This window comes from Carnobacterium gallinarum DSM 4847 (genome assembly GCF_000744375.1).
In the GTDB taxonomy this organism is placed as follows: Bacteria; Bacillota; Bacilli; order Lactobacillales; family Carnobacteriaceae; genus Carnobacterium; species Carnobacterium gallinarum.
Window position 1 is genome coordinate 57,672 of record NZ_JQLU01000005.1, and the last position, 115,343, is coordinate 173,014.

A 115,343-nucleotide genomic window follows, 5' to 3' on the forward strand; every position below is an offset into this window, starting at 1 on the left:
GGGTATGACCTTCAATGGCAACTGCTTAACTCTAAGGATTACGTTCCCCAAAGCCGAGAACGAGTTTTCATTATTGGACATCTTAGAGGAACAAGTCGCACCCAAATATTTCCTATCGAAAGACCACAAAAAACAAATACTTCTAACAGTCGACTAACTATTAACCAAAATCCTTCCAAAATTTTTATCAAAGAAGCAACGATTCGAGGATACTCGGAAGCTGTACCTGGAGATAGTGTGAATATTTCTTTTTTGAATTCAACAGAACGACGAGGACGTGTTGGAAAGCAAATCGCTAATACATTATTAACTTCTGAAATCCAAGCTGTGATTACACCTGATTTCCAAATTAGAAAGTTTACCCCTCGAGAAAGTTGGCGACTACAAGGATTTCCAGATTGGGCTTTTGAACGAGCAGAAAAAGTAAATTCCGATAATCAATTATACAAACAAGCCGGGAATAGTGTGACTGTCCCGGTTATTTATGATATTGCGAAACGATTTATCTAAACTAGAATGAAGGTGATACTATGACAGAAATGCAAGTTTATATTGCAAACTTAGGAAAATACAATGAAGGCGAATTGGTTGGTGGTTGGTTCTCCCCTCCAGTTGATTTTGAAGTCGTCTCCGAACAAATTGGATTAAATGAGGAGTATGAAGAATACGCGATTCACGATTACGAACTGCCCTTTACGATTGATGAATACACACCAATTGATGAAGTGAATCGTCTTTGTGAGTTGGTTTTCGAATTAGAAGGTACAGATATTTATGATGAACTATCAGAAATTCAAAGTTACTGGTTTAATGACATTGAAGATTTAATTGAGCATAAAGATGATATTATGTGTTACTCAGATTGTGATTCTATGGAAGATGTCGCACGGTATTATGTAGAGGAAACGGGCAGTCTTGGTGAGATTCCTAATCATTTACAGAACTATATTGATTATCAGGCATTAGGGCGAGATATAGAAATTGAGGGAAGTTATTTGATAACTTCCCATGGGGTGTTTGAATATTTAAGCTAGTCAACCTCTTTTTTTTAATGGTATACTAATCTTAATAAAATTAAGGTTGGAGGTTATATGAAATTAATATTAATAATCATTTTATACTTTTTGATTTTGTTTCTCTTTGCTCTTTTTTTAATGTTTTCGCTTCATCATCTTATAAATAAAATAGAAAATATTGGAAATAAAGTTGGAGAAAAAATTTCAAATGTAACCAAGAAAAAAATTACTTTTATTACCTGTTTAGGTTTAAGTATCTCTGTTTTTTATGCTATATTCACACCTATTTTCTCTTTTTCTAAAAATAAAACACCTTTTCTTTTATCAAGTTTATTTTATATGATGTCTATGGTCTTCTTAATATCTATTCGAATAACTATGAGCAAAAAATTGAATGAGGATATTCCCATTCAACAATTTATTGATAGAATGCTGAAAAAAATACAACTTGCATCTATAAATAATCGCCAATTAAGTAAATTGTTCTTATTAGGAAAAATATTTTCAACTGAATTTCTCAATTTATTAACCATATTAGTTGCGGTACTTTCACTAAATGTTCTAAATGATACATTATGGTTTCAAATTATTTTACTGACAAGCATACCTATAATATTTGTAATTTGGGTCAATTTTACAACAGACCATCAAGCCAAAAAGTATTTAAAAAATAAATTAATTCAGATTCCAATAATAGCATTCTCTCTTTATAGTGCCTATGATAAATTAATGGGTCTAAATTATATTGATAATGAATATTTTGAAATATACGTATTTATATTTGCGATATTTGTTGGTCTCAATTCTCTTCTAAAAAAAGAGAATATCTCTGTTTTTTTATGGAAAAAAGAAAATATTGCTACAAAAAAAGTTCTTGTAACAAAGTTTGATGATCCCACGGGAAAATCATATGACTATATTAAAAATGCAGCTAAAGAATTACGTTCCTTATATTCTAAATGTATTATTGGATTAACTTCAAATACTAATCCAAATGTAGTATCTGCATTCAAAGATGCTGACTTCATTATTATTTTGATTCCTCCAATAAAATTTAAATTAGCAGAAAAACTATTATTCAAACATGCTATTAAGCTTAATGTGGAACATATTCACTATTCAAAATTTGAAAGAATTTTCAATTGGATGATTATCAATCCTGACAATTTAAAGAGAAATCTAAGTAATATATCTACCAGCTCAAACGAGTTGACTTTTTTCAATCGAAAAATCAAAAAGTTATCTTTTTGCAAAATTTCTGAATCCGAGCAAACAATCAATACTAATTTTTGTTCTAAAGTTAATTCACAACCAAATAAATATGATATCTCTTCATTTTCTTATGTAATTTCTAAAAAATTAGCAAAGAAAATTTTAATTAAACACCACAACAAAAAATTTAAAGAGACAACTATTCCTTTTTTATCTATATATGAAGATGATAAGCTACTTTCATCAAAATTAGTTAAACATGACTATATAATTGATTATTTCTTTTATCCAAACTAGTTTCTAAACACTTCCATCAAAAGAGCAGAAAACTTCTACTTTTTTGAATTGAAAGGACTTATCTATATGAAAAAAGTTAAAAGCTACACTAGTATATGGAACGTCGAAAAAGTAATCTACGCTATCAATGACCTAACACTCCCTTTCCCCGTCACCTTCACCCAGATGACATGGTTCGTCCTCTCTTTGTTCACCGTAATGCTCTTCTCCTCCATTCCCCCTCTTTCATTTATTGAGGGGGCTTTTTTAAAGTATTTGGGAATCCCCATTTTCATTACTTGGTTCATGTCGCAAAAAACATTTGATGGGAAAAAGCCTTATGGATTCCTGAAATCCCTCATTCTCTTTATCCTCTGTCCTAAACTAACTTTTTCTGGAAAGCCAGTAAAATTAACTAAGAAAAAAATCAATTCCTCTATCACTACAGTTAGGAGTGAAACCTATGACCTATCCGATTAAGTATCTAGAAGATAACTTAATTTTCAATCAAACCAACGACTGCTATGCCTATTACGAACTCATCCCCTATAACTATTCTTTCCTCAGTCCCGAACAGAAAATGCAAGTTCACGATAGCTTTAGACAATTAATTGCTCAAAATAGAGAAGGCAACATCCATGCTCTGCAACTTAGTACCGAATCCAGTATTAAACAAATTCAAGAACACTCAAAAAAGACAGTAACTGGAAAATTAAAAGAAACGGCTCATCAACACATTGATGGGCAAACAGAAGCGTTAGTCGATTTGATTGGAGAAAATCAAATCGATTATCGCTATTTTATTGGTTTTAAACTGATGCTGAATGAAAAGGAAGTCAGTCTAAAAAACATTTGGTCTGAAATTGTTGATGGATTTGAAGACTTCATCCATAGTGCGAATAAGAAACTAATAAGTGATTTTACTGTTATGAATAATAGCAAGTCGATCGATTTAAAAAGATGGAACAACTTTTAGAAAATAAACTTGCTCGTCGCTTTAAAGTAAGAAAAGTAGAACCTCGAGATATCGGTTATATTTTAGAACATTTACATGGACAATCTGGCACTCCTTATGAAGAATACAACTATCCTCTTCCAACAAAAAAATTAAAAGAAACAACTATCGTCAAACGTTACGACCTCTTAAAACCTACTCGCTGTCTCATTGAACAAAAACAACGCTACCTCAAACTAACAAATGAAAGCACTGAAAGTTATGTATCCTATCTCACGATTCAATCAATTGTAAGTGAATTAGATTTTCCGAGTTCAGAAATTTTCTACTACCAACAACAACAATTTGATTTTCCAATCGATACCTCTATGAACATTGAAATTGTAGGCAATAAAAAAGCTCTCACCACTGTTCGTAATAAGAAAAAAGAATTAACCGATTTAGACAATCATGCTTGGGAAAGTAATAACGAAACAACGAATAATGTTATCAATGCTCTTGATTCAGTCAATGAACTAGAAACAACCTTAGATCAATCCAAAGAATCTATGTACAAGCTTAGTTATGTGATTCGTGTATCTGCTACGAATGTAGAAGAACTAGCTAAACGATGTAATGAGGTCAAAGATTTCTACGATGATTTTAACATTAAATTAGCCCGTCCTTTTGGTGATATGTTAGGACTTCATAATGAATTTATTCCCTCCTCTAAACGTTATATGAACGACTATATTCAATATGTGACTAGTGACTTTTTAGCTTCCCTTGGTTTTGGTGCGACTCAATCTTTAGGTGAAACTTCTGGTATTTATGTTGGATTCAATGTGGATACTGGGCGAAACGTTTTTATTCAACCTAGCCTCACTGCTCAAGGTGTGAAAGGAACTATTACGAATGCTCTGGCATCTGCATTTATTGGTTCTTTAGGTGGCGGTAAATCTTTCTCAAATAATCTCTTAGTATACTATGCCGTTTTATTCGGCGGACAAGCACTTATTTTAGATCCAAAAGGTGAGCGTGGTAATTGGAAGGAAGACTTAAGCTTTACCCAAGATGAAGTGAATATCATCAACTTAACTAGTGAAGAGAAAAATCGTGGATTGCTTGATCCTTATGTGATTTTAAAAGATACCAAAGACTCTGAAAGTTTGGCAATTGATACTTTAACCTTTTTAACAGGAATTAGTTCACGAGATGGAGAAAAATTTCCTGTCCTTCGAAAAGCAGTTCGGAATGTAACTGCCAGTAAAGTAAGAGGTTTGCTGAATGTGATTGACGAACTTAGAAAAGAAAACACACCAATTAGCCATTCCATCGCTGACCATATCGAATCTTTTACAGACTATGATTTCGCTCATTTACTATTTAGTGACGGTCATGTAGGACAATCCATTAGCCTAGATAAATTGCTAAATGTCATTCAAGTTGCCGATTTAGTCTTACCTGATGCTGATTCTACCCTTGAAGAATACACCACAATGGAAATGTTGAGCGTTTCTATGTTGATGGTAATTAGTACCTTTGCGCTAGATTTTATTCATTCAGATCGCTCCATTTTCAAAATTGTTGACTTAGATGAAGCATGGTCTTTCCTTCAAGTGTCAAACCACGAGAAAGTGCAAATCCACCTACAGCAATAATACGTGCACCATTTTGATAATCTTCATATTGAAATCCTTTATTTTGAGCATTTATAACCTCATTATTAATTGAATCAGTCGAAACATACATTTTTTTATGAACTCGATCCCATGTTTCAGGAATATTGGAAAATTCATTCTCAAATATCTGCTTAAATTGCTTATGAATTGAAGAATTTTCTTCATCAATATATTGCTTAATTTGTCGTTTTAATTCTCCAACTTCGTTAGTGATTAAATCATTTACTTGTTTTTGTACATATACCAGATGACTAACATTAACTAACATCGAACGGTGCTTATTTTTATCTCCTCTTAAATCTCGAATTACATTTTGAATAAAGAATACTTTTATAGCTTTTTTTAAACTTTCTGGTAATTCTTCAACAATAAAATTTTTTCTTTGATCTTTAGGAATTTCAAAATGTTGTTTCGCATCTTCATTAAGCCTTAATATACTATGATACTTACCTTCCTCCGGAAAAATATTCGAAGCACCCATGTAATTGGATGGTGTATCTAAAACTTGTATAAAATCAGTTGGGAATAGATCATCACTTTCTGTATGATTAATTAAAACATTTGCAAACGGAGTTGCAGTAAAGCCAACATAACTTGTCCTTTTAAACAACGATAAAATATTTCTTATTCCTAAATTGATTGTTGTTGGATCATTCGCATCTTTAGTATTAATTGTAGCATTATCTGCTTCATCATCGATAAATAATAAACTTTTATCAATATTATTACCGTTATGTTTTTCTAACCATTCTGCAAGACTTTCTAAAGAAGTTTTATTTTTTTTAATAACAGCAACCATAGGAACAGATTTTGAAATAGCTGTTGTAAAATTAACATTTTTCTTGAAATCTGCTTTTTTTGTTGTCACCATCAATGCTTCTAAATCTTTATTCCAATTTTTTATAGTTCTCTTTACATCAAACTCACCTGAATCAAACCCTCCAAAACCTTGCTCAATACGCTCTTGAGTTTGTCGACGTAATTTTTCAATTGTTCCAGTTGTTACAACAATCATATTGTATCCTGCATCAGCTGCTTTATTCATCAAAGCAATAAAGTTTCCAGTCTTTCCAGATTGAACATCTCCAATTACTAAGCCTTTGCTAAAAAAACTTGTATCCGATAGTGGATCACCAATACTATTCATTACTTTATCCATATTATTACTTATAGAAGTAATTACATTTGTTGAATATTCAGAAACATGTTCCAAATACTTTTCGTATGCATCAAATCTTACCGTTCCACGATCAATACGTGTTTGAACAAACCAATTAGAATTTGGATTCTTCTGTAAAATCTCTCCTTCATCTAATGAAACACTTACATCATCAAGTACACGACGTGTCAGTACTTCAAAAGTTTCTTCATTCATCTTAAAAATATTTTGGTATGGCTTTAGATGCTCAATGATATCTTCATAACGTAAACAAAAATTTTTTTCACTTTCAACCGCAGATCTAGCTACATCAAGATATTTTTCTACTAATTCATAATCAATTTCATAATCAATCATTTAATTCACTCTCAATTCTAGCCAATAAGGCTGTTTTTTTTGAATAAACTTCTGAATATTTCAGACTATTTAATAATAATTTTTTACTTTCCTTACTTGTTTGGTTGTTAATTAACAACATTATTTCTTCATAGGCCTTATCATCTGACTCATCTTGTTTCTCAATTTCTCGGTCAGATGCCATATCATACTGAATACTTTCTATTGGTAAATGTTCTTCTACCTGTTTCAATAACGCCAAAAATAATCTGTTATCTGAATCTTGTAAATTATCTTGGAGTTGTTTTATTAAAGGGTTTTCAATATTTAAATGATAGCTAACTTTACTTTCTTTCTCGATACGATTAAAAACATATTGAAGATTATCTTTATTTCGTTTTATTCCACGATATTTATATACCTTTTCAGATTCTCCAATACTTTTTGTAATTATATTTCTAAGTTGAGTTCGAAGGCTCCTTGGAATGATTAATTGCGACTTCTTCACATCTATTTCCCAAAGATCATCTATTGTATTAGGAATATCAATCTGAATTTTAGCCAAATTTGCTAATTCATTTGGACGAACAAGTTTAAACCATTTTCCCCAAGCGATTAATCTTCTATTTCTATAAATATATAACCCTGGACTCAGCTGATTATGCTCATATTTTTTCAGCATATGTCTTTCTTTTTGTGTCAATCGTTTTTGATAGGGAATAATATAAGGTTTAACATCAATTTTCGCATTACGAATACTCTCCAAGATCACATCTGGTGATTTTGGTTGTGTTGCTTTATTGTCAGTAAAAAAAGGGTCAACAAAATCAATTTTTCTGTTGTTAAAAGTGATTATTAATTTTTTTTCTTGTAAATAACGGTGAAATACTAATGATAAATGATCTTCAGTTCTCTCTAATACTTCATCAAAATTGACCATAAAATTAGCATGTTGCTCTAATTTATCAAACTTTTCCCAAATAACAATCGTACCAGATTTTAGTTTTGTTAATTCATCAAATTTAATTGTATTTTCAATTTCCTTATCATCTAAAATTTGAAGAGTCCAAGCCATATTACTTTTGACTACATCTAAATCCCATATAGCACCAGAAATTTCATCTTCCTTAATTGAAATCACAGTCAATTTTCTACACTGACTAAATGTAGCCATTTTCAGACCAAGTCCAAAACGGCCAAGGTCTTCTTTAGCGCGTGTATCTGATACAGATTTCGATCCATATCTCATTGCTTGTAATAACTCATTTTTTGACATACCATAACCATCATCAAGAATCACCACATATTTTTTTTGATTATCAAAAAAAACATCCACTCTTTCAGCAAGTGCTGAAACTGAATTATCAATTATATCAGCTATGGCCGTTTCAAAAGTATAACCAACAGACCGTTGACTTTCTATAAGATTAGAAGCATCAGGAATTAATTCATAATAGCTACTCATTAAGGTAATTTCCTTTCAATTATCCAACTTTTTAAATCTTTATTATATTAAAAAAAATCATTAATAGAAATATTTCGCATATCACTAAGTATTCATAATCCACTTTGAACTATCTTTTTAGAATTAATACTTGTGATAGTCTAGATTTTTAGAATCAATCAAAACTATACTATTTTTCAAAAAAACTATTTTATTTCGTAAGCTTTCATTTGATATTTCCTTATTAAAATAAAAAATATCTGTTTTTATATAACGAATTGCATGTTAAATCCTCTTTTGTGAATCACTCAAAAACTAAATACTCATATATTAATTATATTGTACCATATGGCACTAAAACTTAAACATAAATATTCAAAGCTTGCTTATCATCTATTTAAAACATCAATAAAACATAAATATTTATGATTCTTTTTTCCGATAGTTAATTTTCTAAATTATTTTCACTTTTACAAAAATGTTCTCTTTTTAATTCTTAACTATGAAAACAAACATTAAATTGAAGAGGTTTGACTTTCTGTACATAACATACAAAAAAAGAACGAATTTTATTTAATATTGTGATAAAATTATTCTAGAGAAAGGTTCATGCTTTCTAATTTTATACAGGAGGACATAAGATTTGGACGAAATAAAAAATGATTCACAAAAAGCAATCGATTTTGCGAGTAGACTAACACTTCCTTCAATGAAACCTTATTCAGTTGGAGATACCTCCATTTCTGATTCTAATGGAATTGCGGTTAACGATAGTCAAAGTGTTATCAAACAATTAACGAACCTAACAAAAAAATTTGAAATGAGTACACAAAATGATGGAAAAAACATTCTAGCAATGAGTGAGTCCTATGAGAAAACTGACGCAGAAATGAAGAAGGTGTTCTCGAAATGAAGGATAAGCTAGATTCTTACACGATTTATAAACAACTCCAAGAAGTTGAAGACGAGAAATACGAATTGTCAAAAAAGAAGAATTTATGGGAAGAGTATCAAGATCATTGGTACTACTTACAGCGACAAGAACAAGATCTATTAGGTGAAGTGGATTATCTTAGCAAACAAACAACCTCTTCCAGAGATGCTTCACAACAATTAGATTCTTTTGAAGAAGAACGTGGCAAACACAGACGATTTGTCATGGATATTGATGATGAATTTGACCAAAAGCAAAAGAAGCTTTCTACTTTAGAAAATCAATTAAATGAAGATTATTACGAAGCAAAAAAGGAGGAAGCTGACAATGACTAGATTTAGCTACTCCGAAGTAAAGGCGGCATACGCAGCGGTTCAAGCAGCACGAGTCAATTATTTGCCTACTTTTCCAAAAGTTGAAACAGCCGTTGGAGAATTTACTGCTTCTCCTGATTTAACGGGTGTTGGTTGGAGTGCTGCAAAAAATGCACTTTCACCCTATACAGTCGTGTCAAAAGCGTTGTATAATTATCACTGTGACTTCGGTGAAGTCTCAGCTGCCTTTCTAGTAAGTTTTGAAAGTGAAGTTGGTGAAACAACCAAGGCTTTAGATACTGATCAATTAAGAGACTTAGAGGATAAATTAAATCGGATTCAACAAGAAAAAGCTGATTTAATGGAGAATATCGCCAATAATATTTTGAGTGGGATTATGGATACGGCTGGAATCGGTATTTTTTACAAAGATTTTCAAATTGGACAAACACAGAGAAAAGTGGATTTATTGGAAAAATATGAAACTTTCGAAGCCAATCACGCCAATGATTTTGCAGAATTGATTGCACTTGGCTTTGAGTTAGAACGAGCAATGGATGATTTAGGGAATAGTAAGAGTTTTGATAAGAAAACTGGAACGTATACTTATGTAGATTGTACTGGGAAAGATTGGTACAAGACGATTTCTGATTATAATGACTCCTCCCCTGCTCAGCGGATTGAGATTGTTCAAACGGATGAATACGGCTATGGGTTGAAAGTTTATATTGATGGTGAATACAGTAAGCAAGCTTCGGATAATTTGATGTATGCCCAATCGCAAGACTATTTGAAGGAGATGGGTATAACAGCAGTCACAATGACCGGAGAAGTTACAGGTGCTTACGATATCTATCGTCTCCTATCAGGAAAAGACCCAGTAACTGGTGATAAGGTAAGTCGTTTGGAAGCGGGATTATGGACAGCATTACTCTTATTGCCACAAGCCAAGATGGTAATGGCGGCAAAAGAATTACATGCTGGGAATAAAGCTCTTAAAGGACTGAATTTGACAGAGAAAGAATTGAAGCTGTTGAATAAAGCTGGATATTTTGATGATGTTGGGAAGCTAAATAAGGTTGAGAAAGCCAGTAAAGCTACGATACCTGATGTTGAAATTAAAAATCCTTTGAGTAAGGGTAATAAATCTCATATCAATAAACATAATATTGGATCTCTTAAAAGCCAATCTCCATATTTAACAGACCAACAAATAATTGAAAAATTAGAAGGAAATAGTTTTTTTAATCCTGATTGGACCAAAGAAGACATAAATAAGTATTCTGAGATAGCTTACAATGATTTATTAGCTCAAGGGAAAAAAGGTGGAGCTTTTGATTATACAATTAACGGAGAAAAAATTAAAGTCTATATTTCATCACTTGGTGAATTTGGAACATCATATGGAAGCTATGAATATACTTTAGAACAATTTAAAAATCTGATGAAATAGGTGAGAATATGTTTGAAATAAATTTTAAACTATTTAGTGTTGAAGAAGAGAATTTTCCCGGAGAGTACGGCTACTTTAACTTTATTGTAAGTGATTCAAGCTATGGGATTATACTTGAAGATGAGGTAGAGATTTTTACGGTATCTGTATATGAATGGTTTAGCAGTTTTTTGAAAGCTTTAAACATTTTAGAAACAGAGGATTACGTTTTAATTAATGACATTGAGTCTTTTAATACATGGATTGAAATGTGTAGAAATAAAGATATTATAACGATTAGTAAAATTTCAGGAGACAAAGTGGAGCAAGGAGGATGGGTACGTAAAGAAAAACTTTCTGATGCAGACTATAAATTTTGGAAAGATAAAGATGTGCTATTTTCAGATTTCAGAGAAGAAATTTTAGAAAAGTCAGAGAAGTATTTAGCTGATTTAATCAATTTAAATTCTTTAGAAAATAATAAAATAGTAGAATTAGATAAATTGATTAAGGAAATCAATTAAAAAAGCTTTACTGTCCGACTAGTCAATTTAATAATGGGATAATCATTGCATAAATACTAATAGAATTAAAAATAAGAGTTAATTAAAAAGTATTAACTCTTATTTTTTATACAAACTTTAAAAGATTTAATGTATGTCCAATCGCAAGATTATTTAAAAAAAATGGGTATGACAGCAGTCACAATGACTGGAGAAGTTACAGGTACTTACGATATCTATCGTTACTATCAAGAAAAGAGTTAAAAGCTGGGAATAAAGCTCTTATAGGAGGAAAAATCTTGAAAACAGATATTATTGAAAAAATAAAAGCTCATAAAAAATATGTCGAAACTTTGGGAGAACAAGGAGAAAAACTAGTATTAGATGAATTTCAATTTGAAGATATAAATTTTATTGATATTGATTTTTCAGAAAGTTACTTAACAGAGTGTTCATTCGAAAATTTAAAATTAGAAAAACTAGACTTTTATAGAGCTGGTCTATATTCGTCTAGTTTTGCAAATGCTCAAATTAATCAATCGATATATGTAAAAAGCAATACTGACTATACTTCTTTTGTTGGAGCTACTGTTTCTGACTCAAACTTTTTTAAAGCAGAATTACCCGAATCTGATTTTTCTAATGCTACTATAAAGAATAGTAGTTTCATTGCAGCTGATTTAAGAGAAGCAAATTTTAGTAATTCAAAATTAGTAAATGTAGATTTTAAATATACTCGGTTTAAAGAGACTATTTTGAAAGACTCAGTAGTTGAAAATCCAATAAATTTAGATGAAGCTACAATAAAATCAATTAATATAGGAACTCTTAAAAATCCTATTATCTTAGAAAATGAACAAGCTACTCAGTGGATGTTGGATAATATTGTTAAATAATATGTCTATGACACTATATTAAAACTGCTATACTAAATGAAATCGTAATAAGACCTCCCCACTTACTTCTAATTTCAGTAAATGAGGAGGTCTTATCTATTTTTTTTACATACTAAACCTACTTGTTAACTATTCTCATCAACCACTTCCATCAATATCTGATTCACATTATTGATGGAAGTATTTTACTAGTAATGAACTATCTTTTACTTTTCATTACTCATTCTCGAATAATTAACAATCTCTAGTTGTTCTAAAGTCTGATCAATATCAATATTCTTAATAGTTGTTACATACTGATTCTCCACGTAAAGAAGATACTCTCCATTAGCATCCTCTTCCAAATAGGCATTTTCTTTACTAAGTCGAACGAGCCTCCCCTCTTCATTCACCTGAAGAAAATATGGATTGAATACGACAGATGATGTAATGATAAATAAAAATAATAAAATCACAAAAAGGATTGGCTGTCTTCTACTTTTACGTACACCATTAGAATCTAATATATTTTTTGTCCTTCGTAAAAGAAAATCTTTAGTTCCTGAAGAAAACGAGACAGTTAATGAATTATTACACCTATCTACCTCCTGACTTACTTTCAAAAGAGTTTCAACATATCTAATTTTTTGGAAATTTGTATATTTATTTATCACATCTTCGTCTACACATATTTCTAAAACATAATTCATCTGATTCCTAAAAAGGTACATTAAAGGATTCCACCAATAAATTGCTATCAAAATTTCATAAAAATACTTAACTAACAAATCTAAATTTTTTACATGGAAACATTCATGTGCCAAAATATAACCTAACTCATCATCAGTCAAGTCTAAATCGGGCAATAATATTATTGGTTTGAATAAACCTATGACAGATGGAGAATCTATTACTTCTGATTTGATAACTTTGATATTCCCGCCATTAAAACAAATAATTTCAGTACACTTTGAAAGTACTTTTACTAATCTATTTAACTTAAAATAACTATAAAAAAAGCGTGAAAGCTGAATACAAGCACCTATTATCCAAACTAATAACACTAAATCCGGAATTGATATTATAAATCGAGAAAATATTTTAATTTCTTGAGAAAAGATATGCCATAAAAAAGGCAGAATTATTCTAGACGGAATATTAATAATATACCCAAAGCTAAACTCAAATGGACAAAGCAATAATAATATAAACAAAAAAGTTAAAATCACCAATAATCTAGAGTTAATAAATTTATAACAGGTCAAGTATTTGATTGCTAAAAATAGCAACAGAAAGATAAGCGAATCAACAATAACTTTAGTGAAAATAATAGTAAACGAAATGTTCATAAAAAAACTCCAATAACTATTTACGTTTTTTTTCTAGAAGTTCTTCGATTTTTTGTATTTCTGATTGTAAATTCTTTTTTGACTGTTTTCCTAAAAAAAGCGATAAAAGATTCTGAATTTCCAAACCCTCAAATTGAGTTAACACAAATTCTTCCTTACTAACACTAGCACTATAACTACGAGTTAAAACGGTTCCACTATATACTATATCAGAAACTTCTAATAATTTTTTTTGCATCAATTTTTTTATAGTAGCCTGGATAGTACTTAAAACTAAATTCGAATTTCCCTCATATATTTGTTTTGCTGTTAACGGTTGATCGGAATCCCATAAAATTTTTAAAATTTCAAGTTCTTTATTACTAATTTTTATTTTATTCACACTCTAACTCCTCTCTCTTCTATTGACTCATTATTTAATTATAGTATAAACCTTTTTTTATTCTATTGCTAATTTTTTATAGCATAAACTAAGTACGTTACTTCATATACAAAAAAGAAGGCCTTCACTAAAATGAAAACCTTCTTCCTTAAACTAACACTTAGCTAAACAACTATACCGCATAAACAGTCGTCACATGACCTGGATATTTTTGTTCATGAGCTGTTGCCATTTTTAATGCACCGCCATAAGTTAAATGCCAGCCACTTTCCCAACCAGTAGTTAAGCATTTCCATTCCCAACCTATACCACCTACAATATTAGTTTGTTGAGTTTTATCTAGCTTCTTCATAGTAGCACCCCCTTTCCATTTTATTATAGACAATACTTTTTTTTGTTATGTCTATAATTTTATGATACAATAACTTTAAAGCGTTTACAATGTTTTTTTTATTTTATTAACTATATTAGATAAATAGAGATTGGAGTTGTTAATATGTACAAACACAAATGGGTAGTATTTCTATTAGAAAACACTTATTCACGACATTTTTTTTCATTTTTATTTCTATTCAGTTTATTTCTAGCAACATTAACATCATGGTCAATTTTAACTAGTTTAGATTCATTTAGAAATGAAAGTCTCAATAAAGATTCATCCGTTGTCACAGTAGAGTTTGATATGAATTCTATTGTAAGAGATAACATAAAGATTGAGGCCAAGAACTTTACTCATCCTACTAAGAATGAGTATGAAAAAATTGCTAAACTTCCAGAAGTCGAATCAGCTGAAATCAACTTTCATGATATTCTACTCTCACCTAATTTAATGGATATATCAGAAGAAGGTTCTTCTAATATCGGTTTGTTTTCTATTAAGGGAATCAATACAAGTCAACCTTTTGATGTCAAATTTAATAACATAAAAATAGTTGAAGGTCGAACATTCAATAACTCTGAAATAAGCAATGGAATTAATTCAATTCTAATTAGTAGTGAAGTAGCAAAAAAAAATCAACTAAGTGTAAATGATAATTTTGTTCTCAACGTTTCAAATCCTTATGACCCTTCACAAATTTATATACAAAATATGAAAATTGTTGGTATTTTCAGTCCAAATGGATATATTAATTCCAAGAAAATTGAATCTCAAAATTTATTAAATTTATTAAAAGATGTCTTTCATTCTCCTCAAGAAGAAACTGCCATTCCAAAAACTACCACTACAAATGAATTTGAAAATATCATTATCTTACAAAAAAATTTCCTACTAGAAGATTTAAATACTATTTATACACCAAATAAAACTAGCGAAATGCTAATACAATCTATGGATAAACAATTTCAAACAGATACAACTAGCAGTGACTACCAAGCTTCTTATATTCTAAAATCCTCAAAAAGCATGGAAGATTTCAAATTGAAAGCAGAGAAAATTTTACCAAAATATTTTACTATTTACGATATTAAAGATGCCTATACATCATGGTTACCCTATACAGCACGCAATATGATGCTTATAGAAGGACTTATTCTTCTTTTACTCTTCATATCTTTAATCTTATTTACTTTTACTGAAATAATAGAAGTAACAAAAAATAAATATCAGTTTACTCAACATCTGTTATTAGGGAAAACTCTTTCTCATCCAAATAATATTTTTTTAAAAAAAGAAATATTATTTATCACATCTATCTTAATTCCCACTACACTTATAGCTCCATAACAATCAATTCTTTCCACTTATGCTTAAACAAGCTAGTCGAAACGGCATACTAGATGCAGATTGTTTACAAGAATTATCCATTCGATTTATTTTACTCATTCAGAAAATCGAATTAGACCGACTGTAACACATAAGTACACAGTAAATTGCTGTGTGCTTTTTTTCTAAAAAATGTTGTTATTCCCCTCCCTCCAAACTATTTATTAGTATAGAAACAAAATGATCTTTGAAAACTAAATAGCCCATTTTTAGATTACTTTCAATGTTCCCCAAGCTGATGGACAAATACGCCATGACGAAAATTCCCGAGCGAGCTCTATTTGATCCATTCCCTGATGTTGGAAATCAGACTGCCACGAAAGGAACATTCCATAATGATACTCACACTCAAATTGTGTCTCGCTGCTAACTACAGGGGGAGGTGAAAGGCCTGTGCGCTCTTCCTAGAGATCTAAAAATGAATTAGATACTTCTTCATCAATCCGTTGAAAGAAGATGATTTACATTGAAACAATCCCATACACCCTTCTCTGCTTATCCAGACCTACTAACATTCAAAGAGATGTGCGACTTACTAGGTTTAGGAAAAAATACTGCTTATAAACTACTCAACGACAAAACAATTCCCTCCTTAAAGCTAGGGAGAGAATATCGTATTCCAAAAATTTATGTACTAAGATTTATTAAGAATGAAGTTAAAGCTAATACAAAAAGCAACTGAACCTTTAATTAGCTCACCTTGCATGGTAGAATCTTGCTAGGAGGGTGAGCTGACTGTTACAAGGAGAATCGCTATGATTAGAGTAACAGGTCGACTAGCTACAAAACGAGATAAATTTTATATTGTTGTATCCTACTATGTAGAAAACACAAGAAAGCAACGTTGGAAAACAACAGGTTTTACAGTTAAGGGAAACAAACGAAAAGCAGAAGATTTAGTTCAACCATGCTTGATGGATGATGGTTTATCTGGAACTACTGTTCATAGATATCATGCCATTATCCGTAAAGCCTTAAACTATGCCGTAAAAATGGATATGCTTGATAGTAATCCAGACTTAAAAGTAGACTTACCAAAAAAGAATCATTACAAAGGTGCTTACTACTCTTTAAGTGAAGTACAAACTCTTCTCAGTTCTGTAAAAAATACTATTTTTGAACTTCCGATTTTATTAGCTGCCTTTTATGGGTTACGACGTAATGAAGTATTAGGACTTCGATTAGATGCCATTGATTTTGAAAATAAAACATTGACGATACGACATACAGTAACTGAATCCACTATCGATAATAAACGACAAATATTAATTAAAGATAGTACCAAAACAAAATCAAGCTATCGAACACTGCCACTAGTTGATGTTATTGAAAAAGCCATTGCGACATCTATCAATTTGCAACAACACTATAAAAAGCTTTGTGGATCAGGTTATTCTACAGACTACCAAGACTATTTATGTAAAGATGAATTTGGAGGCTTAATTAAGCCAGGTTATATCAGTAAGAAATTCCAAAAAATTTTGATTGCTAACCATTTTCGAATAATTCGATTTCATGATTTAAGACACTCCTGTGCAAGTTTACTAATTGCCGAGGATGTTCCATTAAAAGATATCCAAGAATGGTTAGGGCATAGCACCCTTTCCACTACAGCAGATATCTACGTCCATTTAGATTCCAAAAGAAAGATTAGTTCTGCAAATAAACTTGCTGAGAAATTAACTACTGAACTATTTAGTAGTAGTTCAAGTTGAGAGTCATCATTTTCAAAAATAGTTTCTTGGATCTTTGCGGGACATCTGCGGGACGAGCCAATTTTTGAAAATAAAAAAAGATACATCAAACGTCCGAAAACGTTGATGTACCTAGTATACCGGCGGCCGGGGTCGAACCGGCACGCCCTTGCGGGCACAGGATTTTGAGTCCAGCGCGTCTGCCAATTCCGCCACGCCGGCAAGAAAGATATAGATTAAATTTTACAAAAGATAAAGGCGGTAACCGGATTTGAACCGGTGATGAAGGTTTTGCAGACCTCTGCCTTACCACTTGGCTATACCGCCATTATAAAATTTATAAAACTGGGCTAGCTGGATTCGAACCAACGCATGACAGGATCAAAACCTGTTGCCTTACCGCTTGGCGATAGCCCAATAATGAAATTATAATAAAAGAGGCGACTGATGGGAATCGAACCCACGCATGGCGGAACCACAATCCGCTGTGTTAACCACTTCACCACAATCGCCATGTTCATTTCAATAATAAAATTTTAAAGCAAAGGCGACTGATGGGAATCGAACCCACGCATGGCGGAACCACAATCCGCTGTGTTAACCACTTCACCACAATCGCCATCATATTAAATTTCATTATAAATGACAGGGGTAGCAGGAATTGAACCCACACTAATGGTTTTGGAGACCACTGTTCTACCTTTAAACTATACCCCTAAATAGTAAATTATCAATAAATAAAAAAATGGTGGAGGGGGGCAGATTCGAACTGCCGAACCCGAAGGAGCGGATTTACAGTCCGCCGCGTTTAGCCACTTCGCTACCCCTCCAAAATGGTGGCGCAGGACAGAATCGAACTGCCGACACATGGAGCTTCAATCCATTGCTCTACCAACTGAGCTACTGAGCCATTTTTTAGGTAATTATATTTAGTTTTTAAAATATGGCGGTCTGGACGGGACTCGAACCCGCGACCTCCTGCGTGACAGGCAGGCATTCTAACCAGCTGAACTACCAGACCAAAATTTATTATTATGTTACGTCACATTCGTTTTATTAAATAAAACAATGGGGGTTAACGGGTTCGAACCGCTGACCCTCTGCTTGTAAGGCAGATGCTCTCCCAGCTGAGCTAAACCCCCAGTTTATTACAATGACCCGTACGGGAATCGAACCCGTGATACCGCCGTGAAAGGGCGGTGTCTTAACCGCTTGACCAACGGGCCTAATAAAATTCAGATAACGGAGAGTAAGGGATTCGAACCCTTGAGACAGTTTTCACCGCCTACACGATTTCCAATCGTGCTCCTTCGGCCAGCTCGGACAACTCTCCAGATTCTAAATAATCACAAATCTCTTTATCTTTTCATAGATAAACTATGTAACTCCGCAAGTAGGACTCGAACCTACGACATCATGATTAACAGTCATGCGCTACTACCAACTGAGCTATTGCGGAATAATAAATATGAATCAATCTAGCGTGGCAACGTCCTACCCTCACAGGGGGAAACCCCCAACTACTCTCGGCGCTGAAAAGCTTAACTGCTGTGTTCGGCATGGGAACAGGTGTATCCTTCTCGCTATCGCCACCACACTTTTTTTCCGCCAACTTACGTTGCGACTCTTCGGCTGTTTCTTTCACTTTGCTTCTCATGTACATTAGTACATTCCGATGCTCGCTCAATTACATCCTCGATTCACTTGCAATTTGTTGAAAAAATGCTTTGCTGATTCATTATTTAATTGAAAGAAATTGTTCTCTCAAAACTGGTACTGTATTAAAGTAAGTTGTTCTGTTGCCTTCTTCACCGTTTCTTTCTTGGTTAAGTCCTCGACCGATTAGTATTGGTCCGCTCCATACATCGCTGTACTTCCACTTCCAACCTATCTACCTGATCATCTCTCAGGGGTCTTACTTGCCGAAGCAATGGGAAATCTCATCTCGAGGGGGGCTTCACGCTTAGATGCTTTCAGCGTTTATCCCTTCCACACATAGCTACCCAGCGATGCTCCTGGCGGAACAACTGGTACACCAGCGGTGTGTCCATCCCGGTCCTCTCGTACTAAGGACAGCTCCTCTCAAATTTCCTGCGCCCGCGACGGATAGGGACCGAACTGTCTCACGACGTTCTGAACCCAGCTCGCGTACCGCTTTAATGGGCGAACAGCCCAACCCTTGGGACCGACTACAGCCCCAGGATGCGATGAGCCGACATCGAGGTGCCAAACCTCCCCGTCGATGTGGACTCTTGGGGGAGATAAGCCTGTTATCCCCAGGGTAGCTTTTATCCGTTGAGCGATGGCCCTTCCATGCGGAACCACCGGATCACTAAGCCCGACTTTCGTCCCTGCTCGACTTGTAGGTCTCGCAGTCAAGCTCCCTTCTGCCTTTACACTCTACGAATGATTTCCAACCATTCTGAGGGAACCTTTGGGCGCCTCCGTTACTCTTTAGGAGGCGACCGCCCCAGTCAAACTGCCCGTCTGACACTGTCTCCCGCCACGATCAGTGGCGAGGGTTAGAGTGGTCATACAGCAAGGGTAGTATCCCACCAATGCCTCCATCAAAACTGGCGTCCTGATTTCTATGGCTCCTACCTATCCTGTACAAGCTGTACAAACACTCAATATCAAACTGCAGTAAAGCTCCATGGGGTCTTTCCGTCCTGTCGCGGGTAACCTGCATCTTCACAGGTACTATAATTTCACCGAGTCTCTCGTTGAGACAGTGCCCAGATCGTTACGCCTTTCGTGCGGGTCGGAACTTACCCGACAAGGAATTTCGCTACCTTAGGACCGTTATAGTTACGGCCGCCGTTTACTGGGGCTTCAATTCTGAGCTTCGCCGAAGCTAACCCATCCTCTTAACCTTCCAGCACCGGGCAGGCGTCAGCCCCTATACGTCATCTTACGATTTTGCAGAGACCTGTGTTTTTGATAAACAGTCGCCTGGGCCTATTCACTGCGGCTGACCAATTGGTCAGCACCCCTTCTCCCGAAGTTACGGGGTCATTTTGCCGAGTTCCTTAACGAGAGTTCTCTCGCACACCTTAGGATACTCTCCTCGACTACCTGTGTCGGTTTGCGGTACGGGCAATTTCTTTCTAACTAGAAGCTTTTCTTGGCAGTGTGACATCAGAAACTTCGGTACTTAAATTTCCCTCCCCATCACAACTTGTCCTTATAGTCGCAAGCATTTAACTCACGTCAAGACTTGTTGCTTAGACGCGCATATCCATCAGCGCGCTTTTCTTAGCCTACTGCGTCCCTCCATTGTTCAAACAAAAGAAACTGGTACAGGAATATCAACCTGTTGTCCATCGCCTACGCCTATCGGCCTCGGCTTAGGTCCCGACTAACCCTGGGAGGACGAGCCTTCCCCAGGAAACCTTAGTCATACGGTGGACGGGATTCTCACCCGTCTTTCGCTACTCATACCGGCATTCTCACTTCTAAGCGCTCCACCAGTCCTCACGGTCTAGCTTCGACGCCCTTAGAACGCTCTCCTACCATAGAACCAATGGTTCTATCCACAGCTTCGGTGTACTATTTAGCCCCGGTAAATTTTCGGCGCAGGGTCACTCGACTAGTGAGCTATTACGCACTCTTTAAATGATGGCTGCTTCTGAGCCAACATCCTAGTTGTCTAAGCAACCCCACATCCTTTTCCACTTAATAGTAACTTTGGGACCTTAGCTGGTGGTCTGGGCTGTTTCCCTTTCGACTACGGATCTTATCACTCGCAGTCTGACTCCCGGATATAAATCAATGGCATTCGGAGTTTATCTGAATTCGGTAACCCTAGAAGGGCCCCTAGTCCAAACAGTGGCTCTACCTCCATGATTCTTAATTCCGAGGCTAGCCCTAAAGCTATTTCGGAGAGAACCAGCTATCTCCAAGTTCGATTGGAATTTCTCCGCTACCCACACCTCATCCCCGCATTTTTCAACATACGTGGGTTCGGTCCTCCAGTGCGTATTACCGCACCTTCAACCTGGACATGGGTAGGTCACTTGGTTTCGGGTCTACGACCACATACTCATTCGCCCTATTCAGACTCGCTTTCGCTACGGCTCCGTCTTCTCAACTTAACCTCGCATGTAATCGTAACTCGCCGGTTCATTCTACAAAAGGCACGCTATCACCCATTAACGGGCTCTAACTATTTGTAAGCACACGGTTTCAGGTACTCTTTCACTCCCCTTCCGGGGTTCTTTTCACCTTTCCCTCACGGTACTGGTTCACTATCGGTCACTAAGGAGTATTTAGCCTTGCGGGATGGTCCCCGCGGATTCCGACGGAATTTCTCGTGTTCCGCCGTACTCAGGATACACAACAGAGTGAACTTTGTTTCAAATACGGGGCTTTTACCCTCTTCGGCAGACCTTTCCAGGTCATTTCTTCTACAAAACTCATTTATGACTCTTAATGTCGTGTCCTACAACCCCAACAAGCAAGCTTGTTGGTTTGGGCTCTTCCCGTTTCGCTCGCCGCTACTCAGGGAATCGAATTTTCTTTCTCTTCCTGCAGGTACTTAGATGTTTCAGTTCTCTGCGTCTACCTCTACTAGCCTATGTATTCAGCTAGCAGTAACATTCTATAAAAAATGCTGGGTTCCCCCATTCGGAAATCTTTGGATCAAAGCTTACTTACAGCTCCCCAAAGCATATCGGAGTTAGTCCCGTCCTTCATCGGCTCTTAGTGCCAAGGCATCCACCGTGCGCCCTTATTAACTTAACCTTATTTGTTGGTACTGCTTCAGTCTTCATTGTCTTGTTCTTTCATTCACTTCTTACGTACGTTAGTACGCTTCGAGGCTCATTGCAGTTCAATCCTAGAATTCTGTTGCATTCCTGCACAAATAGTTTGTGTGGAAGGTTTTATTGCTAAAACAATCCTGTTAGTTAATGTTTATTCATTATCTTACGATAAGAACTAATTAAAAAACTCATTTAAAACGCGGTGTTTCTCGGTTTCTTACTTAACTTACTTTTTTAATACAGTATCCAGTTTTCAAAGAACAAATTCAAGTAATCTAACAAAAGATTACTAATGGAGCCTAGCGGGATCGAACCGCTGACCTCCTGCGTGCAAGGCAGGCGCTCTCCCAGCTGAGCTAAGGCCCCTTGTTAAAGGTATTGTTTTTTTTAGAGTGAAACTAGTGGGCCTAAATGGACTCGAACCATCGACCTCACGCTTATCAGGCGTGCGCTCTAACCAGCTGAGCTATAGGCCCAACATATTAAGAGCTCTAAAAAAGATATATTTAATTGAGAAGTTAGACCTCTCAAAACTGAACAAAATAAAGACGAATGTGTTGGGTTCCGTTAATTCCTTAGAAAGGAGGTGATCCAGCCGCACCTTCCGATACGGCTACCTTGTTACGACTTCACCCCAATTATCTATCCCACCTTAGACGGCTGGCTCCTAAAAGGTTACCTCACCGGCTTCGGGTGTTACAAACTCTCGTGGTGTGACGGGCGGTGTGTACAAGACCCGGGAACGTATTCACCGCGGCGTTCTGATCCGCGATTACTAGCGATTCCGGCTTCATGTAGGCGAGTTGCAGCCTACAATCCGAACTGAGAATGGCTTTAAGAGATTAGCTTGGCCTCGCGACCTTGCGACTCGTTGTACCATCCATTGTAGCACGTGTGTAGCCCAGGTCATAAGGGGCATGATGATTTGACGTCATCCCCACCTTCCTCCGGTTTGTCACCGGCAGTCTTGCTAGAGTGCCCAACTGAATGCTGGCAACTAACAATAAGGGTTGCGCTCGTTGCGGGACTTAACCCAACATCTCACGACACGAGCTGACGACAACCATGCACCACCTGTCACTTTGTCCCCGAAGGGAAAGTTCTGTCTCCAGAATGGTCAAAGGATGTCAAGACCTGGTAAGGTTCTTCGCGTTGCTTCGAATTAAACCACATGCTCCACCGCTTGTGCGGGTCCCCGTCAATTCCTTTGAGTTTCAACCTTGCGGTCGTACTCCCCAGGCGGAGTGCTTAATGCGTTAGCTGCAGCACTGAAGGGCGGAAACCCTCCAACACTTAGCACTCATCGTTTACGGCGTGGACTACCAGGGTATCTAATCCTGTTTGCTCCCCACGCTTTCGAGCCTCAGCGTCAGTTACAGACCAGAGAGTCGCCTTCGCCACTGGTGTTCCTCCACATATCTACGCATTTCACCGCTACACGTGGAATTCCACTCTCCTCTTCTGCACTCAAGTTCTCCAGTTTCCAATGACCCTCCCCGGTTGAGCCGGGGGCTTTCACATCAGACTTAAAGAACCGCCTGCGCTCGCTTTACGCCCAATAAATCCGGACAACGCTTGCCACCTACGTATTACCGCGGCTGCTGGCACGTAGTTAGCCGTGGCTTTCTGGTTAAATACCGTCAGGGGATGAGCAGTTACTCTCATCCTTATTCTTCTTTAACAACAGAGTTTTACGATCCGAAAACCTTCTTCACTCACGCGGCGTTGCTCCGTCAGACTTTCGTCCATTGCGGAAGATTCCCTACTGCTGCCTCCCGTAGGAGTCTGGGCCGTGTCTCAGTCCCAGTGTGGCCGATCACCCTCTCAGGTCGGCTACGTATCATTGCCTTGGTGAGCCATTACCTCACCAACTAGCTAATACGCCGCGGGTCCATCCATAAGTGGTAGCCGAAGCCACCTTTCCTTCAAGAATCATGCGATTCCTGAAACTATGCGGTATTAGCATCCGTTTCCGAATGTTATCCCCCTCTTACGGGCAGGTTACCCACGTGTTACTCACCCGTCCGCCACTCACTTGGTTAGAAAGCAAGCTTTCCAACTTCGTGCGTTCGACTTGCATGTATTAGGCACGCCGCCAGCGTTCGTCCTGAGCCAGGATCAAACTCTCATATAAAAGTATGATTAAGACCGAAGTCTTATGCTCATTATCTTGACTTGCTAGCGAATATTTATTCACTTTTTTGCTTGTTCGCTTCAACCTTGTTGAAGCTCCCTACACATTTGGTTCGTCTTACTTTGTTCAGTTTTCAAAGGTCTAATTTGTTTCGTTTGTTGTTTTGACAACTTCTAAATATTAACACGTGGTCAATTCGTTGTCAACAACTTTTTCAAAATATTTTGAATAATTATTTCAGTGATGAATATTTATTCAATTGTCATTTCAGAAGTAAACTCTGTCGACTCTAAATATCTTATCATGTTTCAAAAGGCTTTGTCAACCGCTTTTCTAATAATTTTTGCAAATTATTTTAAGTGATTTTTTTGTTAACCGCTTTGACGACATCAATTACTATACCAAGTATTTTGTTTTTGGTCAACTAAAAGATGCATATTTTATACAAAAAAATTAAAACACGAACAATAGTTAATTGTTCATTAAAAAAACTCGGATAAATATTCAAAATATAAAGAATGTTCTCTGCATTTTATGAGTGTATGTTCGGAAAAAATAAATTAATAAAATTTACTTTTTCCGAATATTATCTCCTCTTACTTTTACCCTAAATGATAAACAATCACTTCATACGGTCTTAATTCTAAATTTTCTATATGAATAGATGCATCTGAATAGTTTTGTAAGAGAATTTCTTTAACTTTTTTTCCTTTATAATTGAAATTTGCTTTTGTTTCATAAAAATTTGCAACAACTAACCAAATTTCCTCTTGATATCTTCGTTCATAAACAAATAAATTGGAATCATTAGGATATAACTCTCGATAATCTCCCCAAATAACTAAAGGATTTTCTTTTCTTAGTTGGATTAGCTTCTGATAAAAGTAAAATAAAGAGTCAGGATGCTCAAGTTCATTTTCTACATTAATTTCTTTAAAGTTTGGATTTATACTTAGCCATGGTTCTCCTTTGCTAAAACCTGCTGCTTTGGTTTTATTCCATTGCATAGGTCGTCTAGCATTATCTCGTCCTTTTTTATTGATTGCTTTCAGAACTTCACTCTTTGAATAGCCTGCTTTTATTCTTTCATTGTACATGTTAATACTTTCAATATCATCTATCTCTTCTATAGAAGAAACTGGTGTATTGATCATCCCAATCTCTTCTCCTTGATAGATATAGGGCGTACCTTTCATTAAATGCAAAATTGCAGCCAACATCTTGCCACTTTTTATTCGATACTCTGGGCTATCATTTCCCCATCTTGAAATAATTCTTGGCAAATCATGATTGTTCCAAAATAAACTATTCCACCCTTCTGTTCCCAGTGAAGTTTGCCATTTTGAAAGGACTTCTTTGAGTTTTATGAAATCTAGTGGTTGGCTATCCCATTTACTCTTTCCCGGTATTTCATCTAAACTGATATGTTCAAACTGAAAGACCATGGATAATTCTTTACGAGCAGGATTGGAATAAAGCTTTGCAATTTCTGGTGTAGCTCCCCATGTTTCCCCTACCGTTAACACATCGTATTTACCAAATGTCTCCTGATTCATTCGTTGCAAATAGTCATGGAGTTTTGGACCATTCCCAGTAATCTCTCGATCCGGTATTTTACCAATTAAGTCGATGACATCCATTCTGAAACCACCAATTCCTTTAGCTAGCCAAAAATTCATTAATTTCCAAACTTCTGCTTGAACAACAGGATTCTCCCAGTTTAAATCAGGTTGTCTTTTACTAAATAAATGCAAATAATATTGATTAGAGGTTGTATCAAACTCCCATGCTGATCCACTGAAAATAGATTGCAGTTCATTAGGTGCTCCTCCTTTAACTGGATCACGCCAAATATAATAATCACGATATGGATTGTCTTTGCTTTTTTTAGCTTCACTAAACCATGGATGCTCATCTGAGGTATGATTAACGACTAGATCCATTACAATACGAATATTGCGTTTTCGAGCTTCTACTATTAACAAATCCATATCTGACATTGTTCCAAATTCTGGTAAGATTGTTTCATAATTGCTAATATCGTACCCATTATCATCATTGGGGGATTGATAAACTGGGCTAAGCCAAATAACATCAATTCCCAACTTAGCTAAGTAATCTAAGCGACTGATAATTCCAGGTAGATCCCCAATACCATCCTCATTACTATCTTGAAAACTTCTTGGATAAATTTGATATACGACAGAACTTTGCCACCATTTTTCCATTTATTTCACTCCATCACTGTAATTAATTTAAAATTCTTAATCAGCTAAAAACTGAACTTAGTTAATAGAAACTAAGTTCAGTCACTAAACTATTGAATTGCAAGTTGAATTTGATCTGAGAGTTGCTGTTTTTCTCCATAAAGGGTGATTTCTAAAGATTCCCCTTCAACTAAAAGGACAGATACATGCTCTTTGGTCACTATTACTTTTATTAAGCGACCACGATAGCTGAGTTTAAACTCGTATCCTTCCCAATCTTTTGGACAAAAAGGATTAAACTGTAATTGATTCTCATAAGTGCGCATTCCAGCAAACCCTTGAACGATCGCTAGCCAACTCCCACTCATTGACGTAATATGCAGACCGTCATCTGTGTCATTGTTGTAGTTATCTAAATCTAAACGAGCTGTTCGAGCATACAGTTCAACTGCTTTTTCTTCTAACCCAATTTCTGCTGCTAAAATAGAATGAACACAAGCTGACAATGAGGATTCGTGAACGGTCATTGGTTCATAAAATTCAAAATTTTGTTTTTTCTCTTCTATAGTATATTCATTTGTTAAAAAATAGAGTCCTTGTAAAACATCCGCTTGCTTAATAAAGCATGAGCGCAGAATTTTATCCCATGACCAATTTTGGTTTAATGGACGTTCTGCTGGATTAAGAGTTTCGGTATTACGTAAATCCTTGTCTAAGAAAGTATCATGTTGAACGAATACTCCTAATTCATCATTTTTAGGATAGTACATTTGATCAATAATTTGCTGCCATTGATTGGTTTCTTTTATAGTCATACCTAACTCTATTAATTTTTCTGGGCTTACTTTAGCAAGGCTCTCTATTGTATAACGTAAAACCCAAGTTGCCATTGTATTTGTATACCAGTTATTATTGACATTATTTTCATATTCATTTGGTCCTGTCACGCCATGAATCATATAAGCTTGATTACGTTCTGAATAATGAACACGATCTGCCCAAAATCTAGCAATAGCTGTCAAAACATCAATCCCATCCGTAATTAAATAAGATTCATCACCAGTATAATTCGTATAATTGTAAATCGCATATGCAATTGCAGCATTTCGATGAATTTCTTCAAATGTAATCTCCCATTCATTATGACACTCAACTCCAGTGAACGTTACCATTGGGTAGAGGGCTCCTTTTAAACCTTGCTGTTTCGCATTATGAATAGCTCCAGCTAATTGGTCATGACGATATTTCAATAATTGTTGGCTGACTTCTGGTTCGGTCACAGATAAATACATTGGCACAATATACGCTTCTGTATCCCAATAGGTGGCTCCTCCATATTTTTCTCCAGTAAAACCTTTAGGTCCAACGTTTAAACGCGCATCCTCTCCATAATAAGTGGAGAATAGTTGGAAAATATTGTAACGAATTCCTTGTTGCGCTTCATCATCTCCAGCAATTACAACATCTGCTTTATACCAACGTTCACCCCAAATAATTTTATGAGCACGTTCCAATTTTGCAGCGCCTTGATCGTTTGCACGTTTAAGAATATTCTCCGCCTGATTCACTTGTTGACTTGGTTCTATATCGCGGCTAGTTATGACTGCAACTAATTTAGTCAAATGGGCTTTTTCTCCTGATTTTAATTCATAGGAAAAACTTTCATTCACTAACATTTCTACATCATCACTACTATGAGTTTGATAATCTTTTGTGCTATTTTTCATCATCGTTGTTACTGTAAATTGCGGAATATCAAAATCGTTGGGTACCGTTTTAGTGGTTAAATAACTATATGCTCCATTACTACGGTCCACTTCTAGCCAAAATTTTTCATCATAATTACTATCTTCATTTGTTACATTTCCATCCAGTTTAGGAACAAATTTAATCGCAACTTTGGCACCGCTTAAAACTTCGGCAGTTACTTCCACGACACAAAGCTCTTTTTCAGCGACACTTACGTACCGTTTAAAGTTAAATCGAATTTCATTAGAACTTGAAACCCATGTATAATGGCGCGTTAGAATTCCAGTTTGCATATCTAAATCTAAATGAAAGTCTTTAATATCGTCAATAAAGGTGTCTACTTGATGTTCTCCGACAAATACATCGATACCAATGAAATTGGTTGCATTAATCACTTTGCCAAAATAATCTGGATAGCCATTTTTCCACCAACCGACACGAGTTTTATCTGGATACCAAACTCCTGCTAAATAAGTTCCACTATGCGTTTCGCCAGAGTAACCTTCTTCAAAATTCCCTCGCATTCCCATATAGCCATTCCCAATGGAAGTTAAACTTTCTTGTAAACGTTTATCTTTTTTATCTAAATTTGTAGTGGCAACTTTCCACGAATCAACTGCAAATAACCGATTAATCATTCACTTCTCCTCCTTTTATTTTTGCGCTTTTTTTGTGATTTTTCTAGGGTTTTCATTGAAATGAGTCGCAGCGAATACAGCTGTCAACATCAGGACTAGTCCAAGTGATTGGATCCCAATTAAAATAGTCATATCAAAGTGGTACAAGCCAATTAAAAGTGCGAAGAACGAGCCTAAGCCAGCTGCATTTAAAACTAGATTAAATGATTCTTTATACGTTTTAATTGAAGACAATGCATTTTTTTTCGTCATCCAAATAAAGAACGCAGCAATAAACATCACCAAGATATTACTAAAAATAATAATCGTCGCTGTCATAATCATCATTGTAAAGGCTACAAATGCTCGATTTTGTTTAAACCACTCTTGTTTGATGGCTTCTTTTAATGCGTTTTTTGTTGTTGCTTTTTTCAAAGTAAAGCTATCACTATAGCGAACCTCAAAAGAATAACCAGTCTCGTCTTTAATTAAAAAATGATTTTTTTCAAAACTAATGACATTTTTAGTTTCTTTAACGGCCGATTCAGCTAACTGGATACCAACGATTCCATTTGCTTCTTTTTGTTCAAATGGTTCATTTTCAATCAACTTTCCTGCCTCAAAACTTTGCTTTGCCATTTTCTCAGCAAATTCATCTGTTACTAAACGCATTGTATTTGGCATAATTTCTTGCAATTGAAAGTTTGTACTGTTAGTAAAATACAAGCTAACAGGAATCATGAGTAGCGCATTTAAAAAAATAAAAATCACAAAATTTTGAAACCAATTTAGATTATGACGTCCTTTAAAGACTGATTTAGGCGTCAAAATACTATTAAAATAATTAAAGGGAAATGGGGTTTTTGACATTTGGGTTCACTTCTTTTCTTAGCAAATTTGACTGATTAGCCTTTTGTTCCGCCAGCAATTAAGCCTGAAACAAAGTTTTTTTGTAACATAAAGAATAGGATAGAAATTGGCAGCGCGATTAAAATTGCACCTGCTGCAAATAATGAAACTTTTTGATTTTGAGAATCATTAATAAATGTTTGTAAACCAACTGCAACCGTTAGATTTTCTGGGGTTCTCAGTAAGAATTTAGCTAACATATAATCGCCAAATGGCCCCATAAATGCCCATAATGCTTGAACTGCAATCATTGGACGAACTAATGGTAAAACGATTTGTGCAAAAATACGGAAATGCCCCGCACCATCTAATTTGGCTGATTCATCTAAATCAATTGGAACTGTATCAAAATAGCCTTTCATTAACCAAGTATTCATAGGAATTCCGCCACCAATATAAATTAATGTTAAGAACCAATATTGATCTAACGCTCCTAATAATAAGGCCATTACATAGAAGGCTGTTAAAGCAGCCATTGTTGGAACCATTTGAATGATTAGGAAAAACAGCAAACTATTTTTTCGACCAACAAAACGATAACGACTATAAGTATAGCCCGCTAAAGTGATAACTGTTACTTGAACAATCATGGTTGAAATCGCAATAATCAACGTATTTTTATACCAAGATCCGTATAACGTTTCATTAAATAAACGGCTGAAGTTTCCCAGAGTCCATTTGCTATTGAAGTCTAAACTAAAGGCTGCGATATTTCCAGATTTAAAAGCAGAACTAATGGTAATCAAGATTGGATAGATGATAATAATCGATAGAATAATCATAAAGAGATACGTAAAGAAATGAGAGAGACGGCGTGTATTTTTTTGTGATTTTGCTAGATTTTTCATACTATAAGTCCTCCATATTAAACGCATTTGTTTTCTTGAAGATAATCAAGGATACTGCAATGACAATTGCTGAGATAATTAATGTAACTGCTGCTGCCATTGAGTATTGTGGTGAGTTTCCTGTTGTTAATTTGTAAATCCAAGAAATTAAGATATCCGTTGAACCTGCTCCACCACCCACACTACCTGGTCCCCCTTGATTAAATAGATAGATCATTGAGAAATTATTGAAATTCCCTGTATATTGGGTTACAAAAATTGGCGCAGCCACGAATAAAATCATCGGCATTGTAATTTGAGTGAAGCGCTTAAAAGCATTCGCGCCATCAATTTTAGCAGCTTCGTATAATTCGCCTGGGATTGATTGCAAAATCCCACTAGTCATCACGTAAATATAAGGGAAACCTAACCAGCCTTGAATCATAATAATTGCGACTTTCGTCCAAAATGGATCAGTTTTCCAAGCGATAGCCCCGATTTCTACAAATGGAAGATGATTTAATAAAGGAATAACCTGAGCATTAATCGCACCGATACTATCATTAAACATATTTGAAAAACTCATAATTGTGATAAACGCTGGAACGGCCCACGGCAATAAGAAGATAACACCAAAGAAACGTTTGCCTTTAATAAAATCTTGATTTGCTACTACAGCGGTAAAGACACCTAAAACAATGGCTAGCGTTGATGCACATAATGTCCAAATCAAAGTCCAACTAAATACTGATACAAAGGTAGCACGATAGGAACTTAAGAAGAAGATACTAAAGAAATTTTTAAATCCAATCCAGTCAATTAAACTTGCTGGAGGAATGTGATAGAAATCATAATTTGTAAAAGCCATAAAGACAGTTACTAGTACAGGAAAAATAATAGTAAAAATCATTAAAATATAGGCTGGAAATGTTAGCAAATAAGGAAAACCTTTATCTAATAAGTTATGAATAATTGCTTTTCCAGTTTGATTCACCTTAAAACCATGATTCCATTGTTTAGCAACTTGCTTCGCATCTAGAATATTGATTCCATAAAACACTATAAATAAAACCGTCATGATTAATTGAAGTGTTCCCTCAATCATTAAAAATAAAGAATGGTCTTCCATTGGAATTGAGCCCAATGAAATTAGCCCACTAAATGCGCTAAATCCAACAAGAATCATTTCCACTACGAATACGATAAAAATTCCTAAAAATAAAAAACCTTTAAATTTTTGTTGATTGTAAAATTGTCCTAATCCTGGGATAAGGGATAAGAGCATGGCTTTTTTTGGATCTTTTAATTGTTTAGTTGAATCTTTCATTGTTTAAGCTCCCCTTTTCTAATAGTGATGATAGCTAAGTAATCCATTCTCACTGTATTGGTAAAAGAGTATCGGCAGAGTTTGATAAATACTCCTCTGCCGAAATCTTTTTTATTTATTATTTTTGATATTTTTGTTGGATGTTTTCAGTCATTTGTTTCACGGCAGCATCAGCTGTTTGTTCTGGTGTTTTTTTACCAGAAGCTGCGTCAAACATTAAGTTTTCAGCACCTGTCCAAATTTCACCCATTTCTGGAATGTTTGGCATTGGTTGTGCATTTGCATATTGTTCAATAACTGCATTCGTCAATTCATTGTTTGATTCTTTAGCAACTTCGCGTGCAGCTTGATTTGCTGGAATTTCATTTGTTGCTTCATAAAACTTCACTTGATTGTCTTTGTTTGTTACGTAATCTAACCATTTTTGTGATACTTCTTTATTCTTAGAGTAATTGCTGACTACCCAGGCTTTTCCTCCGCCAAATGGTTGATATGCTTTGCCGTTTTTCAAAGTTGGAATAGCCGCGACACCAAAATTCACTCCTGATTCTTTATACGCTTGTGCTTGCCATGGTCCATCAATAATGGCAGCTGTTTTACTTGTAGTAAATTGATTGGTTACAAAATCACCTGCACCAGTTATATCTTGCATTCCTTTTGGCCAAACATCTTGGAACCATTTCACACCATATGAAATTCCTTCAACAGCCCCCTTATTATTTAAGCCAATATCGGTTGGATCTGTACCATCTTTACCAAAAACATAACCACCATACCCTGAAATTAAACCATATGAATAATAGAAATCTGTCCATTTAGCTAAGAAACCGGTATTTTTACCTGCTTCTGCTGCAAAATCAAAACGTGGATCTTTTGCTAAAGTTTCTAGCTCATCAAAAGTTTTTGGCGCTTCTGAAACTAAATCTTTATTATAGTAAAGAACTAAGGTTTCAATAACGGCTGGTTCACCGAAAGTTTTTCCGTCAACTTCAACTTGTGCTTTATCTGTTTTATCGTAGTTCGATTCATTCCCTAATTTTACTTCCGACAAATGACCTTGCTGACCTAATGAACCAATTCGGTCATATGCTGACATCATTACATCAGGCGCTTTGCCAGCTGGACCATCTAGGGATAGAGCATCTAATTGGTCAAACATATCTTTTTCAACGACTTTTATTTTTACATCATTTTCTTTTTCAAAATCAGCTTTAATATCATTTACATACTTCACATAACCTTGTGCTACTGAAATAGTTAAGCTTTTATTATCATCGGCAGCTGCATCTTTTTTTGTATCTTTTCCATTACCACACGCGACCAAACTTAAAATAACACCTGCAGAAACTAAACCTAGTGCAATTTTCTTAAAACTTTTTTTATTCATTTGAAAATCCTCCTCGTTTCATCAATTCTTCTTTGCTTTACACTCATTATTATGTCGTCTGAAACCCCTTTTTGCAAACGTTTTCTGGCTGTTACCGCTAACAGAATATTAAAATCAAGGTTCACTGATTAATTAAAAGTGATTTTGTTTATTCTCTACAAAAAAATAACAAATAACAGCATATAAAAAAGCTTGAGACAAAACTATTTTTTAGCTTTGCCTCGAGCTTTTTTGCTGTATAAAGGTTGGTAACAAGCCTTATCTTGTCTTACTTTAGTTTTCTAAACACACGATAAATCCATTAGGTTCAATGTTTATTTGATTCTGAGTTCCTTCAGTCAATTGAGATAAAACAACTTTATTATGTGTCAGTAGCTCAATCTCAGCATTTTCTGTTCCTTGGTTAAAGTAACAAATTAAGGTCCCTTCTTTTCCAACACGTTTAAAACCAATAACCTTTTTCTCCTCTTCTATTAAAATCCATTCCAATGATCCAAGGCTTAAAATCTTTTGATACGTCTTTCGTAATTGGATTAATTTTTTTGTAAAGTCTAACATTTTCAAATCTTGTTCTGCAGGTTCCCAGATCATACATTTGCGGCAATCCGGGTCATTCTCGCCATCCATCCCAATCTCTGTTCCGTAGTAAATACAAGGGGAACCGTGTTGTAAGAAGGTAAAAGCTAAAGTTGCTTTAGCTAAATCTTTATTCCCTTCGCAAATAGTTAGCAGACGTGCCGTATCATGAGAGTCTAGCATATTAAACTGAACCTCATTAGTCTGTTGACGGTACAGCATTAACTGCTCATTTAAACCTGCTACCATTTTACTTGGAGCAATCCGTTTTGCTACAAAGAAATCTTCAATCGTTTCTGTATAAGCATAGTTCATTACTGCATGAAATTCATCGCCTTGTAACCAACTTTGTGAAGAATGCCAAATTTCCCCCAAAATATAAAAATCTTCTTTGATTGCGGTTGTTGCTTGATAGAACTTCTTCCAAAAATGATGATCAACTTCATTGGCAACATCTAAACGCCAAGCATCAATATCAAATTCACGAATCCAATATGTTGCGATATCCAACAAATAGGCTTGAACTTCAGGATTTGCTGTATTTAATTTAGGCATATGTGGAGTAAAAGCAAATGTATCATAAGAAACGGTTCTCGCACCTTCATTATTGCCATTCTTTCCAATGTCGACAGGGAAACTATGAACGTGGAACCAATCAAGATACTTAGATTTTTCTTGATTTTTAACAACATCTTGCCATAAAGGCGAAACATCACCAGTATGATTAAAGACTGCATCTAACATAATCCGAATCCCACGTTTATGCGCTTCTTCAACTAATTTTTTAAAGGTTTCTTTGTCACCAAAATCTGGATCAATCTCATAATAGTCAATCGTATCGTATTTGTGATTCGATGAAGCTTTAAAAATCGGACAGAAATAAATACCGTTAATACCTAGATCAACTAAATAATCTAGGTGATCGATTACTCCTTGTAAGTCACCACCATAAAAATCTTCCCGATCAGGATGTTCCTTACTTCCCCAAGGCAGTGCATTTTTAGGTGTAATTGCTGGATTTCCATTTGCAAATCGTTCTGGAAAAATCTGATACCAAATTGTTTCCTTTACCCACTCTGGTGATTTAAATCGGTCAATTTCTTGAAAATAAGGCATTCTAAAGAAATACCCTGGATTCGCTAGCGTTTCTGATGTATATGGAAATGCACCGCGATCTCCATAAAAAATAGCTTCGCCATCATTGTCAACAACATGAAACCCATATTGTAACCGGCGATAGGGTGCAGTAGTCGCGATTTGCCAGTAATCATGGAAATCCGTACTCGCCACTAGCTCCATTTTTTGTTCTTCTTTGTACCAACTGTCTTCGTGAAACAAATAAGGATCTCCACTAATTAATCCTACCGAGGCAACATCACCTTTTTTTGTTCTAAGTCGAACATGAAAATCTCCTGTTTGATACAAATAAGCGTACTCACTATCTGGTCTGTGTAAAATCGCTGCTGTTTCCATAATTCTTCCCGCATCCTTCCAAGTTCAATTCAATTTATTTTTTTGTTTGCATGACAAAGCTACTAAACGGTCCTAATGTGATAGCTGTTTTTGTTAATTTACTATCACCAACTTGCATGAGTCGTTCATCCATTTGTAAATTAGCAGCATCTAAGACAGTTAATGACACTGTTTCACCGGTCATATTGGCTAAAACTAACGCTTCTTCATGTTCCCAACTACGAATATATCCATATGTCTGATCATTGGTTTCCACTAATTCAAAATCACCTTTTGTAAATAAGTCTGTCTTTTTTAATGCTAAAAGTTGACGATAATAGGCTAAGATGCTGTCTTCAGATTGTTCCTCATCTACAACTGTATAATCCAATTCATCATTGACACCACTCCATGGTTTAACTGTTGAAAATCCACTGTTTGGACTATTATCCCATTGCATAACGCCACGGCTCGCATCTTTACTACTAGCATTCAAACAAGCCAAAATTTCTGATTCTGTATATCCTAATTGTTGTGCTTGTTGATAGAAATCGACAGCTCCTGGGTCCTCATAGTCTGCTAAGCTTGTAATAGCTAAGTTTTCCATGCCTAATTCTTCACCATTTAAAATAAAAGAAATACCTTTTTGCAAATACATAACGGTTGCTAGCGTTTTGCTACTATTCTTGCGATAGTTTTGAGCATCTCCAAATCTAGAGACCAAGCGCGGCATATCATGATTGTTCCAATATAACGTTGGTCCGCCAGCATGGGCTAATTTTTCTTGCCATTCAACCATGGTTTCTTTAAACTTAACTAAATCTAGTTTTCCCGGCTGCATTCCTAAAGGCAACCGAGAATCTTTTTCACTTTCATCTTCAGTAAAATAACGAAATGTGATTACTGAATCACATTGATTGGCTTGTGGTTCAGTGTATTGCACTGCTAGATCAACTTCAGCTGAAGCTGCTTCACCGACAATAAAAATATCCGGTTTAATACATCGTAACGCTTTCACAAATTTGGCTAAATACTCCTGTACTTTCGGCAAGTTTGCATAATATTCTTCTGCAATCGCAAGTTCTCCCGGTGGAACGCCAGCCACATCAGGATACCCCTCAGCTTTGGCCAGATGAATAAAGGCATCTAAACGAAAACCATCAATTCCTTCATTTAACCAAAATTTTGCAATATCAAGCATCGCAATCTGAACTTCAGGATTAGCCCAATTTAAATCTGGCATTTCTTTGGCAAATAAATGAAAGTAATACTCCGAACCATTAGGCTCTTTTTGCCATGTTGACCCACCAAAAAATGAGGCCCAATTATTGGGTGCTACATTGTTTTCTTTGCCCTCTGCCCATAAATAGTACTCTCGATATAAATTATCAGGACCTTTCAATGCTTCTTGAAACCAAGGATGTTGATCGGATGTATGATTTAACACAAAATCAACTATTATCTTAATTTGACGCTGATGCGCTTCTTGAATAAGTTCTCTAACATCTGCTAAGCTACCAAAAATCGAATCAATTCCATAATAGTTAGAAATATCATACCCATTATCAATTTGTGGAGAAATAAAAATTGGATTCAACCAGATAACATTAATTCCGATAGATTGAATATAATCTAATCGTTGAATAATTCCTTGGATATCTCCGATGCCATCATGGTTGCTATCTTGAAAACTTCTTGGATAAATTTGATATACGATTGCGGATTGCCACCAATTTAAGTCTGCCATCTTTACACCTCTGCTTTTTTAGTTAATCAATCAAATTTATTTTTTACTTCTCATTTAGCTTAAACAAAAATGATTCTTCTGACAACTCAAATCGGATTGTTAGCGGTAACAGAAATGAACAAACAAAAAAAGCCGAGGTTTTCTTCTCAGCTTACTTTCTTAAAAACTATCAATATCTTGTGGTTCCACCGTTGATTCCCGAATAATTAGCTCTGGATCAAATAGCACATTGCCTTGTGGTGCACCATTTTGAGCAATTTTATTTAGTAGCATCTTCGCACACGCGACTCCCATCTCAATAACATGTTGTTTAATTGTTGTCAGTTGCGGGGAAGCAATCTGATCTAAAAATACTCCATCAAATCCAATAATGCCGTATTCTTGTGGAATCTTTCCTCCTAATTTTAGAATACTTCGTTCAATTCCAATCGCCAAACGATCTGATCCACAAACAAAAACCGTTCCTTTAGGAAAGTCCACCCAATTATCACTAATAAATTTTGCTGTATAGCGTGATCGATTTTCAAATCGATGAATTTGTGGAATCCGTTGTTCTTTTTGCATCGTATTAATATACCCTGCTTCTCGAGAATATTCAAAAGGTTCTTTAACATCTAAGCCAATAAAAATTATTTTACTATATCCTTCAGCAATAGCATGCTCTGTGGCCTTTTTAGTTCCTGCTTTATTGTCAGTATCAACAAAATCATGACCGTGATGATTCTCACCAAATAACACAACTGGTTTCGTCGCTCGTTCAATCCAATCATAATCCTTTTCACGCATTCCCGTTATAATATATCCGTCGCAGGCACCAATATCAAAATTATTTTTCGTGACTAATTGCAATGTATAGTGATGCTTATCTAATTCTTGTGCAACGCCTGTTAAAAGATTCATATAATAAGGTTCTGTCGTGTCCATCTCTTCTAAAATAAAGAACTTAATGATTTGTGTTCGATTGTTAGCAAGCGCTTTAGCTGCTACGTTTGGTCGATAATCTAATTCTTTCATTGCCTGAAATACTAATTCTTTTAGTTCATCTGTTACTTGTTCTGGATGATTAATTACTCGTGAAACGGTCATCTTTGAAACATTTGCTCGTTTAGCCACATCAGTTAATGTTGCCATAACAACCCCCACCTCGTTCATTCCTAGCTAGTTTATCTAAATTCATTCTTATAATTAGATAAAAATCAGTAGTTTCTATCTAACATTATAGCAAATGTTTTTCATTTGTCTTCCTAAATTTGAAGAAATTCTCTTATAAAAGAATGTTTCACTACCAACCTCTCTATTTATGCAAGAAGATTAAGGAAATATGATACAATACAAACACGACTGTCCCAACTGTTACAAATAGAAAGAAAGGAGCAATAAGAATTGGAAATAGATCAAATACTTGAGCTAGTCAATCGCTCAGAGTTACGTGATTGGTTAGAAAAAAACAGTGATTCTGCCAACTATTGTTGGGTAATTGTTAGCATTCGTCCCGAAACTGGGAAACTTCATTATTTAGATGTTGTGGAGGAAGCCTTATGTTTTGGGTGGATTGATGGGATTAAAAAGAAAACCCACCTTGGATTAGTTCAAAGATTAAGTCCTCGATCAAAAAAAAGTCAGTGGACTGAATTAAATAAAGAGCGCGTCCGCCGCTTAGAAAAATTAGGATTAATGACCAACTCTGGTCGTCAAGTACTACCTAATATGGAATTAACAGCTTTTTTAATTGATAAGAGTATTGAAACAAAACTAAAAGAAAATAGTGACGTTTATGTTAATTTTTTGGCATTTCCTGATTTATATAAACGAATCCGTATTGATACGATTCAAAGCAATCCTAAACATTCTGATTTATTTGAAAAAAGATTAATTAAATTTATCGAAAATACAAAAACGAATACTCTCTACGGTGCCTGGAACGACGATGGACGACTAATTGATTACTAAAAAAAAACGATTCATCTGATTATCAAGCGACTCCCAAAAATTAGATTTTTTCAGTCTAATTTTTAATAATCGCTACACAGACGAATCGTATTTATTGATTTAATGACTCATTGTAATTGAAGAGTTTTCTGAACCTGATTCATGCTTACGCTTTGCTAGACAGTCTGGACAAGTTCCATACATTTCCATACGATGATGGGATACTTCAAAACCAGTTAGATTTGATGCAACAACTTCTACGTCGTCTAGACCAGGATAATAAATATCCACAATTTTACCACATTCTTCGCAGATAGCATGGTAATGTTGAGTTGAAGTGAAATCAAAACGACTAGAAGAATCGCCATATACCATTTCTTGTACAAAGCCGATTTTAGTAAATAAGCGAAGATTGTTATAAACGGTAGCAACACTCATATTAGGAAAACGTTCAGCTAAAGCACGATAAATTTCATCTGCTGTTGGGTGGCTTTCAGATTCAATTAAATATTCCAAAATAGCATAACGCTGTGGCGTAATACGAATATTCGAGGCCTTTAGCTTTTCAATTGAATGGGCAACCATTGAATTTTTCATCTTGCTTCCTCCTTGTGTAATTAAAAACACGAATTCATTTAGTAAAGAATAGGTTAATTAAATTTTATGAAAAAGATTGATTTTTTAGTAAGTTTTATGCAATTAATAGACCTTAAAACTTTCTCTTTAAAGTCTATCATACTGCTATTCTAGTCAATTTGCAATAATTTATCCAAATATCCTATTTCTTTTAAAGTTTATTTGCACTTAAGTCCAAGGCAACGTACAATGGAAAGGGAAATATGTAATTATACTGGAGGTTTTTTAATGTTAAAACATACGGAATCTGATCGTCTTGCTGGCGAAGCAGATAAAGTGATTGTTGGTGGAGTAAATAGCCCTAGTCGCTCTTTTAAGGGAGTTGGCGGTGGCAATCCAGTCACAATGATAAAGGGAGATGGATGTTATTTATATGATGTTGATGGTAATCGTTACATTGATTATTTAGCAGCCTTTGGTCCAATTATTACTGGCTTTAATCACCCTCATATTGTAAAAGCAATTAAAAAAGCTGCTGAAACAGGTGTTTTATTCGGAACACCAACTGAACATGAGATTACTTTTGCAAAAATGCTAACTGATGCAATTCCTTCAATGGATAAAGTCCGGTTTACCAATTCAGGAACAGAAGCTGTTATGTCGACAATTCGTGTAGCTCGTGCCTTTACTAATAGAGAGTTAGTTGTAAAATTTTCGGGAGCATACCACGGTCACTTTGACTTGGTACTTGTTGAAGCTGGTAGCGGTCCTTCAACCCTTGGTGCTAGTGACTCTGCGGGTGTAACTACTGGAACTGCAAAAGAAGTACTCACTGTTCCATTTAATCAAATTGAACCTTTTAAAGCTGTCATGGCTAAATGGGGATCGCAAGTTGCGGCTGTCTTAGTAGAGCCTATTATTGGAAACTTCGGTATGGTTCCTCCTGTTCCTGGCTTTTTAGAAGCCGTTAACGACATTACTCATGAACATGGTGCCTTAGTAATTTATGATGAAGTCATTACTAATTTTAGATTTCATTATGGAGCTGCCCAAGATATGTTAGGAGTTATTCCTGATTTAACTGCTTTTGGTAAATCGATTGGAGGTGGCTTACCAATCGGAGCTTATGGTGGGCCAAAACGTATTATGGATACTGTTGCACCATTAGGTCCTGCATATCAAGCTGGTACTATGTCAGGAAACCCACTTTCAATGCAAGCTGGAATTGCGTGTTTGGAAGTTTTACAAGAGCCAGGAATTTACGAACGAATGGCACATTATGCTGAACAACTACGTGACGCTTTGTTAGTTGCTGGTGAAAAAAATAATATTCCAACCATTGTCAATCAAATTGGTGGATCACTTACTGTCTATTTTTCTGAACATCCAATCTTCAATTATGATGATGCTAAAAATACGGATTCTATTCGTTTCGGTAAATTCTTTAAGTTAATGCTTGATGAAGGAATTAACTTAGCACCAAGTAAATTTGAAGCATGGTTCTTAACTATTATGCATACTCAAGCAGATATTGATGCAACAATTGTCGCAATTAACAATGCTTTTGCAAAATTAGATTAGCTATTTACCTAAAAAACTCAGTTGACTTAAAATCAACTGAGTTTTTTAGTATAATTTGATTACAAAATTTAAGAAAAAATTACCACTTTTTTACATAAAAACTTTGCTATATCTGGTAGAATGACTTACTATAAAACTAGTAAGAAGAATGAAAATGGAGTTGAGTAATTACTATGAAATTAGGTGCCAGAACCCTCAAAACAGGGTTGGCCATTGCAATTGCACTATATGTTTCAGGGTTAATTGGAATTCCATCCGTAACCTTTGCAGCCATATCCGCAATTTTTGCCATGCAACCCTCTGTCAAACGTTCATTACAAACTTTAAGAGACCAAACAATTGGGAATGTTTTAGGAGCAGGTGTTGCTGTCGTTACTGTATTAACTTTAGGAAAACAGTATCTCTTAATTGGATTTGCTGCAGTTATCTTAATCGCTATTCTTAATTATTTAGAATTGGATCAAGTAATCGGATTAGCCACTGTGACATTAATTGTTGTGATGACAACTTCAGAAGAGAGTTTTATGCTTTACGCTGTACTTCGTTTTTCATCAACAATGATTGGAATCCTAACGGCCTTCGTAATTAATAGTATTTTTTTTCCACCAAAATATGAAGAAAAACTGTATCATGTGATTGATTTTGCTACTACTGAAATCCTAAAATGGATTCGTGCAAGCGTCCGGAATAATACTGAATATCCTTTTTTAAAAAAGGACTTGCATTGGGTCCGAAACCAAATGACTAAGATGGATTTTTACTATTCCCTTTTTAAAGAGGAAGGTGGCTATTCAAAAAAGAAACGTTTCCAAAATTTACGAAAAATAGTTGTTTATCGTCAAATGATTTCTACAACAAAAGCTGCTTATAATTTACTAAAAACCATGCATAATAATGAAAATTCATTTAGTAATTTCCCAAAAGAACTACGGGTCTTAATTCGTGAACGCTTAGAAACTTTATTGAGCGCTCATGAACAAATACTTTTAAAATTTAATGGACGAGTGCCACCTAATAGTGTGAATTTTATTGCCAATAACCGTTCACTTCGGAAAGAATTTATGGATTCTTTTTTTGATGCAGCAAATACAGATGAAAACTTCAAAGACGGCTATCTACAAAGCAATTCTGTTATTCATATTCTATCAAGTATTTTAAACTATGAAGAATATTTAGAACATCTAAATACTTTAGTAACCAGTTATAAGGGCAATCATTGGAATCCTACTACGGACATCTCAAATATTGAAAATGTTGAACATTAAACTAAAAGCGGCACATTCGATCATTACTGATTGAATGTGCCGCTTTTTATTTATTTGATTCCAGAAGTGGTATCCATTGGTACCTCTAACTGTGCATTAAATAACTCAGCTGTCATAGAAGTTCCGTTATCATTTAGTTGAAGACCATCTGCATTTAAAGTACTTGCTAAATCAATTCCACCTGCTTGTAATTTTTCATTATACAGTCCATAAAGATTGATAACAGGAATTGAATTTTGCATCAGCATCTCTTCCGCTTCAGCTGTGTAACTTTTATAATCTAAGGTTCTAGAATTAAATTTTTCACTTAAGCTACTACTTGGAGTAGGTGTTACAGCGATAACTAAACTTTCTGGTAATTGTTCCTTAATCGCTTGATAGTTAGCCAAAATTGCTTGATTAGAATTTTCCAATGAAATATCGATCTTTTGATTTCCTATTACTGGTAACATAAAAAAGACAATTTCTGGATTTACAGCTACTAAATCAGCAACTTTATTTTCATTTGTTAATTTATTAGAATCATAACCTGGGAAATAAACTTGGCTTAACTCAACTTTTTTTGAACCTATTTTTTCACTAAATGTAGCTTTTACTTTTTCTGTCCATTTTTCTGACTTGACATTATCTCCATAAAAAGCAATTTTTAAGCTACCTTTTTTCTGTTCCACTAATGTTCCATAATCAATTAAAGACAAAGCTCCACGATTTGCTTGAAATCCTTCAAGCTTCTTGTTTAACTCTGCTTGTTTAGTATCTTCTTCTTTTTTAGTCTCTACTTTAACAACTTGTTGTTGTGCTGCACCTTGACGTAATAATTCTTCTTTTTTGTTATTTGAATAACTTTTCCCAAATAAAATAATAGCAATTGTAATAATAAAACCTACTAAAAGTAATCCTATACTTTTTCTGTTCAATTCCCCTACCCCTTTAGCATTAATTTTGTGTTCAAAAAAATTCCAAAATCCTAACTATAAATAACTACACACCAGAAAAATACCTTTTTAACTAATTGCTTAAAAAGGTATCTTTATACTAGCAAGAACACTACACTCCTCATCCACTTTACATAAGCCCACTTATTTACGTGACAACTGCTGATAACGTTCATACCAAAGTTTAACATATTCATCAGAAAATGGACCTTTTTCTTCGTTAATCCATTCAACTAAAATTTTTACATTTTCCTTTAAAATATGATCAATATCATTTGGATAATGCCACTTTTTACGATGGGCTTCATACTCATCTACATCCAATAAGCGCTTCTCACCGTCAGGAAAAACCTTGATGTCTAAATCATAATCAATATACTTCAACGCTTCTTCATCCATAGTGTAGGGTGAAGCTAGATTACAATAGTACGAAACGCCATTTTCGCGAATCATTGCAATAATGTTGAACCAATAATGTTTATGAAAATAAACAATCGCTGGTTCACGGGTTAGCCAACGTCTGCCATCAGCTTCCGTTACAAGTGTATGATCGTTACAACCAATAACTGACTGTTCACTTGTTTTTAAAACCATAGTATCTCGCCATGTTCGATGCAAACTACCATCATGTTTATAGCTTTGGATGGTGATGTATTCTCCTTCTTTTGGAATACGCATCCCATGCCCAACTTTCTTTTTTCTCTACATTTGAAGAGAATTAGTCACTATACGGATAAAATCCGAACTCATGAATTATTATATCATAAAAAGAAATCATTTTCTAAATTATTATACTAGCCAAATTTAAAATAAAATCTTCCAATTTTCAAGGTAATTATCCTAGTCTACTAAATTCTTTCTTTTTCTTAATTTCACTCAACTTACTACGCAAATTAGCCCAATCGCTATCACTAGGAACAGAATCCCAAATTAAGGTTCTTTCTTGAATTAAATTAAAAGGAATATTGAATGTATCTGCTAAAATCAAATCAGTATTTTCGGTGACTTCATTAACAAAAATCAAATAATATTGTCCCATTTTTTTTAATTCTTTTTTCAATAAAAATTCCAATAATCGGCTATGAGAAGAATATAAATAGACATAGATAGGCTCTGTGTAGTTTTGGACATCAACAGAGATAAATAATATCAACATATAACTTTGAAAAAGAAGTTCTTTATTATGATAGATTTCAGCAAACTCTTTATGAGAAATAAATTCAACATACGTCTTACTTAACATCTTATAAAAGGAGGGATAAATGCGGTCAAAACTCTGAATCTCTAGTTGATCAACGAACGGTGAAAGATTTCCATCAAATAAAAAACAATACAAATGAACACTAAACAAGTTAGCCAGTAAAACGAATAATGGACCACCTTCTAAAGACTTCGATAAATAGTTATCTAAATCTTCAGTAAATTGATAAGAGGCTGTTTTATAAATCTGATCTTTTTTTGCGATGCTTTCTAGCAAGCCATCCATTTGGGGATCATAAGTTAAATAATGCATATTCACAAGCGTAATCGAAAAACAAAAATCGACTTCAGCTTGGCATTTCTTTAATGAAATTTCGGGACTTAGCTCTTTAAAAAAATCTTGCATCTTTTCTTTATTTTCTTGATAGATTGATGCAGTCATTCCTAATTGTTGGATTTCAGAAATTGTTTCAATATAATTTCCAGCAGCAATACGCGTTAAAATAATCGCATACCATAGCTCAAGTTTGTTATCATTAATTAAACGATTTTCTTCTAGAAATTTATTTGAAATAAAAGAGTAATGAATTTCATTAACTAAATCTTTATCGAATTCAAATGGCCAATTAGCACTAGAACGCGTTTCCCAAAAAAATGAATAATAAAAATAACGAATTAATTTTTCTTTCCCGATAATTTGTAAATTTCCAGATTGCTGTAACTCTAAATTAAAATTAGCCAAAACCTCTTTAACATCGTTAATCTTTCGATAGGTTGAAGCTTGACTTAAAAAGAAATCTCTAGCATATTCTGACGTACTTTTTGTTCGATTAAAGTAACAATCTAAAATAACTCGGTATTCAAATGATTTTTTTAAATATTCATGAGTCAAGCTATCTAATGAAAAATTAGCGTTAAATTCAGCTTTAACGAATTTGCCTACTACATAGATTTTAACTGTTGTGATTTCAAAGCTTTCGATGTCTTCAGCTAGGGAATCAATGGTGGTAATTAGTGTCTGGCTGGAACAGTTTAGCTCCTTGGAGATACGAGATATTGTGCTATTGGGATAATTATTTTTGACTAATTTAATTAAATTAATTTTTCTAGTTTGTAGTTTATCTAAAAAATATTTCATGACGTACCATTCCCCTTATTTAGACTAGTTATTCACTATTATCATTTAAAATGAAATGATTAGCTAATAAATTGAGTTCTCTTCAAAATTTGCCTTATAATAAAAAAAGTAATCTATCTTTTTATTTATTATATACTAGAAAACAAGAAAAAAAAGAGAAACTCGTAGGTTTCTCTTTTTTTTCTAACAATTTATTTAACTTACAACTAATTTTCCAAGGATATGGTTTGCTAAAAAATTAAGTCAATTCAACTTTTAGCAGGAAAGCTAAATTGCTTAAGAATTTTTTTGGAAAGTCTTTTCATTTTTACTTGTTGTTGTTTTTTCAACGTTCATACGTACTTGATTTTTTTCTACTACACTCTTAATTAATTGTTCAACTAATGTTGGCATAAGGCTTTGCTCCTCTTCTTGTCCATTTTTTTTAGGGGATGAGGCTACTACGTTCAGCACTCATTTAATACTTATCGATTTTAATTGTTGAAATTCTGTCACAATTAAAAATCTTACTTCTTTTGAATTATAGCATTTTTTTTAGTACATATGTACTATTTTGTTTAGTAGCATTTTCTCTACCTAACAAATACTATTTAGAAACATACTATTATCAGTACATTCAGCTTTATTTACAGGTATTTCTCTCTAATTTTAGCTTTTTTCCAAAAAAATGATAAAATACTTAAATAATCTAGCTTGACTTCTGCTAAACACCTTAAATCCCTATGGAATAGAATCAAAAAACATATCTTATTTATCGAATTTAGTCAAGTATTTCTGCCACATTTTTTGTTGAGGTCCTGGAAAAGTATAATTTGAAAAGTCACTTGGATGCACCCAAAGACAATTTTCTGGTAATTCCGTGAGCATTTCATTGGACATTTTTCCATAATAGATAGCGATATACCATTTTAGATGGCTAAACAAATGAATAACCTCTGCAAAAGGTTTTTTTAACCAAATTGGTTCAATAGAGTAACTTGTTTTTACTTCAGAAGATAAATTCTTCAGTACACCATCTTCAAACTCTTGAGGCATTGCTGCATTCAAGGTTCCTATTTTTAAGGGGATATCCTTAATCAAAGACTCCTCTGTAAGCAAAGGGAACGTCCACATATTAGCAAGTAACCCTTCTGATGGGCGTTTTTCCAGTAAAAATTCACCTGACTCATTTTGAATAATCGCTCCGGCATAATAAACAGGCTTCGCCTTCTTCTTTTTACTTTTCACAGGATATTCAAGCATTTTTCCTGATTCAAAAGCTGCACAAAACTGATTAATCGGACATAAATTACAAGTTGGAGTTGTTGGCGTGCAAATACTAGAACCTAGATCCATCATAGCTTGATTAAAGTCACCAGGTTTATGTGGATCAATAATTTCAGTCATTACGGCTTCAAAGATCTTTCTTGATGCTGGTTTAGCAATGTCTTCACTAATCTCAAATAAGCGACTAACCACGCGCATCACATTTCCATCCACTGCTGGAATTGGAAGCTGAAAAGCCATACTAGAAATCGCTCCAGTTGTATAAGGACCAATTCCTTTTAGTGAAGCAATATCAGTAGGATTTTGTGGCATTTCACCATCAAATTCACTCACAATCTGAATCGCCGCTTTTTGTAAATTACGCACTCTAGAATAATAGCCTAGCCCTTCCCAAGCTTTTAATAAAACATCTTCATCAGCTGCTGCTAAATCACTAATTTTTGGGAAAAGCTTCATAAAATTAAGATAGTATGGGATCACCGTATCAACTCTTGTTTGTTGCAACATAATTTCAGAAACCCAAATTCGATAAGGGTTATTATTTTCACGCCATGGTAATGTTCTTTTTTCTAAATCATACCAACTTAAGAAGGTACTTCTAAATTCTTCGATTTTTTGTGGTTGCCACATTGTTACATCTAACTTATTTATTTCATTTACCTTCTTATTAGTTGTCATTCGTCCTCTTCTTCCATCTCTTTTTCTGTAATAAATTGGCTAATCAAATCGCTGGGAAAGCCTTTTTGAAATAAACTAGTCTTGACCTTTTGGATTTGTTTAAAAGGCTCTAAACGGCTATTTTTACGCCACAGCTTCTCTCCTTGATCTTGTAAGGCGTTGTATTCATCTTCCTCGTCTTTTTCTGTGTCAATTGATTGCAAAACTTCTTGAATAAGATCACTGGAAAAACCTTTTTGCATCAAATTTTGCTGAATTTTATTTTTAGTCTCTCTTGAAGAGCTACGAGCAGTTCTTTTTAAGACCTTTTCGGCCAACTCAATACCATTTTCTAGCATTTGATCGCATGGATACTGTTCCAAGCCGTTGGCAATTACTTCATCCGTTAAGCCACGACGCTTAAGCTCTTGAGTAATGACTCTGGGTCCCTTACCGCCAAGATTAGCACCTGTTCGGGTATAACTTTCAGCATAAGTTAGGTCGTTGATATAATTTTGTTCTTTTAGTTTATCAATCACAGTTTGTGCTGTCGTTAGTGAAATTTCATGCTTAACTAAATCATCTCGGACTTCTTTTTCAGAGCGTAGTCCATAGTTTAAATAATTCAAAGCACGGTTATAGGCCTTGCGAAATCCATCTTGCTCTTCTAATTCTTTCCGAAATTCAGGTGAAATCTCCATTCCTTTATGCAATACATAATGAACCAGAATCGCTTCATCAACTGGAAATGCATACTCTCCATTTAAATAAATATTGTAGCGTTCTTTAGCTTTTTTTTGAACTTCAATCTTAGTAATAACTGGAAATGTGGTGTCCTCTTTTGAGATAAATTGTTCTAGTTTAATCTCTTTAGGCATTTAGATTCCTCCCAATAGTCTGTGAATTTGTTAGTAGTATTTAACTAAATGAATCAATCATCTTTACTTTACCCTACAAAGGAATATTTGGCTAGTCATCATTTCTTTTGATACCTTTTTCATCATTTTTTTTAATCTCAAATTTAATATAATAATAAAAATAGTAAATTCATAGATTTTCAACCTAAGTGAGACAATTTGTGTTAAAATAAAAAACAAACAATTTTTTATTTTAGGGGGATTTATTTAATGAAGAAAAAAATCGGAGCATCACTAACTTTACTAGTATTAAGCCTTGTTATTTTAGCTAGTTGTAGTATGAGTCCACAACAAAAATTCTTAAAAAACTTAGCCAGTAGTCAAAGTAAAGAACAAGTAAGCGGTGAATACGAGGTTGGGATTACTAATCTGGAATTAGATTCACAACTGCTAGCTAGCAATCCTTTTTTAGGTTTGGTAGTCCCTCAAGTTAAAGCAACTAAGATTTCTGGAAATTATACAAGTGATAAGAAAAAACAACTCTCTGAAAATAATATCCAATTGAAGCTTTTAGGATCAACGTTGCCTATTACAACCATTAGCAATGAAAATTCGACTGTCTTAACTATGAGTTCAGTTACTGGTTTTTCCAAGACTCTTGAACTTTTCCAAGGTCTGACAGGTGGAAATGCTTCTCAACTTAATTCTCTTAGCCAAGCCATTACTACAAATGGATGGGAAACTAATTATATTTCTGTAAATGATGCTGTCACAAGTACTCAATCTGCCAAAGAAAAAGTTGCTTTAACTGCTAAGGAAGAAAAAACTTTAAAGAGTTTAAATATGGAGCTGGCAAAAGAAATGATGAATTATTTCAAAACAGTTGATAAAACTGTTTTTGTTGAAAAAGATGAGATCCTTACAATGACCTTGAACAAAAAAGAATTTCAAGGATTATTTAGTCGTTTACAAAAAGTTTTAGCTGACAATAAAGAATATCAAACTGTTTTAAATAAAACTACTAGCACCTCTGCCTTACCTATATCAGCAGATACAATTAAAGCGTTGGCAGATAGTAACACCTATAAAGATTATGAAAAATTAGAATTAGCTATTGGTATTAACCAAAAAAATCAAGATACGTCGTTTTCTGTGATACTTTCTCCAAAAGATTCTACTAAACAAGGAATCAAAACGATTCAACTTGAAGGAACTTTAGTCTATACAAAATTTAAAGGAACTCCTAAGTTTCCTACTAAAGAACAAATTATCACAACTCAACAGCTTTCAGAAGCTATGAATTCAGCATCAAAAAAATAAAATCAACGATACTAGTAAATTTGGACTAAAAACCTAATTTACTAGTATTTTCTTTTTAATTGAAAAATCAAACTGAATCCCTCTTTTTCATGCTATAATAACAGTGACTAAATTTGAACCAGAATGGAAGGTAATTATGAATCCACAACATACTATTGAGATTGGCCAACGTTTTCCTTTGACTATTAAACGTCTAGGAATTAACGGTGAGGGCATCGGTTATTATAAACGTACGATTGTCTTTGTCAAAGGAGCTTTGCCTGAAGAAGAAGTCGTAGCTGAAGTGACTGAAGTTATGCCTAAGTTTGCCACTGCAACAATTAAAAAAATACGAAAAAAATCTAAAAATCGTGTTGTTCCACCTTGTGACGTTTATGAAGCATGTGGTGGTTGTCAATTACAGCACTTAGCCTATGACAAACAATTAGACTTTAAACGTGATATGGTTTTACAATCCCTAGAAAAATTTAAACCTGCTGGCTTTGAAGACTTTGATCTTCGCCCTACTCTTGGAATGGCTGATCCTTGGCGCTATCGGAACAAAGCTCAATTCCAAGTTCGTATGACTGAAGATAACCAAGTAATTGCGGGGCTTTATGGTGAAGGTACTCATCAGCTAGTTGATATTAATAACTGCTTAGTACAACGTCCAGAAACTACCAAGGTAATCCAAGCTGTCAAAAAATTATTAACTGAATTGGAAATTCCAATCTATAATGAAATTAAGCATAGCGGGATTGTCAAAACGATTGTTTGTCGTGTCGGTATTCAAACTGGTGAAATTCAATTAGTACTCGTAACTAATAGTAAAAAACTACCTAAGAAAAAACAATTTCTTGAAGAAATAAAAACACAGTTGCCTGAAGTCGTTTCAATTATGCAAAACGTGAATCAAGAAAAAACTTCCTTAGTTATGGGAGACGAAACGATTCATTTAGCTGGAAAATCTAGTATTACTGAAAAATTAGATGATCTTGCCTTTGACCTGTCTGCCCGTGCTTTCTTCCAATTAAATCCTGAACAAACTGCTGTCTTATACGATGAAGCACGTAAAGCACTTAAACTACAAGCAAATGAAACTTTAGTTGATGCATATTGTGGAGTTGGAACAATTGGCTTAAGTTTGGCAAAAGAGGCAAAAGAAGTTCGTGGCATGGATATTATTCCAGAAGCAATTGAAGATGCTAAACGTAATGCTAATAAAATGGGCTTTGAACATGTTCGCTATGAAGTTGGAAAAGCAGAGTCTTTATTACCATTATGGATGAAACGTGGTTTTAAACCCGATGCATTAGTCGTGGATCCACCTAGAACTGGTTTAGATCGTGAATTAATTAAAGCAATCAATAAAGCAAAACCTAAAAAAATGGTCTATATTTCTTGTAATCCTTCAACTTTGGCACGTGACTTAGTTGATTTAGGCAAGGTCTATAAAATTGATTATTTACAATCGGTTGATTTATTTCCACAAACTGCTCGTTGTGAAGTTGTTGTAAGACTGACAGCTAAATAAAAGTGCCTTCCACTAGTAAATAAGCTTATTTATTAGTGGAAGTTCTTTTGTTTAATCTTACTAATAATCATTTTTCATTTCAAAAAATTTTATGATAAAAAAAATTTACGCTGTCATTTATGTTATACTTATCAGTGCAAATAATCGAAGAGTATCGTTCTTTGATAGGAGTGTGGAGATAGTGAAAGGAGCAGATAATGCTGTGATTGTTTTAGCTGGAATGATTGGTGCTGGAAAAAGTACCTATACAAAATTAATTTCAGATGCGTTAGATAGCGAGGCTTTTTATGAAAGTGTTGATGATAATCGTATCTTAGAAAAATTTTATGAGGATCCAAAACGTTGGGCTTTCTCATTACAAATTTATTTTTTAAATACACGTTTTAGAAGCATTAAAGATGCTCTACAGCATCAAAATAATGTATTAGATCGTTCTATTTACGAAGACGCTTTGTTTACTAAAATCAATTATGAAGAAGGCAATATGAGTGATGCCGAAATGGATACGTATTTAGATTTATTGGATAATATGATGGAAGAATTAGATACTATGCCTAAAAAATCTCCAGATTTATTAATCTATCTACGTGGCTCATTAGATACTGTGTTAGAAAGAATCAAAAAACGTGGTCGTTCATTTGAACAAATTGAAAATAACACCGATTTATTAAATTACTATAAACATCTTCACAGTCGGTATGATGGCTGGTTTGAAGAGTATGATAAAAGTCCAACTTTAGTTATTGATATTAATCAACATGATTTAGAAAATCCAGATGATGCTGAAAAAATCATTGCTCTAATTAAAGAAAGATTGAAAGAAGTCCGTTAGTCTAAAATATAAAAAAGGAGCCTTAAAAAAAAAGGCTCCTTTTTTGATTGTCATATTATCTAAAGATTAAACTTCAAATGATTTAGGTTTCTCTTGGCTTAAACCAAATTCAAAAGCAATTGCATCTAAAATTCGTTTTGAAGCAAAGCCGTCTCCATATGGATTACTGGCTGTTGCCATTTTCTTGTAAGCCACTGAATCATCTAAGAGTTCAGTCATTGCTGCTAAAACATCTTTTGTCTCTGTTCCAACTAAACGTAAGGTTCCTGCTGCTACACCCTCTGGTCGCTCAGTAGTATCCCGCAACACTAAAACAGGTACACCTAATGAAGGAGCTTCCTCTTGAACACCACCAGAATCACTCATAATCATATAGCTACGTGAGGCTAGGTTATGAAAATCAATTACATCTAATGGTGCGATTAAATGAATTCTAGGATGATTCCCTAGAATACTAGCAGCTGCTTCTTGCACAACTGGATTCAAGTGAACTGGATAGACAACCTCAATATCCTCATGACTATCAACAACTTGACGAATCGCATGAAATACACGATTCATTGGCTCTCCTTGATTCTCTCGACGATGCATAGTCATTAAGACTAAACGATGCTCTGGATTTATTTTTGTTAATACTTCATGATGATAATCTTCTTTAACCGTTTCCTTTAACGCATCAATTGCCGTATTTCCAGTAATGAAAATATGCTCAGCAGAATGATTCTCTTGTAATAAGTTTGCTTCACTTTCAACTGTTGGTGCAAAATATAAATCGGAAAGAACATCTACAACTTGACGATTCATTTCTTCTGGGAAAGGCGAATATTTATTCCAAGTACGTAATCCAGCTTCCACATGACCTAATTTTATTTGATTATAAAAGGCCGAAATTCCAGCAGCAAAAGAAGTCGTTGTATCACCATGAACCAAAATAATATCTGGTTGTGCTTCTTTGACCACTGCTTCCAGACCAACTAAAACATTGGCTGTAATGTCAGCTAACGTTTGACGATCCTTCATCACATTTAAATCATAATCTGGCTTAATAGTAAAAATCTCTAGCACTTGGTCTAGCATTTGGCGATGCTGTGCAGTCACTGTTACAATCGATTCAAAACGATCAGATTGACGTTCGATTTCTAAAACCAATGGAGCCATCTTAATAGCTTCAGGTCTGGTTCCAAAAATTGTCATGATTTTAATTTTTTTCATAATTTGCACGTCCTATATAGTGTATTTTGAAAACAACGTTATCTCATACAGTATATCATATCTACTATATATCTAAATAATAGAAAGCAACACCTTATCTATCTTTCATTGTTTATTAACAATAATGTATTACTGCTATAATAATTAACCAAAATGGAAGCACCAATAATAGACCGTTTTTTATCCCACGATAGAAATTCATTTATTCCACCTCATTTAATTTAGTTTAACAAGGATAGGTAGCAAAATTATGAAGAAAAGCTAAAGTTACTTTTAATATATTAAAGTTTTTTTTAATGTGGTAAACTAAGATTAGTGATTTAACAATTTGAGGAGGAACAAAAAGATGACAATTTTAGTATTAGGTGGAGCTGGCTATATTGGTTCCCATGCTGTCGATCAATTAATTGAAAAAAAATATGATGTAGTAGTTGTAGATAATTTACAAACTGGACATTCTGAAGCTATTCATAAACAAGCTCGTTTTTATAAAGGTGATATTCGCGATAAGCCTTTTTTAGAAAACGTTTTCAAAAAAGAAACAATTAATGGTGTTTTACACTTTGCTGCTAACTCACTAGTTGGGGAATCTATGGAAATTCCTCTTCACTATTTTAATAATAATGTTTATGGAACTCAAGTTTTACTAGAAGTTATGGAGCAGTTTGCTGTAAAAAATATTGTTTTCTCCTCTTCTGCTGCAACCTATGGTGAACCAAAGGCCTTACCTATTATGGAAACAGCCGAAACAAACCCAGAAAGTCCTTATGGTGAAACAAAATTAATGATGGAAAAAATGCTTAAGTGGTGTGATAAAGCCTATGGTATGAACTATGTTGCTTTACGTTACTTCAATGTAGCTGGAGCAAAATTAGATGGGACAATCGGAGAAGATCATACACCTGAATCACATTTATTGCCAATTATTTTACAAACCGCTTTAGGACAACGAAAAGAATTAACTATTTTTGGCGATGATTATTCAACACCAGATGGAACTTGCATTCGTGACTACGTTCATGTGGTAGATTTAATTGAAGCACATATTCTAGCACTAGAATATTTAAATGCTGGAAATGGAAGTAACACATTTAATTTAGGAAGCTCAGCTGGTTTTTCAGTGCAAGAAATGCTTGAAGCCGCTCGTAAAATTACCGGTAGAGAAATTCCTGCAAAAGTTGTTGAACGTCGCGCAGGTGATCCAAGTACTTTAGTTGCAGCAAGTGAAAAAGCACGCACTGTTTTAGGATGGGAGCCACAATATACTGATATGCCAACTATTATTGAATCGGCTTGGAAATGGCATGTCAATCATCCGAATGGCTATTAAAGTTAAGAGCTTACTATAAATATAAAAAACACTGTAAGAAATCCATTTTTTCAAATGTTGATTTCTTACAGTGTTTTTAATTTTATTTCAATTCCAAATTACTTCTTAAAACTCCTGAAACACGAGCAATTTCTTCTGGTGAAACAATTTGATAGGAAATATTATCAATCATTGTTCCCGTACCTTGCATCTGAACTTGTTCAATATTTCCAGCAGCAGCTTTATACTTCGCTTGAATGTCGTACATATTATCAAAAGTTAAATTAGTTTTCATGTTATTCTGCATTGCATTTAGAATATCTTGATAGTTTGTCAATGTTGAGAATGTTGCCGCTTTTTTTACAACTGCTTCAATTACTTGACGTTGACGACCTTGACGACCATAGTCACCCGTTGGATCTTCGTATCTCATTCTAGAGTATGCTAAGGCTTGTTCACCGTTTAAGTGTATTGCTCCTTTAGTGAAACTAATACCATCTTGACTAAAAGTTAAAGGACTATTCACATCAATCCCACCAACTGCATCTACAATATCCTTAATTCCTTGCATATTGACTTCAACGTAATAATCAATTGGAATATTTAAAAGTTTTTGAACCGTATTTACAGACATAGATACCCCACCAAAAGCGTATGCATGGTTAATTTTATCAGTAGTTCCATATCCAACTATTTCAGTATAAGTATCTCGAGGAATACTTACAATTTTAGATTCATTCGTATTCGGATTAACGGTCATAATCATAATCGAATCTGAACGTCCTTGCTCTGTTCGACCTAAGTCCCCAGTATCAACACCAAGAAGTAATACAGAAAAAGAATCTTTTCCTTTTTCAATACTCACCGGCTCTTTACGAACTTCTTCTTTATCTACTTTTTGATAAATCTTATCTGTTGTTTTGGTTACATCTTTATATACTTTAAGAGCGTATACTCCCATAGCTCCAATCATTAGAAGGAAGATACAGAGTACCCAAATTAAAATTTTCTTTGTTTTTGACATTTACATTGCTCCTTAATTTTATTAACAAAAATTTTATTCAACATTTTATTTATCGTCCAATTGAATAATACTCAATTCCGCTAACTTTTACACTACTTAAATCATAACAATTTCGACCATCGTAAACAACAGGCGTTTTCATAATATTTTTATATTTTTCAAGTTTATAGTTAACAACATCTTTCCATTCTGTCATAATAAAACAAATTTCAGCATTTTTAAGTGCGTTATCAATTGAGTCTGTATACTGAATTTTATCTCCAAAAATCATTTTTGCTCGTTCAATACCAACAGGATCATAGGCAGTAACTTCCGCTCCTCTTTCGATTAAATAATTTATATTTGGAATTGAAGGAGCTTCTCTCATATCATCTGTTCCAGGTTTGAATGTTAAACCTAAAACAGCGATTTTCATCCCTAAAAAACTATCGAACTTTTTACGAGCTTGTCTTACAAGTTTTAATTTTTGTTTTTCATTTACTTCTATCGCTGCTTTGATTGTTTTTAGTTCATAATCATGATCATTAGCTAACCAATGTAACGCTTTTGTATCTTTTGGAAAACAAGAACCACCATATCCAACACCCGCTTTTAAAAACTTACTACCGATTCGCTCATCATAACTCATCCCTTTGGCCACATCTTCTATATTAGCGCCAACAATTTCACATAAATTTGCAATATCATTCATAAATGATATTTTTAAAGCCAGAAAATCATTTGATGCATACTTTATCATCTCTGCACTTCTTCTATTAGTCACTATAATAGGTTGTTTAAATGGCTCATAAACTATCCGTAAACGTTCTTCTGCCCATTTACTTTCTACACCAATTGCAATTCTAGATGCATAAAGAGTATCTCTAACAGCTGTTCCCTGAGCTAAAAATTCTGGATTTGAAGCAATTTCAATATGAACATTGTTTTTTAAGTTTTGAATAAGATATTTTTCTATATCATCATTTGTACCAATTGGTACAGTAGATTTAATGACTACTAAGCAATCTTTTTCAACATTTTCAGCAATTTGTTTTGCAACTAGACGTACAAAGTCTAAGTTAGCAGAGCCATCACTTCTTTCAGGAGTTCCCACAGCAATCATAACAATATCAGCATCTTTGTATTCTTTTTTATAATCAACTGAATAGTTTAGTTTTTTTGAAGAATAATTTTTTTTCATTAATTCTTCAAGCCCCTCTTCATAAATTGGAGAATTGCCTTTCTTCATAGATTCAATTTTCTCTTCATCAATATCAATACAAGTAACTGAGTTGCCAACTTCAGCAAGACACACACCTGTAACTAATCCAACATAACCTGTTCCCGCAATTACAATTTTCAATATGATCAACCTCTTTTTATGTTGTTTTTTATAACTATTTTATTACTTATAATGACATCTCAATAAAGTTCAGCTAATATCTCATCTTTTAATAGTTCCATTTTACGTTCGCAATCTAATTCTGTTTCACCAAGTACACTTAAATATATTTTGATTTTAGGTTCTGTTCCAGATGGCCTTAAACAAAACCAAGAGCCATCTTCTAAAATAAATTTTAATACATTGGATTTTGGAAGACTAATTGGAAAACTTGTTTTTTCTAATAGATTTATTTTTATTTTTTTTTGAAAGTCTTCAACAAACTTAACCATACCAATTTTTGTTGATTTTATTGGATTTTTTCTATAGTTAAGCATTATTTCTTGAATTTTTTGCTCTCCTTCTAGTCCTTTTAAACTGATAGAAAAAAGTTCTTCTTTATAATATCCATACTCTTCATAAATAGTGTGTAATGCATCAAATAAATTCATATCTTTATTTTTATAATAAGTTGCTATTTCTGATATTATAACAGCTGCTTGTATTGCATCTTTATCCCTAACAAAATCACCTATCAAGAATCCATAGCTCTCTTCATAACCCAAAATAAATTTACTATCCTTTGGTATCATATTAATTTGTTCTCCAATAAATTTAAAACCTGTTAATGTATTAATAGTCTTTACACCATATTTATTTGCAATCATTTCACCTAGATTCGACGTAACTATAGTTTTCAATAAAAAGTTTTCATTATAATTTTTTAATTTTTCTTTATAGTTTGATAGTAAGTACGTTAGGATTAAAGCTCCTAATTGATTACCATTAACTTGTCTATATTCATTATTAAAATCTTTTACCATCACTCCTAAACGATCAGAATCTGGATCTGTTGCTAATAAAATATCAGCTCCGACTTTTTCTCCATATTGAATAGCCAAATTAAATGCAGAATATTCTTCTGGATTAGGAGATTCTACAGTCGAGAAGTTTGAATCAAAGTTACTTTGTTCTTTAACAATTATCACATTTTTAAAACCAGCATCTTTTAATGCTTGTGGTACTAATTTTTTTGCTGTTCCATGTAAAGAAGAAAACACAATTAAAAGATTATTCCCAACATTTTTTATCAGCTCTTTATCAATTATCAAAGAATTAACCTTTTCTAAATAGGCATTCTCTACTCTATTTCCTATTATTGAAAAGTTAGGATTATTAAAAAGAAAATCATCTGAAATTACCTTAATTCTAAATTCATCTTCTACTAAATCAATGTATTTCTTTATAGAATTTGCTTCATGAGTAACAATCTGAGCTCCAGTTTCGTTATATATTTTATATCCATTATAATTGGAAGGATTATGACTGGCAGTTATTACGATTCCTATATCTGCCTTAAGATATCTTACAGCAAATGAAAGTAATGGTGTTGGGCGAACATCATCAAATATATATACTTTAAAACCATGAGTAATAAAATTTTTTGCAACTTCAAGACAAAATTCTTTGGACATAAATCTTGTATCATATGCAATAACAATACTTTTTTCTTTATTATTTTTCTCCTCTAAATACAAAGATAATCCTTCGGTTATTTTTCTAATAGTATAAATATTTAATTTATTAGTTCCAATCCCAAGCTCTCCACGAACTCCACCTGTACCAAAATCTATATATTTATAAAAACTATCCATTTTTTCCTGTTTCTTCATACACAATAATCTAGTTTTCATTTTATCATCATGATCTAGTTTTTCTAACCATTTATTGTAATTTTTTTCATAAATTTCCATTTTTATCCCACCTAATTCTTTAAAAATATTTTTAATAATTCTGTATTCTCAAGAGTTTCCCCAGCGAAATCATTTAAAATATTACCCGTTTTAAAAATTTCATTTGTATCCTTGTTAATTAAGCTACCATTTAAAATAGTAATAAAAACATGCTCCTCACTATCTAAAGAATAGTTAGAACCTCTACTTATTTTTATTAACTCAATTTTATAATCTTTTTTGTTAGAGTAAGTTGTTATACTTCCCCATTTTTTTTCTTGATACATTGGAGCTAATTTTATACTTTCATTAAAAATATCTTTTATTTTTGGACTACTTTCTTTATCAGATACCATAATTCCATCTGGACTTGCAGCAACTACTATATTCTTTAATCCAATAGCTACTATGGGAATATCAAGTTCATTGATAATGTTTGTATTATAACAATCATCAGTTAAAACAACCTCACCAATAGATTCTTTGGACATTTCTTCGGTTAAGGTATTCCATGTTCCTAAATCTTTCCAAAATCCATCATATCTAATACAAAATATTGACTGTGCCTTTTCTACAAATTCATAATCAAAACTATTTTTAGGAATTTCAATATATCTATGCAATAACTCTGTATAATTCAATGGTAATGAATAATTTAATAAAATATCATTCATTTTCTTTAATTTAAAAGCAAAAACTCCAGCATTCCACACAGCATTAAAATTTAGTAATTCTTTAGCAATAATAGTTGTGGGTTTTTCTTTAAAATAATCGACTTCAAATGTGGTAGTAGTCGTACTACTACTTTTAGGTATAATATAGCCATATTTTTCAGAAGGAAAAGTAGGATTTATACCAATTAGACCAAGTTCAGCACTACTCTCATTAAATAAATTTTCAAGTTCCTTAATTTTTTCAAAAAATGATAATTCAGTATAGGGATCTACTGGTAAAACACAAACTACTTCATTTTCATCAATTCCCATTAAAGATTTTAAATAGGTAGTAGATAGCGCAATCGCAGCAAACGTATCTCGTCTTTCTGGCTCTAGAATTATCTTTTTAGGATCAATTTCAATTTGAGATTCAATCATTTCTAGTTGAGAATTTTCAGTTGCAATAAAAGTATCATTAGCTAGTCCAACTGCTTCTAATTGTCTCCAAACTCTCTGAAGCATAGACTCTGCGTCTCCATTTTCAGTTTCTAAAACCTTTAAAAATTGCTTTGACCTTTGGGTGTTAGAAAGTGGCCATAACCTCTTACCAGAACCACCAGACAATAAAATTAATTTCATTAATTTTTCCCACCTTCTGTACCCATTTTTTTATTACTCATATCAGAGCAATAGTAACCATATAATAAACTAAAACAACCAAAAGCAGTTAATGTTATAGAATAACCATAGATAATTAAAAACCAAAAACTACCAATTAAAATCCAAGGATTATCATTTATATTTTTCATTAAATTTCTAAGCACTTTAAATAGTACATATAATCCAAATAGTCCATTGCTAAGAAAAACTACATTAAGCGTTTCATGCATATTGTAAAATATTCTATAATTCCATTCATCAACTGTAAACGCATCTAAATCATACATATTAAATAAACTACGAGTATCCGTTATAGAACCAAGAAATCCTTTTCCAAAAAAGAAAAAATAAGGTTTTTTTAAATACTCTGAAATAATATTTAAAAACTCTGAAACTCTATATTTAGGTGAACTTGGTAAATTATCGAACCAATTTCCATCCCAAAATTTAATCAACGCAAAAGCTTGATCAAATTTAGATTTAAAAAGAATACTATCTGCTGACAAATTTCCTATTAACTCTACAAAAACAAGAATAAAAATTGGTAATAAAAATAGTAATAAAAATAAAGGGATAATTTTTTTGTTTTTAGCATAAATTATTGTTATCAAAATCGGTAATAAAAAATAAACAATAATTATTTTTCCTTGTGCATTATATACTAAGCTTATATAACCTGCTATAAAAATTAAAACATAAGACCACTTTGGAATTCTATAGTCATAAAAATAAAAGATAAATATAAATGGAAAAAACTGTACTATACTCTGAATTAATAATGTATTCACACCACCATAATAACCAAAATTACCATTAAAAAAAGAAAAAATTATTGAAATTGAAATTGCAAATAATGCAGCAAATAAAAATTGCCCCAATTTTATTACTACTTCTTCATCTTCTTTATCTATTATATAAATAAAACAGATTATCAAAAGAATAGGGATCGCTGATACACTATATACAGAACTTAAATATTTAGTTAGAACTCCTGGTAAGTTTTGTATTCTGTTATCATTAAAAAGGATTGTAACTAATCCCATAATTATAGCAAATATATTCAACAATATTATATTTTTACTAATTGAATAAACTAATGAAAATGAATTTTTAAGCTCTTTTAATTTAACTCCATTTGAAAAAAATAATATTACTATTGGTAATAAACAAATTATCCCTAAATTTATTCCACCTATTCTGAAGTTTTTAAACCCGTAAAAAGCTTGTGTTTCAAAAAAATAATCAAACTCAAAACTTAATGTTAAAAATATTATATAGTAACCTAAATAGTATGTTATTTTTTTTCTAAAATAGCAAACTGCCAAAATAATTATCTCCATGATCACTAAAATCAAAGAGAGAAAATAATTTGAATAAAATAAAGAATTACACACCACTACAATTGATGCTACTAAAATAAGTTTCGTATTCCAAATATTCAATTTCATTAATGTATTCCAACTTATTTCTTTTTTTGTTAACATACTGTCACCTCATTTCGTTTACTTAATATTAGCTCTTAAAGAGATTAGTAAATATTTTTTCAATTTTTTTATCCGAATGTTCTTCTTTAAAAATACTAAACTCATTTTGTTGTTCCTCTGTAATCTCATTATTTTTCAATATTAAAAGAAACTCTTTTAATGAATTAACGTCACTAATATTTTTACAAATATTAGGAAACTTACTATTATAATGTGTAATTAAAGGAATATTATTTCCAATTAAAATTTTATTACTTGATAAAGAATCTACAAGTGTACCACTCATTCTATACTTAAAAGTTACCGGAAATGGCATGAAAATTGATTTTGCTTGACTGATTTTTTGATCATAGAAATCTTCTTTCAAAAAACCGTTAAAAACTGTTAAATAATCATTATCAAATTCTTGGTATTTTGATTTAATAATAATTTTTATTTTATTGTCAAGAAAAAAAGAAGTACTTTTTTCACTTTTTATTATATCTGTAATAAAGTCTTCATCATTACTATTACTTAAAGCAACACATTCATACATAGTCTTATGTATCAAATCATTGCTAGTAGACTTCTTATTAATTTGATGTGGAATTACATTAATTACATTTTTATCTATTCCACAAGTAATCAAGTAATCTTTTATAAAATCTTCAAAAACAATATGCGAAACCTTTTTTTTATATGAATTAAAAAAAAAGCGCTTTACTCTATTTGTTGTTTCATCAATGTTATTATGCTGTAACAACATAATGTTCGATTTTTTAAAAAAAAATATTCTACATAGAGCAAATATAATTGTGTCATAAGAAGCTATAAAAATATATTTAGGCTTTTCCTTTCGTGATAAAGCGGCCGCTCTTAATGTTATTTTAAATGAAGTTAATCTTGCTTTAAATCGCCCAACTTTTAGTTTAGGCGATTCTTCAATTAAATTATACTTATCAATATTTTTATAATAATTTTTTGGAACATAAGCTTTAGTATCTATTATTTTTGATAGAATATTTATAAAAAATTCATTTTGTCTTTTGTGTCCTATAGGATATACTAAATCAATATAAAATAATTTCATTTGAACTCCTTCTCAATATTTTTTATTTTTAAATAATAAATTCCAATTCCTACAACTAATAAATACCTTATTAAGCTAGCAATGAGATTCCCATAGGCAAAACCTTTTAATCCCCATACATTCATTAGTGGTATTGAAAATCCAACATATGATACTGCATAAATGGATTGTATAAAAGTTTGATACCATAACGGGCAGTATCTCATAAGAGCAGGTTGTAGTAATGCTGCTACAGCCGAAATAATAGCTGCAAAACTTGCAAATATATATACATTTTCAATACTATTCATTAAATTAGGATACAATATCCTTATTAAAAATGGAGATAGTAAAATGGAGGTTATTAAAGCTAGTAAACCTAAGAAAAAAGAAAAGAAAAACAATATTTTAAAAATTTTCCAACCATCTTTATTTTCTTCAGAAGATAAATAACTCAAAATAACATTCGAAAGAGGTAACAAAACTATACCTGCTAGTTTTCCAACTAATGATGCTGCATAATATATGGCTACCTGTGAAGCTCCTAAAAATGGATAAATTAAAAGTCTATCTACATAGGTCATCATGCTATAAACACTACTAGAAGTAATTAACTGAAAATAATCTAAACCAACCTTTTTTGAAAATTTAAAATTAAAATTAAATTCACTCTTCCAATTTGTTGTATAGTATAGAAATAAAAAGGAAATTATCTCACCTATTAGGAATACAATTACCCAAGTTTTTATAAAGAATATAAAAACAATTAAACCAAAAATATATCCTAGACTTGTCATAATCATATGAAGAAATATCATTTTAAAATTTAAATTTATTCTATAATAAACTACTAAATAGGATCTAATAGCTATAAAAGAAGTTAAAACGAGAAGCATTAAAAATGAAATTTTATCTATTTCTCCTAAAAAAAAGAAATAGATAAAATTAGATGTTATAAAAGAAAAAAAGATGGTCATTAAAAACAAGAAATTAAAACTTTCGTTTTCCTCAAAAGTATATTTACCTTTTGATAAAAGTCTGATTTGGCTCAAACTTCCTCCAAATATCACACCTATTGCATTAGATATCCCCATAACTGTTAAAAGAGTACCAAAAGAAGCTTCCGATATATTTTTTGAAATAATTGGATATACAACTATTTGTGATGATACTGTGAAAATTAGATTTGCTACAATGTTTAATAAAAAATCAAAATACATTTTTTTTTTCAATGAGTACACACTCACTTTCAATACAAATTGTAATAGATATTTTTTAGCCTCTGTTCCATCTTATCCCAAGAGTATTTTGGATAAGCATTACTAGAATTAATTTTATATTCTTTCAATATTTCTTTATTATCTGAAATGAACTCTAATAAAGTAGCTATCTCATTAATTGAATAATCGACTGAGAATCCAATTTTTTCTTTTAATATAATATCATCCATTCCAGTATCTTTAGCAACAATAATTGGTTTACCTAACATCATTGCTTCGTAGATTTTATTTGGAGCAGAATATTTATGATTTGGGATAGTTGGATCATAAATAGCAAACATTAAATCAGATTCACTATATAATTCTAGCGATTTTTCATAGTCAATTGTTCCCAAAAACGCTATATTAGAAAATTCTTTTGAATATTTATTTACCTTATCTATAGATGTTCCATTCCCAGCAATGGTTAACAAAAGTTTATCATTTTTTGAAACAATTTCTAACATTTCATCAATAAATCTTGTTTTTGATAATGTTCCTACATAGCAAATACTAGTTCTACTAGTATTTGCTATGTAGGAATTTTTTTCTACCTCAATGAACTTATTTTTCACGGGAGTGTTGTAAATAATTTCTATTTTTTTTGGTTTACTCCCATCTATTTGCGCCATTCTTTCATTCGTACAAATAATAGTGCAGTCAGCTTTAGAAATAACTAAAAATTCCATTTTTTTTATAATCTTTTTTAATGTTCTAGGAATTCCTGATTTACTATCAACATAAAAGTCTAAAATATGATATACATATTTTTTTTTAAAAAAAATACTCATAACTAATGCTGGTAAACCCGTATCTAAATCAAATGCATGAATAACTTCATATTGCTTTCTATCTTTAATCAAAATATTCAGAAGTTTAAACATATAAAACATTAAATTAAATAAATTTTTTAATCCACTATTCTCATTACTTTTTACATTAAGCTCCTTATTAAGGATATAATCTTCACCAATTCTATATTTATTTTCACTAATATTCTCTGTAGTTTTTTCTCCTCGTAATCTACTAATTATAGTAACATTATATCCCATAAAATAAAGTGATTCAGCTATTCTTTTAATATCCGCACTAGTCTTTGCTACTGAATTTCTTAATACATAAATGTTCATATTAACCTCACCTACCTAGTCGATTCTGCTTTTTCCCAAAATGGTTTTGATTTACCAGTTAACTCATTTTTTGCTCCCACAAGCTGTGCAAATATTGTCATTGAATAATAAAATGGTAAATAAAAGAGTTTTGATTTATATTTGATCCCTAAGATTGCTAACAAATAAAAGATACTCTGCAAAATAAATATTACAAAAAATAGAAAGGATTCATTCATGATTAACAGATTACTTACATAAAAAATAATATGAAGTAGATACAGATTGTTTCTCAACAATCTGTGAGAAAAATAAAAGAAACTAAACCAGCCATATTTAAATATATTATATTTAGATATATCGGAAAAACTAATACTTAGTATTTGCCTAGACATTCTTACTTTTCGTTTAAATTCATCCTCACTTACTTCTCCAGCTTTTTCATGAGCAATAGCTTTTTCATTATATTTGGCCTTTTTATTTTTTAAAACCATTTTTTGAGGAAAAATACTATCGTGTGATTGAACTAAATTTATATCTACGTAATCAATTTTTCTAACCCCATACAAAGCACCATTTCCTGCTGTAATAGAAGCTATATCAGATTCTATTTTTCTCATTAATAAGTCATAACTCCAATAATTATTCTCAGTTTCACTAGATTCTGCTACATATGAATTAGAGTAACTCAATTTTCCAGCTACATATCCAATTGATAAATCATTAAAGTAGCTCACAATTTCTTTAACTGCATTCTTATCTAATATTGAATTCGCATCTGAAAATATTAAAATATCTCCTTTAGCAATTTTTACAGTTTCATTTTGAGCATTAGTTTTGCCTTTTCTTTCTTGTACCTTGTAAAGACTAATATCAAAATTAGAATTTTCTTTAATAAAAGTTTCAACAATAGCATTTGTATCATCTGTGCTATTATCAGAAGCTATTATTATCTCTATATTTTTTTTGTAGTCTAGCGAAATTAAATTTTTTAATTTATTCTTTATAACAGATTCCTCATTATGAGCAGGGATAATAATTGTTACAGAAGGATTAAACGTTTCACTACTATTTATTATATCCTTTTTTATTATTTTACTAAGAAATACTAATACTAATGGATATCCTATTAAAGTAAAAAAAATGAGAAATCCACTTAAAAAATATATAATCTCCAACTCTAGCACCCTCTCAGAATATTTTGTAATTGTTTAATTACTCTAGTTAGTTCTTCATCACTCATATTTGAACCAGAAGGAACACATAAACCTCTTTCAAATAAAAGAGTAGATGTTGCTTTTTCTGATTGATTATTTGAATAGAATTTATTATTTTTAAATAGAGGTTGTAAGTGTAGTGGTTTCCATAAAGCCCTAGTTTCAATATTTACTTCATTCATCTTATCCATGATTTCATATGGGTTTAGTTGAATAATCGTTGGATCTACTGTCAATGCTGACAACCATCTATTTGATTTTGTATTTTCCAATTCAGGCATAAAATCGATTCCTTCAATACTTGATAGCTCTTGATAATAGGTTTCAAATATTTCTCTTCTACGTGCAACCCGATCATCTAAGACTTGTAATTGAGCAATACCTACTCCTGCAAGAATATTACTCATACGATAATTGTATCCTACAACTGAGTGTTGGTAGTGTGGAGCTTGATCTCTTGCTTGTGTTGCTAAAAAATGTGATTTGGCAACAATTTCTTCATCATCTGAAATTAAAACACCACCACCTGAGGTAGTGATAATTTTATTTCCATTGAAAGAATAAATTCCAATTTTTCCTAAAGTACCACTTTTTTTGCCTTTGTAGTCTGCCCCTAGAGATTCTGCTGCATCTTCTACAATTGGTACATGAAAGTGATTGGCAATTTCAAGTAGCTCATCCATTTGTGCACTTTGACCATATAGATTAACAACAATAATTGCTTTGGGTAATTGATTAGCCTTCTTTGCATCGCTTAATGCATGTTCTAAAGCCTTGGGACTCATATTCCATGTATCGGTCTCTGAATCAATGAAAGTTAGTTCTGCTCCTAAATAAAGTGCTGGATTAGCACTAGCAATAAAAGTAAACGATGAACAAAATACTGAATCTCCTTGACCAACACCTAAAATATCTAAGGCTAGATGAATTGCACCAGTACCAGAACTTGTTACCGAAGCACCTTTTACTCCTGCATAGGCAGCAATATCTTTTTCAAATTGATCTACATTAGGACCCAACGGAGCAATCCAGTTCGTATCAAAAGCATCCTTAATATAATTTTGCTCATTTCCTGACATATGAGGTGAAGATAATAGAATTCTTTTCATAGTATACCTACACTTCTTTCCGTATTTTTATGACTTTTGCTGGAACACCAACAGAAGTTGTATTAGCTGGCACATCTTTAATTACAACACTACCTGCACCAATTATAGCATTTTTTCCAATTTTTAAATTCTGAATAATTTGAGATCCAGTTCCAACTTCAACACCATCATCTGTCTCTATAAAACCAGAAATATTTACAGTAGGATAAAATGTATTAAAAGATTTTATTTGTACATCATGCCCTATTGTGGTATTTAGATTAATAATATTAAAGTTTCCAAGTTTAATATCTACTGTCAAAATTGAGTTTGCACAAATAATATTTCCTTCACCTAATTGAACTTGTTTTCCCATAATTACAGATGGATCAATAACTGTAGGAAATGTTAACCTAGAATTTGATTTAATTTTACCAATGATTTTTTTTCTTACTTCTGAATTGCCAATTGCACAAACAATAGCAATTTCAGATTGCCAGTTAACTAAATCATCCGTTGATCCGACAATATCATAGCCGTATATTTTTTTATTAGTATTATCATCAAAAAATCCAATTATTTTCCAGTCACCAGTTCGTTCAATTAAGAAAGCAATCTCTTTACCGAATCCGCCAGAACCAACAATAGCAATTTCTTTCATTTTTACACTCTCCCAACAATAAACGAATAATTAGTAGTTGCTGAACCACCAATATTTAACATCATTGCATTTTTTGCATTTGTTATTTGATACCCCACAGCTGTGCCAGTAACTTGTTTATGCAAATCCAATAGCATTCTGACCCCACTAGCTCCTACTGGATGTCCACACCCAATTAAACCACCACTCGGATTAATTGGTTTACTTCCTTCTATTTCAATAATTCCTTGCTCAATAACTTCAAATTCGTTACCTGGAGCACAAATTCCAAAACTTGAAATAGCAAGATATTCACTTGAAGTAAAACAATCATGTGTTTCAAATACATCAATATCATTAACACTTAACTTAGCGCGTTGATATGTATCATCAATAGTTTGTTTTGTCCAAGGTAAAATATATGGGCTTTCTTTACTTAATGATAGTTTAGTCTTTAATAGCATCGGCGCAACACGATGTCCCCAGCCTTTAATTTCAGACTTATTGCTATTACTTGTTTTAAAGTTTTCATTAACTAGCACAACCCCAACAGCACCATCCGTCACTTGAGAACAATCCGAAATGGCTAACAGTCCTCCAATTGATGGATTTGAATCTGTACCTCTTAATTTAGCTTGTTCTAAACTCATATACCATTTTCTCGTTTGTGCTAATTTATTTTGTTTAGCATTTTTGTAATTCTTATTTGATAATAGTGCCAAACTATCCATAATTCGTTCTTGATTGGCTTTGTCTCGATTAACAATCTCATCTGCAATACTGCCAAATAGTTTAGGAAATGGAAAAGAAATTCCTTTAGCCTCTTTTTCATAAAAAGCCGCTAAACCTAAAATATCTCCACCTGTTGTTGAATTTACTGTTTTCATTAATTCCCATCCAATAACTAAAGTAACATCATAATCTTCTGCTCGTAGCTTAGTTATTGCAGCATCAATGGCCACAGATCCAGAAGCACATGCTGCTTCATATCTAGCAGAAGGAACCCCGTAAAAAGCAGAATGGACTTCTGTTAATAAAGCACCTAAATGACCTTGATTAACATAACTTTCACCTCCAAAGTTACCAATAAAACAAGCAATTCTATTTTGTTTATTTAATTTTGCAATATCTTCATAGGATAAATTAGCATTTTTCAAAGTATCTTCCACTACTTCTGTTAATAAAGCAATAAAACTTTTTCCTTCTTTTGTCCAATTTCTTTCAAAATCCGTTTGCGCGCCACCCAATATATATATTTTTCCCACCATGAAAACCTCCAACTCAGAATAATTTACGCTTTTAGAAACTTCCGATAATCATAAGCTGAAGGCTTTACTTCGTCAAGAATACTATCAAGTACATCTTGAGATATTTGATTTTCAGCATATTTTAGATACAGTTTTCTAAACTCACCCACCCCACCAAATAAATAAATTAAATCTTGTGGAGCAATCCAATTAAATCCATTTACTAAAGCATCATCAATTGATGTTATATCATCAGAGACCTCTAGAGAAATTACTAAACTATAAACAATATGCTCTGCTAGCAAAGATTTAATTATACTTGATTCTTTGGAAGTAGATTTTTTTAATAAATCATAAGCTAAAGAGTACGCTCCAATTGAAATCAGCTTTTTCATTTTTTCCACAATTTCAATGTTATAATGATTTTCAAGTCGATAATCATTCATTTTAATATCGAAAACATACCTGTTAATATCATTTCCACTAATTTCTTTTTTATATAGACCACCATTAGTTTTAATCCCCAAATAATTTTTTCAATTAAATAATCTAGAAAAACTGGACTTTTAAAGCTCTCATTTTCAAAATCATCTGTCTTTGTATAAAGATTTGAAATAATTGCTTGGTGAATATCTAAACCAACAAAATTAGCAGTAACTAATGGAGACATACTTCTTCCTGTTACACCTTGAAAAAGATAATCAATATAATCAATGCCACCTAACTCTTGATGCTTTTCAGCTAACAAAAATGCACGATTAATAAACTGAAATCCAACTCTATTTGCTAAAAAAGCAGGACTATCTTTAGCAAATACAACAGTCCTAAAGATGCTATTTTGTATATAATTTGCAAATTTTCCAATCAATTCTCTATTCGTATGTTTGGTATAAATAATCTCACATAAGTTTAGATTATAGGGCGGATTAAAGAAATGCGTACCAAAATAATTGGATCTTTTTTCTTCTTCAATAGAAGATGCTAAAATATCCAATGATAATCCTGAAGTTCCTGTTGTTAATATTGTTTCCTTATGAGAATACTGGCTGATTAATTGCGTAATTTTTAATTTTAATTCCATATTTTCAGCAACCGATTCAAATACCCAATCTGAGTTACCTATGCAACTTTCCAACTCATCATAAGTTTTAGGTATAAGCCTCTTGCGAATATCTCCTGCTTTAACAGATTTACAAATTTTTTCAACTACCAACTCTGAATCTTCGATTTTTCTTGAGATTAAATAGACTGTTGCACCACCAAATGCCGCTAATATTCCACTGACATTCGATCCCATATTTCCATTTGCTCCAACTACCGTAACAGTTTTAATATTCACTTAGCACTCCTCCTAACTATCCATTTAATTATCCTTTAAATCGTTCAACGGTTGCTTGACCTTGTTGGTTAATATCTTCGCTAATAATAACTTTTTTGATCGTTAAGAATATAATTTTCATGTCCAGTAATAAACTCAAATGTTGAATATAATAGATATCATATTCAAATTTCTGTTCCCATGATATTGCATTGCGCCCATTAACTTGTGCCCAACCAGTGATTCCAGGACGAATATAGTGTCTTTTTTTCTGTCTTTCACTATATAGAGGAAGATACTCAATCAATAAAGGACGCGGTCCTATGAAGCTCATTTCACCTCTAAAAACATTATATAATTGTGGTAGTTCGTCTAAACTTGTTTTCCTAATAAATTTACCTAACCCAGTTAATCTTTCCGAATCAGGTAGTAACTCACCTAAAGAATTTTTTTTATCAGTCATCGTTCTAAATTTATAGATGGTAAAAATCTTATGATCTTTACCTGGTCTCTGTTGTTTAAATAAAGCTGGTCCTTTTAACAAAATCTTAATGAGTAAATAAGTTAAAAATATTATTGGACTTAAAAGAAATAGTAAAATGAAAGCAACAATAAAGTCTAAAAATCTCTTAAAAAAATTATTATACATTATTAATCCCTCCAAAACTATTTGCAAATTTTAATAAACTCTTCTTAACCTCAATTCCGTCATACGAGTTTAGATCTTTTACAAAATTCAAAACATCCTCTACACTATTTTTAGTTACTTTTCCCACAAAAATTTTATCATACACTTTTTGATCAGTCTCTTCTCCATCGACTAATAACTCTTCATATAATTTTTCTCCAGGACGAATCCCTGTTTCAATAATTGGAATTTCTTGTTCTGTATATCCACTTAATTTCACAACTTTCTTGGCTAAATCAACAATTTTAACAGGTTCTCCCATATCTAAAATAAAGATTTCTCCACCTTTAGCTAGCGCCCCAGCTTGAATTACCAAACGGCTAGCTTCTGGAATCGTCATAAAATAACGAGTCATTCTAAAATCTGTTACTGTTACAGGTCCACCATTTTTTATCTGTTCCTTAAATAACGGGACTACACTACCACGACTGCCTAAAACATTACCAAAACGTACAGCTGCAAATTTTGTTTTTCCATCTTCATTTAACCCTGTGACAATCATTTCCGCAATGCGCTTTGTTGCTCCCATCACATTAGGAGGATTTACAGCTTTATCTGTTGAGATCATGACAAAACTGCCAACATTTGAATTTTTAGCGGCTTCCGCCATATTTTTTGTCCCATAAATATTATTTTTAACAGCTTCTTTTGGATTATACTCCATCATTGGTACATGCTTATGAGCCGCTGCATGGTATACACGATCTGGTTTAAACTCTTCCATTACTTCAAAAATACGTTGACGATCTTGAATATCTGCTATGACAGGTATAATTTCAATTTCACAACCATACTGATTCATTAATTCTTTATGAATTAAGTAGATAGAATTTTCTCCGTGACCAAGTAAAATTAATTTTTGAGGATAAAATTTAGCAATTTGACGGCAAATTTCTGAACCAATTGAACCACCCGCACCACTTACCAACACGGTTTTCCCTTGAAGTTTTTTGGAAATTTGTTTCATATCAAGCTGCACTTCTTCTCGGCCCAATAAATCAACCACATCAATTTCTCTAAAGCGACTTACCGATAATTTTCCATTAATTACATCTTCAACAGAAGGCATTAAATTAACTTTTACTCCAGAATGGTTACAGATATCTAAAATATGTTCATATTCTGCCGGTTGTAATGATGGAATAGCAATTGTAATTTGTTGAACATCGTATTCTTCAATTAATCCAGGAATATCCTCAACCGTTCCTAACACAGGAATACCAAATAAATAAGTCCCTTGCTTCATTAAGTCATTGTCAACAATTCCAATAATCTTCAGTTCATTGTCATTTCTTCTTGAACTGCGAATAAAGATACTGCCACCTTCACCAGCACCTACAATCAATGTTTTTATTTTTTTTATTTTTGTGTTTTCAAAAGCTTTTTTATTACGTGTTTCAATTAAGATTCGCCATAAAATTCGGCTGCCTGCAATTAAAGACATAGAAAATATATACATTAGTAAAAGAAAACGCCAGCTAATATTATCAATAGTAACTAAAGAAACGATACTAGCAATGACGAAAGATAGTGTTACACAAATAAAAATATTGGAAATTTCTTTTAAACTAGTATAACGATTAATTTTTGAAAATAATTTAAAATAAAGTGCTAACATTAAATAACTGAATATACAAATTCCAACAACACCAAGATAAAATATATTCGATGGATCAATATAAGGATTTAATAAGATATACGCACCAATACTTGACAATATAATTCCTATACTATCAACACTCACTAAAATAAATTTCTTAATAGACCTAGTCAGTAACATTTATTCCCTCTCCTTTTAAAATAATCCCAATATTTTCCGTTCCTTAGTTTTTTTGGGGGTATCAGGAATAATAACTTCTCCATTAACTAAGTCCTTTGTTCTTTGTTTAAATTCATTAACTCGACGACTACCAAATTCTTTCTCAAGCTTCCCGTAAGCTTCTTTCATAAGAAATCTTCTCGAAGTTACATTATGAGCATCTGATGCAAGTATGTGAACAAGATTGGCCTCCACCATTTGTTTACTTACTTTTTGAATCTTTTTACCGAAATTACCTAAATAACTACTGGCAGTTAACTGAGCTAAGGCACCCTTTTCAATAAAAGGAATGAGCGCATTAGGATTATCTATAAACACTTGATTGCGTTCGGGATGAACAATAACCGGTGTAATCCCTCTTTTATTCAACTCAAAAAACAGATTTTCTGAATAGGTGGGAACTGTCATGGTTGGGAATTCAATTAATAAATACTGACTGTCTTCATCAACAAATTGAATTTTCCCAGAATCAATCTCCTCCAACAGTTCGCCATTAATTCGCACTTCTTGTCCTGGAAAAAGAGTTAATTCAATTCCACGAGAATCGAGTTCTTCTTGCAACTCTGCCATTCTTTCTAAAATACTGTTCTTTTCATTAATATAAGCACCATTTTTATGATGAGGGGTCACTAAAATATGGGTGATTCCTTCAGCAACAGCCGCATTGGCCATTGCTATTGAATCCTCTAATGTTTGAGCACCATCATCAATCCCATTTAAGATATGACAATGTAAATCAATCATTAACCTTCACCCTCAATTCCATAATATTTATAAGCTTTATCTTTACGTTTTTCTAATCCATTAAAAATAGTTCCAACAACGTTTGCATTCACAATATCTAATAATTCTTTGGCTTTTAAAACTGCATCTTTATTAGCCACACCATTCCGAATAACAAACACGGTACCATCGGTTTTAGATGCCATAACTTGAGCATCAGTTACCGAAACAATTGCTGGCATATCAAAAATAATCAAATCAAAACTCTCTTCCAAGGTTTTAATAATTTTATTCATTTTTTTGGAGTCTAATAGTTCTGATGGATTGGGTGGGATTGGTCCACTTGTTAGGATGAATAAGTTTTCCGTATCTGTTTCATGGATGATATTTCCTAAAATAACTTCTTTTTCAGTTAGTAAGGTAGTTAGTCCTTGGTGATTAGTTAATTCAAAGGTTTTATGAACTGTTGGTTTACGCATATCAGCATCAATTAATAGTACTCTTTTTCCTTGTGTTGCAAAAACTACCGCTACATTGGCAGAAGTTGTGGATTTTCCTTCACCTGGTCCGGAAGAAGTAAAGACTAATGATTTTAAGTCTTTATCTACCATTGAAAATTGAATATTTGTCCGAATCGTTCGGAATTGTTCAGCAATAACAGAATTTGGTTTAGTAATGGTTACTAAACTAGCTCCATTTTTTTGACTTTCAGTTAAGTTTAATTTGTTTCTTTTATTTTTAAACATGATCAATTAGCTCCTTTTTATACACGACTACGAGAAACTCGACGAGATGTGGGTCCAGCTGGTAATAGTGCATTTAATTCATCTGTATCCATTTGTGAAACAGCTCCAAGATTTGTCCAACCTAAACTTTCGAGAATGAATTTTTCATCGCGAACTGTTTTATCTAAAAATTCCAATAGGAACGATGAACCAATCCCTAATAATAGCCCTAACACTAAACCAATCATCATATTGATTGCTGGTCTTGGAGAAATCTGTGAGGAATTAGGAACTGCTTGAGAAATTTGTCTTACATTTTGAACACTAGTATAAATTCCACTAATCTTCTCTTGAAAAACTTTTGCTACTGTGTTCGCAATATCTGCAGCAACGTAAGGATCTGAATCCGTTACTTTAATTGCAAACACCTGAGAATTTTGTTGAGTAACAATCTCAATCTTGCTCATTAATTGATCTGTTGTTGTAGCTATTTTCAATTCTTTTCGTACATCATCTAAAATAACATTATTCTTGATAATATCTTTATAGGTGTTAATCATTTGAACATCTGTTTGTAAATCTGCAAATTGTGTTGTTGCATTTGGATCAGTTGCTCGATTTACTAGTACTTGTGTAGATGCACTATATTTGGGTGTAATAAAGAAAAACGTCATAATAGCTGCTAATGCCAACCCAAGTAATCCAATTCCAATGATTAATACCATTCTCTTTCTAATAACTTCAAACAACTCTGATAAACTGATTGTCTCTTCCATTACTTCCTCCTACATACTTACGCTATATTTTTTTATTTCCACTAAATGATACTTTTTAAATACACATCTTGTTAATTATATCATAGATTTATTTAACATAGTATTTTTTTATTTCCACTAAATGATACTTTTTAAATACACATCTTGTTAATTATATCATAGATTTATTTAACATAGTGTTGCTTTATTAAAAAAAAATCCTTATCGGCTAAACCACAAAAATAACTCTTTGCATTCAGCATATACTCGACAACAACTCATTGATTTACTTCAGATAGTGGTTGTTGTTTCAACTTTTATAAACTTTAACTAAACTGCTAAGACTAGCCTCACTCATCATTCTTACAAAAATGTAACAACTTTTTTTTATAAGAGCTATATTAAAAATATCGAGTTATTTTATTTTTTCATTTTTTTAGACAAAAATAAAAATAATTTAGTTAAGATTGTTTTTATTTACAAACATATTTTTGCCTCTATTAACCTGTCTTTCAATATATTCCCCTATTCGACTATCACTACTAGCAATTTTTCCATTCCGAAACTCATCCAGTGAAGCATTAATAACTGCTCCTAATGTTAATATGATTCCAGAACCATTTAACCATAGCATTAATACAATAAAGATTCCTACGCTACCGTAACTTAACGTTTTCCCAGAAAAGTATTGAACATAGATCGCAAAGGCTTGTGCTAACGCTACCCAACCAAAGGTAGCAAATATCGCTCCTGGAATAACAAATTTTATTTTAACGTGGGCATTTGGAACCATATAATAAACTAAAGTAAAAACAAATAACAAAACCAATAAGGTTATTGGCCATTTTACACTTTCAAAAATAGAAATAAATTCCTCTGGTAATTGTAGAATTGGTGTCAAGAAATTTAAAACAGCTTGTCCAAAACTGAAGACTAAAATTAAAATAACAATTCCTAAAATCAAAATCAGGGTAAATCCTAAAGATGCTAACCGAATAACCAAAATGTTTTTTCGGGATTCAACACCATAGGCTTTATTCATGCTGATCTGCATAGCATTCATCCCTTTACTTGCAGCCCAAAAAGCTGCCACGATACCAAAGGATAACATTCCTCCACTGGTAGAAGATAGAAGTCGGTTAATGGTTTCGATAATTTCAATATAGATTGTTTCTGGAATTGCTCCTTCAAAGTAAGGCAATAACATATTTAAATCTAAATTTAATAACGGAAGTAAATTTCCAATAATAATAACAATGGGAAAAAACGATAGCAATAAATAATAAGCAATAATGACAGAGGAGTTTGTCACTTCTGCTTCGATATATTTATGCCGAATAATTGCGAATAATCGTAGCCATTTATTTTTATCTAAATATTTGTTCATTATTTTGTCCTCGTTGTTTCTTTCTTATATCTTTTTCAAAGAATTGTACGGTATTTTAGATGTAAAAGAAAGTGATAAAATTCAGATAAGTAATTCTATCATACTATTATTTGTAGATAGAATTAAAAATGAATTTTATCACTTTTGGGTAGTGCATTTAGATTGTACTTTTTGAGTTTATTGGTCTCCTTGAGAAGTTAAAATTCTAGGACCATCTTTTGTGATTGCTAGTGTGTGTTCAAATTGACAACTGATTCCACCGTCTTTTGTACGCGCAGTCCAACCATTGCCATCCATTTTTGATTTCCATGTTCCCGTATTTACCATGGGTTCAATGGTAATGACCATTCCTTCTTTTAAACGTAATCCTTTTCCAGCCTCACCAAAATGAGGTACAGAAGGACTTTCATGAATCGTTGGTCCAATACCATGACCAATAAATTCACGAACTACAGCTAGATTTTCACCTTCTACATAAGTTTGAATCGCATGACCAATATCACCAATTCGATTGCCCACTTGTGCTTGTTCAATTCCAAGGTACATCGCTTTTTTAGTTACTTCCATTAAATGGTCTAATTCTGGAGTAGATTCACCAACTACATAACTCCAACAAGAATCTGATAGTGCTCCTTTTAAATCCACACACATATCAACCTTAATTAAATCACCACTTTTTAAAACTTCTTTTCTTGGGAAACCATGGCAAATTTCATCATTGATACTGACACAAGTTGCATATTCATAACCTTCAAAACCTTTTTGAGCTGCAATACCACCATGTTCTGTAATAAATTTGTCAACAAATTCTTCGATATCCCAACTTGTAATGCCTGGTTTAATAAAATCTCGTAACGCAATATGAACATTTGCCAATAAGGCACCTGATTCGTCCATTGCATCAATTTCACGAGTTGATTTTAATGTAATCATACTATTCCTCTTTTCTTTATCTTAATGGTAGCTCTAACTAATATTACTTCCTATTAAAAGAATATTCATCTTATCTATTATAACTCATTTTTTTTATTTGTGAACCATTGAGGATTAATCTTTAAAAACTTATTAAAGAATTTTAACATTCTAAATTTAACTAATTCATATAAGACACGTCATTCTTATTAAGTTTGAGAACTATTTATGACTTTTGATTGCATTTAGAATGAACTTTTTGTTATAATTTGGAGGATGTTTTAGATATTACGGTGTAAGAAGGGATGATAATCATGGCAAGTGCTAAAATTATTTATGCAAGCATGACTGGAAATACAGAGGAAATTGCAGATGTCGTTGCTGAAGCTCTTGAAAATTTAGATATTGATGTGGAAACAGTTGAGTGTACTAGTGCTGACCCTGAAGATTTTGAAGATGTTGATTTATGTATAGTGGCTACATACACTTATGGTGATGGAGAATTGCCAGATGAAATCGTGGATTTTTATGAAGATTTAGCTGATGTTGATTTGTCTGGAAAGATTTTTGGAACATGTGGCTCTGGCGATACGTTTTATGATGAATTTTGTAAATCAGTTGATGACTTTACAGCTCGTTTTATTGAAACAGGCGCTACACAAGGAGCTGAGAGTGTTAAAGTTGATTTAGCTGCTGAAGAAAAAGATATCCAAAACTTAGAAGCTTTTGCTAAAGAATTAGCTAGCAAACTATAAAAAAATATCTAGCAAAATTCGTAATTGAATAGTGCTAGATATTTTTTATTTGATCATTTGATGGTGCTGATAGATTTACAAATGTGATGGTATAAAATAAAATGATTTGTAAAATGGTGAAGCCTAACATAAATAAATACATATTTGGCTCAAAAGTATCCAGAATGGCTTTGCCAGATGCGACTGGGTCCGTTAGTAAGTATATCGTATGCAAACGTGAAAAACGCCCTAAATAAATTCCAAAACTGGAAATAGCACAAATAAACATGTAAAAGAAATGTTCAAAATATTTTGGTAACTGTGGAAAGCGTTGTGTTAACACCTCTCCAAGAGCCTTTAAACTATGATAGCCAATTACTAGAAAACCAATTACACCCACTAATAATAAATAGAAATCTTTCCAAATATTTGGGGCATTTACTAATGAAAAACTACCAGGAATATACGGTCTTAGCCAACTTAAATGAACTAAATCTGTTAGTAAATATGGAATATTTGGAAAAAATAGCAACCAAACTAACCCAATACTTCCAAAAAACCAATTGGATTTCGGCTTTTTACTTTTCAACCAAAAAGACAGTTCAATGGGAATATAAGCTAATAAGCCATTTAGTAACATTAACTGATAACGATAAGAAATAAAGTAAATTCCTAACATATAGACACAAAAGAACAATCGGATTAAATTTTGTTGATAACTAACCTTCATAAAATCACCTCATCTATAGCTTAACATAGATAATAACGTGTTTGTTCCAGCATTTCTATTCTTAAATAAAAAACAAAAAGCTTAGGAAAAAATTTAACAATTTAAAATTCCCCTAAGCTTTATTCGCACTATTAACGTACTACGCTGATTGAAAAACCATCATACCCTTTGATGCCAACTGTCTGCAAAACAGTCGATTCTAATTCATGCTGAACATGATCTAACCCCTCTATATACCGACGAATACCAACAACACTCGGATCTTCGCTGAAACTATTTATTATTTCTCCATTTCTCACAACATTATCTCCAACAATAACCGTACCTGATTTAGCTAGTTGTAAAACTAACACTAAATACTCCGGGTTACTAGCCTTATCTGCATCAATAAAAATTAAATCAAATGGACTTACTTTTTGTGCAATCAAATTTTCTAATGAACTTCTTGCTCTTCCTTGTATTAGTTCAATTTGCGATTGATAGCTGGACTTTTCAATATTTTCTTTAGCAACTATTGCATGTTTTTCATCATATTCCAGCGTAATGATTCGTCCATCTACTGGCAATGCTTTAGCAAACCATATTGTACTATATGCTCCTAAAGTTCCAATCTCCAAAATTCGCTTAGCACCTTTTATTTTTGCTAACAAATATAGGAACTTTCCTTCTAAGGGTGAAACATCATGAGCTGGCAAATGATGTTTTTTATTGTTTATCAAAATTTCCGAAAACTCTTGATCTTCTTTAACCAGATGCTGAATAAAATAGTTTTCTACTTCTCCATAATTCTCTTGCTTCATACCCTCACCATCCTCTCTGAACTATATTGATTACAAGGATTATTTTAGCTGTTTCAGCTTTCTTAGTAAATTAATTTGCTCCCCATTGATTGGATTTTTTCTTAAAGCAACGTTATAATAAAATAAGATTCTACCAAAATATTGAAGGAGGAAATTAAATGTCAAAAGAAATTACAACTCAGTTAGTTCAAGAATTTAATACAAATTTAGCAAAACGTGTGGATGCTAAAGCTATTCAAAATGCTATAATGAAAAATGGAATCAATGCTGCAACAGAAAATATGTCTTCGGTGATTGCGATGACTCCTCTCTTCTCAGATGAGATTGAAACTGGTAAAGTTGCAAATCAAATGCAAAGTGGTCGTTGTTGGATGTTTGCTGCATTGAATACCTTCCGTCATTTACTTAGCAGTAAATACAACATTAAAGACTTTGAGCTATCACAAAATTATGTGAATTTCTGGGATAAATTTGAAAAATCTAATTTCTTTCTTGAGAGTATTATTGAAACTAGTGCAGAACCATTAGATGGACGTTTAGTTTCATGGCTATTGGAAACACCACAGCAAGATGGTGGACAATGGGATATGTTGGTTTCATTAATTAAAAAATATGGCGTTGTGCCTAAGTCGGCTATGCCAGAAACTTTCCAAAGCAGTAAATCTGCTGATTTAAATCATCTATTAGATTCAAAGCTTCGTAGCAATGCTTTTACTTTACGCTCAATGATTACAGAAGGAAAATCCGTAGATCAGCTAGCAGCTGTTAAGACTACTATGTTGCAAGAGATTTATCAATTATTAACCTTTTCATTAGGAACTCCGCCATCAAGCTTTGATTTTGAATATCGGAATTTAGATAATGAATTTAAACGAGAATTAAACCTTACACCTCTTAACTTTTTTGCAAAATATGTTGATTTAGACTTAGATGACTATGTAAGTGTAATCCATGCACCAACTGCTGATAAGCCATTAAACCAAACTTATACGGTAGAATTTTTAGGTAATGTTATTGGCGGCACACCTATTCATTATTTAAATGTAGAAATGTCTACCTTAAAAGAATTAGCCATTCGTCAAATCCAAGATAATGAGTCTGTTTGGTTTGGTTGTGATGTAGGTAAAGCATCTAATCGTGTTTCTGGTATTATGGATACAGCTATTTTTGATTATCAACAAGCATTTGGTTTTAATGTTGAGCTAGATAAAGCTCAACGCCTAGATTATAAAGATAGCATTCTAACTCATGCCATGGTCTTAACTGGCGTGAATCTTGTCGATGGCAAATCAAATCGTTGGAAAGTTGAAAATAGCTGGGGGGAAAAAGCAGGAAATAATGGGTACTTTACAATGAGTGATGACTGGATGGATCACTATACGTATCAAGTTGTTATTAATAAAAAGCATCTTTCACCAGAATTGCAAGCAGCTTGGAAGCAAGCCCCTCATTCATTAAAACCATGGGATCCAATGGGTAGTCTAGCTATTATGCATTAAAATCAATTATTAACTGCCGTTACTAATTTTTTCTAAGATAATAAAAATAGTGAATGTGAGTAAAATAAAAAACTGCAAGAAATCAACATTTGTAAAAATGGATTTCTTGCAGTTTTTTTCAATGTTAAAACTGGCATCCCAGTCTCTATCCAGTTAAGGTTAATTTAAAACCAGCTGCCAAGAAACCCCATACTGATCCTTTATCCAACCGTATTTTTCAGCAAATGGATAACTAGCCAATTCCATTAAAACACTTCCATTAGCTGATAACCGATTAAATAAATAATCAACTTCTTCCATAGAATCACATTCAATAAATAGTGAAAATGATGGTGTAAAATCAAATTCATGTTTAATCGTGCTATTTAAAAAGCGCAATTCTTGACCTTTAATTGTAAAGCTTCCCTGATAACTATCGTACTCTTCGATGTCTGATTGTGCGACTACTAGACTCATTGATTCCATAAAAACGTCTTGATAGAAAGCAAGAGCCTCTTTTGCATTTCCTTGAAACATTAAAAAGGGACTGACTGTTTTCATTTTACACCCCATCTTTTAGTAGTTTACTAAAATTATCTATAAAAAAACGAATTGCTGATTTCAGTCAATTCGTTTTTTTTATTATGCTTCGTAACGTGCAGATAAAATCATTTCTGATAATGAATCGTTCAAGCTAGCTTCAACTTGTTCAGAGTTCATTGATAATAAACCTGATGATAATAATGATGCAATTCCTTGAGCAACAATCCAAATCTTAGTAAATAATTGGAATTTTTCATCTTCAGATAAATCTTTTGTTTCTTCTTTTTCGTTCATTAAGCTTAGTGCGAAGTCTAAAGAAATTTTATGCATTTTTTCAATACCTAAGTGATTTTCAATGTATAGAGCACGGAATAAAACTTTTTCAGTATCAGCAAAATAAATATAATTTAAACATGCATCCAACAAGGGATCTCCTGTATGTTCATGTGAGTATATTTCAGTTTTTAAATATGTTTTTATTTTTTCAAATAATTCATTTTTTAAATCGTCCATATTTTTAAATTCTAGATAAATCGGTTGAGTCGAACACTTCATTTTTTTAGCAATATTACGAGCTGTAAATCCCCCAAATCCTTCAGTTTTCACAACATCATACGCCGCGTTTAAAATTTGTTGTTTCGTAATTGTCTTTTTTCTAGCCATCCGGCTACACCTCGTTTCATTATTTTAAAAGCTTAATTTTTTATTTATATCAATAGTTCCCCCAACTGCTTAGGCGTAACTATTAAAATATTACGTAATTTTTTAACATGTCGTTATGTCTAACATTATTTGACTAAATAAAAGCAAGTATCAAATTATTCCTGATTTATAAATTCAATGTAATTTAATAGGTTATTAACAAAAAAAAGAAAACGAATTTTTTATTCAAAAAGCATATTTTTAGTTTTTGTATATTTCTATAAAAAGAATTCATTTTAGAAAATAATTTTTTGCTAAATCATTGATACTTCAAAGTTTAGAGTAATAATGTTATTTTTACAGCTAGCATGTTTATGCACTCATATTTAAGAATTTTATACATCATATTTAAGATAAAAATTTATTGCTATTTCTATTATGTGTGTAATTTAATTCTACAGTTAAAATAACAATACATGTCATTGTTATTTTAACATCATTGTATCATAAAAAAAAGAACTTTTTTAGTGCAAACCTCTTTATTTTCAATTTACTAACAATTTGTTACAGTTATTTTATACAAATCCCATAAACGCTAGTATTTGAGCCTAATTTTATGTCACAATTGACGATTTTTTCTCAATAAATTGTATCAATTACTTTCCTATGCTATCATTAGTTTGTCAATTATTACCAAGTAATTGACTTAATTTAAAGGATTGGGGGATTTTTTCTATGGTATTACCTAATTTTCAAGAAAATTTACAAAAATATGCTGATTTAATTGTCAGTACTGGGGTAAATGTAACAAAGGGACATACTGTTGTTTTACAAATCGATGTTGAGCAAGCACCTTTAGCCCGTTTAATTACGAAAGCTGCTTATCAAAAAGGAGCAACTGAGGTCATTGTAAAATGGACAGACGATGAAATAACTCGTGAAGTTTTCTTAGGAACTCCTGAAGAACGCTTAACAGATATTCCTCAATACAAAATTGATGAATCATTAGATCAAATCGCTAAAAATGCTAGTCGTATTGCTGTTCGCTCTGCTGATCCAGATGCTTTAGCCGGAGTTGATCCAAATAAAGTTGCTGCTTATCAAAGTGCAGCAGGTCAAGCTTTAAGTGCACAACGAACTGCTACTCAAGCAAATAAAGTTAGCTGGACTGTTGTTGCTGCTTCTGGTGAAAAATGGGCTGCTAAAGTCTTCCCAGAATTAAAAACTAGTGAAGAACAGGTCGATGCTCTTTGGAATCAAATCTTCAAAACTACACGAATTTATACAGAAGACCCAAATAAAGCTTGGGAAAATCACGATCAACTATTAGAATCAAAAGCGGCTGAGTTAAATAAAGAACAATTTGATGCGTTGCACTACACAGCGCCTGGAACTGACTTTACAATCGGCTTGCCGAAGAATCACCGTTGGGAAGGTGCTGGTAGTTTAAACGCACGTGGTGAAAAATTCATGGCGAATATGCCTACTGAAGAAGTCTTTACTGCCCCAGATGCAAATCGCGCAGATGGTGTAATTAAAAGTACAAAACCGTTAAGTTATGCTGGAACGACAATTTTAGGCATGACCTTTACTTTTAAAGATGGTGAAGTAATTGATGTAACCGCTGATCAAGGCGAAGAAGTATTGAAACACTTAATTGCTACCGATAAAGGTTCTAAGCGCTTAGGCGAAGTTGCTTTGGTACCAGATCCTTCTCCTATTTCTCAATCAGGTATTGTTTTTTATAATACATTATTTGATGAAAATGCTTCTAATCATTTAGCCTTAGGCTCTGCTTATGCTTTTAGCTTAGAAGGTGGAACTGAAATGACAGAGGAAGAATTAATTGCTGCTGGTTTAAATCGTAGTAATGTCCATGTTGATTTCATGGTTGGCTCTAATGAAATGGATGTCGATGGCATTCGTGCTGATGGAACACGAGTACCTGTTTTCCGCAAAGGAAATTGGGCTTAAACAACTAATAATGCATAAAAACAAGCTGAGATTTTCTTAGCTTGTTTTTTTATATTTAACATAATATTGATATTACAACAATTATAGTCACAAAATCATATAGATTATGTTATGATAAACAGGAACATAAATTAGATTCATGGAGGAGTATGAAATGAGTACTTGGAAAATTGTTTTATGGTTAGTTTTATTTTTCCCATTGGGTGTTTACTATATGTGGAGATATAGTAATTGGAATAAAAAATTAAAGTATGGAATTAGTGGTATTTATGGGTTAATCTTATTTAGTTTCATTTTTAATCGGCAATTAGCTTTATTAGTTATTTTTGGTGGTTTAGGTTTATTGTATTATGGAATTTCTACATTTAAGGAGAATAGTCGAAATAAAAAAATTACTTATTTTCTTTCTGCATTTGCGCTGATAATTTTTGGTGCTACTTTGATACCAACCACTGAATCGGCATCACCTGTTGATTCTCAAGCCGAAACTAAAATTGTAGAAAAGCCAAAAGTTAAATCAGCTATAAGTGATACTAGTAGTCAGCAAGCTGAGGATGCTAAAAAAATAGCAGAAAGCAACCTTGAAAAGGAAAAGCAGGCTAAAACAGAGCAAGCCGCATTAGCTGTAAAAAATGCAACAGATGCCGTAATTCTAGCAGAAAGTACTCCTACTCGTGAAAATTATGACAAAGCGAATACATTGGTTGTTGCCCTAACAAATGAAAATCAAGATTTAGTCACACGCTTAGGAACAGTGAAACAAAGTGTGGAAACCGAAGAAACACGAGTTGCAGCTGTTAAAGCTGAAGAAATACGTGTTGCTGCTGCTGAAAAGGCTGAATCTGAACGGATTGCTGCTGAACAAGCTCAAGTAGCGGAAACAGCACGGATTGCAGAAGAACAACGAGTGGCCCAAGTAGCCGCTCAAGATGCTGTAAATGCGGCGGCGGCACAACAAGCAGCAGAGGAACAGCATAACCATGATAATGATACACAGGTTGTTTTTGTAACAACTTATGGAACAAAATACCATAGTCGTTCAAATTGTTCAGGATTAAATGCCTCAAAATCTACTCGAGAAACAACTCTTCAAGCAGCACAAGGTAGTTATGATCCTTGTAGTATTTGTTGGTAATTCTTAAAAATAAACCGCTACTAACCCAAATTTAAAATTTGGTTAGTAGCGGTTTTTGATTCCTATATACGTTCCTAACTGGAATTGAACCAGCGACACCACGTTTAGGAAACGTGTGCTCTATCCCCTGAGCTATAGGAACTTCTTTATAACACAATTCATATCTTCTCATGAATATTTCTAAATGTCCATAGTCGTTAGTAAAGTTTTTCTCTAAATTACTGCTTGGTCATTGCAACTTAGCAGAAAAAGCCAACCTTTAACAGATTGGCTTTTTCTTAATAATATATTTTCATAAAAATTTTCCGAACAATTGGACCCATAATGAATAACTGCAAAGGCAGGGCTACAATCAGATTCTTTAGTAAGGCAAAACTATAAATCTTAAAAAAATCATTGGTAAGGCCAACTTCTTTAATCACACCAAATAAGGACATTCCAAAAACCATTCCAATGACCATACAGCTTGAAATTGCTAGAATAATTTGGATTGGCTTTTCTTTGTTAATTGGCAATTTAAAAGCGATTTTCTTTGCAAAGGTCGCAACTACAAAGATATCCAAACAAAAGGCAATCACGTATGCTATCCCACTCCCAATTAAAAATTCAGACCACTTGAATTCTGCTAATCCGCCATTGATCCAAAGATTATACACACTCATAACACTTACCATTCCAAAACACATAATCATTGTAAAAATAAAACTTTCTTTTCTTGTTCTTGGCACTTAAATAACCTCCTAAATTTTACTACAGAGATTAGTATGGCATATAAAAAATTTCTTCGTAAGCATTTTTTTCAAAAATTGAAAATTTTATTTTTTCTATAAAAAAAAGGCTGAACAAAACTAAAAATAGTTTTGCCAAGTCTCTTTAGTAATTATATTTATTCTGTAATAACTTCCCAGATAACTTTTATTTCATCATTCTCATCAATTTCGATTACAGGCTGTCTATTTCCATAAATCATGCAAAATAAAAAGTAAACCATCTTTTCATCCCCTTTAGCTAAAGAGCAACAAGCTTGCTTTGCTAAGACCTATTATAAAGAATTCTTTTGAATAATTTGTTAACAAACTCTAAAATAAAAATTAAGTTCACTAAATTTACTTAAAGAAAGGAATCAAGATACTTCTAGAATTGTTGATTACTTACATTTGCTCAATAGACACTAGCATTTTTTTTAAGTTTTTCTTACGGAAATAACCTAATAAAGTACCTACAACCATATCATTCATATTTTGAAATGCACCATTTGACTCCATTTTTTCTGTATAACTAACTTTACAGTGAGTATCATCAATTGGTTTAATCAAATATTTAGCTTCAAATGTATTTTTCACGGTTTCTGTTTTAAACCCATAGCTACGGTTTTCTTCTATTTCAGTAATTGTAATTTTGCCAGATGCTGTAGAACTGAATTGTTTGGTATAAGAAAAGTCAGCAAGTTGATCTTTATTCACTGATTGCTTCGTATGCTGGCGAATATCATATAAGACCGATTCAATCACTCGATTATAAAAATAATTAGCGGATACATTAAGTTTTTTTTCAACTTCCATTATTTCTTCTCCTCCGTCTTTTCATGATTTGTTGATTTGCCTTTTTTGAATATAAAAAAGCCTAGAGCAACAAAAAACAAGCCAGTTATTAAGATAAGATAATTAATTTTCATCTCAGCTCCAAATGCGCTTGACATAATCACCAATAAACCAATACTCATTACAAACAACCCATTTTTTTGCATCTAACTCTTCCTTTCTTTAGCCCTCAACTGTTACTTGGAAATACAAAACCCCACCATATGAGGTGCCTTTAATAATTTCTTTTGCTTTACGAGAAGCAGCTTCTTCATCTTCAGAATTGGATTTAAAAAATAATTTCATACCTTTTTTTTCAATAAATTCAAATGTTAATCCATCTTCCTTGTACGTTGTTAGTGTTTCAATAATTTTGTCTTGTTGAATAGGTGCATTAAATACGATCATCTTTCATTCCTACTTTCTTTATGTTTATCTTTCTATACTTATTATATAAGCAATTTTCATGCCAAAGGAAGTAATAACAAACAGCTAAATGATAGGGTTTTCAATTTCTAACTTATCTACACAGAACTCGATCCTTCTACACACTTGTTTACTATAGAAAAACCATCCGCTTCTTTCCCTTCATAAATCAACCATTTTTGAGATAGTCCACTGTTTTTTATAACTAATCCACCAATGAAATCACTTACATATATTATAACGTTATTTTCTTTTTTAGCAAATAAAAATAAGTACATAAAAAACTTTCGCAACTAGCTGCGAAAGTTTTTCATTTTTTTATTCTACTGACAACCCAGCCATTTTTTTATATAAATCAACCATTTCTTTCGCTAAATCACGGAATGTAATAGCATTCATTAAATGGTCTTGACTATGAACAGTAAGCAAAGTTACAGCTACATGGTCTCCTTGTGCTTCTTGTGTCAACATACCTGTTTGAGAATGATGCGCTTCCACTAATGCTTTATCTGAATCAATTAATTTTTGATCTGCTAACTCAAAGTCGCCTTTTTTAGCTGCTTGGATTGCTTCCATAGCATCGCTTTTAGCATTTCCTCCATTAATAATTAACCCCATGATTGTTTCTAAATTTTCTTGATCTCCCAATGTTAAGTCACCCTTTCTAAATTCAGTTTATTATTTAATTAATGACAAAGCTTGCGCTAATACTTTTTCACCGTTCATCATGCCATAATCTTGCATATTGATTACTTCTAAAGGAATTCCTTTAGCTGCTACTTTTGGTTCAAATTGAGCTTTCATAAAACGAACTTGTGGACCTAATAACATCACATCTATATTTTTTGATTCTAAGTTTGAATCAGCTTCTGAAGCGGATACAGCGAAAATTTCTGTGTCTAAGCCTTGTGCTTCTGCTGCTTTTTCCATTTTTGTTACTAATAAACTAGTACTCATTCCTGCTGAACATACTAACATAATTGTTTTTTCTGCCATTTTTATTCACTCCAGTTTTAGTATTTGAACTTTACATCTATATTATAATGCAAGTATTGTGCCAACATTTATCTTGTGCAAAACATTGCTACTATACCATTTCTCTTATTTTTTTTATTACACACTAGCTACACTAGTAAACTACACACAAAAAAGCAGTTAACTTCTCTAGCCAAACTACTAGATTTTTCATAAGTTTTACTGCTTTTTTACCCTTTAATTAAGTTTCATTTTTCCATCAACTGCTCAGCCCAAAGTAAAACACTTTCACCATCCATCAATCCATAATCTTTCATCGAGATTACTTCAACAGGAATTCCTTTTGGTTCGAGTAATGGGCCGAATTGACGCTTCATAAAACGAACTTGTGGGCCTAATAACATCACATCAATTGATTTCTTTTCTAAAAAGTCTGCTACATCTGAACCAGAGATAGCAAATACTTCTACATCTAAGCCACGACGCAAAATAGCTTTTTCCATATTTAAAACAAGTAAACTAGTACTCATTCCTGCTGAGCAGACGAGCATAATTGTTTTTTTTTCTGCCATAACTTGTTCTGCTCCTCACTTCTATTTTAATTAATACTTTTAACTTAATTTTTGCAAAAAATGAGCTTGAGACAAAACTAAAAAATAGTTTTATCTCAAGCTTTTTATCTACATAAAGGTTGGTAAAAAAAGCCGTACCTTCGGGAAAAATCTGGAATTCACGGAATTTAGAATGCCCCCCAAGAAAGTGAGTTGATAATGACTAGCACTTACTTGATTCCTGGGGTTATATGCTTTTGTACCAGCCTCTACTAAATTTAATTTGATTGATTATTTCATTAATGTTAAAGCATGATCTAAAACTTTCTCGCCATTCATCATACCATAATCTTGCATGTTAATTACATCCAAGGGAATATCTTTAGCCGCTAATTTTGGTTCAAATTGGGCTTTCATAAAACGAACTTGTGGACCTAATAACATCACATCGATATTTTTTGACTCTAGATTTGAATCAGCTTCTGAAGCGGATACCGCAAAGATTTCTGCATCTAACCCTCTTGCTTCTGCTGCTTTTTCCATCTTCGTTACTAATAAACTAGTACTCATTCCTGCTGAACATACTAACATAATTGTTTTTTCTGCCATCTTCATTCACTCCGTTCTAATTTTTAACACTACTCTTTGCCCATATATTAGCAACAAAAGAGTTCCACATATTTAATACTTTTCAAAAATCAAGGTATTCTTGCTAATTTTTGATTTAAACATGTGCTTTTTCATTCTAAAAGAGACCTTTTAGAGATACATTCATTCTACCATATATCTTAATGAAAAGGTTATCATTTTCTAAAAAAAAACAATTGATTTATTCGATTCATTTTCCAGAAAAAATCTTTTATAAAAAATACCCTTCTCTAGCCTAACTAGAAAAGGACATCTTTTTTTATTGGTTCATTTAAATTGCTTCTTTTTCTCTTTTTAATTCTTGAAGCTCAGCCATTTTAACAAATGGAGCGTAAATAACTACTGAAATAACTAGATTGACTGCAGCTAAAATACCACCAGCAATGCTATTTGTTGCAATGAATCCGCCAATAATTGGAGGAGTTACCCAAGGTGGCATTGCAATTGCAGCAGGAACTAGCCCAAAGCTAGTAGCAATATAAGCGACAGTTACTAAAACAACTGGAGTTAAAACAAACGGTACAAACATAATCGGATTCAATACAATTGGTAATCCGAACATCATTGGCTCATTAATATTGAAAATACCTGGTGCCGCACTTAAGTTTGTTACAACCATTGCAGCTTTATTACGACGACCAAACAGATAAATTGCGATAATTAAACCTAAAGTAGCACCTGTACCACCTAAGTTTACAAATGAATCAAAGAAAGGTTTATTTACAATATAAGGTGCTGGATTTCCTGCTGCAAGAGCTTCTTGGTTTGCTGTAATAGCTGGCAAGTTGATTGTTTGCATTAACGGCTCAATCATATTTGCTCCATGTAAACCAAAGAACCATAAGAAAGGTGTTAAAAATGCTAATAAGATCGCTGAAGGCAAGGTACTAGCTAATCCCATAAATGGTTTTTGAACTAATTCATAGAATGATGTAATAATATCGGTTACACCAAATCCGGCAAAAATTGCTGCGATTAAACCAAAAATACTAATTGTAATCATTGCTGGGAATAAAGCTGCAAATGATTTCGCTACTGCTGGTGGAACACCATCCGGCATTTTTACGATTAATTTTGTATTTCCAACTAATTTATTGAATATTTCAGCTGAAGTAATCCCAACGATTAAAGCAATAAATAAACCGTTAGAAGACATACCTGTTGCTCCACCTAATGCGAAGAATGAAGCTACTGATACTACTCCACCGGCAACGCCATCTTTACCGTAACCTTTTAATAAGTTATGCGCGATTAAAAATGCGATTAATACAGATAAAATTGCAAAAGTCCCGTTCCAAACACTACCGCCAAAACCTTTCCATGATTCACCACCAAATATTGATGTCATCAACTCTTGGAAACCAGGAATTGGTAAATTATTTAATAAGACTGCTAATGACCCCAAGATCATTAATGGCATTGTCACCATAAATGCATCACGTATTGCTACAAGGTGACGCTGTGCTCCAATTTTTGAAGCTGTTGGAATAAAGTTCTTTTCCATAAAATTAATAAATCCATCCATTTTAACTTCCTCCTTTAAAATATGCATAAAATTTAATAGATAAACTAGTTATTATACACAGTAAGTATTATAAGTAATCGTGTTATCTAATAATTTTCTGTACACTAAGTTATATATGCAACTTCTATGCCAAAAAAAAGAATGAGAAATCCCTTTAGAATAGGATTTCTCATCTTATAAAACGATTACACACTATTGTTTTTTTATACACACTTCACATGACATTAAAATATATACGTTTTTTTATTTATTAATTGTTAATTGAACTTGGTTATCAATAAACATTTGAACAATATAAGCTACTTCATCTTCTACCATTACAACTTGATATTGTTTTTCTAAGGTCATTAATGAAGCCTTCACCAAATCCATCTCTAAACGATACTTTTTAACAAAGCTTTCTAGATTTGGAAATTCGCGAATCATTGAACCTACCTTTAAGCGCTCGACTAAAAAGGCTAAATGAATAATAATTCCAGTATCTACGCCAGGCTCAACAATTAAATGCATGTCCGTTTGCAATTGATGTACAATCTTTTGTGATTGCATGACTAGTTTATGAACAGAACCTACATTACGAATAGTTCCTTCTAATGACTGAATCATTTGTTCAATAGGAATATCTTCATCAACAATTCGTTTTAGAATATTCAGTTTTTCATCGTTAAAGATATCATATGCTGAAAAATATGGAATATTTTGATAATCAAATTCAACTGTACCGACAATTGCTTTAATCTCATATTCTTCCATTAGCTCATCAATATGCTGTTTAAAGGCTTCTCTGTGTAAAAATTGTAGCTGAATAATTTTAGTTCGACTTTGATCGATGACTGGGCTAATTCGTTCATTTAAGTGCTTAGCCACTCCTTCACCTGTAAAACAAGTAACTAAGACGGCTTTTTGTTGTGGTTTTTCAGTTTTTATACTAGATTTCACCATATTTTCAAAAGTCATTTGACAGCTTTGGTAAATATCCTCTAAGGTCCGACCAACTGACGCCATTCGGATTGCTTCTAAAACAATCGTTGTACTGACCATTGAAAGTGCTTTTGTACGAATACCTAGCTCTTCTGAAAGCATATTGCCAAAGGATGTTAGGGATCCCATATCACTTAAAACCAATAAACCATTTTTGTAGTCCTCTCGATTAGTTAAAATTGTTTTTTTCACCTTTTCATACATCTTTTGAACTTCCATTGTTAAAGGCATATCAATTGCTATCCCTACTTTGGTATCTAGCAACTCTTGAACGGTTTCCAACATGCTGGTTGCAGTTGATTTTCCATGCATTAGTACCATAATCGATACAAGTTCTTCTGTTGGTGCAGCGGTTTCACTAATATCAATTGTTAGGAACATCGTAATAAATCCAATTTCATCAAAAGGCACTTCAACTTGATAGTCTTCTTCGATTATTGCTGACAAATCAATAGCTACTTGAAATTCTTTAGAATAATTTTTACGAACATTATTTAAATCAGGATGAATGATTTGGCGATTTTCTTTAATACGTTCTAATGAGCTTTGCAAATGTAATGCAAAGGCAAATCGAGCTTTTGGATTGTATTTACGTCCTAACCGCTCTTCTGCCACATCATATAATCGATCGGTTAAATTCCTTAGTTTATCAGAAATTAAGTCTTGATGAATATCACTCATTGAAAGTTTTTCAACATAATCACGGAAATACTTGGTCATATCCGTTGCGATTAATTCTTCTAAATTGATATTCTCAATATTTCCTTCTGCCATAATCTCATCAACTTTTTCTTCAATTACATTATATACACTCATATCTGCAGATAAATCATTCTCCGATTCCTCATTTTGATCACTGGAAACATAGGTAAAATGACTAACTTTATTATCAATTAAGCGCTCCATTTTTTCAGGATCTTCTTTCACTCTTAATAAACCTTTTTGAACTTGCAAAGGTAAATCTTTTTGTGAAATTTTCAAATTTTTTTCTTGATGCGTCCGGTAATGTAGAAAGGCTTTCGCACAAACTAGTTTTAAATCACGTTGTACTTGTCCAATATTGCCTTCTGCATGATACAACATAAAGGCTAATAGAACATCTCGTTCTACTACAATTTTTTGCCCTAAACGATTGGCTTCTTTTTGTAAAAAGGTTGCAACGAGTTCATAGCGTTCATCAATACTGCGCTCTTCTAAAGGTGGCAAAGTAATCATCATAGGTATTCGACGATTAAAAGTTGACAATAAAGTATCTGAACTTTCTGTTGTTGCACCAATAATTTGCACGCTAGCCTCATAGACTTGACTACTTTCACCCAAGGGACGATAGGTGCCTTTATCAATAAAGGTAAACAGCATTTCTTGTCCTTCTGGAGGCAAACGATGAATTTCGTCTAAGAATAGAATTCCACCATCAGCTTTACTCATTAACCCGACCCGATCTTCTGATGCCCCTGTATAAGAACCTTTTTTTATTCCAAAAATATGACCAAATAGCAGTTGAGGATTCTGAGCATAATCTGCACAGTTAAAGGAAATAAACGGAGCTTCTTTTGGTAGCGTTTGCGATTCAATGGCAAATTGATACATGCATTCAGCAAATAAAGACTTGCCAGTTCCTGTTTTCCCAAATATAATCGTATGCAGTCCACGTGGTGGATACAAAATAGCTGCTTTTGCTTGCTGGATAACAACTTTTAATGATTCATTACTACCAATTAAGTGTGAAAAAGATTCTTCTGTCTCTTCGATCTGTGCTTTTTTTTCAGATTTATCTAGGCGTTGGTATAGAACCGGACGACCGTTAATTTTTTTTATTTTGTTTTCTTTATATAATTCATTTAAGTAACGACTGACATTCGCTCGATCCAGATCAAGTTCGGTAGCGATTACAATTGCTGTCAACTTATCTGAACGACTTTCTAATAATGAAAGAACGTTGGCTTTTCTATTAGACACTGCAAATCCTCCAATTCTAATGATAGGTCCCTAAAAATAGACTGCTACGTTTAGCTGCAATTATTCCATTACAGCTAAACATAGCTCACACTATTTCTTGCTAGTAGAACCACTCAAAATACTCACTCTTTTTTCTTTTTACGAGCACCCTTATTTTTTTGATCCTTTTTCTTCTTCTTCTTTTTCACGATTGGTTGCACTACTTCAGTTTTTGTTTCTTTTTTAGGCGCTTCATTGTTTTTTTCTTTTTCTTTTGTTTTAGACTTTAGCTTAGCTATTTCCGGTACTTCATCCTTAACTGTTTCCGGACGTTGATCTACTAACTCTCCACCAAATAAATACAAACGAGTTAATTCTAGCTCTAATGGTGCAATAACTTTTTTAAACTCACGCATATCACGTTCGTTAACTAAAGTTAAAACAGTCCCTGCTTTTCCCATTCGAGCTGTACGCCCTGAACGATGAATATAACTTTCTTTTGTTACAGGAATATCGTACTGAATCACGTAAGGCAACCCTTGAATATCTAATCCTCGTGAAGCTACATCTGTTGTTAATAATAATTTTACCTTGCCATTACGGAATTGTTGTAAGGCATGCTGACGCTCAGTTTTGTATTTTTCACCGTGTAAAACAGCGACAGATACTCCTTCATAGCTTAGTTTTTCAGCAACTGTTACTAAGTTAGCAACATTATTAATAAAAACTAAACCTCTAAAATCTGTAATCTGAGTTAAACGTTTTAACATTTCAGTCCGTTTACGGTTTGGTGTTTCAATGTATGCATGTAGAACTTTACCAGCTGATGTATCTTCATCTGTTGCATCAATCCATTCAGGCTCAACATTAAACCATTTTGGTAAATCTTTCATTAATTCATTACTAGTAGCTGAAAAAAAGCCCATTTGTGGATTATTAGGAATTTTAGCAACTACTTTACGGACTGTTGCCAATTGTTCCTGTTGAAGTAATTGATCGGCTTCATCTAAAATAACAGTTGCAACTTGATGTAATTTCAATTTCTTCATCTCAGTAATTTCTAAAATTCGTCCAGCAGTTCCTACAATAATTTCTGGTTTTTGTTTTAATTTTTCCAATTGACGCTTGATACTTGCTCCACCAATTAAGGGCTGAACTGTCAAACCAACTTCTTTTCCCCATTCCTTCACTACAGCGGCTACTTGAACAGCTAGCTCTTGAGAAGGGGTAATAATAATCGTTTGCAAACCACCTTTTATAGTCGTTTTCGCCAAAATTGGTAGTGTGTAAGCTACTGTTTTACCTGTTCCTGTTGGAGAAATCCCCACAACATCTGTTCCATTCTTTAAAGGTTCATAGACCTTTTCTTGTATCGCAGACGGCTCTTGATAGTCTAATTTTTCCCAATAAGCCTGCAATTCAGGTAATTCTAGTTTCATTATTTAACGGCCTCATTTCTCTAATGTTCCATGACATTCTTCTTCATTATACGTCAAAAAAGGAAAAATGTATTGATTCAGAGTAAATTTTTTACACAATATAAAATTAGCAGTGCTATTTAGTTAATTTTACACACTATTTCTCCACTTATTTAAAGAATTTTTCCACACAAAAAGGCATACATTTAACTGAGCGTTAGATCTATGCTTTTGTGTTTAACTACTTAATTTAGTCTTTCTTTATTTTTTATCAGCATCAAAAACAATTCCTGCATCGTCACGTAACTCTTTCAATACTTGATTGACTTCTTGACTTAAGCTTAACCATTCTTGATAAATTGCTTGATTTTCTTGAATATCTGGTGCATTGATAACTTTGGCAAAAGCTTTTGCTTCATCTACCATTGGATTTTTTTGTGGTTTTTCAGCAATTTGTTGCTTTTGATCTTGCTTCCAATCAATCACTTCAATTGAAGAAATTGCGTTGACACCATCCATTAAAATCGTTTTATCTAAACTGTAAATTTCAGATGGTAAATAGGATTGAACCATTTTCCCTGTGATTAAGGTTACATTAAATGTTGGGTAGCTTAAAATAATCGTTCCCATTCCATCTACACCTGTAGCAATTTTTTTAGCAAAGTAATGAACGCTTTCTGGTTTACCAAACCAACCAACCGCTGCATAGACACTATAAACACCTAAATCAGCTAATGCGCCACCTGAAAAATGTGGTGAAAAAATATTCGGTTCTTTCCCTGCTAATACTTGATCGTAACGTGAAGAATATTTCATATACGTAAAGGTTGCCCCTTCAATGCTATCAAGTTTAGCAATTTCTTCTTTCACAATCCCAAAGTTTGCTTCATGGATATGACGAGCTGCCTCTAACATCAAAACTTGATTTTCTTTAGCAACTTCTACTGCTTGCGCCCACTCTTCTGGATTAGAGAACATTGGCTTTTCAATAATGACATGTTTTTTTGCTTTCATTAAGGCTATAGCCTGTTGAAAATGTAGGCTATTTGGCGAAGCAATATACACAACATCTAATTCAGGATGATTGGCAAATTTTTCTAAGTCATCTTCAAAAATAGTTGCTTGATAAGGAGCACCAAAAACTTCAGCTTGCTCTACTTTTCGTGAGTAAACCCCTTTCAATTGATACTCACCTGTTTCAATTGCTGCATCCACAAATTGATTGGTAATCCAATTTGTCCCAATAATTCCTAAGTTTAACATTTAGACATTCTCCTCTAATTCGTTTATTTAAACTGAATTTGCTCTTTTATTGTAATCTGACTTGGGCTTACATGACAAGTATAAGCAACTATTGCAACACCTTTTTGTTGAGCATTTTTTATTGCCTGCTCTAATTCAGGCTGCATAGCTTGATTGATCGTCGCATAATTTGCAGTTTCCATCTGAACGATAAAACAAACTGCACCTAAATAACCTGATTCAACAGCTTTAATTAATTCATTTACATGTTTTAGCCCACGAATTGTTGGTGCATCTGGAAACGAAACAATCCCATGATTCTCTAAAGTAATACCTTTTACCTCAACAAATACTTTTTCAGCTTGATCTGTTTCAAAATAAATATCAAATTTAGAGTGTAAATAAGTAACCTCACGCTTTAACTGAACTATTTTTCCTTTTACTTCTGGCAACTTGATTTTGCCATTACGTAATCCTTCAACTGCTACTTCATTAGGTACTTGGCTATCAATATTAATTAATAGGTCGCCTTTTTTGACAGCAATTAAATCATAGTCTGTTTTTCTAGTTGCAGAAGGAACATGATTTAAATAAACCGTTACTCCTGGTAAAAGTAATTCTTTGCAACGCCCTGTATTTTTTACATGTACCGTTTCTTGCTGTCCTTCAACTTCACATAGTGCAATAAAACGATTAGGACGTTCAAGAAAAGTAGCTGGGATAATATTTTGATAATCCGCCAATCTTTATCACTCATTTCTTTTACTTCTTTCCTCTATCATACCAAAAAATACTTAAAAAGGTGAACTCATTTTTAGCTGAGTTCACCTTTTTATATAATGCTTATCCTAAATTATCTAGAATATCCATTTCTTCATCTGACAGTTCAAAATCAAAAATAGCAGCATTTTCAATTAACCGCTCTTTATGAGTTGTTTTCGGAATCGGAATTAAATCTTTTTCAATACTCCAACGCAAAGCAATCTGAGCTACCGTTTTATTATGTTTTTCAGCAATTTTAGTAATCTTATTTTCACTACTTAATTTTCCTTTTTTTAAAGGTGAATATGCCATTGTCACAATATTTTTACTTGCACAAAAATCTGTTAATTCTTCCAAACGATGTCCGGGATAAATTTCGATTTGATTAACTACCGGTTTGATTTTTGCAGCTTTTAATAACGGCAATAAGTCACCACGGGTAAAGTTAGCTACACCAATAGCTTTAACTCGACCTGATGCGTAAATCTCTTCTAAGGCTTGCCAAGTTTCACGATTAATCTCATCACTGGCATCTGGCCAATGAATCAGTGCCATATCAACATACTCTAAATTCAGTTTTTGAAAACTATCTTCAAAAGCTTGAGTTGCTTTAGCTAGACCAGCATCTGTTTTCCAAATTTTAGTAACTACAAAAATGTCTTCACGAGAAATCCCAGCATTAATTGCACGATTGATCCCACGTCCTACACCAACTTCATTCTTATACATTGAGGCCGTATCAATTAAACGATAACCATTCATCAATGCTGTAAAAACTGTTTCTTCAACTTGATTGTCGTCCATCCCATAGGTTCCTAATCCAATTCCTGGAATTGTCAATCCATTATTCAAAGGCATTCTATCCAATAAACTTACTACCATTCGTATCACGCTCCTTCAATATGTTACCTTTAGTGTAACGAATCTAGAGATACAATTCAAAGAAAAGCCCTTCGTACAATTGAAGAATCCTATGTTTTACTTTTTCTTAAGATATCTGTTCTCCTTGATTTTATTCTAGAAATTAATCCACTCTATCTTATGATTTTTTCACCCTATTCTACTAGATATTCATGTAAAAATTTAGCAAAAAAAAACCACAAGTTTTTCACTTATGGTTGATATTCTAGAAGACTTATTTTAATTTTGCACTGGCTTTTTCAGGAATAGTTGATTTTTGTACTTCTTCCCACGATAATACGCCCTTTTTCTTATTATAAGATAGTTTTAAATACGCTTCTTTCCTAAGTGGACGTCCTGAAAATCCATTAAATGTAACCTTTTTTTCAACGCCATCTTTATTAATCGCTACTAAATTATATTCATACATAGTCACTTTATTTCCTTGGTCATCCTTAGTTGTTTTTGGATCACCATCTGTTGTAATCTGAGTATAATAATCTTGTCCAGTATAGTTTGTGTAATAATAAAAACCCACAATAGCTAGTAAAACTACTGCTAAAATACCGACTATTTTTTTCATCCCGCATTCCTCATTTCTTAGTATCATTATACTAACAACGAGAACCTTTTTCCTGTGATTTTGCTTACGTTTGGTACAAGTAATCTTACAAAAAAGTTAGTTGAGGGAAACAACAATAATTTCTGGACGATTGTTTATTCTAAATGGGAAAGTTGAATTACCAATTCCACGGCTAACAATCATTCGTTTACTAGCCATTTCAGCTTGATAATAGACACCACTTGTATATTCTGGAAAACGACCTTGATTTGGTGCATATAACCCACCAATAAATGGTAGTCGGATTTGACCACCATGAGCATGACCTGTAAAAACAATGTCAGGGGCTTTTGTAGCATCAACATAATACTGATTAAAAAACTCGGGTCGATGGGCAATCAATAATTTCGGCTGATCTTGCATGCCTTCATTTAATTGAATCCCATTTAAAATTGGAGCAGATAAAGCCTTAAAATCTTCTTTTTCTGAGAGTCCCATAACTACTAATCCAGCACTACCAAGCTGTAACCATTCCGCTTCATCAATTAAAACACGAACACCGGCTGCAGTTAAAATACTTTCCCATTCTTGTAAGTGCCCACTTTTTAAATCATGATTTCCTGTTACTGCAAATGTTGGTGCAATTGCAACTAATTCTTTTGCAACTAAAGCTAATTCTAACTTTGGCATTTCACCACGAACATCGACTAAATCCCCTGATAAGACAATTAAATCTGGTTCCTCTTGTTTTACTTTATCAATCAGTTTTTCTAATGGGACATTCTGTCGTGGAATATGCAAATCTGATAAGTGAACAATTTTTTTATTTTTTAAACCATTTGCTAAAAATGGGATAGTTACTTGAATTCGCGTTAGTTCTAACCAATGATTTTGAGTATATAAATAGATTGCTCCTACAATTAGTAGTACAGCAATAATTGCAACATAATACATCCAAGACATGTAACCCCTCCTTATCGTTATACTTTAAATTTTTCCATTAAATTCTTTAAATTCAGCTTTTGTTCCTTTATAAACAACTAAATCTAAACTCTCTTGTTTTACGGATTTTTGCGCTAAGCTGCCTTCTTCCGTGTATTCCCAAAAAGTCCATTTAAGCTCACTTTTCAGACTAGGCTTTTGCTGCGTATTAACTAACCAAAGATCACACTCTGGAAATGTATCTTGAATATAGCGTTGATACAGGTCTTGATTTACACACAAAATTAAGCGCTGATTTGTCGCTGCACTTACTGTTGCGATAAAGGCATTTAATTCTTTTTGAACTGCTGTTTTTTCAGGTGGATTTTCTTTTTTGCCATCGTATAATTCCAACATAATAACCGGAGGCAAATCATCGTTCTCTGGTTGATATACTTGTAAAAAATGTTCTGCTTGAGTAGCTCCCGGACTGTCAAAGCTAAAATAATGACTCGCTCCTCTGCGAATATCTGTCCCTTTAATTCGGTCCCAATTCAATCGGTATCCATCGTCTACATAGCTACTTCCCTCAGTTGCTTTAATGTACGCAAAGCTTAAACCACCATCAGAAATCCCTTGCCAGTCTAAGTACCCTTCTTCAGCTGACACTTGAATTCCTTTAACTGAAAAATCTTTTATATCGTCTTTTTGAAAAAATGAAAAGCCCCATACTTGGCTAATAATTACATACAGTAAGACTAAAAAAATAAGAACTACACCACTAATTGCAATGACTTTAGTTGAATTTTTTTTAGGATCTTTCTCTAAATAATAAATGATTCTAACCTCCCTAACCTTACAGAAAGCACCTTGTAGCTTAACATAACACAATGCAATCCTTGGTTAATCAAACAAATTATAGTTCATTTGTTTTTATCTTGATTGATTATTTTTGAAATCATATTCAATACTTAGATTACATTATACCATTTTTTAGAAAAGGAATTCATTTATTTAAAAGAAAAAACTAAATTTAACGATATAGTAAATATATGGAATTAGTTTAACATAAAATCTTATCCATTATAAATAAATTCAAAAAAAATAACCATTTAGCCAAAAATGACTAAATGGTTTCTTTTTATTTAATTTTGTTCGCTTGCTTCAAAGATGAATTTAGCACAAGCGATGTCTTCAACAGCTAATCCAACTGCATTAAAAATTGTAACAGATTTAGAACTTGATTTGCCACTTTTTTCTTTCGTAAGCAATTCTCCTAAGCTGGCTTTAATATGAGTGTCTGAAATTATTTTTTCATTCAGCGGGATTAAATAATCACCACTTTCTTTTTTGATAGCATCATAATCATCTACAAATAATTCAGCTTGAGCCATTAATTCTGAAGTAATTTCTCTTGTTGTAGGTGTGAACGTACCAATTGCATTGATATGAGCACCTTGCTTAATCCACTCAGGTTTCAAATAAGCTTCCTTACTAGGTGTTAAGGTACAAATAATATCTGCCTCTGCTACTGCTGATTCCACACTTTTACAAATAATCACATTACAACCATATTGTGCTTCCATCTCTGTTTTAAAGTTTTCAGCACTCTTAGCAAAAATGTCATATACATAAACTTGTTCAATTGAGCGAACAGCCAATATAGCAGCTAAATGAGAGCGAGCTTGAACACCTGCTCCAATCAAAGCTAATGTTTTCGCATCTTCATTTGCTAGTAATTCAGTTGCAACACCACTAACAGCAGCCGTTCTAATTTGGGTAATACTTGATGCATCAATTAGCGCCACAGGATTTCCATGTTGTGATTGAAATAACATCACATAACCTAAATGAGAAGAATATTTAGTGCCTTGATTTTTAGCAAATGATGTAATTAATTTTGCCCCAAAATAACTATCTTCACCTAAATAGGCCGGCATAAAAGCAAAAATATTTTGCTCTTTATCTGGTAATTTATCTATTCTACGAATGGGTTGAATATATTCTTTTTGTTGAAATTTTAGAAAGGTTTCTTTCATAACGTCAATACTTTTTTTCATCGTTAATAATTGGTGTACTTCTTGTGCTTCAATAACTTTCATCCGATTCAACCTCTATTCTATTTAAATTTATGATCTAATGTAGCAGTTGCATAAAGTACTGCTTTGCCGCCAATTTCAACACGATCGCCTTCTAATTTACACAATAATGTGCCGCCTCTTGGTGAAACTTGTCTGGCAATCATTTCTGTTTTCCCTAATTTTTCAGCCCAATACGGAATAAAATTTGAATGAGCTGATCCACAAACAGGATCTTCATTAATTGTTAGTTTTGGGAAAAAGGTTCTTGAAACAAAATCAAACTCTTTCGCTGGTGCAGTAACCAACACTCCTTTTCCTACTGGTAATTCTTTCATTTTGTCAAAATCAGGCGTCATCATTCGGACATCCTTTTCATCTTCAAAAATTAACACAATGTCACGATCTAAATATGCTTCGATAGGACGTTTACCGCCAACGGCAGCAATCATTGCATCCGTAATTTCAATTGGTTTTGGTAACAAGCTTGGGAAATTCATTTTATAAATATCCTCTTCACGGGTGACACTTAATTCACCACTCATGGTTTGAAAACGCAAAATCGTCGCTTCTTTTTCAATTTCTTGATATAAGGCAAATGCTGTAGCTAATGTAGCATGACCACATAAATTAATCTCGCCACCTGGAGTGAACCATCTAAGATCATAATCTTTGCCATTATGCACAGTAAAAGCTGTTTCTGAAAGGTTATTTTCAATCGCAATCTTTTGCATCACATCATCTGATAACCAACTATCTAAAATAAAAACAGCTGCTGGATTTCCTTCAAATACTTCTTCTGCAAATGCATCAACAATATAATAATTCATAAAAATCGCTCCTCTTCTGGTTTTATTTGTATGTTTAGTTTACCTTGTAATTAACATACAATCAATGATAGAATTGTATGTATTACAATAAAAAGGAGTCTGTGTTATGCCAATTAATTCTTATGACTATTATCCATTATCTTGGTATCCAGATAGTACTAGAATCAAACGTCCAAAATACGAAGCCATTATTACTCTTTTGGAAGAAGACATTGTCAGCGGTGTACTGAAAGCTAATACAAAATTGCCTTCACAGCGAGAGCTGGCTGATTATTTAGACATTAATTTTACGACTGTCACCCGAGCGTATAAGCTTGGTGTTGAAAAAGGATTATTATACACCAATATCGGTAGCGGGACTTTTGTCTCTTCAAATGCTTTCAAATCTATCACTATTTCTACAGATAATAGTCCGGCAGCTAGTATTGATCTAGGCTTAGTCAGTTCCTTTGAACAATGCAATGCGTTGCTAGTTCCGGCTATTCAAAAAGTAGCTGGACAGCAAACTATCACTCAGTTTCTTAATTACCAAGCCCCCACTGGCACTGCTTTTCAAAAGGAAATTGCGATTCGTTGGCTGTCAACCTTAGGCGTTCAAACAATTCCTGAACGACTATCGATTGTTTCTGGTGTTCAAAACGGATTAGCCATTGTATTATCTGCCTTATTTTCTTATGGCGATCGAATTGTTGTTGATTTTTATACGTATTCAAACTTTATTGAATTGGCGAAACTTTTCCATCTAACCTTAATTCCAATTTCTGCGGATTTAGAAGGCATGTCGGCGATTGAATTAGAAAAAATTTGTCAGCTTCAAGAAGTAAAAGGTATCTTCTTAATGCCTTCATGTAATAATCCAACTGGCTCAATTCTATCAGCTTCTCGAAAAAAAGAATTAATCAGCATAATTAAAGCCTATCAACTGATTGTCATTGAAGATGATATTCATGCCTTCTTAACCGCACCTTTTTTAGCTGACTATAGTCCACCCATCTACCAAAGCTTACCCGAGCAAACTGTTTATCTATATGGTATGACAAAATTTATCTGTTCAGGCTTAAGAGTTGCTTATCTTGTTTTCCCAGAAAGATTCAAAAATACTTTGAACCGTTCGATGTTTAACATCAATGTAAAAACCTCTTCTCTGGATAGCGAAATCATTACCGAGGTTCTTCATTCAGGATTAGCTCAACAGCTACTGGAAACAAAAAAAGCCCTTAGCCAAGAAGCCAATGCTTTATTTAATACTATTTTTGATTGTCAGGAGGTAACTGGACACCATCCTTGGCCTTATTTTCGCTGTCTGCCTATTCCAAAGCACTATTCACGAGAGTATATTGAAACATACTTTAATCAACTTGGCGTGAATGTCTATCATTCTGATCGCTTTGTAGTCAAATCGGATTATGAAAAGGCCTTTATTCGCGTGGCTCTGTCTTCTTCAAGTTCATTAGAAGTCTTGGAAACCGGATTGTTGAAGATTAAGGAAGGATTAGTAGGATTAGAGTAGAACCTAAATTCATTATAAAAACCACTAAAAATCGTCAGAAATAAGTGCATTTCTGAGGTTTTTAGTGGTTTTTTTGATTTTTAATCTATTGCTCAACTGGCAACTACAGTATTTTTTGCTAAATAGGTTCGACTGTCTGTTATTGTTACTAGATAAACGAGCCTGCTTTTGAATAGCCGCTCTTTTCATAAGCTTGACTACTTCATCTTCTTAAGTTGAGATAACACAGCACCATATTACTTTTAGTTCAACTGATTCCCTGGATTAGTAGTTAGCAAAGCTAAAACAAGTTGGCAATACTCTTCTGATACTTGATTAGTTTTTATTGCTTTATCCTTTAAATGAATAATTTCTTTAGGTATCAATGATTCTATTTCAAAGTTTTTATGATTTTCATCTATTTTTAATTTTAGAATCATACCATGCTTGTCTAAAATTTTAATCATTGATTTAGTCACTGCATTTTTTAATTTTCGATCATACGCCATTAGATCTCGCAGATTATTCATACTCTCTATCATACTAAGCTCTAGTTGTAAAACACTTAAATGAGCAGTTTGATTTCTAATTTTACCATGAACTGCCTTTATTCCAATTACATTTTCTAAATAAGCATGCAATCTATCAAGAAAAGGCTTAACCTCTGGTTCATTTCCCTTATAAGGATTTTCTTCATTATCAATTACTTTAATATTTTTAATTTTTATAGGCTTAACCTCTGCATTTAGACGTAAAACCCCGCTTAGATTTTTATAGTCAGATATATGATAAGTTTCTCCTCCTAATTCACTAAAACTTCTTGAAAAATAAACTAGATCTCGTTCAAATAAAGCACTAAACCCAACCATTCTACCTAATAAATCGGTAATTAAATAATGTAATTGAGATAAATAGGTTAGCGTTACCTTATTTGCTTTCCAATTAAACCTGTCAATCTTCTTACAGTAATCCCGATACTCTTCTCTTTTTTCTGCTCCTAGTGTCTGCTGCCCTTCTGCCCATTCTGTATGCAAATTTTTACGTTTTTCAACTAATTCACCAATCTCCTCTCGCTTGTGCATCCATTCCTGAATATCAGTAGCCGCCACTCTGAACTGTGGATTATCCTTTAAAAGTGCCTCGATTAATGATTTTGTATGATATTTTTCTAATTTTAAGATGGGTCTAAAGGAAACTCTCGTGCGATCATCCGTTTGCACGTAAGGAGCCGTTTCATAAAGTGATTTATCCTCAAAATAAGCACTTACATCGACATTTTGTGAGTCATTTTTTTCATCGTAATCATTACTTAGAATAGTTAATTCTACAATTGGCAGTAAATTTTGAATTAATTCTGCATGTTGAGTATGATTAAACTTGATTCGAGATTGTTTGAATTTTATCATCTCATTACGTAGCTCATTTAAATGACGGCTGTCTAATAATTTACAAAATAGCCAGTAAGAAATCGCTGAATTTGTGGCAACTAATTGATGTTCGACTTGAATGCTAGCTTTTAACGTTTTTTCTCGTTCGTTAATTTTTTTAGATAAAGAAATCTCAGTTTCTTTTATCACTTTTTCTTCACTAGATAGCAATAATTCTTTTCCAGCAAATGTAGTTAAAAAAACATCGAATCCTTTAACGAATATCTGCATCAATAATTTTTCAAAATTCATCGTTATATTTTTTTCAAAACCTTTATCATTTTTTTCAGCTTTTCTAACTTTTTCTTCACGCATTTCACTTTGCAAATAACTCATATATTGATCTGGTGTTTCCTTAAATTCCATCTCTCGCACTTGTTCAAAAGCATATTTTCTTAAAAATTTTTTGTTCTTTTTCATTTTTTTTCGTGCTTCATCCTTATTAATTCTAAGAATCGCCTTCACCGTTTCTCTAAATGCTGGCGAATTTCCTTGAGAAAAATTCGGTAAGAAAACATATTGATAGATTAACTTAAGTAAATAATATTGCGCTTGAAACGATTCTTCTTTTAGTTCATATCGGTTATAGTAACTCAATCCTAGATAATTCGCTGTCCCTTCTGTTGCAGTTTGATAGGAATGACCTTTTTTAACTAACTTTTTATAGCTTGGAGCAAATGCTACAACTTGACTCCCTAAAGAAAACTTCATTTCTTTTTTTGCAAACAGTTTTTCCAACGACTTTAATGGATAATACTCCAACGCTCCACTGCTTTTAATTCGCTCAATAAAAAATTGTTCTAGTTGATTCTTTTCAGCTTCAAATAAAAACTTATAATCGGTTTCTATATATGACTGACTTTTTCCAGTACTATTCTCACTTGCATCAAATTCAAAGTTTGACTTGTCTAACTGCGGTAAGTTAAATTTTTGATTCTTGTCAAATGAATGAAATATTTCATTTCGAATTTGTTGTACTGACCCACGAAGTGCCCAAATATTCTGCATTTGTTTCGCTTCCGTTTGCTCTCCAAAAGGTATTAATTCTGATTCTCTATCTTTCATCCCCTTAAGTTCAAAAGGAAAATATGGAAAAAAATGATGATAATTAACAAATGAACTTGTCGCTATTGCTTCTTTAAATTCTCTTTTACCTAGAATGTCGCCACTTCTCATTGGCTCTATAATATTTTTCAAACTACTTGTGGCAAATACACAAGCATCCATAAATTTTGTTTGAAAGCCTTCATAAATGCCTATTTCTTGCAGTTTTTTAGAATCAAGAACTTGATTTTCTAATCCAAATTGCTTATATTTTCCTATCTGCATTAAATAGCTAATTAAGGCATTTTTCAGCTGATAATTAACGGTTGTTGCGATTGTTTCAGAATTTAAATAGTAAGGCTCATCTTCTGTACAGCGCTCTTTTTTTATTGGGAAATAATGTTCAAAATATTTTCCAATTTCTATATTAAATTGATTTAATTCCTCATTCTCTTTGATTTTTTCAATTAAACCTATGTGTGTTTTGTACGGATAGTCTTTCCAAATAGTTTTAATTTTAAAGTTTTTTTGTTTCTTGTAGGCCTCTTTCTCTTTCTCTGGATTTTTACCTTTTTTCATACTTTTTTCTAAGTCGTTTAGTTCATCTTGAACTCGTTTACACATTTTTTTGAAATTGTAGATTTCTGCTAATTTAGATAGTTTTTCATCAAGAATTGAAAAATCACCTCGTTCTTGTACCTCGATAGCCCATTGATGCAAGACTCTTTTCCGTTTAGAAAAAGTTTCTGGATTTATTGAGAATCCTTTATTTTGTTCAATACTATTGGCTAGTAAAATGATCTTTCGTTCAATAAATTTATTTTTATATTCACGATAAGGCATCATTTCCTGACAAAAATCAGCCCACGATTCATCTGTAAAATGCTCTCCTGGTACTTTTTGAAGTGCATTATAAAATAACGAAATTAAATCCAAATTTTTTATTTCTACTATATCGTCATTTTTAAATTTCCTTTTAATGAATAAGGCTAAATCTTTTTTAGGTAAATCTTTTAAATCAGTTAAAGACATCTTTGGTTTCCTTATATTTTTATTAGTGTCCACTCCCACTAACTTCTCAAATATCTGACTAATATAATCTCCGTTTTTTTTTATAGTTGCATTTTTATTTTCTTTTTGAGAATTGATAGTTTTGCTATGAAAACTTTTATTGAATGAAGCTTTTTTCAATCGCAAAATTTCTGCAGTACTTTTACGGCTTTCCTCATTTAATTTCAAAGTTCCATATTTCTCTTCTTTTTGCATTGTTACTTGATATAATTTATTATCCAATTTTATTTTCACTTTTGTTATACGCATCTTAACAATACCCTCCATTCTAATACTATATATCTATCTTATCATATTTTCATATAAATAAATTAAATACAACGAAAAAGAAGTAGGAATAAATATTCCTACTTCTTTTTCTTAACTATATGTAACTCTTTTATTTTTTTATTTTTCTTACATTTAGAGGTAGTCTTTAATTCTTTTTAGAAAGTAGTGGGAAAATGGAAAGTTATAGTCCTCTTACATTTAGAGGTAGTCTTTAATTAAAAGATTACAATGAAGGTTATCCACTTCGTTATAGTCCTCTTACATTTAGAGGTAGTCTTTAATTTAACTCATGGGATATGAATTATCATTTAGGTTATAGTCCTCTTACATTTAGAGGTAGTCTTTAATGTATTAGGAACAATAAACGACTCTTTTTTAGTTATAGTCCTCTTACATTTAGAGGTAGTCTTTAATTCAAATTAATCGTTCTCTTTATATCTGGGAGTTATAGTCCTCTTACATTTAGAGGTAGTCTTTAATTGATTATATCGAAAATCAAATAAATGCGCTGTTATAGTCCTCTTACATTTAGAGGTTGGAATGGCAACAGTTTTTTTGACAAATTTTATAAGGTGCAGAACTTCTTTCCGTATGCTATTCCGATTGTCCTTGACAATGAGCCTCCTCGGATGTGACGATCTTCGGCAGGAGCTAACAGTTAAAGTTAGACTGCCTCGCTAGCGTTAGCACATCCGAGCTCATTATCAAGGATTCGCTGCGCCAATCTCTGGTTACGGTAACCAACCGGTGTCTCGTAGCCAAGTGTACCGTGCAACCGAAGGTGGTTCCACCAATTGACATAGTCAAATAACTCCAAATCCAATTGTTGTAAGGTTTCAAATGTGTATTGATAGACAAATTCTACTTTCAACGACTTATAAGTTGATTCAGCTACGGCATTATCAAAAGGACAGCCTTTATGACTTAATGATCGATTGATATCAAAAGTTGTTAATAATTCATCAATAGCTTGGTTATCAAACTCTTTTCCACGATCAGTATGAAAAATCTCAACCTCTGTCAGAGGTTGTTTGATACGGCTAAATGCTTTTTTTACTAGAACGGCATCTTTATGTTCTCCACAAGAATAGCCGAGAATTTCTCGATTGAACAGATCCAAAATGAAACAGACATAATTCCATTTTTTCCCGACTCGTACATAAGTCAAGTCTGTTACGATCGCTTCTAATGGGTTGTCTCTTAAGAATTTACGATTCAATACGTTTGTCGTTTTGGCTTCATTGCAAGTAGAATGATGTACTTTAAAATAAGCAACAGTATAGCTCGATTTTAATCCTCTATTTTTCATGATTCTACTAATTTTTCGTCGGCTGATCTGAATGCCTCGTTTTGATAAGGCTTTTTTTATTTTTCTTGAGCCGTAGGCCTTTCGGCTGCGGATAAATTCTTCAGCGACTACTTCTTCAAGTTCTGATTCATCTTTCTTTGGTTTTGATTGATAATAATAGGACTGACGTGATAGACCTAATATTCTGCACATCGCTGATATAGGGTAAAGATGCTTATTCGCATCGATTACTTGTCTCTTCGTCCGAATATCAGCGCTGCTTGCTTTAAAATATCATTTTCCATTTCTAATTGCTGGTTTCTTTTACGTAGTTCTAACAATTCTTTTTGTTCAGGCGTAAGATTATCTTTTTCTTTGAATGAACCACTCGTTTTAGATTGCTTTACCCATTTGTCAAATGCTGAAGCCGTTAGTTCATATTCTCGAATGATTTCTACACGTGGCTTTCCAGCTAAGTAAAGATTGACGATTTGTTGCTTGAATTCTTGTGAAAAAGTTCTTCGTGTTCTCTTAGACATAAAAATTCCTCCTGGTATGTTTTCTTCTAGTCTACACACCTTAATTTTTCTGTCTAGTTAATTGTAGCCTATCCAGGTAGTCTTTAATCGGAGTTGAGTTTACTCTGACCAATAAACGGTTATAGTCCTCTTACATTTAGAGGTAGTCTTTAATTCTCCTTTTTCATGAATGGCCGTTAACCCTGTTATAGTCCTCTTACATTTAGAGGTAGTCTTTAATTGCGACAATCAGTATGATTACGATGCTGACGTTATAGTCCTCTTACATTTAGAGGTAGTCTTTAATTTTTACATAAAAAAAGGAGGGTATAATCATGTTATAGTCCTCTTACATTTAGAGGTAGTCTTTAATTTACGCCAAGAATTATTAATGTTGATGCAAGTTATAGTCCTCTTACATTTAGAGGTAGTCTTTAATCTTTATCCATGAATTAACTCATGCGATTGCGTTATAGTCCTCTTACATTTAGAGGTAGTCTTTAATAGAAATATATTAATAGCGACTTATATTACAGTTATAGTCCTCTTACATTTAGAGGTAGTCTTTAATATATTGGAGAAAAAAGAAAAAGATTAGTCAGTTATAGTCCTCTTACATTTAGAGGTAGTCTTTAATTCCTCTATTGTACTTAACATCATCTACTGAGTTATAGTCCTCTTACATTTAGAGGTAGTCTTTAATACCCTTCTATCGTATCATAGACAGCTCTAAGGTTCAATCCTTGTTTTCTTTGACTAAAAAATGGACAACACTCTGTAAATTCTGATATATTTTGTTTAAAATCGATTCATCTTAGCCAATACTCACCTCAGTCTGCCACTTTTATGTTTAAAATAGATGTTCTGATAGACTAATAAAAAAGACGTCTCTTTTAAAAGAAACGTCTTTTTCCAATTAACTTATTTTTTAACTAAAAGTGTTACTGATTCAACATGATTTGTTTGTGGGAATAGGTCAACTGGTTGAACTTTCTCAACTGAATAACCACCTTCTGATAGTAAAGCCAAATCACGAGCTAGAGTAGCTGGATTACAACTTACATAAACGATTTTCTTAGGCATCATTGCTAATGTAGCTTCAATAAATGTACCTTCTAATCCTTTACGAGGCGGATCAACAACTAATAAATCAACTGCTAATTCTTTTTCGCTCCATTCAACCATCACTTCTTCAGCTAAACCAGCTTCAAAAGTTACATTATCAATATTGTTTAGTTTTGCATTGTTTTTCGCATTTTCAACAGCTGCTTCAACTGACTCAATTCCATAAACTTCTTTGGCATTTTTAGCTAAAGAAAGTGAGATTGTTCCAATTCCACAATAAGCATCAATAACGGTTTCAGTACCAGTTAATTCAGCATAATCCAATACTGTTTGATATAATTTTTCAGTTTGTTGTGGGTTTACTTGATAGAAGGCTGATGCTGAGATTTCAAAGGTATTCCCTAATAAGGTATCCGTAAAGTAATCTTGTCCCCATAACGTAATGTTTTCTGAACCAAGAATTTTATTCGTACGACTTGGATTAACATTTTGAATAATACTAACTACTTCAGGAAGTGCTTCTGTAATCGCTGGTAAAATTTTACTTGTTGGGAATAATTTAGCTGTTCTCGTTACTAAAACAATCATAATTTCCCCAGTATGATAACCACGACGAACAATAATATGACGTAGATTCCCAGTATTTGCACCTTCGTTATAAGGTTTCACATTAAATTCACGCATAATATCACGTACGATAACTACAGCTTCATCAATTTTAGGATCTTGAATCACAAAGTTTTCCATTGGAATTAAATCATGACTATTTTTACGGAAAAATCCTGTTGTTAATTTGTCATCGATTTTACGAACTGGGATTTGTGCTTTATTACGGTAACCCCAAGGTTCTGCCATTCCAATTGTTTCAAAAACAGGGACTTCTGGCATTTTAGCAATACGTGCTAAAACATTACGTAATTGTTGACGTTTAAAAGTCAATTGTGAAGAATACGTCATATGTTGTAAAGGTGTAATTCCAACACGTGTATAGTTTTCATCTTTGATTTCAACACGATTTTGGCTAGAAGTTAAACGTTTCATTGATTTACCATAACCAAATGATTTTCCGGTCTTATGGATTTTAATTTCTATTTCTTCACCTGGTAGAGCATTTTCAATAAAGATTGGGTAACCGTCTATTTTGGCAACACCCATCCCCTCATGTGTTAAATCTTCAATTTTGACTGTATGTTTTTCATTTTTTTTAACTGGTACTACTTTTTCAGCTTTCATTAAAAAGCTCCTTTCATGTATATGACTCGATCCATTTGTAAATGGTTTAGTATAAGTGGTCAAATTTAGTGAATAAGTTAATTTTTTAGGTTAAAGCAATTTTTCAACTTAAGCAGTCAAGACTAAGTTCCGCTAATCTGTCAGCTTTTCAATCAAAAAGTTTGCTGTCCTTTTAGAGTATCTCACAAAAGGACAGCAAACTCAAAATAATTTGTTACTTAATCGGTAATTTCTCATTTTCAGGTCTGGAAATAACTCCATCCCCGTTGATATCTTCGTTAGCTAAATGTTCCATTTCTTTAATAAACGCTTCTTCGGCTGCTTCAATCTCATCCTCGCCAATTACAGCATCGTCTGGAATTGAATCTAAATCACCGAACATTTCAATATGTTGATGTAAATTTGTAAATGTCATCGGAGCATCCCCACCGTACTCACCGTCTAAATTAATCATCATTCGCGAACCGTCCATTGGTTCTGCTTTAACATGACTAGTTTTTACATAAAGTAGATTAGGATGATCAATATGTTTTCCACCGTTTAACATCAAAGCTACCATGTGTAGAATTTCTACAACATTGGCTGTTTTGATAATCATTAAAGAAAATAAACCATCGTCTAAATGAGCATCTGGTGCAATTTGTTCAAAGCCACCCACTGAATTGGTTAATCCTAATAGGAACATAGAAGCTTTTCCTTCAAATACATCATCATCATACTCAATTCGCATTGGAATCGGCTTAATCCGAGGAAGCATTTCTGCTCCCTTAACGAGATAAGCCAAGTAGCCAAATATTGATTTTAATTGAGATGGTACATCATAAGTCAGTTCAGTTAAGTTTCCCCCACCTGCAATATTAATGAAATACGTTTCATTTGCTTTACCAATATCCATTTTGATTGTTTGCTGCTTCTGTATTACTTTAGCTGCCGCAACAACATCATTTCTAGGAATGTGTAACGCTCTTGCATAATCGTTAGTGGTTCCAGCTGGAATAATCGCTAATTTAGGTCGTTTTTCTAAATGGGCAATTCCATTCACTACCTCATTAATCGTTCCATCTCCCCCCGCTGCTACAATCAATTCAAAGCCATCTAAAGCAACTCGTTCTGCTTCTGTTTTGGCTGAATCTGGTTCTGGTGTTGTCGCATACGCACTGGTTTCATAACCTTCCGCTTCAAGAATTTGTAAGATGTCTACTAGATTTTTCTTAAGAACTTCTCTACCTGAAGTTGGATTATAAATGACTCTTGCTCTCATAGATATCCTCCTTTGAAAATATACACTGCCGATTAATTACCGTTTTGCTAATTCTTGATTTAATAATTGATTCACAACGCCTGGGTTGGCTTGTCCTTTAGTTGCTTTCATAATTTGACCAACAAGGAAACCAACTGCACGGTCTTTACCATTTTTAAAATCTTCAATGGATTGAGCATTGTTATCCAAGACTTCATTAATCATTGGCAATAATTTAGCTGGATCAGATAATTGAACTAAACCTTTTGCTTCAACTACTTGCTTCGCATCGCCACCATTAATGATTAATTCACGGAAGACTTTTTTCGCAATCTTAGAACTAATTGTTCCATCTTCAATCAATGTAATCATACCAGCTAAGTTTTCAGGTGTTAATTTAGTTTCTTCTAATTCAAGCTTTTCACTATTTAAATAACCTGAAACTTCACCCATTAGCCAGTTAGAAGCTTGTTTTGCATCTGCACCTTTTGTTAACGTTGCTTCAAAGAAATCTGACATTTCTTTTGTTTGAGTTAAAACCATTGCATCATATTCTGGTAAACCAAACTTATTAATATAACGTTCACGACGTGAGTTTGGCATTTCTGGAATACTTTCACGAACTCGTTCAATCCACGCATCATCAATTTTAAGATTTGGTAAATCTGGTTCTGGGAAATAACGGTAATCGCTTGAACCTTCTTTGACACGCATTAAAATTGTTTCGCCCGTCACTTCATCAAAACGACGTGTTTCTTGTTGAATAACGCCACCTGACACTAATACTTTTGCTTGACGAATTTCTTCATGAGCCAGTCCACGACGAACAAAGTTAAATGAATTCAGATTTTTTAATTCTGCTTTTGTTCCAAATTCCTCTTGACCAATCGGACGTAATGAAACATTGGCATCACAACGCATTGAACCTTCTTCCATTTTCACATCACTAACACCTGAGAATTGAATCACTTGTTTCACTGCTTCTAAATAAGCATACGCTTCTTCTGGCGAACGCATATCGGCTTCTGAAACAATCTCAATTAATGGTGTTCCTTGACGATTTAAATCTACATATGAATAGCCATCTGTTCCGTGATTGTTTTTCCCAGCATCTTCTTCTAAATGCACACGTTCAATTCTGATTTTCTTTTTAACGCCTTCAACTTCAATTTCAATCCAACCATCATGTCCAATTGGTTTATCAAATTGTGAAATTTGGTAAGCTTTGGGATTATCTGGATAGAAATAGTTTTTACGGTCAAATTTAGTATCTTTAGAAATCTCACAATTTAAGGCTAATGCTGCACGCATTCCAAAATCAATTGCTTGTTTATTCATTACTGGTAATACGCCTGGATATCCCCAGTCAACTACGTTTGTATTGGTATTCGGTTCTGCACCAAAGTGGGCCGGAGCAGACGAGAACATTTTCGATTCGGTTTTTAATTCTACGTGGACCTCAAGTCCGATTACTGTTTCAAAATTCATCTAGCTATCCCCTCCTACAGGTTTGGTTTTTGTTTGTGGAAATCCGTTGCTTGCTCAAATGCATAAGCTGCTTTATAAATAGTTTGCTCATCAAAATGTTTGCCGATTAATTGTAATCCAATTGGCAAACCATTTTCAGCAAATCCACATGGAATTGACATCGCTGGAACTCCTGCTAAATTCACTGGAACGGTTAAAATATCATTCATATACATCGTCAATGGATCATCCATATTTTCACCTAAATTAAAGGCTGTTGTTGGAGTGGTAGGTCCTAAGATTAAATCATAATCTGCAAATACGTCTGTAAAATCTTGTTTAATCAATGTACGAACTTGACCCGCTTTTTTAAAGTAAGCATCGTAATATCCAGAACTTAAAGAAAACGTTCCA

95 protein-coding genes, 16 tRNA genes, 3 rRNA genes, 1 pseudogene and 2 CRISPR repeat arrays (2 of these 117 cut by a window edge) are annotated in these 115,343 nt (G+C 33.1%); of the genes and pseudogenes, 25 read left to right on the top strand and 90 right to left on the bottom strand.

Annotated elements, in window-relative coordinates; genetic code table 11:
* The 5 genes and pseudogenes from BR43_RS05165 to tcpF form a co-directional block, all read left to right on the top strand.
* Positions 1-510: the 3' portion of a DNA cytosine methyltransferase gene (locus BR43_RS05165; RefSeq protein WP_034560082.1), read on the top strand. 414 nt of this gene lie to the left of the window's left edge; only the last 510 of its 924 coding nucleotides appear in the window; its start codon lies beyond the left edge, outside the window; it ends in the stop codon at positions 508-510.
* 20 nt (positions 511-530) lie between these two features.
* Positions 531-1,034: an antirestriction protein ArdA gene (locus tag BR43_RS05170; RefSeq protein WP_034560083.1), complete on the top strand. Its 504-nt coding sequence runs from the start codon at positions 531-533 to the stop codon at positions 1,032-1,034.
* A 57-nt stretch (positions 1,035-1,091) separates the two neighbouring features.
* The gene (locus BR43_RS05175; protein WP_034560084.1) at positions 1,092-2,525 is read left to right on the top strand and encodes a hypothetical protein; all 1,434 of its coding nucleotides are present in this window, start codon (positions 1,092-1,094) and stop codon (positions 2,523-2,525) included.
* 66 nt (positions 2,526-2,591) lie between these two features.
* Positions 2,592-2,984, top strand: coding sequence for a conjugal transfer protein (locus tag BR43_RS05180; RefSeq protein WP_034560085.1), 393 nt, complete (start codon positions 2,592-2,594; stop codon positions 2,982-2,984).
* A pseudogene (gene tcpF / locus BR43_RS05185) lies at positions 2,968-5,090 on the top strand (conjugal transfer ATPase TcpF); the annotation flags it as partial. The gene BR43_RS05180 and the pseudogene tcpF, both read left to right, overlap by 17 nt.
* On the opposite strand, the gene BR43_RS05190 reads toward tcpF, so the two are convergent.
* Both BR43_RS05190 and BR43_RS05195 read right to left on the bottom strand, forming a co-directional pair.
* The gene (locus BR43_RS05190; RefSeq protein ID WP_084679768.1) at positions 5,017-6,636 is read right to left on the bottom strand and encodes a Z1 domain-containing protein; all 1,620 of its coding nucleotides are present in this window, start codon (positions 6,634-6,636) and stop codon (positions 5,017-5,019) included. The pseudogene tcpF and the gene BR43_RS05190 sit on opposite strands and share 74 nt — an antisense overlap.
* A complete protein-coding gene (locus BR43_RS05195) occupies positions 6,629-8,080 on the bottom strand; it encodes an ATP-binding protein (protein ID WP_034560086.1) in 1,452 nt (483 codons plus the stop codon). Before BR43_RS05195 ends, BR43_RS05190 begins: the two co-directional genes overlap by 8 nt.
* A gap of 622 nt (positions 8,081-8,702) precedes the next feature.
* Here BR43_RS05195 and BR43_RS05200 point away from each other — a divergent pair.
* The 5 genes from BR43_RS05200 to BR43_RS05220 all read left to right on the top strand — a co-directional run bounded on the left by BR43_RS05200 (position 8,703) and on the right by BR43_RS05220 (position 12,138).
* Entirely contained in the window at positions 8,703-8,972 is a 270-nt protein-coding gene (locus BR43_RS05200; protein WP_034560087.1) for a DUF3130 family protein, read from the top strand.
* Positions 8,969-9,328, top strand: a complete 360-nt coding sequence (locus BR43_RS05205; RefSeq protein WP_034560088.1) for a hypothetical protein — start codon at positions 8,969-8,971, stop codon at positions 9,326-9,328. The genes BR43_RS05200 and BR43_RS05205 overlap by 4 nt, the downstream gene beginning before the upstream one ends.
* Positions 9,321-10,760 carry a pre-toxin TG domain-containing protein gene (locus BR43_RS05210; protein WP_034560089.1) on the top strand — a complete coding sequence of 480 codons (1,440 nt, stop codon included), beginning with the start codon at positions 9,321-9,323 and terminating at the stop codon, positions 10,758-10,760. The genes BR43_RS05205 and BR43_RS05210 overlap by 8 nt, the downstream gene beginning before the upstream one ends.
* Positions 10,761-10,768: 8 nt before the next feature.
* The gene (locus BR43_RS05215) at positions 10,769-11,263 is read left to right on the top strand and encodes a hypothetical protein (protein ID WP_034560090.1); all 495 of its coding nucleotides are present in this window, start codon (positions 10,769-10,771) and stop codon (positions 11,261-11,263) included.
* Positions 11,264-11,541: 278 nt separating this feature from the next.
* The gene (locus BR43_RS05220) at positions 11,542-12,138 is read left to right on the top strand and encodes a pentapeptide repeat-containing protein (protein ID WP_034560091.1); all 597 of its coding nucleotides are present in this window, start codon (positions 11,542-11,544) and stop codon (positions 12,136-12,138) included.
* A 206-nt stretch (positions 12,139-12,344) separates the two neighbouring features.
* On the opposite strand, the gene BR43_RS05225 is transcribed toward BR43_RS05220, so the two are convergent.
* The 3 genes from BR43_RS05225 to BR43_RS05235 form a co-directional block, all read right to left on the bottom strand.
* Positions 12,345-13,466, bottom strand: a complete 1,122-nt coding sequence (locus tag BR43_RS05225; protein WP_034560092.1) for a M56 family metallopeptidase — start codon at positions 13,464-13,466, stop codon at positions 12,345-12,347.
* A gap of 16 nt (positions 13,467-13,482) precedes the next feature.
* Positions 13,483-13,848, bottom strand: coding sequence for a BlaI/MecI/CopY family transcriptional regulator (locus BR43_RS05230; RefSeq protein ID WP_034560093.1), 366 nt, complete (start codon positions 13,846-13,848; stop codon positions 13,483-13,485).
* Positions 13,849-14,020: 172 nt separating this feature from the next.
* On the bottom strand, positions 14,021-14,200 hold the full coding sequence (locus BR43_RS05235; RefSeq protein ID WP_034560094.1) for a hypothetical protein: 180 nt from the start codon (positions 14,198-14,200) through the stop codon (positions 14,021-14,023).
* Between the two features lie 144 nt (positions 14,201-14,344).
* Between BR43_RS05235 and BR43_RS05240 the strand changes: the two genes are divergently transcribed.
* The 3 genes from BR43_RS05240 to BR43_RS05250 all read left to right on the top strand — a co-directional run bounded on the left by BR43_RS05240 (position 14,345) and on the right by BR43_RS05250 (position 17,328).
* Positions 14,345-15,574, top strand: coding sequence for an ABC transporter permease (locus BR43_RS05240; protein WP_034560095.1), 1,230 nt, complete (start codon positions 14,345-14,347; stop codon positions 15,572-15,574).
* 505 nt (positions 15,575-16,079) lie between these two features.
* The gene (locus tag BR43_RS20705; protein WP_034560096.1) at positions 16,080-16,295 is read left to right on the top strand and encodes a helix-turn-helix domain-containing protein; all 216 of its coding nucleotides are present in this window, start codon (positions 16,080-16,082) and stop codon (positions 16,293-16,295) included.
* Positions 16,296-16,368: 73 nt separating this feature from the next.
* Positions 16,369-17,328, top strand: a complete 960-nt coding sequence (locus BR43_RS05250) for a tyrosine-type recombinase/integrase (RefSeq protein WP_051933822.1) — start codon at positions 16,369-16,371, stop codon at positions 17,326-17,328.
* A gap of 117 nt (positions 17,329-17,445) precedes the next feature.
* Here BR43_RS05250 and BR43_RS05255 read toward each other — a convergent pair.
* From BR43_RS05255 to BR43_RS05385, 27 genes are all read right to left on the bottom strand, one after another.
* Positions 17,446-17,529, bottom strand: a tRNA-Leu gene (locus tag BR43_RS05255).
* A gap of 34 nt (positions 17,530-17,563) precedes the next feature.
* A tRNA-Cys gene (locus BR43_RS05260) sits at positions 17,564-17,634 on the bottom strand.
* An 18-nt stretch (positions 17,635-17,652) separates the two neighbouring features.
* Positions 17,653-17,724 (bottom strand) — tRNA-Gln (locus BR43_RS05265).
* Positions 17,725-17,746: 22 nt separating this feature from the next.
* A tRNA-His gene (locus BR43_RS05270) sits at positions 17,747-17,819 on the bottom strand.
* Between the two features lie 34 nt (positions 17,820-17,853).
* Positions 17,854-17,926 (bottom strand) — tRNA-His (locus BR43_RS05275).
* 27 nt (positions 17,927-17,953) lie between these two features.
* Positions 17,954-18,024, bottom strand: a tRNA-Trp gene (locus BR43_RS05280).
* Between the two features lie 29 nt (positions 18,025-18,053).
* Positions 18,054-18,137 (bottom strand) — tRNA-Tyr (locus BR43_RS05285).
* Between the two features lie 4 nt (positions 18,138-18,141).
* Positions 18,142-18,217 (bottom strand) — tRNA-Phe (locus BR43_RS05290).
* A 34-nt stretch (positions 18,218-18,251) separates the two neighbouring features.
* Positions 18,252-18,328, bottom strand: a tRNA-Asp gene (locus BR43_RS05295).
* Positions 18,329-18,376: 48 nt separating this feature from the next.
* Positions 18,377-18,449, bottom strand: a tRNA-Val gene (locus tag BR43_RS05300).
* 12 nt (positions 18,450-18,461) lie between these two features.
* Positions 18,462-18,533: transfer RNA gene (locus tag BR43_RS05305), tRNA-Glu, on the bottom strand.
* A 17-nt stretch (positions 18,534-18,550) separates the two neighbouring features.
* A tRNA-Ser gene (locus tag BR43_RS05310) sits at positions 18,551-18,640 on the bottom strand.
* A gap of 52 nt (positions 18,641-18,692) precedes the next feature.
* Positions 18,693-18,766 (bottom strand) — tRNA-Asn (locus BR43_RS05315).
* Between the two features lie 22 nt (positions 18,767-18,788).
* Positions 18,789-18,904: ribosomal RNA gene (gene rrf, locus BR43_RS05320) — 5S ribosomal RNA — on the bottom strand.
* A 225-nt stretch (positions 18,905-19,129) separates the two neighbouring features.
* Positions 19,130-22,050: ribosomal RNA gene (locus tag BR43_RS05325) — 23S ribosomal RNA — on the bottom strand.
* A 313-nt stretch (positions 22,051-22,363) separates the two neighbouring features.
* Positions 22,364-22,436 (bottom strand) — tRNA-Ala (locus BR43_RS05330).
* Positions 22,437-22,472: 36 nt separating this feature from the next.
* Positions 22,473-22,546, bottom strand: a tRNA-Ile gene (locus BR43_RS05335).
* Positions 22,547-22,649: 103 nt separating this feature from the next.
* A 16S ribosomal RNA gene (locus tag BR43_RS05340) occupies positions 22,650-24,204 on the bottom strand.
* Together the 16S, 23S and 5S rRNA genes with 15 tRNA genes alongside form the textbook arrangement of a ribosomal RNA operon.
* Before the next feature lie 602 nt (positions 24,205-24,806).
* Positions 24,807-26,432, bottom strand: coding sequence for a glycoside hydrolase family 13 protein (locus tag BR43_RS05345; RefSeq protein WP_034560097.1), 1,626 nt, complete (start codon positions 26,430-26,432; stop codon positions 24,807-24,809).
* An 89-nt stretch (positions 26,433-26,521) separates the two neighbouring features.
* The gene (locus tag BR43_RS05350) at positions 26,522-28,798 is read right to left on the bottom strand and encodes a glycoside hydrolase family 65 protein (RefSeq protein WP_034560098.1); all 2,277 of its coding nucleotides are present in this window, start codon (positions 28,796-28,798) and stop codon (positions 26,522-26,524) included.
* Positions 28,799-28,813: 15 nt separating this feature from the next.
* Entirely contained in the window at positions 28,814-29,647 is an 834-nt protein-coding gene (locus BR43_RS05355; protein WP_034560099.1) for a DUF1189 domain-containing protein, read from the bottom strand.
* Between the two features lie 35 nt (positions 29,648-29,682).
* On the bottom strand, positions 29,683-30,534 hold the full coding sequence (locus tag BR43_RS05360; protein ID WP_034560100.1) for a sugar ABC transporter permease: 852 nt from the start codon (positions 30,532-30,534) through the stop codon (positions 29,683-29,685).
* Position 30,535: 1 nt separating this feature from the next.
* A complete protein-coding gene (locus BR43_RS05365) occupies positions 30,536-31,840 on the bottom strand; it encodes a sugar ABC transporter permease (protein WP_034560101.1) in 1,305 nt (434 codons plus the stop codon).
* Positions 31,841-31,958: 118 nt separating this feature from the next.
* Positions 31,959-33,227, bottom strand: a complete 1,269-nt coding sequence (locus tag BR43_RS05370; protein WP_034560102.1) for an extracellular solute-binding protein — start codon at positions 33,225-33,227, stop codon at positions 31,959-31,961.
* Positions 33,228-33,500: 273 nt separating this feature from the next.
* A complete protein-coding gene (locus BR43_RS05375) occupies positions 33,501-35,276 on the bottom strand; it encodes a glycoside hydrolase family 13 protein (protein ID WP_034560103.1) in 1,776 nt (591 codons plus the stop codon).
* Positions 35,277-35,310: 34 nt separating this feature from the next.
* Entirely contained in the window at positions 35,311-37,002 is a 1,692-nt protein-coding gene (locus tag BR43_RS05380) for a glycoside hydrolase family 13 protein (RefSeq protein ID WP_034560104.1), read from the bottom strand.
* A gap of 159 nt (positions 37,003-37,161) precedes the next feature.
* The gene (locus BR43_RS05385) at positions 37,162-38,133 is read right to left on the bottom strand and encodes a LacI family DNA-binding transcriptional regulator (protein WP_034560105.1); all 972 of its coding nucleotides are present in this window, start codon (positions 38,131-38,133) and stop codon (positions 37,162-37,164) included.
* 252 nt (positions 38,134-38,385) lie between these two features.
* On the opposite strand from BR43_RS05385, the gene BR43_RS05390 reads away from it, so the two are divergent.
* A complete protein-coding gene (locus BR43_RS05390; protein WP_034560106.1) occupies positions 38,386-38,952 on the top strand; it encodes a YdeI/OmpD-associated family protein in 567 nt (188 codons plus the stop codon).
* Between the two features lie 99 nt (positions 38,953-39,051).
* On the opposite strand, the gene BR43_RS05395 is transcribed toward BR43_RS05390, so the two are convergent.
* Positions 39,052-39,528: a Fur family transcriptional regulator gene (locus BR43_RS05395; RefSeq protein ID WP_034560107.1), complete on the bottom strand. Its 477-nt coding sequence runs from the start codon at positions 39,526-39,528 to the stop codon at positions 39,052-39,054.
* Between the two features lie 267 nt (positions 39,529-39,795).
* Here BR43_RS05395 and BR43_RS05400 point away from each other — a divergent pair, with 267 nt between their 5' ends.
* The gene (locus BR43_RS05400; protein ID WP_034560108.1) at positions 39,796-41,088 is read left to right on the top strand and encodes a glutamate-1-semialdehyde 2,1-aminomutase; all 1,293 of its coding nucleotides are present in this window, start codon (positions 39,796-39,798) and stop codon (positions 41,086-41,088) included.
* Between the two features lie 173 nt (positions 41,089-41,261).
* Positions 41,262-42,353 (top strand): FUSC family protein, encoded by a 1,092-nt coding sequence (locus BR43_RS05405; protein WP_034560109.1) that lies wholly within the window; start codon positions 41,262-41,264, stop codon positions 42,351-42,353.
* Positions 42,354-42,403: 50 nt separating this feature from the next.
* On the opposite strand, the gene BR43_RS05410 is transcribed toward BR43_RS05405, so the two are convergent.
* The 5 genes from BR43_RS05410 to recX all read right to left on the bottom strand — a co-directional run bounded on the left by BR43_RS05410 (position 42,404) and on the right by recX (position 48,427).
* On the bottom strand, positions 42,404-43,270 hold the full coding sequence (locus tag BR43_RS05410) for a hypothetical protein (protein WP_034560110.1): 867 nt from the start codon (positions 43,268-43,270) through the stop codon (positions 42,404-42,406).
* 162 nt (positions 43,271-43,432) lie between these two features.
* On the bottom strand, positions 43,433-43,966 hold the full coding sequence (gene ntdP / locus BR43_RS05415) for a nucleoside tri-diphosphate phosphatase (protein WP_034560111.1): 534 nt from the start codon (positions 43,964-43,966) through the stop codon (positions 43,433-43,435).
* A 157-nt stretch (positions 43,967-44,123) separates the two neighbouring features.
* On the bottom strand, positions 44,124-45,626 hold the full coding sequence (locus BR43_RS05420) for an AcpB/EbpR/MafR family transcriptional regulator (protein ID WP_034560112.1): 1,503 nt from the start codon (positions 45,624-45,626) through the stop codon (positions 44,124-44,126).
* Positions 45,627-46,373: 747 nt separating this feature from the next.
* Entirely contained in the window at positions 46,374-47,570 is a 1,197-nt protein-coding gene (mutY, locus tag BR43_RS05425) for an A/G-specific adenine glycosylase (protein WP_034560113.1), read from the bottom strand.
* Entirely contained in the window at positions 47,567-48,427 is an 861-nt protein-coding gene (recX, locus tag BR43_RS05430) for a recombination regulator RecX (RefSeq protein ID WP_034560114.1), read from the bottom strand. The genes mutY and recX overlap by 4 nt, the downstream gene beginning before the upstream one ends.
* A 249-nt stretch (positions 48,428-48,676) precedes the next feature.
* On the opposite strand from recX, the gene BR43_RS05435 reads away from it, so the two are divergent.
* The 3 genes from BR43_RS05435 (at position 48,677) to BR43_RS05445 (ending at position 52,071) form a co-directional block, all read left to right on the top strand.
* Complete coding sequence (locus BR43_RS05435) at positions 48,677-49,726, top strand: hypothetical protein (protein WP_034560115.1); 1,050 nt, start codon at positions 48,677-48,679, stop codon at positions 49,724-49,726.
* A 136-nt stretch (positions 49,727-49,862) separates the two neighbouring features.
* The gene (gene rlmD / locus BR43_RS05440; protein ID WP_034560116.1) at positions 49,863-51,239 is read left to right on the top strand and encodes a 23S rRNA (uracil(1939)-C(5))-methyltransferase RlmD; all 1,377 of its coding nucleotides are present in this window, start codon (positions 49,863-49,865) and stop codon (positions 51,237-51,239) included.
* A gap of 181 nt (positions 51,240-51,420) precedes the next feature.
* Positions 51,421-52,071 carry a deoxynucleoside kinase gene (locus BR43_RS05445; protein WP_034560117.1) on the top strand — a complete coding sequence of 217 codons (651 nt, stop codon included), beginning with the start codon at positions 51,421-51,423 and terminating at the stop codon, positions 52,069-52,071.
* Positions 52,072-52,137: 66 nt separating this feature from the next.
* Here the strand turns inward: BR43_RS05445 and wecB are convergent, their stop codons facing one another.
* Positions 52,138-53,283, bottom strand: coding sequence for a non-hydrolyzing UDP-N-acetylglucosamine 2-epimerase (gene wecB / locus BR43_RS05450; protein WP_034560118.1), 1,146 nt, complete (start codon positions 53,281-53,283; stop codon positions 52,138-52,140).
* Between the two features lie 346 nt (positions 53,284-53,629).
* Between wecB and galE the strand changes: the two genes are divergently transcribed.
* On the top strand, positions 53,630-54,613 hold the full coding sequence (gene galE, locus BR43_RS05455) for a UDP-glucose 4-epimerase GalE (RefSeq protein WP_034560119.1): 984 nt from the start codon (positions 53,630-53,632) through the stop codon (positions 54,611-54,613).
* A gap of 82 nt (positions 54,614-54,695) precedes the next feature.
* On the opposite strand, the gene BR43_RS05460 is transcribed toward galE, so the two are convergent.
* From BR43_RS05460 to map, 21 genes are all read right to left on the bottom strand, one after another.
* A complete protein-coding gene (locus BR43_RS05460) occupies positions 54,696-55,616 on the bottom strand; it encodes an LCP family glycopolymer transferase (RefSeq protein WP_034560120.1) in 921 nt (306 codons plus the stop codon).
* A gap of 49 nt (positions 55,617-55,665) precedes the next feature.
* Positions 55,666-56,958: a UDP-glucose dehydrogenase family protein gene (locus tag BR43_RS05465; protein ID WP_034560121.1), complete on the bottom strand. Its 1,293-nt coding sequence runs from the start codon at positions 56,956-56,958 to the stop codon at positions 55,666-55,668.
* Positions 56,959-57,017: 59 nt separating this feature from the next.
* Positions 57,018-58,730, bottom strand: a complete 1,713-nt coding sequence (locus BR43_RS19825; protein ID WP_034560122.1) for a phospho-sugar mutase — start codon at positions 58,728-58,730, stop codon at positions 57,018-57,020.
* 11 nt (positions 58,731-58,741) lie between these two features.
* Entirely contained in the window at positions 58,742-60,004 is a 1,263-nt protein-coding gene (locus tag BR43_RS19830; RefSeq protein WP_051933823.1) for a sugar phosphate nucleotidyltransferase, read from the bottom strand.
* Positions 60,004-61,509: a hypothetical protein gene (locus BR43_RS05480; RefSeq protein WP_034560123.1), complete on the bottom strand. Its 1,506-nt coding sequence runs from the start codon at positions 61,507-61,509 to the stop codon at positions 60,004-60,006. Before BR43_RS05480 ends, BR43_RS19830 begins: the two co-directional genes overlap by 1 nt.
* Before the next feature lie 28 nt (positions 61,510-61,537).
* Positions 61,538-62,578 (bottom strand): hypothetical protein, encoded by a 1,041-nt coding sequence (locus BR43_RS05485; protein WP_034560124.1) that lies wholly within the window; start codon positions 62,576-62,578, stop codon positions 61,538-61,540.
* Positions 62,575-63,789, bottom strand: coding sequence for an MATE family efflux transporter (locus BR43_RS05490; RefSeq protein WP_034560125.1), 1,215 nt, complete (start codon positions 63,787-63,789; stop codon positions 62,575-62,577). The genes BR43_RS05485 and BR43_RS05490 overlap by 4 nt, the downstream gene beginning before the upstream one ends.
* Before the next feature lie 17 nt (positions 63,790-63,806).
* On the bottom strand, positions 63,807-64,946 hold the full coding sequence (locus BR43_RS05495; protein ID WP_034560126.1) for a glycosyltransferase family 4 protein: 1,140 nt from the start codon (positions 64,944-64,946) through the stop codon (positions 63,807-63,809).
* 11 nt (positions 64,947-64,957) lie between these two features.
* Positions 64,958-66,103, bottom strand: a complete 1,146-nt coding sequence (locus BR43_RS05500; protein WP_051933824.1) for a glycosyltransferase — start codon at positions 66,101-66,103, stop codon at positions 64,958-64,960.
* A 2-nt stretch (positions 66,104-66,105) separates the two neighbouring features.
* Positions 66,106-67,251, bottom strand: coding sequence for an aminotransferase class I/II-fold pyridoxal phosphate-dependent enzyme (locus tag BR43_RS05505; protein ID WP_034560128.1), 1,146 nt, complete (start codon positions 67,249-67,251; stop codon positions 66,106-66,108).
* 7 nt (positions 67,252-67,258) lie between these two features.
* Positions 67,259-67,891 (bottom strand): acetyltransferase, encoded by a 633-nt coding sequence (locus BR43_RS05510; protein WP_034560129.1) that lies wholly within the window; start codon positions 67,889-67,891, stop codon positions 67,259-67,261.
* A 2-nt stretch (positions 67,892-67,893) separates the two neighbouring features.
* A complete protein-coding gene (locus BR43_RS05515; RefSeq protein WP_211252907.1) occupies positions 67,894-69,135 on the bottom strand; it encodes an acetyl-CoA acetyltransferase in 1,242 nt (413 codons plus the stop codon).
* Between the two features lie 26 nt (positions 69,136-69,161).
* Positions 69,162-69,563: a hypothetical protein gene (locus BR43_RS18980; protein ID WP_051933825.1), complete on the bottom strand. Its 402-nt coding sequence runs from the start codon at positions 69,561-69,563 to the stop codon at positions 69,162-69,164.
* Complete coding sequence (locus tag BR43_RS19480; RefSeq protein WP_084679777.1) at positions 69,560-70,456, bottom strand: 3-hydroxyacyl-CoA dehydrogenase family protein; 897 nt, start codon at positions 70,454-70,456, stop codon at positions 69,560-69,562. Before BR43_RS19480 ends, BR43_RS18980 begins: the two co-directional genes overlap by 4 nt.
* Positions 70,457-70,484: 28 nt before the next feature.
* On the bottom strand, positions 70,485-71,084 hold the full coding sequence (locus tag BR43_RS05525) for a sugar transferase (protein WP_034560131.1): 600 nt from the start codon (positions 71,082-71,084) through the stop codon (positions 70,485-70,487).
* The gene (locus tag BR43_RS05530) at positions 71,077-72,903 is read right to left on the bottom strand and encodes a polysaccharide biosynthesis protein (protein WP_034560132.1); all 1,827 of its coding nucleotides are present in this window, start codon (positions 72,901-72,903) and stop codon (positions 71,077-71,079) included. The genes BR43_RS05525 and BR43_RS05530 overlap by 8 nt, the downstream gene beginning before the upstream one ends.
* 15 nt (positions 72,904-72,918) lie before the next feature.
* The gene (locus tag BR43_RS05535) at positions 72,919-73,686 is read right to left on the bottom strand and encodes a tyrosine-protein phosphatase (RefSeq protein WP_034560133.1); all 768 of its coding nucleotides are present in this window, start codon (positions 73,684-73,686) and stop codon (positions 72,919-72,921) included.
* A complete protein-coding gene (locus tag BR43_RS05540) occupies positions 73,686-74,411 on the bottom strand; it encodes a CpsD/CapB family tyrosine-protein kinase (protein ID WP_034560134.1) in 726 nt (241 codons plus the stop codon). Before BR43_RS05540 ends, BR43_RS05535 begins: the two co-directional genes overlap by 1 nt.
* Before the next feature lie 17 nt (positions 74,412-74,428).
* The gene (locus BR43_RS05545; protein WP_034560135.1) at positions 74,429-75,166 is read right to left on the bottom strand and encodes a YveK family protein; all 738 of its coding nucleotides are present in this window, start codon (positions 75,164-75,166) and stop codon (positions 74,429-74,431) included.
* A 436-nt stretch (positions 75,167-75,602) separates the two neighbouring features.
* Positions 75,603-76,532: a YihY/virulence factor BrkB family protein gene (locus tag BR43_RS05550; protein WP_034560136.1), complete on the bottom strand. Its 930-nt coding sequence runs from the start codon at positions 76,530-76,532 to the stop codon at positions 75,603-75,605.
* Positions 76,533-76,709: 177 nt separating this feature from the next.
* Positions 76,710-77,465 carry a type I methionyl aminopeptidase gene (gene map / locus BR43_RS05555; RefSeq protein ID WP_034560137.1) on the bottom strand — a complete coding sequence of 252 codons (756 nt, stop codon included), beginning with the start codon at positions 77,463-77,465 and terminating at the stop codon, positions 76,710-76,712.
* Between the two features lie 293 nt (positions 77,466-77,758).
* Here map and BR43_RS05560 point away from each other — a divergent pair, with 293 nt between their 5' ends.
* A complete protein-coding gene (locus BR43_RS05560; RefSeq protein ID WP_034560138.1) occupies positions 77,759-78,199 on the top strand; it encodes a flavodoxin in 441 nt (146 codons plus the stop codon).
* A 34-nt stretch (positions 78,200-78,233) separates the two neighbouring features.
* On the opposite strand, the gene BR43_RS05565 is transcribed toward BR43_RS05560, so the two are convergent.
* Both BR43_RS05565 and BR43_RS05570 read right to left on the bottom strand, forming a co-directional pair.
* The gene (locus BR43_RS05565; protein WP_051933826.1) at positions 78,234-78,908 is read right to left on the bottom strand and encodes a DUF1361 domain-containing protein; all 675 of its coding nucleotides are present in this window, start codon (positions 78,906-78,908) and stop codon (positions 78,234-78,236) included.
* A gap of 131 nt (positions 78,909-79,039) precedes the next feature.
* Positions 79,040-79,708 carry an O-methyltransferase gene (locus tag BR43_RS05570; RefSeq protein WP_034560139.1) on the bottom strand — a complete coding sequence of 223 codons (669 nt, stop codon included), beginning with the start codon at positions 79,706-79,708 and terminating at the stop codon, positions 79,040-79,042.
* Between the two features lie 158 nt (positions 79,709-79,866).
* On the opposite strand from BR43_RS05570, the gene BR43_RS05575 reads away from it, so the two are divergent.
* The gene (locus BR43_RS05575) at positions 79,867-81,207 is read left to right on the top strand and encodes a C1 family peptidase (protein WP_034560140.1); all 1,341 of its coding nucleotides are present in this window, start codon (positions 79,867-79,869) and stop codon (positions 81,205-81,207) included.
* A 159-nt stretch (positions 81,208-81,366) separates the two neighbouring features.
* Here BR43_RS05575 and BR43_RS05580 read toward each other — a convergent pair whose 3' ends face one another.
* A complete protein-coding gene (locus BR43_RS05580; RefSeq protein ID WP_034560141.1) occupies positions 81,367-81,747 on the bottom strand; it encodes a VOC family protein in 381 nt (126 codons plus the stop codon).
* Positions 81,748-81,828: 81 nt separating this feature from the next.
* A complete protein-coding gene (locus tag BR43_RS05585) occupies positions 81,829-82,392 on the bottom strand; it encodes a TetR/AcrR family transcriptional regulator (RefSeq protein WP_034560142.1) in 564 nt (187 codons plus the stop codon).
* Positions 82,393-83,106: 714 nt separating this feature from the next.
* On the opposite strand from BR43_RS05585, the gene BR43_RS05590 reads away from it, so the two are divergent.
* Positions 83,107-84,345: an aminopeptidase gene (locus BR43_RS05590; RefSeq protein ID WP_034560143.1), complete on the top strand. Its 1,239-nt coding sequence runs from the start codon at positions 83,107-83,109 to the stop codon at positions 84,343-84,345.
* A 154-nt stretch (positions 84,346-84,499) separates the two neighbouring features.
* Positions 84,500-85,480, top strand: a complete 981-nt coding sequence (locus BR43_RS05595) for a hypothetical protein (RefSeq protein ID WP_051933828.1) — start codon at positions 84,500-84,502, stop codon at positions 85,478-85,480.
* 69 nt (positions 85,481-85,549) lie between these two features.
* On the opposite strand, the gene BR43_RS05600 is transcribed toward BR43_RS05595, so the two are convergent.
* From BR43_RS05600 to BR43_RS05700, 20 genes are all read right to left on the bottom strand, one after another.
* Positions 85,550-85,622: transfer RNA gene (locus tag BR43_RS05600), tRNA-Arg, on the bottom strand.
* 136 nt (positions 85,623-85,758) lie between these two features.
* On the bottom strand, positions 85,759-86,208 hold the full coding sequence (locus BR43_RS05605) for a DUF2798 domain-containing protein (RefSeq protein WP_034560144.1): 450 nt from the start codon (positions 86,206-86,208) through the stop codon (positions 85,759-85,761).
* Positions 86,209-86,631: 423 nt separating this feature from the next.
* Positions 86,632-87,042, bottom strand: coding sequence for a DUF3284 domain-containing protein (locus BR43_RS05610; RefSeq protein WP_034560145.1), 411 nt, complete (start codon positions 87,040-87,042; stop codon positions 86,632-86,634).
* The gene (locus BR43_RS05615; protein WP_034560146.1) at positions 87,042-87,227 is read right to left on the bottom strand and encodes a DUF6609 family protein; all 186 of its coding nucleotides are present in this window, start codon (positions 87,225-87,227) and stop codon (positions 87,042-87,044) included. Before BR43_RS05615 ends, BR43_RS05610 begins: the two co-directional genes overlap by 1 nt.
* Positions 87,228-87,243: 16 nt before the next feature.
* Entirely contained in the window at positions 87,244-87,468 is a 225-nt protein-coding gene (locus BR43_RS05620; RefSeq protein WP_034560147.1) for a hypothetical protein, read from the bottom strand.
* A gap of 336 nt (positions 87,469-87,804) precedes the next feature.
* Complete coding sequence (locus BR43_RS05630; protein WP_034560149.1) at positions 87,805-88,134, bottom strand: PTS lactose/cellobiose transporter subunit IIA; 330 nt, start codon at positions 88,132-88,134, stop codon at positions 87,805-87,807.
* Between the two features lie 30 nt (positions 88,135-88,164).
* Positions 88,165-88,482, bottom strand: coding sequence for a PTS sugar transporter subunit IIB (locus BR43_RS05635; protein ID WP_034560150.1), 318 nt, complete (start codon positions 88,480-88,482; stop codon positions 88,165-88,167).
* 227 nt (positions 88,483-88,709) lie between these two features.
* Positions 88,710-89,033 carry a PTS sugar transporter subunit IIB gene (locus BR43_RS05640; RefSeq protein WP_034560151.1) on the bottom strand — a complete coding sequence of 108 codons (324 nt, stop codon included), beginning with the start codon at positions 89,031-89,033 and terminating at the stop codon, positions 88,710-88,712.
* Positions 89,034-89,303: 270 nt separating this feature from the next.
* The gene (locus BR43_RS05645) at positions 89,304-89,621 is read right to left on the bottom strand and encodes a PTS sugar transporter subunit IIB (RefSeq protein ID WP_034560152.1); all 318 of its coding nucleotides are present in this window, start codon (positions 89,619-89,621) and stop codon (positions 89,304-89,306) included.
* Between the two features lie 310 nt (positions 89,622-89,931).
* The gene (locus BR43_RS05650) at positions 89,932-91,185 is read right to left on the bottom strand and encodes a PTS sugar transporter subunit IIC (RefSeq protein WP_034560153.1); all 1,254 of its coding nucleotides are present in this window, start codon (positions 91,183-91,185) and stop codon (positions 89,932-89,934) included.
* Positions 91,186-91,428: 243 nt separating this feature from the next.
* Entirely contained in the window at positions 91,429-94,125 is a 2,697-nt protein-coding gene (locus BR43_RS05655) for a sigma-54-dependent transcriptional regulator (protein ID WP_034560154.1), read from the bottom strand.
* 122 nt (positions 94,126-94,247) lie between these two features.
* Positions 94,248-95,543 (bottom strand): DEAD/DEAH box helicase, encoded by a 1,296-nt coding sequence (locus tag BR43_RS05660; protein WP_034560155.1) that lies wholly within the window; start codon positions 95,541-95,543, stop codon positions 94,248-94,250.
* 240 nt (positions 95,544-95,783) lie between these two features.
* Positions 95,784-96,785 carry a Gfo/Idh/MocA family protein gene (locus tag BR43_RS05665; protein ID WP_034560156.1) on the bottom strand — a complete coding sequence of 334 codons (1,002 nt, stop codon included), beginning with the start codon at positions 96,783-96,785 and terminating at the stop codon, positions 95,784-95,786.
* A 23-nt stretch (positions 96,786-96,808) separates the two neighbouring features.
* Entirely contained in the window at positions 96,809-97,507 is a 699-nt protein-coding gene (gene sfsA / locus BR43_RS05670) for a DNA/RNA nuclease SfsA (RefSeq protein WP_034560157.1), read from the bottom strand.
* A 100-nt stretch (positions 97,508-97,607) separates the two neighbouring features.
* Complete coding sequence (locus tag BR43_RS05675; RefSeq protein ID WP_051933829.1) at positions 97,608-98,408, bottom strand: aldo/keto reductase; 801 nt, start codon at positions 98,406-98,408, stop codon at positions 97,608-97,610.
* 253 nt (positions 98,409-98,661) lie between these two features.
* Positions 98,662-99,009 carry a YxeA family protein gene (locus tag BR43_RS05680; RefSeq protein ID WP_034560158.1) on the bottom strand — a complete coding sequence of 116 codons (348 nt, stop codon included), beginning with the start codon at positions 99,007-99,009 and terminating at the stop codon, positions 98,662-98,664.
* A gap of 96 nt (positions 99,010-99,105) precedes the next feature.
* Positions 99,106-99,951 (bottom strand): metallophosphoesterase, encoded by an 846-nt coding sequence (locus tag BR43_RS05685; protein ID WP_034560159.1) that lies wholly within the window; start codon positions 99,949-99,951, stop codon positions 99,106-99,108.
* 24 nt (positions 99,952-99,975) lie between these two features.
* Positions 99,976-100,800 carry a glycoside hydrolase family 25 protein gene (locus BR43_RS05690; RefSeq protein ID WP_051933830.1) on the bottom strand — a complete coding sequence of 275 codons (825 nt, stop codon included), beginning with the start codon at positions 100,798-100,800 and terminating at the stop codon, positions 99,976-99,978.
* A 254-nt stretch (positions 100,801-101,054) separates the two neighbouring features.
* The gene (locus tag BR43_RS05695) at positions 101,055-102,011 is read right to left on the bottom strand and encodes an ornithine cyclodeaminase family protein (RefSeq protein ID WP_034560160.1); all 957 of its coding nucleotides are present in this window, start codon (positions 102,009-102,011) and stop codon (positions 101,055-101,057) included.
* A 17-nt stretch (positions 102,012-102,028) separates the two neighbouring features.
* Positions 102,029-102,823: a PhzF family phenazine biosynthesis protein gene (locus BR43_RS05700; protein ID WP_211252941.1), complete on the bottom strand. Its 795-nt coding sequence runs from the start codon at positions 102,821-102,823 to the stop codon at positions 102,029-102,031.
* 100 nt (positions 102,824-102,923) lie between these two features.
* Between BR43_RS05700 and BR43_RS05705 the strand changes: the two genes are divergently transcribed.
* Positions 102,924-104,327, top strand: a complete 1,404-nt coding sequence (locus tag BR43_RS05705) for an aminotransferase-like domain-containing protein (protein WP_034560162.1) — start codon at positions 102,924-102,926, stop codon at positions 104,325-104,327.
* 242 nt (positions 104,328-104,569) lie between these two features.
* Here the strand turns inward: BR43_RS05705 and cas13a are convergent, their stop codons facing one another.
* From cas13a to gatA, 6 genes are all read right to left on the bottom strand, one after another.
* A complete protein-coding gene (cas13a, locus tag BR43_RS05710; RefSeq protein WP_034560163.1) occupies positions 104,570-108,097 on the bottom strand; it encodes a type VI-A CRISPR-associated RNA-guided ribonuclease Cas13a in 3,528 nt (1,175 codons plus the stop codon).
* Between the two features lie 135 nt (positions 108,098-108,232).
* A CRISPR array of direct repeats spans positions 108,233-108,598; the repeat unit is 36 nt; unit sequence GTTATAGTCCTCTTACATTTAGAGGTAGTCTTTAAT.
* Positions 108,599-108,782: 184 nt separating this feature from the next.
* Positions 108,783-109,945 (bottom strand): IS3 family transposase gene (locus BR43_RS05715; RefSeq protein ID WP_086956687.1). Its coding sequence is split into 2 segments (ribosomal slippage): positions 108,783-109,669 and positions 109,669-109,945, totalling 1,164 coding nucleotides; the frame shifts between segments, so codons are not numbered across the junction.
* Between the two features lie 118 nt (positions 109,946-110,063).
* A CRISPR array of direct repeats spans positions 110,064-110,627; the repeat unit is 36 nt; unit sequence GTTATAGTCCTCTTACATTTAGAGGTAGTCTTTAAT.
* 218 nt (positions 110,628-110,845) lie between these two features.
* Positions 110,846-112,222 carry a 23S rRNA (uracil(1939)-C(5))-methyltransferase RlmD gene (gene rlmD, locus BR43_RS05725; protein WP_034560164.1) on the bottom strand — a complete coding sequence of 459 codons (1,377 nt, stop codon included), beginning with the start codon at positions 112,220-112,222 and terminating at the stop codon, positions 110,846-110,848.
* A gap of 214 nt (positions 112,223-112,436) precedes the next feature.
* Positions 112,437-113,483: a diacylglycerol kinase gene (locus BR43_RS05730; protein ID WP_034560165.1), complete on the bottom strand. Its 1,047-nt coding sequence runs from the start codon at positions 113,481-113,483 to the stop codon at positions 112,437-112,439.
* A gap of 36 nt (positions 113,484-113,519) precedes the next feature.
* Positions 113,520-114,950: an Asp-tRNA(Asn)/Glu-tRNA(Gln) amidotransferase subunit GatB gene (gene gatB / locus BR43_RS05735; protein ID WP_034560166.1), complete on the bottom strand. Its 1,431-nt coding sequence runs from the start codon at positions 114,948-114,950 to the stop codon at positions 113,520-113,522.
* Positions 114,951-114,964: 14 nt separating this feature from the next.
* Positions 114,965-115,343 carry the 3' end of an Asp-tRNA(Asn)/Glu-tRNA(Gln) amidotransferase subunit GatA gene (gene gatA, locus BR43_RS05740; RefSeq protein WP_034560167.1) on the bottom strand. It continues 1,076 nt past the right edge of the window, so only the last 379 of its 1,455 coding nucleotides appear in the window; its start codon lies off the right edge, out of view — the gene reads right to left on this strand; it ends in the stop codon at positions 114,965-114,967.

Excerpts from the sequence above, each read along its gene's own strand:
- BR43_RS05170 (WP_034560083.1), top strand. The coding sequence starts at position 531 with ATGACAGAAATGCAAGTTTATATTGCAAACTTAGGAAAATACAATGAA.
- BR43_RS05175 (WP_034560084.1), top strand. The coding sequence starts at position 1,092 with ATGAAATTAATATTAATAATCATTTTATACTTTTTGATTTTGTTTCTC.
- BR43_RS05180 (WP_034560085.1), top strand. The coding sequence starts at position 2,592 with ATGAAAAAAGTTAAAAGCTACACTAGTATATGGAACGTCGAAAAAGTA.
- BR43_RS05190 (WP_084679768.1), bottom strand. The coding sequence starts at position 6,636 with ATGATTGATTATGAAATTGATTATGAATTAGTAGAAAAATATCTTGAT.
- BR43_RS05195 (WP_034560086.1), bottom strand. The coding sequence starts at position 8,080 with ATGAGTAGCTATTATGAATTAATTCCTGATGCTTCTAATCTTATAGAA.
- BR43_RS05205 (WP_034560088.1), top strand. The coding sequence starts at position 8,969 with ATGAAGGATAAGCTAGATTCTTACACGATTTATAAACAACTCCAAGAA.
- BR43_RS05210 (WP_034560089.1), top strand. The coding sequence starts at position 9,321 with ATGACTAGATTTAGCTACTCCGAAGTAAAGGCGGCATACGCAGCGGTT.
- BR43_RS05215 (WP_034560090.1), top strand. The coding sequence starts at position 10,769 with ATGTTTGAAATAAATTTTAAACTATTTAGTGTTGAAGAAGAGAATTTT.
- BR43_RS05225 (WP_034560092.1), bottom strand. The coding sequence starts at position 13,466 with ATGAACATTTCGTTTACTATTATTTTCACTAAAGTTATTGTTGATTCG.
- BR43_RS05235 (WP_034560094.1), bottom strand. The coding sequence starts at position 14,200 with ATGAAGAAGCTAGATAAAACTCAACAAACTAATATTGTAGGTGGTATA.
- BR43_RS05240 (WP_034560095.1), top strand. The coding sequence starts at position 14,345 with ATGTACAAACACAAATGGGTAGTATTTCTATTAGAAAACACTTATTCA.
- BR43_RS05250 (WP_051933822.1), top strand. The coding sequence starts at position 16,369 with ATGATTAGAGTAACAGGTCGACTAGCTACAAAACGAGATAAATTTTAT.
- BR43_RS05345 (WP_034560097.1), bottom strand. The coding sequence starts at position 26,432 with ATGGAAAAATGGTGGCAAAGTTCTGTCGTATATCAAATTTATCCAAGA.
- BR43_RS05350 (WP_034560098.1), bottom strand. The coding sequence starts at position 28,798 with ATGATTAATCGGTTATTTGCAGTTGATTCGTGGAAAGTTGCCACTACA.
- BR43_RS05355 (WP_034560099.1), bottom strand. The coding sequence starts at position 29,647 with ATGTCAAAAACCCCATTTCCCTTTAATTATTTTAATAGTATTTTGACG.
- BR43_RS05360 (WP_034560100.1), bottom strand. The coding sequence starts at position 30,534 with ATGAAAAATCTAGCAAAATCACAAAAAAATACACGCCGTCTCTCTCAT.
- BR43_RS05365 (WP_034560101.1), bottom strand. The coding sequence starts at position 31,840 with ATGAAAGATTCAACTAAACAATTAAAAGATCCAAAAAAAGCCATGCTC.
- BR43_RS05370 (WP_034560102.1), bottom strand. The coding sequence starts at position 33,227 with ATGAATAAAAAAAGTTTTAAGAAAATTGCACTAGGTTTAGTTTCTGCA.
- BR43_RS05375 (WP_034560103.1), bottom strand. The coding sequence starts at position 35,276 with ATGGAAACAGCAGCGATTTTACACAGACCAGATAGTGAGTACGCTTAT.
- BR43_RS05380 (WP_034560104.1), bottom strand. The coding sequence starts at position 37,002 with ATGGCAGACTTAAATTGGTGGCAATCCGCAATCGTATATCAAATTTAT.
- BR43_RS05385 (WP_034560105.1), bottom strand. The coding sequence starts at position 38,133 with ATGGCAACATTAACTGATGTGGCTAAACGAGCAAATGTTTCAAAGATG.
- BR43_RS05395 (WP_034560107.1), bottom strand. The coding sequence starts at position 39,528 with ATGAAAAATTCAATGGTTGCCCATTCAATTGAAAAGCTAAAGGCCTCG.
- BR43_RS05400 (WP_034560108.1), top strand. The coding sequence starts at position 39,796 with ATGTTAAAACATACGGAATCTGATCGTCTTGCTGGCGAAGCAGATAAA.
- BR43_RS05405 (WP_034560109.1), top strand. The coding sequence starts at position 41,262 with ATGAAATTAGGTGCCAGAACCCTCAAAACAGGGTTGGCCATTGCAATT.
- ntdP (WP_034560111.1), bottom strand. The coding sequence starts at position 43,966 with ATGCGTATTCCAAAAGAAGGAGAATACATCACCATCCAAAGCTATAAA.
- BR43_RS05420 (WP_034560112.1), bottom strand. The coding sequence starts at position 45,626 with ATGAAATATTTTTTAGATAAACTACAAACTAGAAAAATTAATTTAATT.
- mutY (WP_034560113.1), bottom strand. The coding sequence starts at position 47,570 with ATGACAACTAATAAGAAGGTAAATGAAATAAATAAGTTAGATGTAACA.
- recX (WP_034560114.1), bottom strand. The coding sequence starts at position 48,427 with ATGCCTAAAGAGATTAAACTAGAACAATTTATCTCAAAAGAGGACACC.
- BR43_RS05435 (WP_034560115.1), top strand. The coding sequence starts at position 48,677 with ATGAAGAAAAAAATCGGAGCATCACTAACTTTACTAGTATTAAGCCTT.
- rlmD (WP_034560116.1), top strand. The coding sequence starts at position 49,863 with ATGAATCCACAACATACTATTGAGATTGGCCAACGTTTTCCTTTGACT.
- wecB (WP_034560118.1), bottom strand. The coding sequence starts at position 53,283 with ATGAAAAAAATTAAAATCATGACAATTTTTGGAACCAGACCTGAAGCT.
- galE (WP_034560119.1), top strand. The coding sequence starts at position 53,630 with ATGACAATTTTAGTATTAGGTGGAGCTGGCTATATTGGTTCCCATGCT.
- BR43_RS05460 (WP_034560120.1), bottom strand. The coding sequence starts at position 55,616 with ATGTCAAAAACAAAGAAAATTTTAATTTGGGTACTCTGTATCTTCCTT.
- BR43_RS19825 (WP_034560122.1), bottom strand. The coding sequence starts at position 58,730 with ATGGAAATTTATGAAAAAAATTACAATAAATGGTTAGAAAAACTAGAT.
- BR43_RS19830 (WP_051933823.1), bottom strand. The coding sequence starts at position 60,004 with ATGAAATTAATTTTATTGTCTGGTGGTTCTGGTAAGAGGTTATGGCCA.
- BR43_RS05480 (WP_034560123.1), bottom strand. The coding sequence starts at position 61,509 with ATGTTAACAAAAAAAGAAATAAGTTGGAATACATTAATGAAATTGAAT.
- BR43_RS05485 (WP_034560124.1), bottom strand. The coding sequence starts at position 62,578 with ATGAAATTATTTTATATTGATTTAGTATATCCTATAGGACACAAAAGA.
- BR43_RS05495 (WP_034560126.1), bottom strand. The coding sequence starts at position 64,946 with ATGAACATTTATGTATTAAGAAATTCAGTAGCAAAGACTAGTGCGGAT.
- BR43_RS05505 (WP_034560128.1), bottom strand. The coding sequence starts at position 67,251 with ATGAAAAGAATTCTATTATCTTCACCTCATATGTCAGGAAATGAGCAA.
- BR43_RS05510 (WP_034560129.1), bottom strand. The coding sequence starts at position 67,891 with ATGAAAGAAATTGCTATTGTTGGTTCTGGCGGATTCGGTAAAGAGATT.
- BR43_RS18980 (WP_051933825.1), bottom strand. The coding sequence starts at position 69,563 with ATGAATGATTATCGACTTGAAAATCATTATAACATTGAAATTGTGGAA.
- BR43_RS05525 (WP_034560131.1), bottom strand. The coding sequence starts at position 71,084 with ATGTATAATAATTTTTTTAAGAGATTTTTAGACTTTATTGTTGCTTTC.
- BR43_RS05530 (WP_034560132.1), bottom strand. The coding sequence starts at position 72,903 with ATGTTACTGACTAGGTCTATTAAGAAATTTATTTTAGTGAGTGTTGAT.
- BR43_RS05535 (WP_034560133.1), bottom strand. The coding sequence starts at position 73,686 with ATGATTGATTTACATTGTCATATCTTAAATGGGATTGATGATGGTGCT.
- BR43_RS05540 (WP_034560134.1), bottom strand. The coding sequence starts at position 74,411 with ATGTTTAAAAATAAAAGAAACAAATTAAACTTAACTGAAAGTCAAAAA.
- BR43_RS05545 (WP_034560135.1), bottom strand. The coding sequence starts at position 75,166 with ATGGAAGAGACAATCAGTTTATCAGAGTTGTTTGAAGTTATTAGAAAG.
- BR43_RS05550 (WP_034560136.1), bottom strand. The coding sequence starts at position 76,532 with ATGAACAAATATTTAGATAAAAATAAATGGCTACGATTATTCGCAATT.
- map (WP_034560137.1), bottom strand. The coding sequence starts at position 77,465 with ATGATTACATTAAAATCAACTCGTGAAATTGATGCAATGGACGAATCA.
- BR43_RS05560 (WP_034560138.1), top strand. The coding sequence starts at position 77,759 with ATGGCAAGTGCTAAAATTATTTATGCAAGCATGACTGGAAATACAGAG.
- BR43_RS05565 (WP_051933826.1), bottom strand. The coding sequence starts at position 78,908 with ATGAAGGTTAGTTATCAACAAAATTTAATCCGATTGTTCTTTTGTGTC.
- BR43_RS05570 (WP_034560139.1), bottom strand. The coding sequence starts at position 79,708 with ATGAAGCAAGAGAATTATGGAGAAGTAGAAAACTATTTTATTCAGCAT.
- BR43_RS05575 (WP_034560140.1), top strand. The coding sequence starts at position 79,867 with ATGTCAAAAGAAATTACAACTCAGTTAGTTCAAGAATTTAATACAAAT.
- BR43_RS05580 (WP_034560141.1), bottom strand. The coding sequence starts at position 81,747 with ATGAAAACAGTCAGTCCCTTTTTAATGTTTCAAGGAAATGCAAAAGAG.
- BR43_RS05585 (WP_034560142.1), bottom strand. The coding sequence starts at position 82,392 with ATGGCTAGAAAAAAGACAATTACGAAACAACAAATTTTAAACGCGGCG.
- BR43_RS05590 (WP_034560143.1), top strand. The coding sequence starts at position 83,107 with ATGGTATTACCTAATTTTCAAGAAAATTTACAAAAATATGCTGATTTA.
- BR43_RS05595 (WP_051933828.1), top strand. The coding sequence starts at position 84,500 with ATGAGTACTTGGAAAATTGTTTTATGGTTAGTTTTATTTTTCCCATTG.
- BR43_RS05610 (WP_034560145.1), bottom strand. The coding sequence starts at position 87,042 with ATGGAAGTTGAAAAAAAACTTAATGTATCCGCTAATTATTTTTATAAT.
- BR43_RS05615 (WP_034560146.1), bottom strand. The coding sequence starts at position 87,227 with ATGCAAAAAAATGGGTTGTTTGTAATGAGTATTGGTTTATTGGTGATT.
- BR43_RS05620 (WP_034560147.1), bottom strand. The coding sequence starts at position 87,468 with ATGATCGTATTTAATGCACCTATTCAACAAGACAAAATTATTGAAACA.
- BR43_RS05635 (WP_034560150.1), bottom strand. The coding sequence starts at position 88,482 with ATGGCAGAAAAAACAATTATGTTAGTATGTTCAGCAGGAATGAGTACT.
- BR43_RS05640 (WP_034560151.1), bottom strand. The coding sequence starts at position 89,033 with ATGGCAGAAAAAAAAACAATTATGCTCGTCTGCTCAGCAGGAATGAGT.
- BR43_RS05645 (WP_034560152.1), bottom strand. The coding sequence starts at position 89,621 with ATGGCAGAAAAAACAATTATGTTAGTATGTTCAGCAGGAATGAGTACT.
- BR43_RS05650 (WP_034560153.1), bottom strand. The coding sequence starts at position 91,185 with ATGGATGGATTTATTAATTTTATGGAAAAGAACTTTATTCCAACAGCT.
- BR43_RS05660 (WP_034560155.1), bottom strand. The coding sequence starts at position 95,543 with ATGAAACTAGAATTACCTGAATTGCAGGCTTATTGGGAAAAATTAGAC.
- BR43_RS05665 (WP_034560156.1), bottom strand. The coding sequence starts at position 96,785 with ATGTTAAACTTAGGAATTATTGGGACAAATTGGATTACCAATCAATTT.
- BR43_RS05675 (WP_051933829.1), bottom strand. The coding sequence starts at position 98,408 with ATGGTAGTAAGTTTATTGGATAGAATGCCTTTGAATAATGGATTGACA.
- BR43_RS05680 (WP_034560158.1), bottom strand. The coding sequence starts at position 99,009 with ATGAAAAAAATAGTCGGTATTTTAGCAGTAGTTTTACTAGCTATTGTG.
- BR43_RS05685 (WP_034560159.1), bottom strand. The coding sequence starts at position 99,951 with ATGTCTTGGATGTATTATGTTGCAATTATTGCTGTACTACTAATTGTA.
- BR43_RS05695 (WP_034560160.1), bottom strand. The coding sequence starts at position 102,011 with ATGAAAGTTATTGAAGCACAAGAAGTACACCAATTATTAACGATGAAA.
- BR43_RS05705 (WP_034560162.1), top strand. The coding sequence starts at position 102,924 with ATGCCAATTAATTCTTATGACTATTATCCATTATCTTGGTATCCAGAT.
- cas13a (WP_034560163.1), bottom strand. The coding sequence starts at position 108,097 with ATGCGTATAACAAAAGTGAAAATAAAATTGGATAATAAATTATATCAA.
- rlmD (WP_034560164.1), bottom strand. The coding sequence starts at position 112,222 with ATGAAAGCTGAAAAAGTAGTACCAGTTAAAAAAAATGAAAAACATACA.
- BR43_RS05730 (WP_034560165.1), bottom strand. The coding sequence starts at position 113,483 with ATGAGAGCAAGAGTCATTTATAATCCAACTTCAGGTAGAGAAGTTCTT.
- gatB (WP_034560166.1), bottom strand. The coding sequence starts at position 114,950 with ATGAATTTTGAAACAGTAATCGGACTTGAGGTCCACGTAGAATTAAAA.